Genomic DNA, 115,343 nt, shown 5'->3' with positions numbered 1-115,343 from the left:
CCGTTCGCAGTGAGCGCGCTGGCGCAGAAGGCGGCCGTCGCGTCGCTGGACGCGGGGGAGGAGATGGCAGCACGGGTGTCGGCGGTCAAGCTGGAGCGCGCCCGGATGGCCGCGGAGCTGGCAGCCCAAGGCTGGAAGCTGCAGCCCAGCCAGGGCAACTTCCTGTGGATCCGTGCCGACGACCAGCTGCTGGCGAGTCTGGTGGACGCATTCAATGCCGCGGGTATTTTGGTCCGGGCGTACGCGGGGGATGGCCTGCGGATCACCGTTGCCGACCCCGCCTCCAACGACCGCGTGCTCCGGCTCCTCCAAGCCAAAGCGGCCTGAAGCTTTATCCCCAACAGTTACCAACAACTAAGAGGAATCCCATGGAACACCAGACAACGACGTCTGCCCGCCCACTCGGAGCGGCCCTCAAACCCCGACAGCTCACCATGATGGGCCTCGGCAGCGCCATCGGCGCGGGCCTGTTCATCGGCTCCGGCGCCGGCATTCAGGCGGCGGGCCCGGCGGTGCTGATTTCCTACCTCGTGGCCGGCACGCTCATCATCCTGGTGATGTGGGCGCTCGGCGAGATGGCCGCGGCCAACCCGGACAGCGGTGCCTTCTCCGTCTACACCGCCAAGGCTTACGGGCCGGTGGCCGGCGCCACCGTCGGATGGCTCTGGTGGCTGCAGCTGGTGGTGGTCATCGCCGCTGAGGCGCTTGGTGCGGCAGGCCTGCTGGCCACCATTTTCCCGGCCCTTCCGGTGTGGCTGATGGCCTTGGTGTTCATCGTGGTGCTCACCGCCGTGAACCTGACCAGCGTGAAGAATTTCGGCGAATTCGAGTTCTGGTTCGCCCTGCTGAAAGTGGCGGCGATCGTCGGGTTCCTGCTGGTGGGCTTTGCGCTGCTCTTCGGATTGGTGCCGGGAGTGCAGTCGCCGGGGCTGGCCAACTTCACCGGCGCCGGGTTCGCGCCCAGCGGGTTCGGCGGAATTGCGACCGCGCTGTTCGTGGTGGCGTTCGCGTTCGGCGGCACCGAGATTGTGTCCGTGGCGGCGGCCGAGACGGCCGAACCGGCCCGCAGTGTGAAGAAGGCAGTCCGCACCGTGCTGTGGCGCATCCTGGTGTTTTACATCGGTGCCATCTTTGTGATCGCGGCTGTTGTTCCCGTTGGTTCGGCGGGGCTGAAGAGCCCGTTTGCCGCGGTGCTGGATGCCGCCGGCATGCCCGGCGCGGCAACTGCGATCACACTTGTAGCTGTCGCGGCGTTGCTGTCCGCGTTGAACGCCAACCTCTACGGTGCTTCCCGGATGGCGTACTCGCTGGCTGAGCGGGGCGAAGCTCCACGCCTGCTTGCCTCCGTGTCCAAGGCCCGGGTTCCGGTGGTTGCGGTCCTGGCGAGCGTTGCCTTCGGCGTGGTCACTGTGGTTCTGGAGCTGGCTTTCCCCGAGAAGGTCCTGCCGGTCCTGCTCAACATCGTTGGGTCCACCTGCCTCCTGGTCTGGACGTCCGCGCTCCTGGCCCAGCTGGCGCTGCGCCTCCGCGCCGACCGCGAGGGGACGGAGCTTCCGCTGCGGATGCCCGGATTCCCGTGGCTCACGGGCCTTGGCCTGCTCATCCTGGTGGCGATCTTTACGGTGGGCTTCATCGGCGAGGATTCACGACCGCAGTTGCTGAGCACTTTTGGGCTTGTGGCGTTCATTGCGGTGGGGTGCTGGCTGAACCAGCGGAAACGCAAGGCCTGGGCCATTGCCGAAGCGTCGGATGGTGCAAAGCAGTCGGTGCTCATTGATTGAATCACTCGTTGTGTAACGTGCCGAACGACCGCTTCAAGTGGTAGCCGGTACTACCTGTTTTCCTGACAACTGATAACGCATCTAATTAGGATAATTGTTTACAAGCTGATAAAGTCAGGAGTATTGCGAATCCCCTGGAGCCTTATTGCTCCGGGGGATTCCTGCGTCTAGGGAAACTTTCATAGTGTATGGAAGTTTCCGTTGTAGAAGAGTGGCAGAAGTGCCGCTGATGAGCCAACTCTAGGGAGAAAGTCATGAGATAAACGAACTGCAGGCTCTACATAAAAAATCATATGATCCCCGACGGGGTTATTTTCCTAATTTGAAAGAAGTCAGAATGAGTTATGTGCTAGCAAAGATCGAAACTTAGGACGGCAAGACTGTCTACGTCTACGAGGACCGAAAGACCGGTCGCACAATCGAACGTCCACTCCGCGTGCCACGTAGGGTATCGCTTTACGGCTATACGAAAATCAACTAAAGCTGTGTCTAGAGGAGGTCCCGGCGCTCGGGTTCGAACGCCGGGACCCCTTACATTCGAGCAGTGTGCCTGCCTGCTGAGCCCTGCTGTGCTGTTGTCCGTCAACTAGCATGCACATGCCGCGAGTGGGGTACCAGCTCGTCGGCTCGGGGCGGAGGATGCTTTAGTGATTCATCAGTTCCCGCGTCAAAGGTCGCAGCCGAAAAGTTATTACGACGTCATCGGGGCGGTGTGAGATATCTCCATCACCGTCCGCTCGGTCCTGCTACCCGCGGTCGGCTGAGTATGAAACGTAAGCGCACTGCGCGGAGGTGGAAGCTCGAGCTACGTCGCCTTGGTACTTAGTGGCTGGACCATCATGCTGCGTTGTGCTTTGACCAGTAGCCCTTCCGTCCGGAGGCTTGGCCAAAAAGAAGCGCCAGCCAAGCGCGGCATCCAGTGGGGCGGCAAGGGTAGCGAGTCCACCCGGCCGTGAGTGTTCCCAGCCACATCGTGACCGCCGGGGTCGTTCCGCGATCTAATTGCCACTTCAGTAGTCTGATCATTATGGCGAAGCGGAAAATTCTGGAGATCGAAGGTGTCTCATACAAGGTCGAGTCAGTGCTCGGAGAAGGCGGGACAGCCATCGTATTTAAAGTGCGCTCCTCGTCGGATGACAAGGCCTACGCCCTCAAGCGAATCAAGAGGGATGCTGATCGGCCAAGCCGTAATGAGCGATTCCTTCGTGAGATCGAGTTTGGCATAGAGGCGAGGCACGATCACGTTGTCAAAATCCATGCGAGGTCCGAGGACGACAACTACTTCTACTACATAATGGACCTGTATTCGAAGAACCTCCGCGATATTATTGCGGAGGAGCCGGATTACCTGGTACTGCTCGAATACCTGTCTCAGCTTTGTGATGGTCTCGCCTATGTTCATGGTAAAGAAGTTGTGCACCGGGATATCAAGCCCGAGAACATCCTCGTCGATATTGAGAAGCGCCGACTTGTCCTGGCGGACTTCGGGATCGCACACTTCAAGGACTCGACTCTGACCCAGAAAGGAGACCTCCTAGTCAATCGCAACTATCTGGCACCGGAGCAGATGGTGAAGAATAACGCCATAGGCGTCGGGAAGCCTGCGGACATTTTCGCGCTCGGCCTGATCATCACGGAAGTCTTCACCAAGCAGATCTCTCGCGGTGCTCGGCATCAGCGGGTAGGGGATATATACCCGTTTCTCTCCAACCTCGACTTACTCGTCGAGAGGATGATGCTTCAGGACCCAACGCAACGCATCACGATCCAAGCCACACGAGACTCTCTCAACCTGATCCGCAAGCAGGTCGGCTCCCGCATCGAAGAAATCGTGGAGGAACTCCGACAGAGCGACGCGCCAAACAGCGGGAACATCCCGGAGGCAAACAGAATCCTTGAGCGGGCTGGCATGGATGTCCTGTCTGCCAAATACATTTTCGAGCGAGCCACCGACGAGGAACTCGCGCGTTATAACCTGAACTATCACTGCGAAATCAGCTACCGGGTGAGTGATGAGTTGTACAACGGCTGCGTCCACTCAAAGCTGTACTCGATCTGTAAGGCGAAGTTTGAGACGGAAAGTCAGGGCGGTTGGAGTGAGTCGAACTTGGATTTAGTGGTCTCCCCGCTCAAGGCACAGCTCCAAAGTGAATTCGAAGCTATACAGCGTCAATACCCGCTTGCGAGTAACTCCATTTGGGACGGGCTGCCTCTAATGGCTGCTAACTACTTCCGGTTCTGTAAGGACTACCACTGCAAAGAAATCATAGAAACTGCCCGTCGGGAGCTCTCGATCACCCCGCATGCCGGCGACGGATCACTTCATAGCAATCTCGTGGACGCCCCTATCATCTGGATTGCGAACAGCGTGAGGTGGTATCTCAAGGCCAACCTCTTCGAGATGTCTCCGCAGAACCTTCAACGGATCGAGTTCGAACGCCACGTGAACGTCGACTGGGAGGGAACTGATCTGGAAAACTCCTATCGGAAAACCCTCGGTGGCGACCTCTACAATCAGTCTGATGAGGCAGAAACCATTGTCCCGATACTTGACGAATTCAAGAACAAATGGGATGCCTCGTACGCGAAGCAAGGCGATGGGCGCTACTCGATCCACTTTCAATCACGTGATGAGTACGAGCGTTTTTGCAAGCTGGCACTAGCCGTTGCCGCTCCGGACGATGTGTTCGAGGGCGATGTGCTTGACCTGCTGCGAACTGAAGATGATTATGAGGACCTCGTCGCACTTATCTGGGAACCCACCTTCGACATCCGCAACACACTGGCCAAGGTCTTAAGCCTCCGCCAAATATAGGATGCCCAAGGAGTGCCGGACCTACACACTCCGTTGTAGTCGAAAAACCCCCGTGTACTCGACCTCAGTCAGACGCCGGGGCCTTGGCTGCACCCTGCGCCAACCCCATGAACATCGTCCTGTGCAGGATGTCCACGTGCTTCCGGGCCACCTCCACGGCCTCCTCAACACGGCCGGCGCGGAGGGCGGCCACCAGAGCTATGTGGTCCTGGTTGGACTTGTGCAGCTTCTCGATGGGGTAGGGGATGAAGTAGTCGTAGAGTTCGGCGAGCGTCTCGTGATAAACCTCGACGGCGGAGTCCAGGCAGGACGCAGTGCCCACCAACTGATGGAACTGCTCGTCCATTCGGTGGTAGTAGGACCAGTCGCTCGACTCCGCCATTTCCTGCGTCAGCCGCTCAAGCTCATCCAGCTGCGAAGCCGTGGCATTGACTGCCGCGTAGTGCGTCACCGCGCACTCGAACAACAGCCGCCGGTCCACCAGCCGGTTCACCGCCTGGGACTCAGCCGGTGACGCGGAAAGTGACGCCAGAACGTCAGTAGGCGGCGAATCAGCAACAAACGTTCCCCCGGCCCGCCCGCGCCGGCGCACCACCACGCCCTGCTCCGCCAAACTCGCCAGCGCACGGCGGGCCGTGATCGGGCTGACCGAAAGGCCCAGGGCAACGTCCTCCTGGTCCGGCAGCCGCTCACCCGGCTTCAAGAGCCCCAACGAAATCGCCATCCCAATCCGCATCCGCACGGCGTCCATGGCACTGCGGCGCTCCATGCCGGGCATCCTGCCGGCGCCGAGGGGCGGGGGCTCGGCGGTGTCCTCCAGCTGACGGGTCATATCCGCTACTTTACGGCCCACGCCGCCCCCTTCCCTTTATTAGATCATTCTGATCTAATATAACCCGGATCACACCCAAACGCGGAGAAAACCCATGCCACGCATTCTTCCCCTCATCGCGGCCCAGGCAAGGCCCAGGCTTATCGGCGAACCCGTCTCGGCCTTCGCCGACGAAGTCCAAGCAGCCCTCGAAGCCCAGCCGCACAGCAAGCTCGTCGTCTTCCCCGAGCTGCACCTCTTCGGCGACGAAAACCCGGACCTCCAAAGAACCGAAATGCTCCAGGCAAGCGCCGAGCCCCTGGACGGCCCGCGGGTCAAAGAACTGCAACAACTCGCGCAGGACCTGAACATCTGGCTGGTCCCCGGCAGCGTCTGCGAACGCGGCCCGGAAGGCCAGCTGTTCAACACCCAACTGGTCCTGTCGCCGGAAGGCGAGCTTGCCGGCTACTACCGCAAGATCTTCCCCTGGCGCCCGTTCGAGCCCTACGACCCCGGCGACCGGTTCACCACCGTGGATCTGCCCGGCATCGGCAGGGTGGGCCTGAACATCTGCTACGACGCCTGGTACCCGGAGGTGTCCCGCCAGCTCGCCTGGATGGGCGCCGAAGTGATCCTCAACGTCGTCAAAACCACCACCCCGGACCGCAAGCAGGAACTGATCCTGGCCAAGGCTAACGCCATCGTGAACCAGGTCTTTATGGTCAGCGTCAACTGCGCCGGCCCCACCGGCCAGGGCAAAAGCATCATCGTGGACCCGGAAGGCAACACGCTCACCGAAGCAAAAGACGATCAACCCCAGCTGCTCACCGCGGAACTGGACCTGGCCGCCGTCGAGCGAGTCCGCACGCACGGCACGGAGAACCTCAACCGCCCCTGGTCGCAGTTCCGCGAGGGGGAGCCCGCCGTCGAACTTTCCGTCTACCAAGGCCGGATCAACCCGGCCACCTGGACACCGCCGTCCTACAAGCCTTAAGGAAACACCGTGACAACCACCCTCACCCGCACGCTGAAGCTGCCCTCCCTGGTCCTGTTCGGGCTGGCGTACCTGACCCCGATCATCGTCCTGGGGATCTTCGGCATCATCGCCGAAACCACCGGCGGCGCAGCCCCCGCTGCGTATCTCGTGGCGCTCGTGGCCATGCTGTTCACCGCGCACAGCTACGGCCGGATGGCCGTCGCCCACCCCGTGGCCGGCTCCGCCTACACTTACGTCCGCCGCTCGATCGATCCCCGCGTCGGGTTCCTGGTGGGCTGGGCCGTCCTGCTGGACTACCTCTTCCTGCCCATGGTCATCTGGCTCATCGGCGGCTCCTACCTGACCGCCCAGTTCCCCGGCATCCCCATCGGCGTGTGGGTGGTGGGCTTCATCGTGATCACCACGCTGCTGAATATCCTGGGCATCAAGGTGGCGGACAAGGCCAACTACGTGCTGATGGCGTTCCAGCTGCTGGTCCTCGTGTTCTTCGTGGCGCTGGCCATGGGCAACGTGGTGGCTGCCAACGGTGCCGGGGGACTGACCAGCGGGCAGCCGTTCTTCAACGACACCGCCAGCTTCACCACCATCTCCGCCGGCGCCGCCATCGCAGCGTACTCGTTCCTGGGGTTCGACGCCGTCACCACCCTCACCGAGGAAACCATCAACCCGCGCCGGACCGTGCCGCGCGCCATCATGCTCGTGGCCCTGATCGGCGGCGGCATCTTCGTGGCGGTGTCCTACGTGACCCAGCTGGTCCACCCAGGCGGCGTGTTCGAGGACTCGGCGTCCGCGGCCAGCTCCATCGCCTTGCAGATCGGCGGGCAGCTGTTCGGCGCCGTGTTCCTGGCCGGTCTGGTGGTGGCGCAGTTCGCCTCCGGCCTCGCCGCGCAGGCCAGCGCCTCCCGCCTGCTGTACGCGATGGGCCGCGACTCGGTCCTGCCCAAGGCGGTCTTTGGCCGGCTGAGCGAGAAGTTCCACACCCCCGTGGCGAACCTCGCGATCACCGGCATCGTGGGCCTGATCGCGATCTTCCTGGACGTGGCCACCTCGACGTCGTTCATCAACTTCGGTGCCTTCACCGCCTTCACACTGGTTAACGCTTCCGTGGTGTTCCACTATGTGCACCAGCGCCGGGCCGGGCAGCAGCTGAACCCGGTGTCTTACGTGGTGGTCCCGGTGGTCGGCGCCATCATCTGCGCCTACCTGCTCTCCCGGCTGGACAGCAACGCGATTACGCTGGGGGTGTCCTGGCTGGTGCTGGGCGTGCTGGTCCTGGCCCTGATCACGCGCGGCTTCAAGGCCTCGCCGCCGGAGATGACGGCCACCGAGAAAGCGACGGTCGAGGCGGCCGCCTGACATTTGCCAGTTTGTTCTTGGCCCGCGTGCCGAGGGAAGGAATGGTTGTGAGGGTAGCGCTGGGGCAGCTCGAGTCGGGCGCCGACATCCGGGCCAACCTCGCCGCGATCGACCGGTTCGCCGCCGAGGCAGTGGGCGACGGCGCCGCGCTGGTCGCCTTCCCGGAGTACGCCACCTACGAGAAAAGGAAGGTGGACGCGACGTTCCCGGCGGTGGCCGAGCCGCTGGACGGGCCCGTCTGCCAGGAACTCGCGGCCGTTGCCCGCCGTCACCGCATCGCAGTAGTGGCGGGCGTGGTGGAAACCTCGGACGACCCGGGCAGGGCGTACAACACGCTGGTGGCTTTCGGGCCCGACGGCGGCCGGCTGGCTTTCTACCGGAAGATCCACCTTTTCGACGCGCAGGGCTTCGGGGAGTCCACGTTCATCAAGGCGGGCCCGTCTACCGCGCCGGTGGTGTTCGAGCACGGGGGAGTGCGGTTCGGGCTGATGACCTGCTACGACCTGCGCTTCCCCGAGCTAGCAAGGGGACTGGGGGACGCCGGTGCGCAGGTTCTGCTCGTCTGCTCGTCCTGGGTGCCAGGCGAGCACAAGACGGAGCAGTGGCTGGCGCTGAACGCGGCACGGGCGATCGAGAACAGCGTGTACGTGGCGGGGGTGTGCCAGGCGCCCCCGGTGTCGGTGGGACGGAGCGTGCTGGTGGATCCGATGGGGGTTGTGGAAGCGGACCTTGGGCTGGAGCCGGGCGTTCTGGCGGTGGAGGTTTCGCTGGAGACCGTGGACCGGGTGCGGGAGTCGTTCCCGATGTTCCGGCAGCGGCGGCTGTAGTTGGCGCACCGCGGCGAGTCGATCAAATCGTTCGGGTCCTGCTGCCTCAACAGCTCGGGCGAGTTTACGAGCTCCTTGGAGCGCGCGGGAGGGCGTGCTGTCTCCCTCACTTAGGTTCTTTACCTTCCACTAGGCAACAAGGCGGCAGCTGCAGTAGATTGTTCCGTTCCCCCTCGACGCTTACCGACGTCAAGCGGCTAGGCTTGGCGCGAGAACCAATCAGCAGGAAAGGCTTCGAGCGTGAAATTGCAGGGCCAGTTAGCCGACAAGCTGCCGCTTAAAGAAGCGGCAAAGAGGTCAATCAATCCGCCAGGTTCGTTAATGCCTCTGCTCATTTCGCAACGTTGCCTCAGTAACGCCACTGAAGAGCTCGCCCGGCACACGGGTGCGCTGGTCAAGTCTCATTACTCGCCAATCGTGGAAACGATCACAATGCCTAAGAGGGGGCATGGGCCAAGGCCGGTAACCATCCTCCCACCTGAGGCGAGGGTGCTCTACGAAGCCTTAGTGCAGGACCTTGAACCGCACCTTCCTGCTTCTTCACGAGACATCGACATTGATGAACACCGCAAGTTTGGCACAGACGATTCTGTGGATCCGGCAGCGTACATCGTTGACTTCGATATAGCCGCATTTTACGAATATGTTGACCACAGGATATTGGCGGAAGAGTTGCTGATGCAGACTATGAACTCTTCCGCAGTATCTGCACTCAATGATCTTTTGCATGACATGTTCCCCCGCAAAATTGGCATCCCACAAGCAATGCAACCAAGTCACCGCATTTCCGATGCTTACATTCAAAAGTTAGAGCGACAGCTTGTTCGCAAGGGATTTTCTGTCCACCGGTACGTCGATGACTTTCGGCTTATAGCCGCTGACCAGAGCGCAGCACATGATGCGATAGAGTATGCGGTCGATATGGCTAGAGAGATTGGCCTAGTGCTGGCGGATGGAAAGACTAAGCTGTCTTCAAAGCGGGAAGTTAAGGAAGAGATTGACGAAATCAACCGCGCATTCGGCGATTTTCGAGGCCAAGCTGAGGATGAGCTCTGGGCTGTAGAAACCGAGAGGATGGGTTATGACGACGAGCCGTTCTTTGACGATGACGATGACGATAACGACGTGGCGGAGCCGGACGAGGGCGAGGTTGACTTCGTAGCTCTGAGCAAAGTCATTGAAGACTGGAGCCGCGGGGAAAAGTCCATGCGCGGTGTCCACGCTCATTTCGGCCCAGGTACTCTGAAGCGTCTCCAGTCGGCAAGAAACCGGCTAGACGACGACTGGCTCGTTAAGATCACCGAGCGCGAGCCAATCAGACTCTATGAAGTAATCTCCTACTTACGCCGACGGTCAGAGATGGAACAAAACTGGGCTGTGCTGCGGCGATTGACCCAACTGCCGCGGCAAAGCCCATGGGCGAAATTGTGGATGGTTGGTCTGGCGGGTCAATTATCTGCAGGCACCTCTCAAGATGAAAAGCAGATTCTAGATTGGGCCAAGCAGCTATTGCAAGACAGGCATGAGACGGTTAGGGCAGAAGCAGCTTGGTTCCTGTCAAGACGCAGGTCTATTTCAATGGAGGAGTTGGCTGAGATCTACGTGCAAGCGTCTGACGTCACTAGAGTTGGTGTTGCCGCTTGTGTCGGATCCCTGGATGGTAGTACTGAGAGCAAGGTCGGAAAGGCCATCAAGGGAGACTCAAAATTGTGCAGCGCCGCCTATAGCTGGGGCTCTACATATGTTGATTAGTTCTTCTGCACATGTGCTAACAGAAGACACCATTAGGTCACTGAACCGTGTTAGTTCCCGATGGAAGAACGACGTAAGTGGACAAATCGTAGCGGTGTCCTCCGGAGTTGAGGTGCTAGCCGATCGCTTTATCGATCTGCTAATACGAGAATCCGGTGTAGGTTCCACTCAATTGGGAAAGAATCTGCTCCAGGAGTATGGCGATTCATTTCATCAGTCTTGGCCCGCGAGGAATCGACTTCTAAAAAATGGATTTGGTATTCAAGCGGCAAGTATGCCCGAATGGCAAGACATGGAGTTGGTCATCGAAGTTCGAAATGCCATTGTCCATGGTGATGGCGGACTGACTAGCAGGCAAGCAAAAGACCCTGCCTCGCTGATAACTATGCGAAAGAGAATGGCCAAGCTCTTGCGCTCGGATATCCAAGGTCGATTAGTGCGACTGAACGATGAAGCGGGTGTCCTCAGTGCGGAGATCGCCATACGATATGCGACTTCTTTGGATAAAGCAGTGTCTGCGGTGCGTCCTGCCTTCGTTGAATGATGGTGGGGAGAGCGAAGACATGTAGTGGCAATGCGACTGCGCCAATCTTTCTAGCTGCTTCTGAAACTGATAAGAGTTGAGACGTCGGGCGAAAGCCGGTTCTTGCGGGTCGCGGCAAAGTAGCCGCATCAGAATACGTGACGCAAAGTTCCCGGGAAACGTGTTGATGGTCCCAAATCAACCAAGAAAAGCAACTTCTGGTTAGCAGGCTGACATTTCCGGCTGAACATGACCGAGGCATCTTCTGTGGCTGTTGATTGATCGCCTCTCACCCCTTCACCGCCGCCTTCCTGGCCCGATTCGCGTTTATCCACTCGCTCAGCCACGGCGCCCGGACGGAGGACGTCATCCGGCAGTCGGCCACGCACGTCCCACGAGCGCCGGCGTCGATCCAGTTCTGCAGCGCCGACAGGTCAGACAGCGACCGGATAACAGCCGACTCAGCGCCCACAGCCCTTGCGACCCCGCTGAAGTCCACCCCGGGAGTCAACATCGGCTTCTCGGTCAGGCCTTGGGAGCCGCACTGGTGGATCTCGGCCCCGTACGCGGCGTCGTTGTAGATCACCACAATCGCGCTGCGGGCCGCGCCGATCAGCGATTCGGACAGGCCCATCAGGAAACCGCCGTCGCCAGAGGCCGGCACCAGGGTGCGGCCGTCCTCCAGCGCACGGGCGGCCCCGACGGCCAGGCCAAGCCCGATCGACTGGAAGGCGTCTCGGTCCTGACCTAGGCGGTTTTCTGCCGGCTCAACGAGAAGTTACACAACCTCGAGACGAAGCTGGAAAGAACCGGCGTCATTGGGCTGATCGCTCTTCCCGGACGTGGCCACCTCGATGTCGGTCATCAGCTTGGTGCCTTCAGGGCCTGCACTCTGGTGAGGCGGCGAGCACCAGCAAGGCTGCGAAGCAACCCGGCAAATTTGGCCATGAATTCTGAGTACATACAGCCGGTGCCCGGGCTGCTTGATAGGGGGATCAGCGCTCGGACTACCGTAGAATGACTCCATGGCAAAACATGGTGATTGGCACATCGACGCGCTCACCATCCAAAACTTTCGTTGTTTTGAATATCTTGAGATCGATTTTCACCCTTCAATGACTGTTTTGGTCGGAGTGAACGGCGCAGGCAAAACTTCCGTGCTCGACGCAATTGCAGTGATGTTGTCTACAATTCTTAGAGAATTTGGGGGCCCAACTCGCGGATTCGCACTAGCAGATGTCCGTGAGATCCCGCGTGACCTGCGATCCAAAGATTCGGTTGCGCGGATGGACCGCGTCTTTCCTGTTGGCGCTTCAGTCCACGGAACTCTTGCCGGAGAGGCACATCGTTGGAGCCGTATTCGTCATAGTGCGAAAGGACGAACGACATGGGCGGACAAAAACAGTCCAATTGGCTTGGAGATGGCGCGGGTGTGGGCCGATTCGGACCAGTCTCTACGAAGCGGGCCTCTTCTTCCTGTGATTGCTTTGTATGGCGTCGAGCGATTGACTGGGGTGCGAAAAGCCACAGGGATGATACCACGGTCGCGTTCCGGGGCCTACGACGCCGCCTTGGAAGGTCAATCAGATTTATCTAGGCTCTCAGCATTTATCAAGGCGCTGACTTTCGCGGAGTTCGTTGCGGATCGGCGTGGTGAAGAAGCTGAAGCGGCGAGCAATCAGCTGCGTGCTATCACCATTGCGTGTAACACGATTCTGGAGGGAACTGGCTGGGGAAATCCTGAGTGGAGTCCTGTTCCAGAGGAACTGACGCTTACACACGGAGTTCACGGAACACTCCCTCTTTCGTTCCTCTCAAGCGGCATCAAAATTGCTGCAGGCTTAGTAGTCGACCTGGTGAGCCGAATGGCTCGCGCCAATCCTGGTCTCGGCGCCGATGAGCTATTGCAGACAGTGCCGGGGATTGTGCTTATAGATGAAGTGGACCTTCACCTGCATCCCAGCTGGCAGCAGCGCATCTTGGTTGGACTTAGGTCGGTTTTTCCCCTGGTGCAGTTTGTTGTCACAACACATAGCCCGCAGGTTCTATCAACGGTTGATGCTGAAAGTATCCGAGTTGTGGACAGTAGCGGCGTCCGTCGAGTCGAGTATTCAGCTGGCCTGCGCAGCGACATAGTCTTGCAGCGCATCTTGGAGACGAGGCCCGAGCCATCATTGAATATCAACCACACTCTCGATTCATACATGTCACTTGTTGAGAGCAGACAAGGTCGGTCTACGAAAGCGCAGGAGCTTCGCCGCGAAATTGATCAAGAACTTGGTGGGATTGCTAATGTTCCCAAACTAGCCGATGCAGATGCAACCATCGATTTTTATGAGTTTGACGAATAATGAAGAAGATTGTATCAGTGCCTCCCCCGCCAATATTCGCGTACTACCGCGCACAAAGAGTTGAATATTCAGGTCTGTCCTCCGATTCTGAAATAAGGAAGGCTTTGTGGTTGGAGCAAGGTGGCCGCTGCGGCTATTGCGAGCGGCGCTTGGCAGATCCTTCCCAGCCAGGCCATGGAACTCGAATAGAGCATTTTCACCCTCAGTCTAGTAAGTCTTGGGAATCGGATTGCGGACATTGTAGCGGCGCGCCAGATAATAATGCGGCACCCACGACGTGGAGTAATATGCTGCTCTGCTGCAATGGAAATGAGAACGTTGGTGGCGCCTACACGTGTGACAAGTCCAAAGCCGATCAGGACATCTGTGCGAAATTTCGGAATCCAAAACGATGGCACCAAGAAATGCTTGTTATTATTGACTCTAACGGAAATGCGATTCCAGCCACAGGTCTACCAGTTGATGCGCAAGACGTTATTGATAAGGTTCTCAACCTCAACGCTGATCACTTGGTGACAGTGAGGAAGGAGATAATTAGCGCACGAAGGAAACTCGTGAAGAAGGTTGAGTCAAAACATAGGGGCTTGACTACAAAGATGCGCCTTGATATGGCGACGGCAATTCGTGAATATGCTGATGATAGAGAATATACTTCCACGCTGTTGTCATTTGCAAACAGGCTGCAGGTTGCGAATGCAAAGAACTCTTAGGACACGCGGGTTGGGTTTAGCTAGTAACAATGTGCAGAGGGGCAGAGCTTGCTTATGAAGATGGGGTCTTCTGTCGCCGCGGCTGGTTAAGCGCAGGCTCGCTTTCCCACTCTTATACCTGGTCATCTCACTACCGGCTGCAGCGCCACGGGGTCGAACGGCCCGGCCAGCCAATAACCGCGGTCAAACGGTAGACGGTGATGCGCAAAGGGAGGTGCCGGGGCCCGGAATGGGTCGTTGAGATTAAGTCCGCGGGGGGCGCGCTCCATACCGTAATTTGGTTACGCCTCCGACGTCGCCACGCAGCATCTGGCTATTTGCGCAGCACCGGCGTGATCGCTGTTTCGCTCCGCCAGCGTGTTCGCAGCCAATGAAGGAGGCAGTAGTTCCGCAAACTTAAGTGTTCTGAGCGCACGCTCATCAACCTGCGGCAGGAGCCTTTGCGGCTCGCCTTGAAGAACACCACGGATTTTGCGTAGGGCATCAGCCAGCGCCGGAGCGGTGGTGTCGCCGCGCAATCCGATCTGCGAGTTGTCGTAGGCCCGCGATTCGTCCAGCAACTCAGGTGCCAGGTCAAGAAGCCCCGCAACCAGCACGGCGTTCGCGCGGGCGCCGGCCCAAGTCCACCAGCGCAGTCTCCCGTTCGCCTCGCGGACTAGGACTGTGGAATCATCCAGTACCCGGTGACAATACTCCTCCCGCAGTTCGTCAAGCTTGGTCACAGCCCTTTTAGACAACAGAACGCTGCCGGGAGTGGCACCGAGCAATACCCGCCGAGTTGCAGCGCAAAGGGCATATGACTCTGGCTGCGGCAGGCTTGACCATTTGGAGTCCGCCGCATTTGCCGATGGTTCAACGTAGGCGCGGTGGCGTTTCCAATCTACATAGTTCACCTGCCAAGCCCTTCCTCCGAGCGTAAGCAGCCGCGGCCCGTCGACTTTGCGCTGCAGCACCATTGGGTCAACAGAGCCGATTTCCTCGCGGCCGTGCAGAATTACTACCTGCGGGTCCGCTGTGAACACGGCCATGAGGTCCCGGTAGTGGACGCCGCCGTACTTTCGCTCAGCCTGGGGACCCATGAACAGCATTCCCTGGTCCGCATCGAGATGGCCTGTGCCCACCAGCCCTTCCGCGATCGCTTGCCATTCGAGCGGTGAGGCGAGCTCGAGCCCAGAGAACCACTCGTTCCAAGTGTTTGCCCCGATTCGGCGTTCCTGGAGAGTCAGCCCCAAGAGTTGTTGCGCGGCCACGTGCAACGGAGTTGGCGGGGGAGCGACAGGCTCTACATAGCCCTCTGACCACAGCAGCAAAAGCCCGCAGGCCCGGAGGAATTGCCCGTCGTCCGTGGACAGGAACAGCATGTTCCGCTCGGTCCCCGGTCTGCGGCCGGTGCGGCCGAGCCGCTGCAGTACCGAGGCCACGGTGCGCGGTGCACCGATCTGGACGACCCTATCGAGGTCGCCTACATCGATGCCGAGTTCCAGGGTCGAGGTGGACACAATGACGCAGTTGCGGGCTTGGGAAAATGCCGTTTCGGCCTGCCTGCGGGCATCGACAGACAAGGATGAATGCGAAACGAAAGTCTCCACCTCAAGGTCCCGCAACCCCAGCGACACCTTTTCCACCGTTCGTCGCGAATCGGCGAAGACGAGGCGTTTCTCGCCGCGATGCAGAGCCGCTATTACCTTGGCTGCATTCAGGTCGCTGCCAACGAAATCGAGCTGCATCTCCGGTACGGCCGCGGAGCCACCGTCCGGAGCGATGACGGAGGCGGGCACCATAGTGATCCGATTGCTGCCTTGCAGCCAAAACAAGAGCTCCGGCGCGTTGCCTACCGTCGCGGACAGTCCGATCCGCTGGAGGGGACGGCCAGACAGCTTAGAAATGCGCTCCACGACTCCCAAGAGGTGCCAACCCCGATCGTCACCGGCAAAGGCATGAACTTCGTCGATGACGATGGCACGTACATCTGCAAAGAGTTGCCGCGGATCCGCCAGAGTGGAGACCAGCATTGATTCCAGTGACTCCGGTGTGGTCAGCAGGATGTCAGGTCGGTCGTAGAATTGACGCTTGCGGGCGCCTGCAGTGGTGTCGCCGTGCCGGACTGCCGCCGTACGTCCGAGCCATCCGGCGTAGGACGCGACCCGTGGTTCCAGGTTGTTTAGCAATGCGCGCAGGGGACATACGTAGAGCACGGAGGTACCTGTCCACGCCTCTTCAGACATCCGGGTCAGCAGCGGAAATAACGCTGCCTCGGTCTTACCGCCGGCCGTGGGAGCCAGAAGCAGGCAATCGTTGCCGCCCAGGACGGGACCGATGGACTCTGACTGCAGCGGCCGCAGGCCGCCCCAGCCCAGGGTGTTGGCGATGTGGTGCTGGACCACCGTGTGGAGCGCGTCGAACCCCGCAGGCTTGGTCATAGGTTGAGTTCGACGTCGTCTGCGGTCGCCGCATAGCCGCCGGACACTCCGTCGGTGCCGCCAAGGGCGTTGCGTTCCTCGGGGCTTAGTTCCTCGCGGGCGAGAGTCAAGGCGTAGTGCTGGCGCGGGTCGAAGTCAGCGAACTGGTCCACTCGATCCAGCACGTCACCGATGAGTTTCTTAAGGAAGATCCTTGGCGCGATTCCCACCTTGCCGCCCAGGCCGCCGGTCACTGCTCCGGCCAGGTCAGAGACGTAGGGATCGTCGACGAGCTGGCGGATACGGTCAGGAGCGTCGGCACCGAGAAGGTAAAGGTCCCGTACCTTGACACCCAACGCTTCAAGCGCTTCACGGTCAAAGCCCGCCAAACGGATCTGTACGGCGCGAGGGTTGTCGAAGCGCGAATCGGTGCCGAAATCCGTCGCCAGCCGCTGGGCCAGGGGCGCCAGGCGGGGCACTCCCGATGGGCCGGTGAAGAAAGCCGGTGTTCCGGTCAGGACCAGGTACAGCCCTGGGAAGCGTCCGGAATCCACTTCATCCATGAGCTGGCGCAGCGCATTGAGCGCCTTGTCCCGTACATCCGATCGCATCCGTTGCAGGGTCTCGACTTCGTCCAAAACCAGCAGCAGGCCGGGATGCCCGGCGTCGCGCAGGATCAGCAGCAGACCCTGCAGGAATCCCAAGGCGCCGAAGTGGTCAAGATCGCCGCGGATTCCGGCCCCGCGCTTGGCCGACGCGCCCACATGGGGCTGGCCACCGAGCCATGCGGCAAGCCCGTCCGCAACGGCAGCATCTCCAGCGGCTACGGCTGCCCGGTAACCGCGAAGTGCCTGGGCGAAGGCAGGTGTCTTCGCACTCACCTCGGCCAAACGCCGGTCTAGCAACTCATCCGCGGCGGCCGCCAACTCAGCCGCTGAAGCGGTAGCCAGAGCGGGGTCTGCGGCGATGGCATCGTCCTCAAGGGTGAACAGCCAGGCATCCAGGACGGAACGGAACGCGCTGGGGGCCACCGAAGCAGTGCGCAGCGATTCGGTTATCCGCCGGTATACGGTTTCTAGCTTGTGCAGCGGGGTCTCAGTCTCGGAAATCTGCACTTCGGCAGCGGCGAAACCCTTCCTGAGCGCCTTCTCCGCAAGATGCCGAGTGTAGAACGTTTTACCCGTGCCGTACTCACCACGGACAGCCTTGACCACGGCACCACTACCCGCGACCGTCTCGAGTTCCTCGTCGACGGCGCGCTGGAAACGATCCAGACCGACGGCCAGCAGGTCGAGTCCGTTGGAAGGAACCGTGCCGCGCCGCAGGGCGTCAATAACTTCACGACGTCTGCGCGGCGAGACGTCAGCCACGATCTGTCATCCCGAACTGTTCGCGGAGAAGCCGTGCGTCCAGGACCAGCATGGAACCGTCAACACGCAACACCCCGTAGCCTTCGACGTTGAGCAGCTTCTGCAGTTGGGCCACGGCGCCATCCATGCGCGCGGGTGCGACCTGGAGGACGACGGCGGCAACCTCCTTGGCCAGCCGGGTCCCGGACCCGGCGGCCAGCGCATCCAGCAGCGAAGCGACCTGGCTGTCGGAGACTGCGAGTCGGCCCGCGATCGCTTTCTGCGCCTTGTACATGCCTGAAGACACGACGGCGGCGCCCAATCGCGGCGCGGCGGGCACCGGGTCGGGGGAGTCGAGGATGTCGAGCATCGATGGCGTGTTGTCCTTGGCGGTCTTCGTCAGCCCGGCCTCCGGTATTGCCGGGCGCGCCGCGGCGCCGGTAGCCACAACTGACCACCACAGCGGTTCCTGTGACGGCGCCAGCTTCCACCCGTCGGGGACGTTGTCGCCCGGAACGAGAACCACAATGGGAACTACTACCTCTGCGGGGGAAGCGCCCCCGTGGTATCCGGCCTTGATCGGTCCGTAGCGCAGGGTTTCATCGACGGCGAGCACTGCGCGCCCGCCCTCGGCGAGAACCCGGCGTCCTTGGACAAGGACCTCATCTTCACCAATAGGGGCCTCCGGCAGCCGGGACCGTGCGCTGGTCGCTTCACCAAACGCGCGCAGTTCCCCGCGGCGACGCTCCACAATGTGCCCATGATCGGACGTCATGACCACCGTGCGCCCGGCTGCCATCGCGGCGGATAGCAGTGGTCGGAGGTGCCGGACGGTGTCAGGCGTCCATGTGGTTCCGGCCGGGTCGCTCTTGTCCAGGGCGTCATCAATGGTGTTCAGAACGCAGGCCACGAGCGGGGTCCGTTGGTCGGCGATGGCAACGGAAATATCGTCCTGCAGGACCAATCCTGGACGCGACGAATCCAGGGGCGCTTTGTGGAAGAGCTGTGATTGGGCGATCCCGCCGGCCTTTGTCACCGCGGCGAAGCCGGACAATTCGCGGGACTGCCCTCCCGACGTCAACTCGCCGCTGAACAGGGAAGCTCGGCTGAGGAGCGTGAGCGTGGGCAGCACGGCCACGGCGCACCCACGGCGTTCCGCTGCAGCCGGAATAACCTCGGCCCAGCCCTCGTTCCCGTGGAGCACGGTGGAGGAGAGTTCCGCGGCGCTGGTGGTGCTCATGCCGTCGAGAACCAGCAGGAGTGTGTTCTTTGCTCGAGCGAGTGGCAGAACCACTGAGGGCAGCAAGCGCTCCAGACGCCACACCGGGTCTCCTGCGCCGTCCAAGTGGCCTGTCGCTCTCCCTTCGTCCGAAGAGGTCGACGTTGCCAGCAGCCGCGCGAATTCTCGGTCATGGCCGTGGCGCCGCTTTTCAGTTAGTCGAAGGATGGTGGCTAAACCGTCGCCCAAGAGTGGGTCGCTGACGCCGGCAGCCACGTCATTGTAAGCGGCGTCGACCCAAGCGTGGACCTGAGCATGCAGATGCACGGCATCGAGGAAACCATTGGGAAGAGTGTCCTTGCCGCTGAGCCAGCGGGCCAATCTGACGGCAGCGTGGAATGGGGCCACGCGCGGATCCTGCGCGTTGCCTCGTAGCGGATATGCCAGACGGTGGTCCTCGGCCGCTGCCCAGGCCTTTTCTACGGCGTCGATCCCCGACCCAGGGAAGGTACGTAGCGTTTCCGCGAGCCGTTGCAGCATCGCGGTGAGTCCGGCGGGGAGCAGCTGCGAATCTCGGCCCAAGCTGGAAGCCTGGATCTTAGTGAGTAATCTGTCGGCCGCCTGCAAGGCCGCGTGGGCCTCCTGCCAGCGGGCCGGATCCTCCAGTTGCGCCTCTACAACGTTGCGGGCTGACTTACCGAGTGCCGCCAGCATGGAAGGGGTGATTGGTTCCGCGGAGCCGGCCCAGAGGTGCTCGAGACGTGCCATCGCAAGCTCGCTGAGCTGCCGGTCCTGGGCTGTCCGCCCGCCCGTCTCGGTAAGCACGTTCAAGGCGATGCCGACCGGCATTGCTTCGGCGGCGCGGCCGGTGAGAAGAAACCTCAGGAGCGGCTTCCCTGCCAGCCCTGCGCGGTCGGTCAGCCATTGAAGAACTGCGTCGGCAAGTTCGTTACCGCCAAACTCGCGCAGGTCTGCCATTCGATCTGTGGCATCGGTTCGCATGGTCCATTCGAGGACGCTGAGGCCATCTACCGGACCACGCTGCAGTGCCAGCTGCCGCTCCGCGACTGAAGCGAAGGCATGATCGATGGTCAGGACTGCGCCGGGAGCTGCAGGCCATCCTTCATCCGGGGTGATGCGCAGTAGGCCTTGTGCCACTGGCAGCCGCTGCTTGAGGGTGGACAGCGGCCGGTCGATCCGATCAGCACCGAAACGTTCCTTGAGTGCTTCCCATGCACCTGGTGTCTGGAGCCTTTGGTTCGCAAAGTGCCCGAGGATTCCGGCCCCCAGATCCTCTTCCGGCCGGTCCGTCAGGATCACGAGCCATTCATCAGCAGCACGGTTGCGCAACGCGTCTCGGATGGCCAGCGATGAAACACACGGCAGGACGTGTACGCGCTCTCCGGAATCCGCGAAGCGTCGTTCAGCATCGGCGTCCGGGACTGCACGGAGGCCGATCACGCGCTGAGTGCTGTGCTTGCGGGCGGCAGAGATTAGAGAACGGACAACGGCGGTGCTCACCGTGCTCTGTACGGCTGGCTGGCCGTTCACTCGACGATCCTCCACTGCACCTCGACACGGCGACCAGGGTTCTTCAAGATGAACTCCTGCAGTTCGGCTACCGCGTTGTCTCCGCCACGGGCTGTGCGCCATTCCCCACCTGGAGTTGCTGGCTGTGCCGACGCGGGCGGGAGGTCGACATTGTCCGGACGTTCGGCTTTACCTTCGGTAGGTTCGGGTGCAACCACCGGTGGAACAGGTGGAGAGACAGGAATGGGAGACATGACAGGCGGGGGCGGCGCCGTGGCGAGCCAATCAAATATTTTGTCTTCGGCAGTTTTGAGCGCCTCGACGCATGCGTAGGCGTGCTCATGGCCCTTCAAAGCGCTTGTGAGATCATCGAGGATGTCTTGCGCGGCATCCGCGCGAGTATCCTGCCCTCTGGCAGCTTCACGGACAGGAGCCAGCCGGTTCCACGCGAAGGTCGATAGGGCTGCGGCAACTTCCTTGGCGCGGGCCAGGGATGCTGCCGCTTCCTCTGGCGAAGCCGGGAGATCAAGGCCAGCCAGGGTCTGGACCAGCGTGACACCGTTCTGGTGCTGCAGCGCTCCCAGAGTAGCGGCAATTCCACGGGCAAGTTGAAGGCGCGGCCCGCCGTCGATCCCGAGTCTTGTTGCGGCGGAATCCAAGGCATTGACCAGCACATCCGCGTCAGTAACAGTTCGGCGTGCAAGCGTTCGGGTCGCGTCCGCAAGGGTGGCCACGGCGGCCGGGGTGCGGTATCTGGGGGCCTCGATACCCAAGACGCGGCCCGCGGTGGCCCGGGCGGCCTCCCATTCCTCTTCAGTGGGCATCGGCTGCGGGCGCAGTTCCATGCTGGGCTGGAGCGAACCGGGCGGTGGGGTGGCGGGTAAGGCTCCGCCGTGGTTGAACCAGGCACGCTGGCGCAACAAACCCCACGCAATGACGATCAGGTCCGAGACCTCGTTGCGCAGCCCATGTGCCGGTTCGACTCCGGCGATGATTTCGCGCAGCTTCGAAACGGTGACGGGGTCATCATTGCCGATGCCGGCGCGAGAGAGCCCTCGCTCAAGCGCGGCACCCCACGGTCCGAAGCGGCCGTCACCAAAGAGGAAATGCGTTTCTCCTGCGAGCCCGACTTCTAAGGGGTTGGCGATCCTGCGGACTGTCCGGGCATCTCCCGGGTAGGGGGCGCGGCCTTCAGGATCGGCAGCGGCGGCCTCAAGCGCGGCGGCAACAGCCTTGAGGTCGGCGGCCCTGATCTCGGTATCCTCCGGCTCGAAACGAGGGTGTCCGGGGTAGGAGGATTCGAATGCTCGATTTACGAGCTGCCTGAACCCTGCCCCGAGGGTTGCCCCTACGGGCGGCTGGGGTACGTATTCCGGATCCAGCGAATACAGGACTTCCACATGTGCAGGATCCTCCAGCAGAGTCCCGGGTGCGGGGGTCGCTGCGCCATACGCCTGCTGGATGATACGCAGCAATCCTTCGCGCAGGGCCGCCTGCTGCGACTCGAGGATACCGCGTGCTTGGTTGCGGTCGACTTCGCTGAGGTGGTTGGCGTGGCTGTTCCACCGGTCCCCGGTACCTTCCAACAACCAGTCGAGAACCACGAGCCGGCGCAAGTCGCGCATCGAATCTGACGAGAGAAAGCGGGGTAGCCAGACGACTGTTCGCGAGGTGAAATTGCGGGCGCGCAAGTTTTCGATGCGCTCGATGTCTTCGGTAGCGGTGTGCTGTTGTTCATCGAAGGGGTGGTCGACGACGAAGCGCCAGGCGCCGGCCCCTGCACGGAAATGCTCGTCTGTGAGCCAGCCTGCATCGCGCACATTGCCGAAGACCAGTTCGACCTCGCGTTTGGAGCCGCGCCACACCACCGGGTGCCGGTAAACGTTCCATGCATCGGGGTCGCCGAGTTCCAGGCCGAGCCCTTCGGCTACCAGCTTGCGGATAAGCTCACGCTGGCGCCCGGGGTTGTCCTCGCCCTTGGCCTTCTCCACGATTGACTCGTAGTCCACATTAGATAGCTGGACCCGGATGATGGGGTTCAGCGGCTCCGAGCCTACATGAATTTCGGGCACCTCACGGGACCAGTTCTTGACCTTGGCCAGGACAATGTTGGCCTCTCCGCCGGGCAGCGGGGAAGCGATGGATCCGTGGTTCAGCGAAGCGAGCCGGGCCGCGGTCAGCGCCTTCAGGGCGGGGACGTTGGGAGCGACAGCGGAGAGCAGTAGCGTCTTGGCGAGTCGGTCGTCCGCGCGGAATGCCGGAGTCAGCCGGGACCGGTCCTGCAGGTCAGCAGCGGCAAGGTGGTGGGTGGAGAGGATCTTGGGCAGCAGCTTGTCCTGGTACAGCTGGGTCGCGGACCGAAAGAGCGCCGCGGCCTGTGCGTCAAGGGCAGCCCCTGCCTGGCCCTTGACGATGTAGTCGAAGCTGTCCCCGACCGGAATGACCTCCTCGATGCTCATGGTATTCCGGCGGTCAACCAGCATCTGTTGCATGACCTTCAACGCGGTCCGGTCACGTTGCATGACGCTGGCCAGCGATCGCAGGGTGGAGACCAAGGCGGGAGCAAACGGGTAGGTGAGGCGGAAGGCCTTCTCATCCGAACCACGGTGCTGGTCGTCCGAGTTGACTCCGTCGAGCAGTACGTCCCAGACCTTGGGGTTTCGGTCCAACCGGGTAAAGGCGTCGTCAACCGACTGCCTGCCGGCATCGTCCTTTGGATTCAGGAGGCGTTTGCTGGCGACGAACGGGAGGTTGTCATCGCCAAGTTCGATCTTCGCGAAGCGTCCCTCTTGGTGCCGGAACGCGGACTCGAGGGCCTCCTGCTGGACGCCGTTGGCACCGGCGTCGGCGAACCACTTGCGCAGGTCCATCTGCCGGGCTACAAACGAGACCAAGGGCGCTTCGAGGCTCCCGTAGGAGCCCTCCACCAGTTTGGTCAGTTTCTGCGATTCGCGGCGGAAGAACTCGGGTTCGTGCATGCCGAAGGCGAGCCAGAGGACCAGCTCGTCGAGGAACAGGACGACAGCGTCGTACCCCAGCGACTTGGCGTGTGCAGACATGGCGGCGAGGCCTGTATCCAGATCCACGTACTCACCGGAGCGTACGTAGGCCTTGAAGTACGTTCCGACCAGGGCGCTGACCAGCGACTGTCGCTCTATGCTCTGAGCCGGTGCGGTGAGAGCGGTCTTGTAGCGGTCGAGCCCCCAGCCGCTTGAGCCGAGCAAGCCGGAAAATTCGTCGAACTCATCGTCGACCTGCCCGCCGCCGAGGCCCTGAAGGAACGCATCGTCTCCGATCTGCTGTCGCAGATTCTCGGCGTCCTCAAGGAGTGCGTCGGACGCGAAGAGGGCCGGCAAGGATGTACCACGGTGCGCGACTTGTATATGGCGGACGTAGGCGTCGAAAATCACTTGTTCCATCGACTTGCCGTCCAAGAAATGGAAGGCCAGCGGCAGAATATTCCGGCCCGACAAGACGGAGTCGTGCCGGGTTACGGTTTCCTGCAACTCCGCTACTGAGCGTGCCTTCGGATCATGACGCAGTAGCGCGTGAAGGACGGCCATGAAGTGGGACTTACCAGAGCCGAAGGACCCGGTCAGGAACGCCCCGCGGTTGATGCCAGTGGTGAGCGCGTTGGACACCAGTCCCATTGCTGAATCGAACGCCTCGACCAACGATGGCGTGACCACATAGTCGTCGAGCGCGTGCCGGGCGCCGTCGCCGCTGACGGCGTCGGTGAGGCGGAGGACATAGTCCTCCACCCCCGCGCGTTCAGGAATGTCGAAGACGTCACGAAGCAGGATGGTCATGCGTTCTCCTTGACGGCACGGCGGCCGCGGGTAGCCGTGGCAGGGCGCCATGCCTTCAGGTCGGTGGTCGAGACATTGAGTTGGGTCATGCGTTCCTCCAGTTGGGCGGAGCAGAAGTCAGCCATGCTCATGCCGAAGGTCGGGTCCAGATCGGCATGCCATTGTTTGATCCAAGGCAGCACTTCGGCCATGCCGGCTACCAGCGGGATCAGCTGAGAATCATCGGTTCCTTCGGCGATCCGCTCGTCCATGATGGTAGCGAGGACGAGGAACTGCTGGACATGGTCCCACCCGGCCCAGCCGAGGAGCAGTGTCGGGTCGGTGGATCGCCCGGCGTCCTGGTACAGGATGAAGCGTTCTTTGAGTACGTCAAGCCTCCCTCGCGCCTGCCAGTAGGACGCCTTGCGGAAGTCGGCGGGGGCGTACTTGGGTGGCACCGGGATTTTACCCACGTCCTCGCCGTTATCTTCGCGGCGCTGCAGCTCCCACGTTTCCTCCCACACCTCGCGCTTCCGCAGGCCGGAATCCTTGAGCCGCTGGGCAGCGAGGTACGGGACGGCCTCGTCAGTCAATAATTTGGTGAGCGCTTTCGTGACATCTACGTCGAGGGTGCGATCCCAAAGTGCAAGGACGCTTACCGTATCCGGGTCGCGGGAGACTATGTCAGCGACTTGCGAGATGCTGCGAGCGACTGGGCGGTCATGTGCGTCAAACCAGTACGAGCGGTCCTCGAGTTTATCCAACAACCAACCACGCAGGGCCTGTTCTTGGACCTTCTCCCACGGCTCGATTGCCCAGCGCCTCTTGAACTCGGGCTTCTCCAACAGGCGGATGCTCGGGTTGGACTTGATTGCATCGATCCGACGCCGGACGAGTGTCCGGTAGTCTTCCGACCATTCAGCCGGGATTTCGGTGACGGGTGTAGAACGATGACGGGTGAACCATGTCGAGTCGCAGGTGCCGTCGGCGATTCCTCGTGCGAGCGTGATTTCGAAGGCGCGCTGGCCCAGTTGGACCTCTGGCAATGAATCACCCTTGTAGGTGAGGTCCTCACCAATCAGGCCGTACAGGCTGTAGGCCTCCCAATCAAGTTCCTCCTGAATGGCCACCATTTGCCTCCGGAGCACTTGAGACTTCCGCTCTGCGGCAGACAGGGCGGCCGCAGAAGGTACCGAGCCGTTCACTAACGAAAACGGCGATGTTGATGATAAGGAACCTGCAAGGCTATCTAGTTGGCGTCCGGATTCGGTCGGCAGACGATTTGGCAGTGGGATATCAGAAACATTTGCACCATTAAATTGGTATCTGTCTGACCAAGGTTGTTGTGACACTCTTGCTCCGTCAGTGCCAACGGGGTCCCCGCCCTTCGGGTAGCAGTTTTGCTTCAGCCAAAAGCAAACTGTCGACGAATTGAGTAGCCCGAGCAGTGCAACGTGCTCGTCCTCGGAGGCGTCTGCGGGCAGCTTGATAACGGGGGCGGTTCTATTGAAAACCTTGCCACCCCGATCCAGCACAAAGTGGTTATGCGTCGCGACTTCAGCGAAGGCGATGGAAAGATCAGTCTCCAGCTTTGATTTCGCCAGCATGCCATATTCGAACCATTGCATCCCCCGTTCCACTCGAGTCTTTCCGAACATCAGATACCCAGAGATGACCCGACGACGAGGCCACAGCCATTGGGAAGCGCCGACACTCGATAGCGGTCTAAGTTGGCCATCATAAGGCCAGAACCTTGGGGTCGTGACCATTGAAAAGTCTCTCACGCCTTCGCCTAAGACCACCGGAATCGTCGGCCACTTTATTCGGGCAGGTACTTCGAAAGCCTCTTCTTCGCCGATAACTGCAACTATGCCGATTTCCTTGGCTACGTTGCCCAAAGTGCTCTTGCTCGAGTTCTCTATCCTCTGCTGGAGCTCCGAAGCTCCACCGCCCGAGAGGCTCCACGGATGGGTAGACAGTCGGCGGCGGGGTAGATCCGCGACAGAAATCCACTGCCCATCGTGGCCCGGCCGATCGATGTTGTCAGTTATTGCCCTCCACACCAGCCCGTTGGCATGGTCTTCTGGTCGTCCTGGCTCGCCCTGCACACCGAGGACTGCGCGTACCGTCTGGCTAACGGGGTGCTGGTGCTTGCCAACGAGGATGACGGTCGGAGTACCGTGGCCGGGTATGTAGGCACCGGACGTGTCGACGACCAGACGCAAGTCCTGCCGAGTGAGATAGTCCTCGATGACCTTCGAACCGAACTCGCGCTTCATGAAGGAGTTGGAGGTGATCTGCCCGGTCCATCCCGCGGTCTGTTTATCGGACCCAAACTTTGCCAGACGGAAAAACCGCTCCATGAACGGAACGGACAGCGCGTACTTGCCTTTGCACGTCTTGTACAGCTTCCGGTAGCGCTCGTTAAGGGTTTTGTCCTTGACCGCGATGTAGGGCGGGTTGCCGACTACGACGTCATACTGGTTTTCGGTGAGGATGGTCTCGAGGAGTTCGCGGTCCTCGACGGAGTAGGCAAACCCGCTCATCTGCGCGTCGAGGTCGAAGCCTTCTTGTTCGAAGGTCCGGTCAGCCCGCCCATAGAGCAGGGAGTCGCCGGCGGCCAGATGGATGCTGAAGTCGGGGGCACATTCCAGATCGAGTTCGCCAGTGGCCTGCAGCGCGGCGATGGTGAGCCGGAAGCGGGCGATGGCTACGGCGAATGGATTGAGGTCCACCCCGTGGATCGCATCGAGGGCCATCTGCACGCGTTCGCGGGTATCCAGGTTCGGAGCCTTTGCGCTCCATGCATCCAGCAATCGCTGGAATCCGCCCAGCAAGAAGTGCCCGGATCCGCAGGTGGGGTCGATGAGCTTGAACCCTTCCAGCGGGCGCTCGGCCAATGCCGGGGTGAGTGTCTGGTCGAGAATGAATTCTTCGACAAACTCTGGGGTCTGGAGTAGGGCGAAGGTTTTCTTCGCATACTCGGACAAGTCCTGGTAGAGATCGCCGAGGAAGCGGGTGGACAGTTCGCTGTCCTGAAAGTTGTAGACCGGGACGCCTGCTTCGTCGGTGGCGCGCCAAAAGTCCAGGATTTCCTTGGCCATGGTGCCGGAGGGGGAGACCTGCCATAGGGCTGAGTGCCCGTCGACCAAGGCAGCGGTGGCCGGGAAGGACTGCAGGTGGGTAATGCCTTCCAGAATCCATTCGCGCCACGTGTTTTCGGGGTGTGCGCGGAAATAGGCGTTTTCGGCGTCGAACGCTTCCTGGCTGCGCGCGCCAGGACCGGAGATCCAGACCTTGGAGAGCAATGCGTTGTCTTCGCAGAAGCGGAGGAAAACCGTAGTCAGGACCCAGCCGACGGCGGCCTGTGTGATGCGGTCGTCGCGCCAGCTGACCCACGCGGAGGAAGCGCGTCCGGCGTGCAGCGCGTCCGCGTGCTCGGACTGCCACTTGGCTTTAAGCTCCCGACCTTCTTCTAGCCTGGCGCGCAGGTCATCTTCGACCCGGAGCACCAGCTTCTGCAGCTTGGGGGTGAGGTCCTTGCCAATGGTCATGCGGTGGCTCCTTCGACGGCTGCCGGGATGAGGTCTGTCTGTGCGTCAATCCAGGCGGTTTCGACACGAAGATACTGGTTGGGGGAGGTCTGAACCGAGACGCCGTCGAGCAACGGTCCCTGGTTTGCTCCGACCTGGGGCAGGACTACCCACACCGCCTGCCCGCGTGGGGTGGCTAGATCGCTCCAATTCCGGATGAGGTCAGCATGTCCATAGCGCACCAGGGGCGAAGCTTCAACGATGAGGACTGGCCGAGCTTCTTGTCTGGGAATGTCGGCAGCCGCCTCCACGATGGCCGCCTCGACAACGGGCACGGCCAGCTTCACCGCTGCGGCGACACCGCGGGAAGCCCGGTCGTTTTCGGGCTGCGCGTCCGCGCGCACCAGCGCCTCCCAGGACGGGAAACCCTTCCGGAGGCTCAGGGACTTCAGCTCGTCCAGCAGCAGTGCAGTGACATCGATCCGTTGCGCATTGAACTCCGCTTCCAGCCGGTCGGCCAGCGCGTCGCAGCGGTCGGCGCGGGCGCCCAACGCCAAGAAGGACCGCAGGGTGACGCTTTCGGTAAGCCTTTGCTCCGGGGCGGATTCGGCGGACCCAAGGCCGCCGACATGTGTTCCTGTGCCTAGGCGCGAGGAACTGCTCTGGGTTGGTTCCACAATCGTGGGCGCACCGTAGGTCCCGGAATCGGGATCGTGGACCAGGTCCAGGCCGGCCTCACGGAGCAGCTCGGCGAGACGTCCCGACGTCGGAAGACCCTGCACGGCCGGAAAGCGGACGCGCACACGGTCGACGATTTCCCGGGGCGAGAGCCGTTGCGGCCCAGCCACTCCGCGCAGGGCAAGCCCCAGCGCCTCGACTTGGGACAGATCCCGGTGGTGCAGCTCGCCGGAACCGGACGCTGCAGCGTGACGCGATAACCCGGCGGCCAGACGCGCCAGACGGACCCTCTCGCGCAGCAAAGGATCTTCGATGCCTGCAGCATCGAGTATCGCTGACAGCCGTTGCTGGACGCGTTCGGCAGGAACAAGGGCTGGCTGTGCCGTCGACTCTGCCAGCAGCGCATCACCTTCGCGGCCCAGGCGTTCTGCCACATCCAACAACGGCGCCTCGCTGGCGATCAACAGCGCGCTGCCCTCCCGCCGGCGCAGTTCAAGGGGTTGGTCGTTGACATCCGCGCGCTTGAGGGCGCGCTGACGATCAATGACGATCCGCAGGAGACCTCGGGCGATACGTTCGTTCTCGCCGGTGCGCTCGGACTCGATCGTGGTCTGGGCGAGCACTTCTGCTGCCAGTTCGTCGACCGTTGCCGTCCCGCCAAGGGCAGCAAGGCGTTGGTTCACCACGCTGGTCAGGTGACGCAGGTAGCCCAGCACGCGTGGTTCCTCGGCCCAGGAAGTCTGGAGTTTCCCGACGAGCTGGTTCGCGCCGGCCGCAGTCACAGGGTTGGGCAGGTTTGCACCCAGCTGTGCCTGGGTGGCAAACGCGTCCACATCGCCGTAGGTGCCAAGGATCAGACCGGCGGCAGCTCGGGACTGCACTGCCTTCCGTGTTCCAGCTGCCTCGATGAGCTGTTCGGCAAGGGCCAGCACCGAGGGAAGCGGAGCGGTCGCCTGGTTTCCCTGCTTCTTCTCTCCGAACTTTTCCCGCCAGAGGCTTGCTCGAGCGGAAGCCTCCCGGCGGGTGGCGAGTGCAACGCCCCGAAGGGCGTTGAGCCGGATTGGGTCGACGGCCGTGAGTTCCCCAACTGTGGTGACTCCGAGCGGTTCCAGGGCGGAGAGGGCGCGCGCCGAAAGGCCGGACTGCTCCAGCGGGGTGGCCGGTGTTGCCGCGGCCGCTAGTTCGTCCGAGTTCTCCGGGGCCGTGGTGGCATCTGTCGGGAACGCAGCCCGCCAGTTCTCCAGCATCTCCGTAGCGGTGTCATAGCGTCGCTTGGCATCGCGGGCCAGCGCCGTGCGGAAGAAGGAGACGAGGCGTGGGGCCACGGCCCGGTCGAAGTCGTGGGCCTCGATGGTGGCTTCGTCCGGTACGGACGCGGGGTTGGCAAGCGGGTCACCATAGAACGGCGTGTGGCCGGTTGCCATTTCAAACAGTACGACGGCGGCGGCGTATCGTTCCGCCGCGGAATCGAACCGGCTCCGGACCCCGCCCAGGAAGGGATCAAGATAGGGAGGGGTGCCTGCAGCGATGTCTGATGCCGCAGCGCGGGAAAGTGAGAAGTCGAAGAGTACGAGGTGTTTGCCGTTGCGCTCTGTACGAACGCCCAGGTTTCCTGGCTTGATGTCGCGGTGATCGACACCGTCCTTGTCCAGCTGGACCAGTGCCTCAAGGAGGTCTCGGCCGAGTCTTTCCAGCAGGTCCAGGGAGAGACGTTTACGCTCGCGCAGCAGCTCGCTTAGCGTTTGCTCGCCGGCGCTCTCCAACAGCAAGGCTGAGCGGTCGCCGAGGGAGAGCGGCCCATCGACAATCTTGACTAAGCGCGGACCGGATAGCGCACGCAGCACCGCGGCCTCCTCGTGGAGCCGCTGCGCCGCTTTGGCATCCACCGCGACCTTCAGCACCCGCTGCGCGCCGTCGTCGTCCCCGTCTTTTACGAGCAGCCCGACCGCTGTCGAGCCGCGCCCGAGACGGCGAAGGACAGTAAATCGTCCGTCAGCCAATACCGTGCCCGGAGCAGCTTCGACGGGGTCGACGTCCTCACTTGCCGCGGCGGAGGGCGAGGAGGAATTGAACAAGACGTCCAGGAACTTACCGACGCCGTCGAACCGCTCGCCGGGGGCGGGCCTGGTGGCACCCAGCACGGCTTCGCGGATGCTGGGCGAGATCGAGGGCAGCTCGAGGGACAGGTCCAGGCCGAGCTGGTTCCGGAGGCGCTCCGCGAGGACCAGCGACGAATCAGCTGGACGTTGCGACGCGAGGATGAAGTAAGCCAGGGCGCCAAGAGAAAAGACGTCCACCCGGATACGGTCTGCTGATTCCGGTTGCCAGCGTCCCTCTGGGGCTTCAAAAGCTTCGGTCAGCCACGCGTCAGCCTGATTAGGGTCCGGCCTGCGGTCCAGCAGTGAAGTGACGCCATCGGCGGCGTGCCCGGTGAGGACTGGGCCTGAAGCCAAGCCAGCGCTTTGCCAGTCGCCGATGAGGACCTTGGGCTGTCCATGAACAACCTTGACCCAGACGGCCTTTGGACTCAGGCCACGGTGGACCACCTGGTTGCGATGCGCGTAGTCGAGGGCCTCTGCCAGCTGACGGATGATGGACAATCGCTGATCCAAGGGCAGCCCGTTAGGCTGCCCGGCGAGCCAGAGGTCCAGGCGCTGCATGCCATCGGAATAGTCGTAGACCAATCCGACACCGAGCTCAGAGTCGACCAGGTCGCGGGGCCTCAAGAGCCCATCGTGTGAAAGTCTGCTCATGAGCCGGAACTCGTGTTCGGCGATTTTGTAATTCCGGCTGGCTGCGGACTGTGATGTTCCTGGCGGCGTGATCTGGAAACGGATCCGGACCGTTTCCTGCTTGGACACCTTGTGATAGCCGCTCCAGTCTTGCCATCCCGGGCCCTCATCGAGGGCTCCGTCTGCAATGATCCACGACCCGGCCTCGCGTTCGCGGCGCTGGACCAGGCCGATGCGCGCCATGAGATCTACGAGGATCGCCTCCTGGTTCTGGCCGATGGCAGCGTTGGCACGCGGTTCCTGGCCGATCAAGTCGCTGATGCCCGGAAGATGGCTGATAGCTTCGGCTTCGTCGAGTCCATAGAGACCGAGCGCCGAGGAAGCGGGGAGTTCGCTGACAAACCTTGGGTGATGTAGGAAGACGGCCTGGCTGACGAAGGGGACCAGGCCGCGGACGTCGTCGAATCCAATGCCCTTTTCGCGTGCCCATTCAGCCAGCGCGTCTTTGAGCTTCGATGCCAGGTACTGGGCCTTGCGCCTGGCCAGGAGAAGGGGTGATGGTTCCGCGCGGCGGCCGTCACGGAGCCATTGCGTGTCATTACCGGTGAGCCGGCCGGAGTAGTACTTGAGCTCCAGCAGGTGGAGGGCGCCACGGCCCAGCAGAAGGGCGTCGACTTCGTGCCAGCCGCCGCGGCTGTCACGGAACTCGAAGTTACTCCAAACCCGGTAGGGGCTCTGAGCGGGGATCTTGTTCTTGAGGTAGGCGAGGCCCTCAATCTCGTGCGGGAACTGGGAGTCGCTTACTTCGATCCAGCGGTCTTGCACCACACCTGTTCCCCCATGAAACTTGCTTCCGAACTCTTTGACACCACTGGCATACATTACCAACGTTTGTGATGCATGTTTTGGGCCCTGTGCCGACGCTACGCCGGCGAGTTGTGGCCTTTTGGCCAGGGGACGCTAAAGCTTGTCGATCCAGGTGTCTTCTTCCCGGTTGTCCCAAGCAGTGCCGGAGGGTGTTTCCGACTTGCGGCCCCACCCCTCAATCCGCTTCAGGACGTGGCGCACTTCCCGTGAATGCAGTTCTCTGATGTTCGAGATCTTCCGGATCATGCAGCTCTGAATGAGTTCGTGGCGCACCGCCATGTCTGCAATCCCCGCGGTGTCAAAGGCGTTTCGTATGCTAGCGATCTGCTGGGGAGAGATCGGCGTGTCTTCGATGACTTGAGTTGTCGGTGCTGACTCTGCCTCTGGTAGGTCGAAGAGCCCTGGTTCGTTCTGAGTCACTGCGCGGACGATCCTTAGTGTGGATGGGGGTGGGAAGTGGCCATTTTATCCAAGTCAGCAGTCAGCCTTAATTTTCTTGAGGCCTTGCGACTTCCATCCGTATGTTGCCGGTAGGAGCCTTAACCGACCGGAATCTGCATTCGGACTATCCTGGGCGCATGACACTTACGGGGGAGCCACCGGGAATTTCCTTTGACACACGGTTGAGGCAAGAGGCTATGGCTTGGTTAACCGTCCGCACCAATGACGGAGCGGATTGGCTCACCCGAGAGGACATCCTCGACTTTACGCTGGATGGCGAAAGTCGGCGGCTACAACCCACGCAACAGGGTATTTGGAAACCGCGGGACCTTCCGGCTGCACTATCGTTTCAGACAGTTTATCGAGCACCGGGTAAAGAGCGTCCTTATAACGATGAACCGGGCCCGGACGGGATGCTTCGCTATGCGTGGCGGGGGGAGGACCCCGACCAGGCCGACAACCGCGCCCTGAGGGCCGCGATGGAGCTAGAAAAGCCACTAATTTGGTTTTACGGTGTCGGGATGGGACCGGCTGTATTCCAGGCGATATTTCCCGTTTACATTTTGTGGGAAGAGCCGGAAAACAAGCAGTTCATCATAGACCTGAATGTGGGCCGCGGGATTGTGAATCAGAGCAGCCCTCTCGAAGAGCACCTTCGGCGATACCTGACTGTCGAGACTAAACGGCGTCTGCACCAGCCGGTCTTTCGATCGACGGTATTGCACGCATACCGATCCAGATGCGCAGTATGTTCACTCGCTCATAAAGAACTGCTGGACGCAGCCCACATCGTGGCGGACCGCTACGAGGGTGGCATCGCTTCCGTGGTGAACGGATTGGCCTTGTGCAAGATCCACCATGCGGCTTTTGACGCCCATATCCTTGGAATTCGGCCGGACATGGTCGTTGAAGTTAGGGAAGACATTCTTCGAGAAGTTGACGGTCCCATGCTGCGACACGGAATCCAAGAGCGCCATGGACAGCCGCTGATGGTCCTTCCCGGTAATCGAGCCGAAATGCCGGACCCCGGATTGCTTGATATAGCCTACGCCGAATTCAGAAGTGCTTGATTGAAGGTAGCCGAGAGGGGACGGATGTGGTGGGAGCCGTGCCGCATCTTCCGGACTGGGCTTTCAGTGGGATCGCAGGCGGAACGAGGCCGTCTTTGGGTTCACTTGGTTGGATTGGTCCCACGGCAGGAGTTCGCCTGAGTTTCCGTCCTGCAACCGGTCGCCTAATGCGGCATTGGTCCGGGTTCACGCCGTATGAAATGTCAACGGATGTCAGTGATGCCAGCTACATTATTGTGACTGAGCTAGAACGGCCCATAGGGGCCGACAAAACTGGGGGCAATAGTGGGTGTAGACGCCGGCGTCGGATCTCTCTCTAAGGCGGCTGAACTTCAACGGGAGCAGTCCTATTTCGATCGAGCGAAGCAATACCGTGACAGCCAGGACGCAGCGTGGTCCCTGGCCACGGCTTCCTCGGGTTCAGCAGTTGAACGGCGTGCCTATAAACGCGCTATGGAGAAACGCAGGGTTGCCTCCCCTGATGACCCGATTGCACTTTCCCGCATTGACTTTGAAGACGGCGACAAACTGTATATCGGTAAGGTTGCCATCTTCGATGAGGACAAGAATCTCCTGGTCGTCAACTGGCAGGCCCCAGCCGCGGCGGTAGCTAATCAGGCCTCCATACAAGACCCCATGGGGCTGCGCAGCAAGCGGGTCTTCGACGCGCCAGCGAACAAGATTCTCGATTTCGAAGACATCGTCTTCAAAGCTTTGGCCGAAGCCGTTAGCGAGCTCGACGAGCACACCTATACGGGGGACGCCCTACTGCAGGCCTTGAGCCGCAAGCGCGGCTCCGAGATGACGGACATCGTCAAGACGATCCAGGCGGCTCAAGACAAGCTCGTGCGCGCGGAGCCGGACCAGCTCCTTGTCATACAAGGTGGTCCCGGCACTGGCAAGACGGCGGTGGCCCTTCATCGTGTTTCATGGCTTCTGTTTAACTATCAGGACGAACTGCCGCCAGAGGATGTACTTGTCGTCGGGCCCAATCCGACCTTCACGAAATACATTCGAAGGGTTTTGCCCGATCTTGGAGACGATGACGTCGTCCAGCATGCACTGCAGAACCTCTTGTCCAACGACGTGCGTATCAGCGGGGAAGACTCAACTGAGACGGCGAAGGTTAAGGGCTCGGCACGTATGAGCCAGGTCTTGAAAAACGGGCTTAAGCAACGCATCCGAGTTCCCGCCGCGGATGTACGAATTCAACGACGAAATACAGTCCTTACTGTTTCTATCCCTGCAAATTCCGTCGCCGATGTCTTGAGTAACATGCAGTTCGAGACATTTGCTGACGGCCGCCGTCGCTTTAGGCAGCGGCTCGTCGAGCTGTGTGCCCCTTTGCTTGGCAACATCCGTCAGGTTGCCCCGGAACAATTTCTCGATGTACGGGCTCTGGAAGCGGAAGTCGAAAAAATCTGGCCGCAGATAACTCCCCAGCAATTTCTGCGGGAACTCCTTGGCTCTAAGGAACGACTCAAGCGGGCTGCCTACGGGCACCTGACGTCGGAAGAGATCGAGCTGGTGTACCGGCAGCAATCCGACAAAGTAGGAGATGAGGCTTGGACTGTCGCCGACCTGGCCCTGCTCGATGAGGCGCAGGCGCTAATGCGCGAGTCACCCCGCACATACGGGCACATTGTGGTGGATGAAGCACAGGACCTCTCCAAGATGCAGCTTCGTGCGATACGCAGACGTTCCAAAAACGGATCGATGACTGTAGTTGGTGACATAGCTCAGTCGACCGGGCCGTACTCACGCGATTCCTGGGACGATGTGGCGCAGATTCTCAGTGAGGGCACAGCGGACAGCACGGGCACTGCCGTGGTGGAGCTTGAGCACGGCTACCGGGTACCGAGGCAGGTCTTTGACGTCGCCCTGCCGGTGCTCAAGTCAGCTGCACCTTCAATAACCCCTCCGCGCATATTGAGGGAAGTTGACTATGAGCCCCGATTCGTTGGCGTCCACCAGGAGGAACTGGCCCTCGAGGTATCGCGCTCCGTATTCACCCACAGTGGACGGGGCCGCTTTGTCGGCGTGATCGCCCCGACATACTTGTGGCCGGAGCTTAGAACCGCATTCCGAAGTGATGATCTGCAGTGGAGCGAATCAACCGAAGGTGAGCTGTCCACCGCCATCAATCTTGTTACGCCTGAGGATGCCAAGGGGCTCGAGTTTGACGCCGTCCTGGTCGTTGATCCGGCGGGAATCCTGGCCCTGCCGCATGGCGAACGCATGCTCTACATCGCACTGACCCGAACAACTACTCATCTCGACGTGGTTTATCCCTCAGGCTCGTTGCCGCCGATTCTCGGCGGTTCGGACAAACCTGAGCCACCAATGGCAGTTGACGCTGAACAGCCGCGACAGCCATCCAAAGCCGACGCGAAGATCTTGAGCGATCCAGCTCCCGGAGCCGACTCCGCTACTCCGGATGCCGCATCTACTATCGCGCTTCGTAACCTGGTCTCCGACGTCGTCCCATCCCTTACTGTTGGTGCTGCCCCGGAACATTTTGTGGGGACGGAGATGTCCCGCCTGGATGGAATGCAGCAGGCCATGGCTGAGCATTGGGCCAAGTTCTTCGCATCCCAGCTGCGGGATAACGTGCCGCCCAAGTTGGTTCCAGCTGTCATCGAAGAGCTGGCCCGCATCGCCTCGGAGGAGTGAATACTCGGCAGAACTTGACTCAAAATTGAGGCTCCAGCCATAGGTTGGACTGAAAACTCAGCAGACCAACTAGACAGATATCCTTCAGTGGACGATCGGCTCGAAAAGACCGAGACGCTGAATGCAATGCATCAATTCTCCGCGTGGGGCGGAAAGGTAGGAGAAGCCGTGTCGACAGGCAATGGTGTCTTGGACAAAAAGCTCGCGTTGCAGATGCAACGCTGGCGGGACGACCTGTTGTCGATCGACAGACGTCAGAGGCTTGTCTATTTCCTGCACCCCAAGACTGGGACATTCGAAATCGTTGAACCTGGCTGCTCAGGGGTAGAAGCCTTGGTGGCGGAGGGCGACGTCATGCTCGTCAGCAATGAACCTGCAGACGATGAAGCGGGTGAATCGGCACAGGCCCTGAGGCTTCCCACGAAAGGATCACGAACCCTACGCGTCACTGGCAAAACCGCTGCCCAAATCCTGAGCACGTCAAAGCGGCTGCATCAACGCTCGGAACAAGAATATGCGGACCGCGGGGTATGGACCCTTTATTTGGGCCACGGCATGCTCAATTGGATTGATCCCGCTGACGGAAAGAAAATCTCAAGTCCGTTGCTGCTGGTGCCCGTCCGTCTAGCCAAGGAGGGAAAGCAGTATGTGTTGAGGCGAACGGAAGACGAACCGGCACTGAACACGGCCCTCGGCCTTAAGCTCAGTAGGGACTTCGGCCTGGACCTCCCGGAGTTCGAGGTGGATGACCTGAACGTAGCGACGGTACTGTCCGGCGTGCGCAAGGCTATCGCGCAGTACGCAGACTGGAATGTTGACGAGCGGGTTGTCATGTCCATTTTCAGCTTCCACAAGGAAGCTATGTACCGTGACCTTGAGCAAAACGAAGCCAAGATTGTCGCCAACGGCATGATTCAACTCATGGCACTGGGCCCGGAGGCACCGAACTCCGAGGTGTTCGCCTTTGACCCTGTTTCTGACGAAGAGCTGGATTCCCGTCTGCCGCCCGAAAAGCTCCACAGCATTCTTGACGCCGACGGAAGCCAAAGAAAGTGCATTCTTGCGGCGAGAGAAGGCCGCAGCTTCATCATGGACGGCCCTCCAGGTACCGGCAAGAGCCAGACCATCGCCAACATCATCGCTGAGCTCATCGCAACTGGAAAAACGGTGCTATTCGTCAGTGAAAAGGCGGCCGCCCTCGACGTGGTGCGCGATCGGCTGACAAGCAGGCAGTTGGATCCATTCCTGCTTGAACTGCATAGCCATAAGGCGACCCGTAAACAGGTGGTCCAGACGCTTCATGCTGAGCTCACCCGCCGCCCGGTAGTAAAGAGCTCTTTCTCGGAAACGGACCGATCTCAGCTCATCAAAAGCCGGACCAGGCTAAGCGACCATGCTGACGCAATGAACGAGGTCCGAAGCCCGCTAGGGCGGAGCCTCTTTGATGTCCTGGGACGGCTGGCCCAGCTAGCAAACGTTGGCGAATACCCTTCTGGGGATCCCAGCAAACTTGGCTTGCTGTCTGCGGACGCACTAGCAGACATCCTGCTCGCCGCCGCATCACTGTCGAAAGTGTGGCGCCCGGCTGCAGAAGGAGAATCATTTTCCTGGCGAGGTCTCGCCGGATCGAGCCTCACACAAGCACAAATCAAGGAGGCCGAGAAGTGTGTGGACGTTCTGGCCCTGGCAACAGAACGCCTCCTGCGGACAGCCAGGCTCTTTGACGCACAGATCCCATTCTGGCCTGTTGCCCTGGACGTTGCCGGCGTTCGTTCGCGAGCGGATCTTTCCGCCCATCTCTGCACAAGAAGGAACGTTTCCCGGCATTGGTATTCTGAGCCCAAATTCACTGATGTTCTTCGAAGGATCGACAGCCTTCAGGCAGACGACGTCGAATACCAGACCAAAAAATCTGAAATTGACAGTATTTGCGTGGACAGATGGGACAAGAACGACAAGAGCCTTATAACCCCGCTTGAAACTTTCCTTGAGCACGATCCGGCAATTTTCAGTCGTCCTCTTAGCCAATTTCCGTTCGGCCAGCTCAGCGGCATCGAGCTGGGAACTTCCAGGGCTGCCTCCTTACTCGAAGCTCTACTCGACAAGGCCCAGCAACTAGGTGTGCTTTTCGATGTTGAACCGCAATCACTGACTCTAAACAAATGCCTAGCCCTCTCATCACTAGCTGAGCTCAGCCAACAGGGCAGCCTGCCGGAACCACATTGGATCAACCCGAGTGTCCAAGGGGCTTTGGACGAAAGCGCGCGAATTCTTGGGGAGCTGGCTGCGATCGTACGCGACCGTCAGTCGGCAATGGAGTCAACCTTCAGCCCTGAAATCCTCGCACTGGATCTCAAAGGCCTTAAGGCCCGTTTCGAATTGCAACACAGAGGACTGAAAGCCTGGAGTAAACAAGCCCGGGCGGACAAGAAAACGCTTCGCGAGGTGACCGTTGCCGGGGTCGTCAACAAGGAGATCATTGCCATGCTTGGTGATGCCATCTCTTGGCAGACAGCACAGGAGAACCTCGCTAACAGCGAGCCCGAATATGGGCCTCGGCTCGGTAGTTATTACCGTGGCACTGCGACTGACTTTGCGAGGATCGCTCAGGCACTTGAGGTTGCCAGAACGGCTTTGAAGCTGGCCGGAGATGACATAGCGTCCTCCGCGCTGGCCCGGCAGCTGAGCAAAGCCAACACGCCAGACGCAGAGCTGATCCCTCTGGCGAGAGACGTTGCCAATATGGTGGAGCGCTTCGGTGTCGACACGCATGCACTCTTCGGCACTGTTTTCCATGAACAGGTCGGTGATCTGCCACTGACTCACATTTTGGGAATCCTCAAGGCGGCCCAGGAGAACTTTTCGGCCGCGCAACTTTTGCGGGACCGACTTTCGAAGATGCTGGGCGAGACGGCAACACCGGTTACGGCCAGTGCGGTTCTCCGGCAGATCGATGCGTTGGACGCGATGGATGAGAAAACCGCCGAACGTTCGCGGCACGATTCCGAGGTACTGGGCAAGCGATACAGTCCACGGAAAACAGACTGGGCAGCGGTGCGAGCCGACTACGATTGGATCGCAGCCTTGCGCAGAATCGTCGGAGGACCAATCGAGGATGACGATGTCCGGTTCGTTGAGGAGTTCGACGCTTCCGACCTTGATTTGGCAGAAGGCCTTTCCTCCTGGCTGGAAGCCCGAGACAAGCTGGTCGGCTTCTTTGATGCCGAGCGCTCGACCGAGCTCCGCGCCGAACTGAACCATGACCTTGAATACGCAGAGGAACTCCTTGCTGCCCTTGGTTTTAACCCGGCTGCTGATATCGACGTTTGGTTCGAATATAAAAGGCTCTTTGCTGCTCTTTCCGATGCCGGAGTGCCTGAGACGCTGACAGCCCTGTGCGACAGCCATGCGCCAGCGGACCAAGTAGTGTCAGCAATTGAAAGGGCTGCGCTGGAACCTTGGGCAGAAAGCATCATTGAAGGGGACGACAGGCTATCGGAACACCGTGCGTCCGGCCGCGAAAGCCTACTGAAACAGTTCAAGGAATTGGACGGAAACCTAATCGTCAATGCTTACGCCGACGTCGTAACGGCCTGTGTTGCCCGACGTCCACGCAGCATGGCCGGCCCTGCGGCAGTCATCGCGCACGAGGCCAACAAGAAGTCCCGTCACAAGCCCATTAGGCGGTTGCTGGAAGAAACCGGCTCTATAGTCCAGGGGCTGAAGCCCTGTTTCATGATGAGTCCTCTTTCCGTATCGCAGTATCTTCCTGCAGGGTTCGTCTTCGATGTCGTTATCTTCGATGAGGCCTCTCAGGTCATGCCCGCGGATTCCGTCAATTGCATCTACAGGGGCAAACAGCTGATCGTGGCTGGGGACCAGCGACAGCTCCCGCCAACGTCCTTCTTCTCGGCTGCAGATATTGAAAGCGACGACGAAGATGAACCGGACAACTTCGATAGCGTCTTGGACCTATGTAAGGCTTCGGGGGCTATGGTGTCCCTGCCGCTCTCATGGCACTACCGCAGCCTTCATGAAGATCTCATTACCTATTCGAACTACCGGATTTACGAGGGGAAACTCAATACATTCCCTGGCGCCACCCAGGAAGCTGACGACCTCGGGGTACATCACGAATTCGTTCAGGGTATCTATCAGCGAGGAGCTGGTAGCAAGAATCCCATTGAAGCAGAGCGCGTCGTGGACCGTGTCCTTGAACACCGCCGCGTTAACCCGGATCTCTCGCTCGGAGTCGTAACGTTCTCTACACAACAAGCCGAGGCTGTTTCCGAAGCTATTGAACGTCGCGCAGAACTAGAGCCGCTGCTTACGGGTCTCATGGAAGACCATGATCGACTCCGCGGGTTCTTTGTGAAGAATCTCGAGTCCGTCCAGGGCGACGAGCGAGACATCATCATCTTCAGTATTGGCTACGGGCCCGATGAAGCGGGAAAGCTGGCAATGAACTTCGGACCCCTGACTCGGAAAGGCGGCGAACGGAGACTAAACGTGGCAATCACGCGCGCACGCCGAAGGGTCGAAGTAGTCAGCTCATTCCATGCTGGAGACATGTCTGACGGCGCGTCAGCAGGAAATCGTCACCTGAAGAATTATCTGGACTTTGCTGCCCGGGGCCGAGCGGCCTTAGCCTCTGACATATCCGGATCTGTGGGGGATGCCGAGAGCCCCTTTGAAGAGGAAGTCCTTCGCGTAATCAGGGCATGGGGTTACGACGCCGTGTCTCAGGTTGGGGCTGGTGGCTACAGGATAGATATAGGGGTTCGTCATCCTGACAAGCCCGGGAGCTTCATGCTGGGCATCGAGTGCGACGGAGCCGCTTATCATTCGGCAAAGAGCGCGCGTGACAGAGACCGCCTGAGGGAATCTGTGCTGCGGGGGCTCGGGTGGGATATCTATCGGATCTGGGGTTTGAGCTGGTACAGAGACCGGTCCACACAGGAGATCGCTCTGAAGCAGGCAATTGAGGACGCTGTGAGTGGGAACCACGGCGTTCCGGCTATTGCTCAGGCGGCGGAAAGTACCGGGCCCATGGAGTATGAAGAGATAGACCTGTCCGCCCCGCCCGCCTGGACGGTGCCATACACCTCCGCCTCAAAGCCTGCGCACCGGTATTGGTACCAGCCGGGAGATGCCGACGCACTTACAGACCTCATCCAGTATGCGGCCCACGTCGTTAGCGTCGAAGCACCGCTGCACGTAGATACCTTTCACACTCGGTTGCGGGAGCACTGGGGAGCCGGCGCCATTGGTCCGCGCGCCAAAATCAACATTGAAAGAGCATTATCACTTGCCAAAGTTAGCGGCATGAAAGTGAAGCTCGATAAAGAAGGCTTTATCCGAGTCGATGGCGCAAACGCAGTAAACGTCCGACGACCAACGGGACAAAGTGACATTCGTAAAGCGGGTGCAATCCCGCCTGAAGAGTTCGATGAGGCCGTACGTCTCGTAGTTGCTGACTCAATAGTCATTACAGAAGAAGAGTTACTCGTCGCCGTCCGTAATGTCTTCGGCTGGGCACGACGAGGCCCCGATATCCAGAATGCACTTCAGCGGAGCCTTCGGAGAGCCGTAAAGAAGGGTTACTGCCTGCGCCGGCCAGACGGCTCATACGAGACTGCGCAATAAGGTGCGTTTAAAGCGCCCGCCCGGCGCCATCTTGGCGGGCGCTTCATGCTCATGATTTGGCAGGGGTGAGCAAATCAAGCACATCGAGCCTTCCTCAAGACGCACAGGGCGGGGTGTGAATACTCGATCGATGTATTCTCATCCCTAAGCACTAAGACTCTAAGGAGACGCTTGTGGTTCGAGCGGAAAATGGGACGCTGGCGGGCGTTCTAGAAGGCAAGAAGCAGTACCAGGTTCCTCTGTATCAGCGGGTGTACTCGTGGGGGAAGAAGCAGCTCGACCAGTTGTGGTCAGACGTCGTGGAGCTGGAGCGGACCCTTGTCGACGACCCGAAGGCCTCTCATTTCATCGGGTCCCTCGTCCTGGCGAGCAGCCCTGATTTCGGGGCTATCGGCGTCAATAAGTTTCTTGTCGTTGACGGCCAGCAGCGCCTGACCACTCTGACTCTTCTCCTGGCTGCACTTCGGGACCACTTGATCGAAACCGGGGAAACTGACCGAGCTGGCGGCATCGATGCCCAATACCTCATCAACGTTTACGACAAGGGCAAGCCACTCAAGGTGATGCCGACGCAGACAGACCGGCCCGCCTATATGGCTGTTCTCAACCGTGCTCCTCAGGCCGGCGGTGAGGATACCATCGGCGACGCCTACCGATTCTTCCGCTCGAAGATCGCGGCCGCTGACGACCCAGACGATCCACACGACCTCTATCTGCTCGAGGCCGCCGTCGTCCGCGGACTCGCGCTCGTCGTCGTTACCGCCGAACCGTCAGACAACGCACACCGCATCTTCGAGTCCCTGAACAATACCGGTCTTCGCCTGACACAAAGTGACTTGCTCAAGAACTACCTGTTTATGAGGCTCGGTGACCGCGCAGAAACCGTCTATGACAATATTTGGCTTCCACTAGAGAAAAAGCTTGACTCTGAAAACCTCGAGTTGTTGTTTTGGCTCGATCTCGCTCAACGCGACGAACGGGCAAAACAGTCTGATACATACGTAGGACAGCAAAAGCGGCTCGAGAAACTCAAGACCATCGACGAGGTAGAGGCTGAGGTAGTTCGTATAGCCCGATTGGGCGACGTGCTCGCTACGATTCTCAACCCTGCGGAGGAGAGACATACCGAGATTCGCAGGCGCCTCACCAGAATCAAGGCGTGGGGTTCGACCACTGCGTATCCCGTGGTCATGCAGATCCTCGCCCGACGCGCCGCCGGCACCGCTGCCAATGACCAAGTGGTTCGCGCGTTGACTTATCTCGAGTCCTACTTCGTGCGGCGGATCATCATCGGACGCGCTACCGCCAACCTGAACCGGACACTGCTCCAAGCTGTTGGTGCGATCAGTGGTGCCGAGGACATCGACAAGGCACTACGCGACTACCTGTCCCAGGGTCGAAAATACTTTGCAACCGATCAGCAGGTCCGAGAGGCTGCCCGGGCTGTCGCCTTCTACTGGCAGGGCCGTGGGACACAGAAAAAGCTGATCCTGCAGTGGCTTGAAGAAGCCTACCGCCCGAAGGAGATCGTCGACCTTGACCCAAGGCACCTGACCATCGAGCATGTCTTGCCCCAGACTATGACTGAGCCCGTACGGGAAGCGTTCGCAGAGGGTTTCGACGCAGACGCAGACATTGATTACGAGCATGAGCGCGTCGTACACACCCTTGGCAACCTGACTCTCAGTGGGTACAATAGCGAGCTCAGCAACAAGCCGTTCCACGAGAAGCGGGAGTTGCTGGCTAAGAGCGGCGTTTCGATGAATCAAGCGATTGCCACGCACGCAACATGGGGTGCCAAGGAGATCAACGCGCGCAGCTCCGAATTGGCAGAGAAGATCATCGATTTATGGCCAGGCCCTGACGAAAGCATTATTGCTGTGGGCGAGGAGCCGTCAGCTCTGCGGAGCCAAATTGCTGCGGTCGTAGCGGAGATCCCGGCCGGCCGATGGAGCTCCTATGGGGATGTCGCCATCGTGGCGAACACCTGGCCACAACCACTGGCCGGAATACTTGCGAGCTATCCGATAGCGAACGCCTGGCGAGTCCTGCAAAGTGGCGGAACCATCTCGCCTGGTTTCCGCTGGCTCGAGCCCGGCCGCAATGATGACCCACGGGCGGTTCTCGAGGAGGAAGGAATTCGATTCGATGCTGAAGGACGCGCGGATCGCGACCAATTTATGGGTGCAGAGGAGCTTGCTAACGCGGCAGGTCTAGACGTCGACGAGAATGTGATTTCTGCACGACGCAATAGGGTGACCGGTCAGGCTCGCGCGGGAAACAACGTGGCGCTGAAGAACGCACAGCTGGACTTCTTCGAGCGAGTACGAAACTTCGGGCTCGCTAATGCAATCAACATCAGGACGTGGCGTAAACCATCACCACAAAACTGGTACGACGTGAGCCTGGGGGATTCCCGTGCTGTCATCTCGCTTTCGGTTAACTCGCAGAGCAAGCTCGTAACCGCGCAATTCTGGATCAATAACGACAAGGGTCTTTACGGGGAGTTACTTGCCCAGCGCACCGCTATCGAAGCCGCTCTAGGGTTTGAGGTGGAGTGGGACGACAAGCCCGACCGCAAGGCCTCCAAGCTTGTCAGCAGGCGGCCCGGTGATTTCCTTGATGAAGCACAGTCTCAGGAGCTTGTGGAATGGCTCGTGACGAGGGCCGACAAGTTTGCACAGGTATTGGCAAAGTACCTGCAAAACCGAGACCTGCAAGGGGTCGGGGAAGAGCAACTCGTCTTGGAGTGGGAACCGGACCTGGCGCAACAGTCCCCGGAAGGTTGATCATGAACTAGCAGGGCTCGTGCCCGTTGCTACTCCTTCCGCATCTTGTCTATTACTGCCGCTACCTTGCGGTAGGTCTCTTTGGCTTCAGGGCTTGTTGCTGCACGATAAATTCTCTTCCCGTCCACAAGCAGCTTCTCGGCCTTGGCCTGCATCTCCGGGTCCTTGGCGAGAACGTAAAGTCTGGTAGTGGCGGCTTTAGCCTTTTGTCCGACGTCCTTCATCGCGGCTGCGGCTTTGTCTGCTTGCCGGCCATGGTCTGCTCCATATCTGCGATGGCTGTTCTTATCAGGTAAACGTGCACAAAACCGATGAGCGCTCTGCGCACCGACACCTTAGGCGGGGACCGCAGGGAAAACTACGAGCGACCCGTCGCTGTTCCGCTCAATCTCAATTGCGACGTCGTCCCGGTGGTCATTTACCTGGAGACCGTCTCCCAAAGCACGAAGTCGATATGCGGCCTGCAGCAGCTGGTCTACCTCGCCGGGCGTAAATGCGGGAAGCCGGAAACCGCCGTCCCGCTTCACCTCGAGGGCAGACAGTCGAAGCAGAAGCTGGTTGATGCCCGACTCCAACTCGTCGGTGCTGCGTCCGTCGGCATGAAGCGCCCCGATGAAATTTTTGAACGAATTGCCTTTGTCCTGCTGGGCGTGTTCGACTGCTTGAAGCACAAGCACCCGGCGTTTAAGAGCGACGGCTAGCCGGGCAATTTCCAACTGCGCCCGGAAGGTGCCGCCTTCCTCGGTGATGCCGGGAAATGACTTCTTTAGTTCGCCAACTTCGACTGCGCCGCCGGGCAGGGCATCCAGTGCAGCTTCCCACTTCTTTAGCCGCCTACGGGTAGCCGCAATAGCGGTGTTGATACCATGCACGGAAGAATCTAGACCGAGCGAAAAACCGATCCGGCCCTGGTCAAGGAGGATCGAGGTCGCTTTGTCGATCGCTTCACGGCAACCGTCCAACTCGTTGCGCTCCTTATCGAGGTTGTCCTCGTGCAACTGCTCCAAGAGGACAGTGATTCGCTCAATCGCTTCCTGGCGCTGGTGCTCGGCATGTGCGCTGACGCTAACGGCTACGGCCATCAGCACAAGTGGCGCGGCTACCGTCAGGGCTCCAGCACTGGCAACCGCCACGCCGGCTGTAGCTGCCGCACCAGTTGCCGCACCGGCGGTGCCTGCAGCTGCGGCTCCGCTTGCGACAGGGACGAATGTAGCGGCACCCACGATTCCGGTCGAGTTCACGAGGGAACCATGAATAGCCCCTGCAACTCCTTTGGCGGCCATAGGACGAACGAGTCCTTGCCCGGCCTGGGCGGCAAGCTTGGCGGGCACCACCAACCGGTAAAGTACCTCTCCCGTTTCGGCCACGTTCACCTTGGGGGGAGCGGATTTTGCGGTTTGCGTTACGAGCTGCGCCAGTTGCTTTGCGAGCGGACTTGCAACGTCAAGCGGTAGGCCGCCCTTGCGGTCGCGGGTCTCCGGCATTGCATGCATCTCGAGCGTTGCGATGGGGGAATTCGCCAGGGTTGCCAGAACCGTTCTCAGCTCGGCCAGACGAGCCGGCGTTAGGCCTTCATTGCCCAGCACGTCAGAAACGCCCACTGCTTCTGTAGCGAGTGTCCATACCGGCACGAGTGTTTTGCAGTCAGTAGTCACTTTTTGTCCCCTCCTGAAAGTGAAGCCGCCCTGGACGGCGATAGCATCGGTGCCGAGGATCCGAGAACGTGGTCCTTGCTCAAATGTCATCGGTCGTTATCGTCCCACATTGAGAGCGGGTTTCCTGAAAGTGTCGCCACCGTCCTGATGGGTGAGTCCCACTACACTGAGGCTGAATAAGCCAGACAGCAATCTGGAAGGCAACCAAGAGGAACGGAACCTAGGCCGTTTCACGGCAAAAGGGGTCCAATGTCCAAAGCCAGATCATTCAAACCGGTCGCGGTCGTTGCATCTGCGGTAGCTTTGCTTCTCGCTGCGCTGCTCGTGGCAACCATGCTTGGATTCGGTCCGTTAGCGAGCAAGAGCGAGCGAAGCGTTCTTCTGAAGTCCGTTAGAAACGTAAGCCAATACCACGCGGCGGTCGGCGATTTTCAGCTCTTATTGGACGAGAGGGAAGACACTGGCGGACTGCCTGGTTTTATCGCAGGACGACGTACGCTCTTTGTGGCCGCTGGCACTGTCAATGCCTATGTCGACTTATCAGGTCTCACCAAAGAGGACCTCACGGTGTCTGCCGATGGCAAGTCGGTGACGCTGCGACTACCCGAGCCGCAGCTCGATAAGCCCAACATCGACCACGAACGGTCCTATGTCTACAGCCAGGACCGTGGCATCGCTGACCGGGTTGTAGATGCGTTCACGGCACCTCAGCAGGCAGAGCTCTATCTCCTCGCCGAATCGGATATGGCTAACGCTGCCGAGAAGTCTGAGCTGCGGCAGCGAGCGGGTGAAAATACCAAGAGCATGCTGACTGGTCTGTTCGGGTCGCTCGGGTACGAGGTCTCCTTTGAGAGGGATACAGCAGGCTAGATCAACGGCCGAGAGCGGGCGAAGCGAGGAACGATAAGTACCGCGCATCTCCGCGACCCGTCCGCCGTCCCAGCGCTTCCACTGCCTCGAAATCCCTAGCACCCATGTCCGTGGACAACCACCGCATCAGCAGCCCGGCATCCCCATTGGCCCGCACGGCCGAACCAACAGCAAAATCCAGTTGGTCCCGCAGCAGCTGCACCGCCAGGACGCCGGACCGGCTGAGCAGCGGAGCGGTGTACGCCTCCAGCGCCTCGGCCACCCGCCCGGCGCGCAAGAGCCGCAGCACCCGCCCCGAATCCGAACAACCAACAAGCCCGGCGGCCAGCCGGTACGGGTTCGACTCCACCGCACCACCCAGCATGGACCGCACCCGGAACATCTCGGTCCGGATGGCTTGCGGCGTGCCCGCATCCCCGTGCAGCTCGTACGCCAGCTCCTCGGCGCTCCAGCCCTGCGACCTCGAATCCAGCAGCGCCAGGATCTCCGCCCGGCGCAGCGTCAGTGGCACCCGGCTGCCGTCGGCAAGCACCGCGGCAGGCTTGTCGCCCAGCAGTTCCAACGAAGCCACCGCAATATCTGGCCGCGGACTCGGCCGGGACGCACCCGCGGAAGACGAAGTATCCTGGGAGGCACCGCCGTCGGACGTTCCCAGCAGCGACTCCGCCACCCGGACCGCGCACCGCACCATCCGCAGCGTATCGGCGCTGATCGTGTCCAGCGGACCGGAGACGTCCAGCACGCCCAGCAACGCGCCCGTCAAAGGGTCTCTGATGGGGGCCGCCGTGCACGCCCAGTCGTGGTGGGTGCGGACCAGGTGCTCAGCGGAGAACAGCTGCACCGGCCCGCCTGTGACCAGCGCCTCGCTGATGGCGTTGGTGCCGATGCCCGCCTCGGACCAGTCCGCCCCCTCGGAGAATTCCAGCCGGTCCGCCCGCCGCAGCGCCTCACGGCTGCCCACCCGCCACAGGATCTCGCCGCCTGCGTCGGTGAGCACCAGCAGGTGCCGGCCGGAACTGGAATCGTCGGCCAGCAGGTCCTGCAGCGCCGGCATCACCCGCTGCAGCCGGTGCTCCCGCCGCAGCTGAACCACCTCGGACGGATCGTGCAGGTGCCGCGGGCTGTGCTGGTCCGGGCTGATGCCCAGCGCCATGGACCGCCGCCACGACTCCGCTAGCGGCACGGGGATCTCCGGGCGCGGGACACCGGAGATGACCAGTTCGTGTGCGCGGCGGAGGGCGCGCGCGTACTTCGCCGGGTCCGAGAACCTCAGGCTGTAGTCCACCGTTTCCTCCTCACCGCCGGCGTCCTTGCCGGCAGTGCCCGTGTAACGCGCTTGTTACCCCCGCCGCGTTCCAATAGTGATGCAGCTCACGCCCGCCCCAGCATACCGCAGGGACCCCGGCGGGAAAGGGCCGCCCGGACCACCTGAGGGACCGCACACAAAGGAGTGGAGATGACCGAAACACCCACCGCCGCCGCGCAAGCCTGGCTGGCCAGCCTGGACGGCGCGCTGGAGCGGCGCGACCTGGACGCCGCGCTGGACCTCTTCGAGGAGGAGAGCTACTGGCGCGACTTCGTGGCGTTCACCTGGAACCTGAAAACCCTGGAAGGCAAGGCGGACATCCGCAGCATGCTGGAAGCCACGCTGGACCATGTCCAGCCCGCCAACTGGGCGCTCGCCGAGGACGCCACAGGCAGCGCCGCGCCTAACGGGACCGTGGAAGCCTGGATCACGTTCGAAACCGGCGCCGCCAGCGGCTACGGCCACCTCCGGCTGCGGAACGGCAAATGCTGGACGCTGCTCACCACCATGCAGGAGCTGAAGGGCTTCGAGGAGAAGAAGGGCCCGCGCCGCGAACAGGGCGTCGCCCACGAAATCATCCGCGGCCGCCGCTCTTGGAAGGAACTCAAAGAGGAGCAGGAGGTGCGGCTCGGCTACGAGGAGCAGCCCTACTGCGTGATCATCGGCGGCGGGCAGGGCGGCATCGGCCTCGCGGCCCGGTTGCGGCGGCTGGGCGTGCCCACCATCGTTATCGAGAAGAATCACAACCCGGGCGACTCCTGGCGCAACCGCTACAAGTCCCTGCACCTGCACGACCCCGTCTGGTACGACCACCTGCCCTACCTGAAGTTCCCGGACGACTGGCCCGTCTTCGCCGCCAAAGACAAGATCGGCGACTGGCTGGAGCACTACACCCGCATCATGGAGCTGAACTACTGGTCCGGCACACAGTGCGTCGGCGCGGAGTACGACGACGGCACGCAGGAATGGGCGGTCAGCGTCCTCCGCAACGGGTCGCCTGTGACGTTGCGGCCCAAGCAACTGGTCTTCGCCCTGGGCGTCTCCGGCTACCCGAACATCCCCGCGTTCGACGGCGCGCAGTCCTTCCTGGGGGAGCAGCGGCACTCCTCGCAGCACCCCGGCGGCGGGGACTGGACCGGGAAGAAGGCTGTGGTGATCGGCTCCAACAACTCCGCGCATGACATCTGCGCGGATCTGTGGGAGCACGGCGCCGACGTCACCATGGTGCAGCGTTCCTCCACGCACATCGCCCGCAGCGAATCCCTGATGGACCTGGCACTGGGGGACCTGTACTCGGAGAAGGCGCTCGCCAACGGCGTCACCACGGAGAAGGCGGACCTGCTGTTCGCGTCCCTTCCCATGCGCATCCTGCCCGAGGCGCAGGTGCCTGTGTACCAGGAGATGGCGAAGCGGGACGCGGAGTTCTACTCCCAGCTGGAGGCCGCCGGGTTCGACCTGGACTTCGGCGTGGACGGGTCCGGCCTGTTCCTGAAGTACCTGCGGCGCGGCTCCGGCTACTACATCGACGTCGGCGCCTCCCAGCTGATCATCGATGGCCGGGTGAAGCTGAAGAACGGGCAGGTTTCCAAGATCACCGGCAACGCCGTGGTGATGGCGGACGGCACTGAGCTGGAGGCCGACCTCATCGTCTACGCCACCGGGTACGGCTCGATGAACGGCTGGCTGGCGGACCTGGTCTCTCCGGAAATCGCCGACCGGGTGGGCAAATGCTGGGGCTACGGCTCAGACACGCCAAAAGACCCTGGCCCATGGGAGGGGGAGCTGCGCAATATGTGGAAACCAACCAACGTCCCCAACCTCTGGATCCACGGCGGCAACCTGCACCAGAGCCGGCACTACTCCTCCTACCTGGCCCTGCAGCTCAAGGCCCGGATGGAAGGGCTGGAGACGCCGGTGTACGAACTGCAGCCCAGCCACCACACCCGCTAAAGGAAGAACCCACCATGAAGGCAGCACGTTTCCACGCCCGCAAGGACATCCGCATCGAGGACATCCCGGAGCCGGAACTCCGCGCCGGGGCGGTGAAGATCGACGTCGCGTGGTGCGGCATCTGCGGCACCGACCTGCACGAATACCTGGAAGGGCCCATCTTCTGCCCGGCACCAGGGCATCCGCACCCGCTCTCGCACGAGGAATCCCCGGTGACCCTGGGGCACGAATTCTCCGGGACTGTCTCTGACGTGGGCGAAGGGGTGACGGGCCTGGCGAAGGGGGACAACGTCGTCGTCGAACCGTATTTTGTGGACGGGACCTGCGACATGTGCCAGGCGGGCAGCTACCACCTGTGCCGGCAGATGGGCTTCATCGGGCTGTCCGGCGGCGGGGGAGGGCTGAGCGAGAAGATCGTGGTGGACCAGCGGTGGGTGCACCCCATCGGGGACATCCCGCTGGATGAGGCGGCGCTGATCGAGCCGCTGTCCGTGGCGCACCACGCGGTGGCGCGCAGCGGCGTGAAGGCCGGCGACACGGCACTTGTGGGCGGGTCCGGGCCGATCGGCCTGCTCACCGCCGCGGTCCTGAAGGGCATGGGGGTGACCACGATCATCAGCGAGCTCAGCCAGGCGCGCAAGGAGAAGGCCACCTCCAGCGGCGTTGCGAACCATGTGCTGGACCCGAGCAAGGAGGACGTCCCGGCGCGGGTGCGGGAGCTTACCGGCGGGGCGGGGGCCGACGTCGCGTTCGAGTGCGCCGGCGTGAACGCGGTGCTGGACACCATGCTCGACGCCGTCCGGCACGGCGCCGTGGTGGTCAACGTGTCCATCTGGGGCGCGCCAGCCACCATCGACATGCAGAAGATCGTGCTCAAGGAGATCGACCTGCGCGGCACCATCGCTTACGTCCGGAACCACCCCGCCGTGATCAAGATGGTGCAGGAGGGCAAGGTGGACCTCAAGCCGTTCATCACCGGCCGGATCGCGCTGGAGGACCTGGTGGAGCAGGGCTTCGACACGCTGATCAACCATAAGGACACGGCGGTGAAGGTGCTGGTGCACCCGTAGGGGCCGCCGGGCGGGTGCCCGGCAGAGAAGGAAGGACGACGGCGCGACGCACGTGCCGTCGTCGCCCTTCCCCTTCGCTCTGGTGGAAGGCCCCGTGCTCCAACCCAGCGCCAGGCGCGCGCCGTCGCAGCCACCGACCGCATTACAGACGACCAGGATTTCGTCGAGCAGATTCAGAAGACTGGCCGGCGTGAGCCGCTACGAATTCGGAAACGATGGTGGCTGTGGAGCAGTCGCTCGCTGTCTTTTCTCGGCGTGGCCCGGTAATCGGGATAAGGACTCAGGCCCTCAGCTCTTTGAGCGCCCAGGACCAGTTGATCAGCTCCTGCTCCAGGCGAATATTCGAGCCATAGGTGCTGTTCCCCAGCGATTCGTAGAACGCCGCTTCTGCCGCCGTCAGCCTCGCAAGCGCCGCCCGCGAGGGCGTCTCCTCCTTACCCCAGGCATCCCTGTGTGCAAGCAGGGTTCGCTCATCCATCAGGACACTCTCCACATGCGGATGGGCGGCCCGGAGCTGGTCGAGGATCCGGAAGCCGTGGGTGTCAATGTCGCCCCAGTAGAGGACACGGCAGTCACGGAGCCATGCGGCGTCCCGCAGGGAAGAGAATCCGTACCCGCCCCCAAAAAGTGCCAGCGTCCCTGGGCGGTCGGGAAGCGCCAGGAAATTGACCTGGTTCTCCGTTGCGATGACGGTATCCACCGGCAGCCGCAACCCGCCGAACGCTTCGGCTGTCAATGTGATGTCCCGTGCCCCACCAAACTGCTCAATGTCAGGATCCAACAGCCGAAACCTCACGAGCTCCGGAGGGTGCAGGAACCCGTGCCGGCGGGCGAATCTCGCCGCAGGTGTCCTTCCTGCGCTGTCTTCGAGCCCCGCATCATGGCCCGAGGACTCCAGCTCGTCGTCACCCGCGGACATTTCCTGGTCGCGCGAAGAAGGCTCGAGGGTGGCCAGCATTTGGTCAATAACCTGCCGGTGCCGCTCGATGAATTTCGTGTGCACCCCGGGCAGGCCCAACTGGCGGACGTAGATACCCGGCGCCGGGTTCTCCCGCAGCCACAACGCTACGTGCGCCGCAGTCACGGCCGCCGGGCCAAGTTCGAGAAGCTTCAGCGGCCGCCTCGCCGCCCAGTCCACCAGCTGGGGATCCAGTCCGGCCAGCCCCTCGGCCAGAGACCGGAAGACGCCAGCCTCCCGCGCCTTCCCCACAAAGCCGATCTCGTCCTCAACCGTGGCAAATACAGCGGCACTCGGAAGGGAATTGGCCCCGACAGTCCGCCGCCCGGTCTCTACCGTCTCCAACGAGTAGGCACCTGCCCCGGAAAAAAGCTCACCTGCCCACGCGCGGACCGCCGCGTAATCGCTGAGCAGTTCTGCCGCCGTCGGACGCTTCAAGGGACGACGGCGCGGGTACAGTCCGCTGGGCTCCAGCAGCTCCCGGAGGAGTGAACCGCTGCTCCACGCCTTCAGTGACTGGGCCCTCAGGTCCGCCAGCGTGGTCCACGCCTTAGTGGCCACGCCGGTCCTTCTCCTCGCGGTACTCCTGGATGGTCAGGTTGCGCAGCTGGGAATCATCACCGTTGATGTTCGCCACGAAGCCCACGTGCGAGACGAAGGGCTCGATGACGTGGATCTTCTGCAGGGGAGTGACGATCAGCAGTTGCAGCTGCATCCGCTCGAACAGCTCCAGCCCATACCGGGCGGACTCGTCCGAGCCGCGGCCGAACGCCTCGTCAATCACCACGAACCGGAAGCTCCTGCCGTTGCCGGCGTTCCTGCCCGCTCCCTTGCCGGACCCCAGCCCGAACTGGAACGCCAGGGCCGCCGCAAGGATGGTGTATGCCAGCTTCTCCTTCTGGCCGCCGGACTTGCCGCCAGAATCCGTGAAGTGCTCGTATTCCTCGCCGGTCTCCGTCCACTTCTCCGACGCCGAGAACGTGAACCAGTTCCGCACGTCGGTCACCTTCGCCGTCCATTTCCGGTCGAGGTCCGTCAGTCCTTCCCGGCCCCGGAACCTGTCGATCAGCCGCTCCACCTGCAGATATTTCTGCTCGGAGTATTGGTCCGTCCCGCCGATGGTCCCCTCAGAGCACGCCCGCAGGTCGCTGCCGAACTCGCGCACGTCCTGGTCCGCCGTGGCCTGGTGCTCCAGCTGGATGTGCCGGCCCGTGTTGTACGGAATACCGGCCAGGGACTGGTTGATCTCGCCGATCCGGTCAATGATGTTCTGCCGCCGGCTGTCCAGGAACGCATTGAACGCCACCACCTCGCGGATGGTGTTCTGGTTCAGCAGGTCCTTGAACTGGGTCTCGAACCGGGGCAGGTCGTTCCCCTCCAGCTGCTCCAGCAGCCGGTTGTAGTCAGCCGCGGCTTCCAGCGAAGCGTCGACATCGGTGGTTTCATTTGGGTACTTGTTGCGGAAGTCCGCCATCTTGGTCACTGTGCTCTCCGCTGCTCGGGCGATCCTCTTGGACAGCGCGTCGATGGTGTCCGTCAGGATGTTCCGCACGGCGCTCTCCACTGTGGCGGTGTTCTTATAGGTGAGCGGCTTGTCCCCGAGCGTTGTGGAGGTGAGGCGTCCGACGGCGGCCAGCATCCCCGCGTCGTCAGTCACCGGCGTGTCAACCAGGATGGCCCGGCACTCCTCGATTGCCTCGGCGATGTCCCTGGCGTCCTTCTCGTTCGCGCCGAGCCGCTCGCGCAGCTTCCCCGCTTTCTCCTCCAGCCGGTCCAGTTCCTTCGTGACCTGTTGTTGCTTGGCCATCAGCTGCTGCAGGACGTCGCTGGTGGTTTCCAGGGCCCGCTTCTCTGCCTTCAGGTCTTCGATGCTGCGGGCCGTGGCCTGCCAGCTGATCTCGCCGAATTCCGTGACGGAACGGACGGTGCCGAGCTGCTGGTTGTGCCGGCCCAGCGACCCCAGCTTGATGTTGACGCGCTCCAGCTGCCCGGCCACGACCTTCAGCGTGCCCTGTACCTCGTCCAGGTCGGCGCGGAACCCGGCAATCTTGTCGTGGTTGTCCCATCCCAGCACGTAGTTGCGCCGGTCGGCCAGGTCCTTGCGGTCGTCCTTCTCATGCCGGCCCCGCCCGCCTTTGAGTTGGCCGTTGGGTGTCAGCGCCTTCGGGTAGCGGCGGAAATCAGCCAGGTTCTCGCAGCAGAAGTAATCGAACCGGCTGCTGAGCTCGTCCTGCAGGAAGTCCCTGAACGGGGTCCCCTGCTTGATGGCGATCTTCGCCGCCAGCGTGCCAGGCTCGGCGGCCCCGGGCGCGTAGGACTCCCCGATTCTCAGGTACACCAGCCGGCCCCGCAGGTTGTTTGCGTCCACCCAGCTGCTGACCGCGGAGTAGTGCTCCGCGGGGACCAGGAGCGAGAGGGCGAACCCGTGGAGGGTCCGTTCCGCGGCGCCCTCCCACGCGGCTTCGCCCTCGCGGACCTTGAGCAGCTCGCCCACGAACGGCAGGTCGCTGTCCGTGATCCCGGTGCCTTCGCAGAGCCGACGGCGGATGTCCAGCTGGGGTAGGGGGATCAGGTTGCGGCGGGCCTGCAGGCTGGTGAGCTCGGCCTTGATCTCCGCTGACTTGGAGGTGAGTTCCGCTTGCCTGATGGACAGCGTTGTCCGCTCTTCGTGCAACACGTTGGACCGGTCCGCCAACTCCTGTTCCACGGTGGCGAGGCGGGCCCGGTTCGCGTCAAAGAGGACACGGTCCTCCGGGGCCTGCAGGCCAAGCTCCGCGGCTGCATCCGAGTAGGCCTCGAACCGCTGCCGCTGCTCGGCGGACTTGGCGGCCAAAGCAGCAAGTTCGGCGTCGATTGCTGCGAGACGTCCGCCGCCGTTGGTGCGGATGTCCTCATCCACTCCGGCCAGGTCCCGGCGCAGCTGCTTGACTTCGCCGTTCAGCCGAGTCCAGTCCTCCTGCAGCCGCACACCGGTGCGCTCCAGCTCGGCCTGGTGCTCCAGGCTCAGCTGCAGTTTCCGGTCCGTGAACCACGGATGCAGCTGGTCACGCTGTTTCCGGGCCAGCTCGTCGTCGGCGGTCAGCCCGGCATGGAGGGCGGCGCCTTCCTTGATGGGTGTCAGCAGGGCGATCTGGTCCTTGGCCCGGAGGACGGCGTCGTGGGCTTTCTTCAGGTCGTCGAAGTGGTGGATCAGGTTAGTGATCCGGGCGGCGACGTCGTCCTCCTCCAGCATGTTGCCGCGGACGAACGAGGTGATGTTCTCCACCTGCTTCATGGACACCGTGCGGTGGAACAGCTCCATGGCCTGGTTACCGCTGATCCCGAACTGGCGCTTGAAAGCTGCGGAGTACGGGTCGAAGGCGTCGTGAACCGATACGCCGGCCGCACGCAGCTTCTTCTTTAGCTTCATAGGGTCCTGGCCAAAATTGCTGAAGTCCGCCGCAATCGTCTGGTCCGCTTCCGCGAGCGAGTAGAACCGGTTGGGCTGCCCCGCCTCCTGAGTAGCCCACAACGTGATGCCCAGCGTGACCCACTTGCCGAGCACGGCGTTGTGGAAAACGCCCAGCACCACCGTCAGCTGGCCGGTGGCGCGCAAAGGTACCGGCTTGGAGTACTCTCCACCGGCGCTCCGGGCACTCTTGTGGAAGCCCCGGACGTACGACATGAGGGAGCGTTCCTTCTTCTGCGCCCCTGCGGCCTTGTTGTACTCGATTTTGTGCGCCGGAAGCAGCAGTGTGGTGATCGCATCCACCACCGTGGACTTTCCCGAACCGATGTCGCCGGTGAGCAGGCTGTTGGCCCCGTCCAGTCGGAACGTGCGCACCCCCTGATGGAAGGTGCCCCAGTTGAGCAGCTCCAGGCGGTTCAGCCGGAAGCCCGGGGGAGTGCCGCCGTCGGCAGATGTTTCATCCAGACTGAACAGGCTCTCCTGCAGGTCCGTGCCCAAATCCGTGGTCACTGGTCCTCCCCAATTGTGCGTGCGGCTTCGGTTGCCTTGCCCTGCTCCGTAGAGGCGGGCGGCTCGCCGGCGAGCGTCCGGCGATAGTCATCCAGCCGTGCGTCGAACTCCTCCAGCCACTGCGCATCCACGTACGCCTTCAGGATCCGTGCCACCTCGTACGTGTCCGTCTGCCCCCTGAGCTTGCGCAGGAAGCCGAGCTCCACCACTTTCTTGATGTCAGCCCCCAGCCGGTCCAGGACGCGGGCCTCGTTGCTTGATTCGGGCAGGAACACCGAGACCATGTCCGCGATCTCCTGTTCGGTCATGATGAGCCGGACCTCGCTGCTGTTGATGTCGAACTCCATCATGCGGCGGCGGAGCAGGGCCAGCAGCAGGCTGACATTGAAGGTCAGGGTGCGGCGGGCGATGAGCCGGGGGAGCGTGCCGTCTGGATCATCCTTGGACCGGAGGAACGCGTACCCTTCAGACTCGTCCAGCAACAGGTCCAGGCCCAGCACCGCCACGTAGTCGCGCACGTGCGAGGTCAGCCCGAGCAGGGACTGCCACAGCTTCTCGTCGTTCTCCGCGTACAGCACGCCCTTGAAGAGCCGGGTGACGACGGCCGGAAGCTCCTCAGGCGTGCGGGCTTCACTGTCAGCTGTGGCGGGGACGTTCATGCCGGCCTTCCGAAAATGATCTGTTCGATGGTGGCTTCGCGGGTGGAGCCGTCCGGCAGCTGCCAGGTCAGGCGTTGGGACTGTTCCGGGTTGATGGTGGCCCAGTCCGATTCGGTGGCCAGCTGGTAGTACGCCACAACCTCCGCCAAGCCTTGGGAGAGCGGGTACGCTGCCGTGACTTCGGCGAGTGTGGCCTGCTCGGTCCCGGCGAGAATGGAGTCGATGTTGGCCTGCAGGCGTTCCTTGTCCACGAAGAACTGGCCGAACAGGGCCGAGGCGTCCACGTCGGCGTCGTCGGCTGTTTCGACGGCGTCGTCCACCAGCACTTTGCGGCTGGGCTCATAGAGGGGCCGTTCAAAGGGAAGCACCACGTCCACGGATGGGGCGTCAATTTCCATGAAAGCGCCCGACGGCGGCGCCTCCCGGGTGCCCAATGCACCGGACTCAATGCGGCGGATCAGCTGCATGATGCGTTTGTTCTCCAGGAACACCTTGTCGTCCAGGAGCCGGCGCATTTGCTGGGAAAGCTGGCGGACCGTGGCCTGGGTCTGTTCAACGGCGGGAAGCCAGTCCTGGTGGAGGTTGGCTAGCGCGTTCAGGCTGTCCGCGTTGGCCAGGGCTTCGATCCGGGTGGCGCGCTGAAGCAGGTCCTGCAGCTCGGTGCGGAGCTGGGGCGACATCAGGTAGTCCCAGAACCCCTGGAACGTGCGCCCCTGGAGGGAGCTGCTGATGTCCTGCTGGTTGTCGAAAATGGACTCCAACAGTTCACCCTGCGTGCCGTCCCACGTGGCGATCTGCTCGCGGACCTGGCGGTCCAGTTTCCGGAAGTTCTGCTCCACCTCACGGAAGTCGGACAGCAGGTCCTTGGCCAGGGACGTCAGCTGCTGGAAGTGGTCCAATGCCTCCGGGCCGGTCATAACGCGGATGTTGCCTTCGCGGATCCGCTGCATCTCGGCGTCGATCCCGTCCCGCTGGCGCTGCAGCTCTGCGAGCCGCACCTCCGGGTCCGTCTCGGACTGCTGCACCAGCTGTTTTAGGACCGCGAAGATGCTGGTGAGCCTGGATTGGGTTGCGACGAAGTCCCGCCCGCGCAGGTTCTCCACCCAGCGGACCACGTCCTCCGCGGCCGCCGTGAGATCGTAATGGGGTTCGTCCTCGCCGGGGACGTAGTACTTTCTCAGCCATTGGCGGTCGTCGGCCGCCCAGTCATCAAGGTATTCACCTGCGGGACGGGGGAACCTGTCCTCGCCTTCGCTGTCGCGGAGGCCGAACAGCACGTCATCCAGGACGTCGATCAGCTCCTGCCGGCTCAGGTTGCGCTGGTTTGGACCCGTGAAAGCGGCCATGAAAAACGTCAGTGCCAGCGGCGCATTCTGGGCACGGAGCAGTGACCAGCCTGCATGGTTCTCCCGCAGGGAATTGATGGCGTAGTAGTCCATTGAGGTCCGATGTTTAGTGCATCTCGTCGTCGGCTTTTACTGTAAGCGACACCCCCGACAAACCTTCACTCCAGCGTGTCAACGACGAACTGGTAGGGACCGGTGGACGGACGGCGGCGGGACGCAAGTGCCACCGTCGTCCCTCCTGTCCTGCCTGCTGCCCACTGCCCGGGTAGCCGGAAAACTTATCAAGGGTCTTTCCCCCTATCCAGCCGTGCCGTGTGCGCGGAAGATAGCCCCATGAAAAAGCTTGTGCTGGCGAGCTTCGCCGCCCTTCTCCTGGTTATTGGCAGCCTGCTGGGCGCGGTGGTCCCGGGCAACGCCGCACCCACGCCGACGATTACGGCAGGGCAGATCCTGGTCAAGTTCCGCGACAATGCCGGTGCGGCGGGCGTCCTCCGCGCCCACGGACTCAGCGATGGTCCGGATGTGGGCAGCACTGGCGCGCACCTGATTACCGTGCCGGCGGGGAAGGAGTTGCAGCTCGTCGCCGCGCTGGGCCGGAACCCTGTGGTGGAGTACGCCGAACCGGACTACGTGGTTACTCCGGCCTCGGACGACACCTACTTTCCCCGGCAATACGCCCTGCAGAACACAGGCCAGTCGTTCACGAACACCGACGGTACGGTGACGGTTCCCGCCGGGACCACTGACGCCGATGTGGACGCCGTGGAAGCCTGGACCGTTACCACCGGCACGGGAATCAAGGTTGCTGTCCTCGATTCCGGCGTCGCCCTGGACAACCCCGACATCACCCCGAAGGTGGTGGCACGGGTCAACTACACCACGTCCAGAAGCAACGACGACAACTACGGGCACGGAACACACGTCGCCGGGATCGTCGCGGCCACCGCCAACAACGGCATTGGCGTGGCCGGAGTGTGCCCGGGATGCAGCATCCTGGCCAGCAAAATCCTCAGCGACACCGGAGCAGGGTCCAGCTCAGGCCTTGCGAACGGCATCAACTGGGCCGTCAAGAATGGCGCCCAGGTCATCAACATGAGCCTGGCTGTCGGCGCGTCAAGCACCCTGGAAACTGCGGTCAACAACGCCTGGAACGCGGGCGTGGTACTGGTTGCTGCAGCCGGCAACGGCGGGAACACCAGCATGAATTACCCGGGAGCCTACCCGAACGTCATTGCCGTGGGGGCAACGGACAACAACGACACGAAGGCGTCGTTCTCCACCTACGGTGCCTGGGTAGATGTGGCAGCGCCGGGGGTCAGCGTCTACTCCACCTTCCCCAACCACAAGTTCGTCCTCGCCCGGGAGTACAACCGTTCCCAGGGGTACGACATCGGCAGCGGCACCTCGACGGCCTCACCGATTGTTGCCGCAGTCGCCGCGCTCGCCCGCAGCACCAACCCCGGAGGCACCGCCTCGGACATCCGCGCCAGGGTGGAATCCACCACCGACACAGTTGGCGCCATCGGGACTGACTGGGCCCACGGCCGCGTGAATGCCTGCAGGGCGGTCGGGGCAACCGGTTGTTGACCCTTCCTTCGTTTTGATGCCCCGTTGTAGGGTCGGGGCGTGATCGTCTCCGATATCCCCCAGAACGCCGAGGCAGTGGCGGATCACTACGACGAGCTTGATCCGATCTACCGCCGGGTGTGGGGCGAGCACGTCCATCACGGGCTTTGGACGACGGGCCGCGAGACAGCTGCCGAGGCCGTCGAGGCGCTGGTGGACGCTGTTGGCGACCGGCTGGGACTGTTGCCGGGCCAAGCGTGCGTGGACATCGGCTGCGGCTATGGCTCCACGGCACGGCGGCTCGCGGCGACTCGCGGGGTTGGCGTCACCGGCTTCACGCTGTCCGCCGAGCAGGCCCGCTACGCCGCCGCGCACCCCGTCGCCGGCGTGGACATCCGGGTCCGCGACTGGCTCGCCAACGGGCTGGACGACGCCTCGGCCGGGGCCGCGTGGGCCATCGAGTCGAGCGAGCACATGGTGGACAAGCCCCGGTTTTTCGCCGAGGCGCACCGCGCACTGGCGCCAGGCGGACGGTTCGTCATCTGCGCGTGGCTTGCCGAGACCGGCGCCAGCGGGTGGAAGGTCCGCCACCTGCTCGAGCCGATCTGCCGCGAGGGGCGCCTGCCATCGATGGGCACACGTGAGGATTATGAGTCGATGGCAACGGACGCGGGCTTTACGGTCACCGGCTATGAGGATGTCAGCCGCAGGGTCGCCCGCACCTGGCCGATCTGCGCTCGCCGGCTGGTGAAGGCCCTGCTCTTGGATCCCGAGATGCGCCGGCTTGCCCTTCGGTCCCGCAACCGCAACTCGTTTCCCGGCATTCCCCGCCTGATCCTGGCCTACCGCACCGGGGCCATGCGCTACGGGATCTTCACGCTCACCAAGGCCGAGGAGGGCGGCACGCAAACCGGGCCAAACGCCTCAGCCGAAGCGACTGACCGGAAGCTCCCGCTCCGTCCCGGGGCTCAGGGCAGCGGCTGACGCTCGCCCACGCTGACCGAGGCCGACGGCGGAAGGTAGTCCCGCCGTCGTCGTTCCATCCGGCGTTGCTGGCCCGGAGACGGGATCCTCGCCCGCTTGGCGCGGTTGCACCTGGCGCACGCGGCAACGAAGTTCTGGAGGCTGGTGGACCCGCCCTTGGACCACGGGTAGAAGTGGTCGCCATGCTCTGCCGGGCGGCCGCAGCGGCGCCCCAAGCCGGCTTCCAACTCGCACAGCCCGTTAGCCCGCGCCATCCCTTCGCGGCGCTGCTGGCGGGTGAAGCGGCGTACCGGGTCGCGGCGTCGGACATCGCGGCTCGTCATGACCGCTGCGGCAATGCCCAGAACCACTGCGGCGACGCCAGGCACAGTGACCGCGGCGACGACTCCGTCAAACAGGCCGCGCAACACCCCAGCGGCCGAAGCCGGACCCGGTCCAGCTGTCGGCGTCGCCTTTGCCATGAGCGCCGACATCACTGCGACGGCGAGCCAAATAAGTACCGCCGAATACGCCAGGCGCAGCCCCTGCCGGGTCCAATAAATCCGGCCCAGTTCCTGCATTGATTCCCCCAATTTTGGTCGCTCGGATCCCGTGGTCCGGGTGTCCAGGAAATCGTATAGGCCGGGCGGCGGCGGATGATCAGGTTGAGCTCAGTTTTTGCAGAGCTTCCGCGCCGGAGCCTATTCCTGCCCAGGAGCAGTTCCTGGTGCGCAGCCGGCGGCAGGAGAAGTGGGTGTCTGCAAGGATGGAGCCATGAACCAGAGCAGCATCCGCCAACACCAGGACTCCGTCACGGTCAACGCATCCGCCGAGACCCTCTACGACCTGGTCTCCGACGTCACCCGTACCGGTGAGTGGAGCCCGGTCTGTACGTCGTGCTGGTGGGACGACGAGGCAGACGCCGGCCAGCCCGGCGCATGGTTCACCGGGCGGAACGAGCTCCCGCACCGGACGTGGGAAACCCGTTCGCAGGTAGTGGCAGCCGACCGCGGCCGCGAGTTCGCCTGGATGGTGGGCGGCAAATACGTCCGCTGGGGCTTCACCCTCTCCCCGGCAGCTGCCGGAACCGTCCTGACTGAGTCCTGGGAATTCCTGCCCGACGGTCTAGCCATGTTCCGGGAGAAATACGGCGCTGACGCTGACGCCCAGATCGCCGACCGCACGCAGCAGGCGCTGGACGGCATCCCGGCAACACTCGAGGCAATCAAACGGATCGCCGAGTCCATCGCCGCACACGACGACGTAAAGTCCCCGCTATGACCCACGAACAGCACCAATTCGCCGCGCCGGCACTGGAGAGCACGGACCTTCCGGCATTCGAGGCCGCCTACCAGGCCGCCCAAAAAAGCCTGGCCGAGGGCGGCATCCCCATCGGGGCTTCGATCGCCCGGGACGGCGAGGTCTTCGCCAGCGGGCACAACGAACGGGTCCAGAATGCCGATCCGATCGCGCACGGGGAAATGTCCGCACTCCGCGCCGCCGGCCGGCAGAAGAGCTACCAGGACACCACGCTGTACACCACCCTGGCCCCGTGTGCCATGTGCGCGGGAACGATCATCCAGTTCAAGATCCCCCGCGTGGTAGTGGGGGAAGCACAGACGTTCGACGGCGAACTGGACCTCCTGCGCGCACGCGGGGTTGAGGTGGTGGTCCTGGATGATCAGCGTTGCGTGGACATGATGCGCTCGTTCCAGTCCGACAAGCCGGAGCTGTGGGCCGAGGACATCGCCGAGTAGGTCAGGCCGTGTAGTAACGCGACGTCAGGGGCGGACCGGTGAGGCGGCCCCGTTGCCTAAAACCGTGGTCCACGGGTTGGCGGTCCACGACGTAACGACGCCATTGATGACGTAGGGGTCTGCGGCTGCAAACGCCTTGGCCGCCTGGAGCGGGTTCCCGCCGGTGAAGATGAGCAGCCCTTTGAAGGGGTCTTCGCCAACTGCTCCGCCGAGCAGAAGCTCGCCGCGTTCCACTGCTTTCCACCCTGCCTTCAGGTGGTCTGCGCGGTACTGTTCGCGGGACTCAAGGTAGTTGTCGGCGTAGGTGTATTCGAGCACGGCGTGCATGGGTGACCCTCCGTTTGGTTAGTGGTTTGGTTCGCTGTAGAAGCAGCGTACCCACTGTGTGCTGGGCGGAAACCCTGCACCTCAGCCAAGGCGACGGAGCGCGTGAAGCGGATGCTGCCGCCGTCGTGGTTCAATTCTCCCGAGGCGAGGCCGCCTGCTCGTCGATGCCGCACCAGCCGGCAATGACGCCGAGGCGGACTCACGCACCCAGATCCGCCTGGGTCTGACGCGCAGCTGGGGAGTGGTGTCCCTACCAGCCCAAGCTAGTGGGGTTCGGCGCCCGGGCTGTGACTTCTTAGCCCTGCCGCGGTTGCCGCACTCAGGAGCTCCTTGTCGAAGGCCACCAACTCATCGACCTCAAGCCTTATCGCGGCTGCGAGATGAATCGCGTCGGCACTCCGCAACCTACCCGGCAGTGCAGCGGCATAGGTGAGGTCGGAGCGAACCAGGTCCACGAGGTTGATGCCGGCCAGTACGGTGTTGACCAATTCCGGCGGCAGGCCCCGGCGGTTGGCCGCGCAATGGAGTTCCGTGAAGAGAAGCATCGAGGCAACCAGGAGGGCGCCCTCTGCGGCCGACGCCGTCAGGAATTCCGCAGTTGGGCCGGACTCGGCTTCCTCAACCACGAGCTTGAGGGCAGCCGAGGTGTCCACGTAAAGGATCAACGGTCGCCGCGCAGATCGTCGAGAATTTCGGCGGTGCCGGTGGCGAGCGTTGCCCGGGGGATCGATCGGAAATCAACGGGGCCCCGGGACGCCCGGACACCACCCGATCGGAGTAAACGCTCAAAGGGTGAAGCTGCGGGCGGTATCAGCGTAGCGGCAACTTCACCGTTGTTCGTGACGTCGATGATTTCACCGTTTTTCACCCGCTCCAGGATCTTGCTGCTTTGGTTGCGCAGCTCACGATGGGGGATCGTTGTCATGGCAAACCTCCGTAGCAATCGTAGCATCGGCCCCTGCCTGCCGCCCGACCTCTTGGCAGCCCCATCTCCCTCGACGATCGCTTCCGGGGTCCGCCTGGGCGTGGCCAAGGCGTGCCGCGCCGGTCCCCCCCAGCCCTGATCCGGCGTTACAGTGTCTCCGGGATGGGCCGGCCGGGGAACAGCTTGGCGTACTGTTTTCGGTACATCCGCCGCCCCACCAGCTTGTAGGCGAGGCGGACAGGCGGCGGGATTTCCTTGAACAGCTCTACGCGGTCCGCCGGCGGGTTCGTGGCCAGCACCATGCCAAGGTAGGCCACCATGAACTTCTTGTCGAACTTGTCGATCCCGTGCTGTCCCACCGCCGCGGCCTCCTTTTCGGTCATCACCCGGTCCACCACAGGCATGACCTCGGTGACCTCGCGGCGCAGGTGCACGTCCAGGACCGCCTTCAGGTCCTCGTACAGTGCGGCAAGCTCTGATGCGTCGGCGGCGTCCACTGTCCGCATCCACCGCAGCCGCACCGGCTCGATCCGCTCCAGTCGCTGGGTGACCTGCCGGTGGTGCTCGAGCATCTGCGCGATGTGCAGGACGCAGCCGGGGGCGCGCTGCTCCAGTGGCGGATACATCAGCAGGTCCTCACCCTCGTGATGGACGTGCAGCACCATGTCGAAGTTTCCCAAAACTTCCCCAACGTACGCGGCGCGGGCCGCATCCCCCGCAGCGACGGACCGCACCAGGCCCGGGGCCTCGGCGTAGGCCCACAGGAAGAACCGGTGAATGCGGCGCATGGCCGCGGTCCCGGTGCAGAGGACCGGCCCGGGCGGCAGGGGAGCGGCGGTCTCACCGGGCTGCATCGTGAAGAAATCGGTCATGGGGGTGGCCCCTTTCGTCGTGCGAGACCAGGCCCCTCCCCGCGAGCATGGTATCCCCGCGCCCAGCCGCAAACAATGCAGGAAAAGCTCAAGGCTCCGCCCCACAGGACGCGGCAGCCGAGGAGGACCAACGACGGCGGCACGCTGGCTGGGAGCGCTGCGATTGATGGGCGCGGGCTCTGCCGACGTCGCCGGAATGGTGCCAGCCCGCCGGAACTGAACGGCGAGCTGGCACCGTTCCGGCGTTCTCGGCCCGCGGCCCCCAAAATGCACGTTTGTGCAGCAGCTGCTGAGCGGGCGTCCACGCGCATGAAGAGCCAAAAAGTGCTACTCACCAGTAACAACGCGAGTGCTTCAGGTCACATTCACAGTGACCTCCAGTGCTGGTGATCCCGCCTTTTCCCCGCACGTTCGTGCACTTTCGCTGCGAAGGAGTGCCGGCTGCTGCCAGCATGGAAAACCACGGCCGGAACTGATGGGCACCCCCAAGACCATCAGCAGCGGCCGCTCCAGAGACAGACAAACGAAGAGGTTTCCATGTCATTCCTAAGCCGAGCCCTGTCAGTTGCCGCCGCGGCACTCCTGGCCTCATCCCTGGTGGCCGCTCCCGCCCGGGCGGTCGACGTCTCCCCGCCCGGGGCCAACGACTGGACCTGCAAACCGTCAGCGGCACATCCGTATCCGGTGGTCCTGGTTCCGGGAACCTTCGAGAGCATGGAGAAGAACTGGTCCACCATGTCGCCCTACCTCAAGAGCCAGGGGTACTGCGTCTTCGCCCTGAACTACGGCGCAACCAACGGTATTTATGCCACGGCTCCGGTCAAGGATTCCGCAAAGGAACTCGCACCGTTCGTTGACGCCGTACGCTCCGCCACGGGCGCCAAGCAGGTGGACCTGGTGGGCCACAGCCAGGGCGGCATGATGCCCCGGTACTACATGGGCTTCCTGGGCGGCGCCAAGTACGTCCACGAGCTTGTCGGCATCGCGCCGTCCAACCACGGCACGGAAGGCGTGATCCTTCCGCCGCCGGACCTGGTGCCCACGCCCGATTACACCGCAGCCGGCTGTGCGGCCTGCGCGGACCAGCAGGCGGGATCGCCCTTCATGCAGGAGCTCAACTCCATCGGCGATACTGTCGCCGGCCCCGCCTACACGGTCATTTCCACCACCCATGACGAGGTGGTCATCCCGTACAACAGCCAGTACCTCAGCGGCTCCGCCCGGCAGGTCACCAACATCACCATCCAGGACAAGTGCCCGGCGGACGTCATTGAACACGACCAAACGCCCAATGATCCTGTGGTCCACCAGTTGGTAGGCAACGCCCTGGCCCAGCCGACCGGTCCGGCAGACCCGGCATTCCAGCCCGTCTGCCTCTAGCGCACCGGGCGGACAACAACCAGCAGTACGACGGCGGGTGGCCGGCTTCGAAAAGCCGGCCACCCGCCGTCGTTGGTGTCTGAAGCCCTGGGCTGCGTTTGTTTAGCCGGCGTGCTCCTGGACCGGGTTCCGCGCGGAAATGACCTGCGGTACCGTCACGAGCGCGACGACGGCCAGGGCGCCGGCGGCGGCGAACGCGTAGAAGCCCCACGGGTAGGCGATGCCGGCGGCAACAAGGCCGCCGGTCACGGCAGGTCCGGCGATGGCGCCCACGCGGCCCACGCCGGCGGCGAAGCCGAGGGCCGTGGCGCGCAGCCGCGCCGGGAAGAGTTGGCTGACCCAGGCGTACACGAGCACCTGGGAACTGAAGACGAACACCCCTGTGATGAAGACGAGCGCGTTCAGCAGGATGGCGTTGTCAACCTTGACGCTGAGGAGGGCAAGGCACACGGCCGACAGGCCAAACCAGAGCAGCACGATCCGCTTGGTTCCGTGCTTGTCCGCCAGGATACCGGCGATGATGAGGCCGGCAACGGCGCCGAGATTGAGGACCAGGAGCAGTGATATGCCGGCGCTGACGGGATAGCCCGCGGAAGCCATGAGCTGCGGGAGCCAGGTGTTCAGGCCGTAGACCAGCAGGAGCCCCATGAACGAGGCCGCAGCGATGGCCAGCGCCACGAGCGGGTACGGCTTCTTCGCCAGGTCCCGGACACTGCCCTGCTCCTGCCTCTTGGCGTCCCGTTCTGCCGGCAGGGTCTCGGGGAGTTTGAACCAGAGGAGCGGCACCAGCGCCAGGCCGGCAATGCCGCCCACCACGAACATGGTGCGCCAGTCCGGGATAACCATCAGTGCCAGGAAAGCCGTGGCCACAGCGCCTGCGTGGTAGCCGGTCATGGTCCGGGTGGTGGACTTGCCGGCGGAACCGGCAGGTGCGTAATCGTTCATGTAGGCCAGGGCGACCGGAAGGCAGGCGCCCAGCCCCAGGCCGGCCAGAAGCCGGAAAGTGCTGAACACTGCCACGTTGGGAGCCCAGATGACCGCGATCGTGAAGATGGAGAACCACAGGACACAGGCAACCAGCAGCTTGCGGTGCCCGAACCGGTCCGACAATGGGGCGATGAAGAGGGCGCCCAGGCCCACGCCGGCCAGGGAGATGGTGGCAGCCAAGGTGGCGCCGACCGCGTCGAAGCCAAGCTCGCCGGTCTTGATGAGCGTAGGGATGACGGTGCCAAGCACCACCAAGTCAAAGCCGTCCAAAACCATGGCCAGCCAGCAAAGCCATACCGGCCACCGGGACGCGCGGGTGGAGGGGGAAGTGGTCATGAAATCCTCATCGATCAGGGAAACCGGGATGCATGCGGGCTGAGAGCCCTGTCACCAGGGGGAGTGATCCACGGCATGCTTACTGATGGGAGGCTACCAAGAAGTTCATTAAACGTACAAATGTTCGAATAACGAACATATGGAGGGGAAGCGACGCGTTATCGGAAGTTGCTTCCGGCAAGCCCTGTTCAGGTGTGGCCTGTGGGGCGGAAGATAAGCCAAGGAAGAGATGGGAGGTCAGGGGATGCAGCCAACGCTCCCTCGTTCCAAACGCTGGCGGCGCGCAGCGGCAACGGCCGCGGCCCTCCTGTCGCTCGCTGCCGCGGGGTGCACCGGCGGACCGAAACCTCCGGACCAGCCTTCACCCCTGCCTGACGTGCACATCGCGGCCGTCGGCGACATGAACCCCGAGGGGAATACCGATCCGGACAGCCCCTCCGGCCGCAACGGCGCGGCCATCGCCCGGCTGGCCGCGAACAACGAAATCGACGCGTTCCTGGGCCTGGGCGACTTCCAGTACAGCACCGCCCGCTGCGACGACTACGTGAACTACTGGAAACCGCTCTGGGGCGGCACGCTGCCCAAGATGTACTGGGTGTCCGCCCCCAACCACGACTGGGAACCGGGCCGCAACGAAGACCTGGACAACTTCATGAACGGCCAGTGCCCGGGCTCCACGGACAAGGCCGCGATCAACCAGGAGCGCGGGTTCGTCCCGAACGGCCAGCCCTACTCGAAGGACTTTGGGCAGTGGCATTTCGCCTTCCTCTCCTCCGCGTTGTGGCGGTACGAAACCACGGAAGCCAAGGCCGCGACGGACTGGCTGGACAAGGATCTCTCGGCAGCCCAGGCAGCCGGCCAGCACCTGGCAGTGGTCTACCACGAGCCATATTTCACATCGGACACCAGCGAACACGGCCGCACCGAAGACAACAAGCCATGGATCGACGTGATGTGGAAGTACCGCGTCCGCCTGACCCTCTCCGCCTCGCAGCACAACTACGAGCGGTCCTGCCCGGTGAACAATGCCGACAAATGCGTCGACGACGGCATGACGGCCTTCCAAATTTCCACTGGCGGCATCGATACCCGCCCCTTCATCGGCCGCCGCCCGTCCTACATCGCAAAACGGTTCAGCGACAGCCGGGGCTTCCTCCGGTTGACGCTGCACTCGGACGGATCCTTCGACTGGAACTTCACGGCGACCACAGGGTCCAGCACGGACTCGGGGAGCCGCGGGGCACCGTAATCGGCAGCACGGGAGCGCGGCTCATCAGCGTCCACGGGTGACCGCGGCCAACGCCGTGAAGTAGGCCTGGCCGCGTTCACCCCCGGCGAAGGTCAGGCCCGCGGCTGCAGCCCCGGGACGCCGTCGCGGATCTCGAAGGAGGCCTTGGTGGACGCCGGCGCACCAGGCGTCGTGACATGGTCCAGCACCCTGAAGTCCGCGGTCATGGCTTCCCTGGTGATGCGCGTGTTCACGTAACCGCGGTTGTCGTTGTAGAACTTCAGGTGCGGGTTCCAGGCCATGACGGGGTCGGCAGTGGAGCCGTTGCCGTCGCCGGTGGACGTGATGGAGGTGCACACCAGCTCCGACCCCACCACCGGGGAAGCCGGGTCCTTGTAGTCCACTTTGACGTCATTGGCCCAGTTGCGGTGCACGTCGCCGGTGAGTACGACGGCGTTCCGGACGTTCGCGTCCACCCACCCCTGGGTGATGCGGCGGCGGGAAGAGACATACCCATCCCACCCGTCCATGGACACGTCGTCGATCTCCGGCGCCTTGTTCCGGTCGCGCTCGGCGAAGAAGACCTGCTGGCCCAGGATGTCCCAGCGCTGGGTGGAGTTCCTGAATCCGTCCAGCAGCCACCTCTCCTGCTCGGCGCCGGTGATGGTCCGGTCCTCCGCCAGCCGTTCGGCCACGTTCTTCTTCCAGCCGTCACCGGCCAGCTGATCGTCGCGGTACTGCCGCGTATCCATCATGTGGAAGTTGGCCAGCTGGCCCCACTGGATCCTGCGGTAGATCTTCATGTCCGGGCCTGCCGGCAGCGACGACGGACGCAGCGGCATGTTCTCGTAGTAGGCCTGGAACGCGGCGGCGCGGCGCTGGCGGAAATGCTCCACGCTGTCATTGAGCTGGCCGGCGTCACTGTTCTCCGGCACGTCGTCCGCCCAGTTGTTGTCCACCTCGTGGTCATCCCAGACCACTGCCCAGGGTGCGATGGCGTGCGCGGCCTGCAGGTCGGCGTCGGCCTTGTACTGGGCGTGCCGCTGCCGGTAAGTCTCCAGTGTGACGGTCTCCGGGCCCTCGTGGTCGCGCGGGTTGCCGCCGCCAATCACGTAGCCGCCCTTCTTGTATTCGTAGAGGTAGTCGCCAAGGTGCAGCACCAGGTCCGGGTGGTCCTCCGCGAGGCGGCGGTAGGCGGTGAAGTAGCCGTGCTCGTATTGGGCACAGCTGGCGAACGCCATGGCCAGTGCGGCGGGCGTCTCATGCAGCGCCGGGCTGGTCAGGGTGCGTCCCACCGGGCTCAGGTGCCTGCCGGCGCGGAACCGGTAGAAGTACTCGCGGCCCGCTTTCAACCCGCGCAGCTCCACGTGCACCGAGTGCGCGGTTTCGATCCGGGCCTGCTCGACGCCGCGGGCCACCACGTTGCGCATGCCCTGGTCCTCGGCCACTTCCCACTGCACGGCGACCGGGCGGGACGGCATACCGCCCAGTCCGTCCTCCGCCACGGGGTTGAGCGCCAGGCGCGTCCAGAGCACGAAGCCGTCCGGCCACGGCTCGCCCGAGGCGATGCCGAGCATGAAGGGATCGGCGCGGAGGCCGGCGTCGTCCGCGGTGGAAACCGCGACGGCGGTACCAGGCAGGGCTGCGACCAACCCGGCCCCGAGGCCGGCGGAGATGAGGGTTCTGCGGGAGATGTTGTCCATGGTTCCCACGGTATTTCCAGCGGTTGTACAGGTTTTGAGGAGGATATGAATGAGTGGTTAACGGTGTGACAAGGGTTGTTAGTTTGCGGCTGGGTGCTCACGGGCCTTTGGACTCTGGTTCCACTGGGGGCCGCCCGGCATCGTTGGCACCGACCCCGCCCCGCCAGCGAAAGAAGACACCATGCCCCGTACTTCCGTCATCACCGGCGCCGCCTCCGGGATCGGCAAGGCAACCAAGGAACTGCTCGAACAACGGGGCGAACGAGTGATCGGCGTGGATCTCCACGACGCCGAAGTAGTGGCTGACCTCTCCACTGCGGAGGGCCGCGGTGCTTTGGTGGACGCGGTGCGGGAGGTCAGCGGCGGCAGGATTGATGCCGTCTATGCAGTGGCCGGCCTCGCCGTGCCGGCTCCGGCCACGGTGGCCGTGAACTTTTTCGGTACCGTCGCCTCGATCGAAGGGCTCAGGCCATTGCTGGCCGGCTCGGAGGCACCGCGCGCCGTTGTGGTGTCCTCCATGGCGGCCCTCATGGCCAGCGACGATGAGCTCGTAGCGCTGCTGACTGACGGGGACGAGCCGGCAGCCATGGACCGCGCCCAGGTTTTGGCCAAGGAACCGTCCACCACCGGGCAACTTATTTACGCGTCCACCAAGGTGGCGCTGTCCCGGTGGGTCCGCCGGAAGGCTGCCACTGCAGAGTGGGCCGGTGCCGGGATCCCGCTGAACGCCGTGGCACCCGGTGTTATCGCCACGCCCATGACCGCAGACCTGATCGACACTGAACAGGAGCGGGAGTCGCTGCTGAAAGTGGTCCCGATGCCGCTGAACGGCATCGCCGAACCCATCGTCGTCGCACGCCTGCTGGCGTGGCTCAACAGCGCCGAAAACACCCACCTGTGCGGGCAGATTGTCTACGTGGACGGCGGCAGCGACGCTGTCCTGCGCGGCGACTCCGTCTGGTGATGGATGGGACCGGCCCCTAGCTGATGGCGGTCATGACGTTCCAGCCCGGGCCCACGTTGATGCGCCAGCCGAAGAGGCCGTTGCCTTGGCCCGGGTAGGTCCAGAGGGTGCCGTTGGTGTCACGGGCGACGAGGTCGGGTTTGCCGTCTCCGGTGAGGTCTCCTGCTGCGCTGATGGCGGTCATGACGTTCCAGCCGTCGCCGACCTTGATGCGCCAGCCGAAGAGGCCGTTGCCTTGGCCCGGGTAGGTCCAGAGGGTGCCGTTGGTGTCGCGGGCAATCAGGTCGGGTTTGCCGTCTCCGGTGAGGTCTCCTGCTGCGCTGATGGCGGTCATGACGTTCCAGCCGTCGCCGACCTTGATGCGCCAGCCGAAGAGGCCGTTGCCTTGGCCCGGGTAGGTCCAGAGGGTGCCGTTGGTGTCGCGGGCAATCAGGTCGGGTTTGCCGTCTCCGGTGAGGTCTCCTGCTGCGCTGATGGCGGTCATGACGTTCCAGCCGTCGCCGACCTTGATGCGCCAGCCGAAGAGGCCGTTGCCTTGGCCCGGGTAGGTCCAGAGGGTACCGTTGGTGTCGCGGGCAATCAGGTCGGGTTTGCCGTCTCCGGTGAGGTCTCCTGCTGCGCTGACCGCGGTCATGACGTTCCAGCCGTCGCCGACCTTGATGCGCCAGCCGAACAGGCCATTCCCCTGGCCCGGATAGGTCCATAGGCTCCCGTTGCCGTCCTGTGCCAGCAGGTCGGCCTTGCCGTCGCTGGTGAAGTCCCTCGCCGCCGGAGCCGCAGCCGGGCCGGTGAAGAGCAGGCGGTTGGGGGTTCCCGCTGACACGTTGGTGACAGTGCCCTGGGTGGCCGCAGCCGTCAGGTCCGCTGCCACCGCAGCCGGCGTCTGCTGCGGGTTCCGCGACAAGGAAAGCGCCGCAGCACCGGCAACGTGGGGAGACGCCATGGACGTGCCGCTCAGCGTAGCGACCGAGGTGGTGGAGGTGTCCCAGTCGGACTGGATGCCCACCCCCGGGGCGTACAGGTCAACGCAGCTTCCGTAATTCGAGAACCCTGCCTGCCGGTCCGAGGAATCGGTGGCGGCCACGGTCAAGGCCTCGGGCACCCGTGCCGGGGAAGTGGTACAGGCATCCACCGCGGCGTTGCCGGCTGCCACCACGGCTGTGACGCCGTCATTAATGATTCCCCTGAGTGCGTCATCCAGCGTGGTGCTGGTGGGGCCGCCAATGCTGAGGTTGGCCACCGCGGGGGTGCCGGCGGCATGCTGGGAGGCGATCCAGTCCAGGCCGGCGATAACGTCCGAGTCATAGCCGGAACCGTCGCAGCCGAGCACCCGCACCGGAACCACGCTCGCTGACTTGGCCACCCCATAGGTTTTCCCGGCGATGATGCCGGCGACATGCGTTCCGTGGCCGTTGCAGTCGCTGCTGCCCTTGCCGTCGGCGATGGCGGTCCAGCCCGGGGCCACCCGGCCGCCAAAGTCGCTGTTTTCCGCCAGGACCCCGGTGTCGATGACGTAGGTGCTGACGCCGGCGCCGCTGGCCGTGGGCGTGAACGTGTTTGAGAGCGGGAGCGCGCGCTGGTCGATCCTGTCCAGGCCCCAGGGCGGTGACTGCTGGGTATCGGCAACCGTCACGGGCAGGTCCGGCTCAATCAGGGCGACACGGGGCGAACGGGCCAAGGCAGCCGCCTGCGCCTTGGTGGCGGTGATGGCCGCGCCCCGGACTGCTGCGGAGAAGGTCCTGCCAATGCGCACTCCCTGGACCTGCAGGGACCGGGCTTCCGTGGCCACGTCCGAGCCCTTGGTGAACCTGACCAGGTAGCGGCCCTCGTCGCTGGCCAGGGGATTGGCTGCCTGCGCGTTACCGCTGACCGCCGGCGAGGGCGGTGGAGCGACGGTCACCGCTGGGGTGAGCGCCGTGGCCGGCGGCGGCGCCAGCATCACGGCAGCAGCGGCCAGCACCGCACCGGCGGGCCGGCGGCGGCGCCAGCATCACGGCAGCAGCGGCCAGCACCGCACCGGCGGGCCGGCGGATTCGCTTGGAAAATGACATGCTTGAGCTCCCCAGCTTTCGGCGGAAACGGGGGAACCGTTCCCTGGTCCACAGCCCGTTCCTGCCCCGGAGCCCCGGCTGAGCCCGGGGCCGGTTCTCCAGCGCAGGCATGGGGCCTGGGCAGAGGAAGCTGTTTCCCGACCCAGGGTACAACTCCGGAATTCAGGAGGCGACGGTGAAAGTGCTGGTGCATCCTTCGACGGCTCGGACTTTAGTCCCTGTTCTGGAGTAACCCCCGGGCGTAGCTTGAATGTGGGTCCCACGGCCGCGGGACCCACATCCAAGGGGGCATCATGACCAAGCCCAGGCTTTCGGCATTCAGCGTTCTCGGGCTCACCGGCTTGCTGGTCCTCACCGGCTGCTTTGGCCCACCGGCGCCGGGGCCCGCCACCAGTTCCGCGGCCCCGGGCCCCACGGCCGGCAGCACCAGTCCAGGCACGACGGCGAGCCCCACCACCACGGCGGCCCCGACTTCGCCGGCCGCCACCTCAGCCGCGCCCACCGCCCCGGCTTCCGCGCCGCCGTCGTCCGCCCCGGCAAGCCCGCCGCCCACGCAGGAGCCAACGCAGGAACCTGCCCCCACCACCGGACTCCCCGAGCAAGTTGCCCCGCTGACCATCTACTACGTTGCGGTGGGCGACAACGGCGTCTCGGGGCCCAGGATCGGCTGCGGTGACAGCCTGGTGGCCACCACGACGGCACCCGTCCGCTTCACCGATCAGGTGGGCCCCAGCGTCGGGACCCTGCTGGCCAACAAGAGTCGGGACGTGGGCATGTCCGGGCTGGTCAATGTCCTGTACCAGTCGAACCTGTCCTATGTGGCCGGCGAGCTGGACGGCAGCACCATCACTATCTGGCTCACCGGGCAGTTCATGCTGGGCGGGGTCTGCGACGTTCCACGGGCAAAAGCGCAGCTTGAGTACACGGCCATGGCCGCCTCCGGGGCCACCAGCGCCCAGGTGTTCGTCAACGGCCGCCCCATCGACGAGGTGCTCAGCCTGAAGTAACCGGAAAGGCGGACTGCCGCCGCCGTCGTACCCTTGCCTTAGGTTAAAGCCACGAAGCCCAAGCGTCCGAACGGATCGGCATGACAGACGTGAACGTCCGGGAGCGCAGCTCCCTCCAACTGGCCATCACTGATGCCGCAAGCCTGACGGCGGAGCAAACGCTGGAACGCCTTGGATCCGCGCCCGGCGGCCTCACCGGGGAAGAGGCGGCCGCCCGCCTGGAACAGCTTGGCCCCAACGCCGTCCGCACCCACCGCGCCAACGCCTGGGCAGTGCTGGGACGGCAGTTCGCCAGCCCCATCCTCATCCTCCTGATCGTGACCGCCGGCCTGTCCCTGTTCCTGGGCGACGCCACCAATTCCATCGTCATCGGTGTGATCCTGCTGGCCAGCGTCGGCCTCGGCTTCACCAACGAATACCGCGCGGAACGCGCCTCCGAAGCCCTGCACGACCGCGTCACCCACCGTGCCGTGACGCTCCGCGGGGGAAGCACCAGGGAAGTGGACGTTACCGCCCTGGTACCGGGCGACGTCGTGCATCTCTCCCTGGGTGCCATCATCCCGGCGGACATCCGGCTTCTGACCACCAACAACCTTCTCTGTGATGAAAGCATCCTCACCGGGGAGTCCCAGCCTGCGGCCAAGGAAGCTGCTCCTGTCGCTGCCGGTTCAGCACTGGGAGACCTCACCTCCTGCGTGTTCATGGGCACGGTGGTTCAGTCAGGCGGCTGCACCGGGGTGGTGGTTGCCACCGGCGGCCGTGCCGAATTCGGGCGCATCGCACTGGGCCTTGGCGAGAGGCAGCCGCAGACCGAGTTCCAGCTGGGACTCAAACGGTTCTCCTTCCTGCTGCTGCAGGTGGCAATGGTGCTCACCTCGCTGATCTTCGTGGCCAACCTGCTGCTGCAACGTCCGCTCATCGAATCCCTGCTGTTCTCGCTGGCCATTGCGGTCGGCATCACCCCGCAGTTGCTCCCAGCCGTGGTCAGTACCTCCCTGGCCACCGGCACCCGGCAGCTGGCCAAGCGGAAGGTGCTGGTCAAACGCCTGGTGTGCATCGAGGACCTGGGGGACATGGACATCCTGGTCACCGACAAGACCGGCACCCTGACGGAGGGCAGGATCAGCTTCACCGGTGCGCTGCCGGCTTCCCCGGAGACGTCCGACGACGGGCTGCTCACCCTGGGCCTGCTGGCCACCGAGACCGACTACAGGGATGCCAAAAATTCCCCGGCCGGGCAGAACCCGCTGGACGCCGCCCTGTGGGGCAGCCCCGGGGCGTCCGGTTTCGACCCCGGACGCTTCGAGCGGGTGGACCTCATCGGCTTTGACCACCAACGCCGCCGCACCACAGTGCTGGTCCGGGAGAACGGCGGCCCCGCGCAGCTGGTCACCAAGGGCGCCCCGGAGGACATCCTGGCCCTCTGCGGACCCACCCCGCCTGCCGTGCAGGCCCTGCTGGACGAGCAGTTCGACGCCGGCTCCCGTGTGGTTGCCGTGGCCACCCGCCCGGCCCCGGGGCTGGACAGGCTGACCCCGGCGGACGAGCGCAACCTGGCCCTGGCCGGTTTCCTCGTCTTCCTTGACCGCCCCAAAGCCAATGCCCGGCAGTCCCTGGACCTCCTGGAGGCACTGGGCATCTCGGTGAAGATCGCCACCGGGGACAACGCCAAGGTGGCGGAGAAGGTCTGCGCCGACCTGGACGTGGTCTCCGGCGGCACCCTCACCGGGGCCCAGGTTGAAGCCATGTCCGACGCCGACCTCGCCGCCGCCGCCAGGACGGCAACGATCTTCGCGCGCGTGTCGCCCGAACAAAAAGCACGCATCATCACCCTGCTGCGCCTCAGCGGCGGGTCCGTGGGCTTCATGGGCGACGGCGTCAACGACGCGCTGGCACTCCACAAGGCGGACATCGGCATCTCCGTCGATACCGCGACTGACGTTGCCAAGGACGCGGCCGACGTCGTCCTCCTGGACAAGGACCTGGGGGTCCTGGCGGAGGGCGTGATGGAGGGCCGGCGGATCTTCGCCAACACCATCAAATATGTACTGATGGGCACCTCCAGCAACTTCGGCAATATGTTCAGCGCGGCCGTGGCCTCGGTGGTGCTGAGTTTCCTGCCCATGCTGCCGGGCCAGATCCTGCTGAACAACCTGCTCTACGACTCCGGGCAGCTGGCCATTCCGGGGGACCGGGTGGACAAGGAGCAGTTGCGGGCGCCATCGCACTGGGACATTGCCTTCATCCGGCGGTTCATGCTGCTCTTCGGGCCGATCAGTTCCCTTTTCGACTTCGCTACGTTCGCGCTGATGCTGTTCGTGTTCACCGCCGCGCCGGGGGAGTTCCGCGCCGGCTGGTTCATTGAATCCATCGCCACCCAGACGCTGATCATCTTCGCCATCCGGACCCGGCGGGTCCCCTTCCTGCGGAGCCGGCCCTCAGCAGGCCTGATCGCCGCCTCGCTGGGAGTGGTGGCCGTGGGCATCTTCCTGCCGCTGTCACCGGTGGCCGCAGTGCTGGGCTTCGACCCCTTGCCGGTGCCGTTCTTCCTGGCCCTGCTGGGCATGGTGGTGGTGTACCTGGTGCTGGTGGAGGTGGCCAAGCAATGGTTCTTCGCACGTGACGCCCAGCAGCTGGCCGCCCCGCCCCCGCCCGTCCGGCGCCGCAAGGATACGCACCACATTGCCCGGCGGGCCTTCCGGTTCAGCATCCCCGTCAAGGTACCCCCGCTTTCGGTCCCTGCATCCCGGAAAAACCTGCCGGGGGGCAGAAGGGCACGGCGGGTGGGGCCCTTCCGTAACCTTTAGCGCGCGCAGTGCCGGGCGTTGTTAGCATGGGAAAAGAGACGCTGGGGGCTTTCAAATATCGGATCCGGGGTGATGCAGCCCGCCGTGGATGCGACCGATTTCGGAGCGTTTTTTCATGTGGCGTGAACCTATAAGGCGACGAACCCGGGAACTCCTGCGGGAGTTCGTAGAGCGGGCTGATGATCTTGTCCGGGCACAGGAACACGTCGAGGGGCTGCTCGGCGCAGTTGTCTCCATGACGGAGGACCTGAGCCTGGAGGCAGTCCTGGACCGCTTGGTGCAGTCTGCCTGCGAACTGGTGGGGGCGCGGTACGGGGCCCTGGGCGTCATCGGCGACGACCAGCAGCTGAGCCACTTCATCACCGTGGGCATCGATGACGAAGGTGCCCGCGTGATCGGCGACCTGCCCACCGGGCATGGCGTGTTGGGCCAGCTGATCCGCGAACCCAAGCCGTTGCGGCTCCATGACCTGGGCGAGCACCCCATGGCGGTGGGGTTTCCCCCCAACCACCCGCCCATGGGCACTTTCCTGGGCGTCCCGGTCCGGGTCCGGAACGAGGTCTTCGGGAACCTTTACTTGACCGAAAAAATTGGTGGGCAGGATTTCACGGGCGAGGACGAGGACCTGGCGGTTGCCCTGGCGGCCGCCGCCGGTGTGGCCATCCAGAACGCAAAGCTGTTTGATGACAGCAGGCGCCGCCAGCGCTGGCTGGAAGCGGGCATGGAAGTCAGCGACCGCCTGAAGGACCAGCCGCGCTCGGACACCGAGAACCTGGACATGATCGCCGAACGCGCCCTGAACGCCTCTTCCTCGGTCCTGTCCCTGATCGCATCGGTGGGGCCCGACGGAACCATCAGGTGCCGGACCTCCATGGGTGCCCAGTCGATGCCCGGCGGCCAGGAACTGCCCGCCGCCGCCATCCTGTCCGAAGTGCTGGAGACGGGGGAGTCCAAGGTCCTGACGGACCCGCTCCTGGTGTTCGATCCGACGTCGGCCGAGAAGCTGGGCCCGGTCCTGGTGGCCGCGCTTGGCAGCAACAGTGACGGCCACCGCGACAGCGTCCTGGTCCTGGCCCGGGGCGTTGGGGGCGTCCGGTATACGGACGTCGATGCTGAGCAAAGCGCAGTGTTTGCCTCCCGGATCGGGCTGACGCTGGACCTGCTCAAGGCGAACCAGTTGCGCGAAGAGCACGCCCTGTTCATCGACCGGGAACGGATCGCAGCGGACCTTCACGACCTGGTGATCCAGCGGCTCTTCGCTGCCGGGCTGAGCATCCAGGGACTTCGCCGCTACACCGCGGACCCGCCTGCCCATGAACGGCGCATCGCCGGGATCACCGCAGAACTGGATGACTGCATCCACCAGCTCCGGGACACCATCTACTCCCTGCAGGCCCGTGAACCCGACAAGGAACTCCTGAGCGGGCGCGTGCTGCGTGCCGTCCAGGAAGCAGCTAACGCTTCCGGTTTCCTCCCCAGGATCCAGTTCTCCGGGCCGGTGGACGACGCCGTAGGCGACGAGGTCGCCGCACAGTTGCTCCCGGTACTCCACGAAAGCGTCAGCAATGCCGTCAGGCATTCGGGATCAGAGGACATCGCCATCCTGCTCGCCGTCCAGGATAACGACGTGGTCCTCACGGTCCGCGATACCGGGCGCGGGTTCAAGGATCCGCAGCGGGTCAGCGGCCTGACCAACATGAGGAACCGGGCCACCCGCCTGGGGGGTGAGTGCATCATCGACAGCGTCCCCGGCAAAGGCACCAGTGTGACGTGGAGAGCGCCCGCTACCGGCTGACCGCCGTACTTGGTCAGTGCAGCAGTTCCCACGCCCGGGGGATGGGCGCGGGTATCAGGTGGACCCGCCGCCGGAAGCCGAGCTTCTGGAGCACGGCGGAAACGCTGGCGCCGACGACGGCCTCGGTCATGACCAGCTCCTGCCCGATCTGGTGGTTGCTCAGCCCGCGTGCCATGAGGGCGAGCACGCTCCGCTCCGTCCGTGTCATGGCTGTGAGCCACGGCGCGGAAGCGGTGGCGTAGAGGCTTTCGGCCACCCGCTCCCTGACCCCAGGACCCATGGGCTGTATGCCGGCGGCGGTGACGCGGAGGCAGTTGATCAAAGCGTCATGGTCTCCGATCCGCTTGAGCACATACCCTGACGCGCCCGCCAGGACCGCTGCGCGCACCGCATGCTGTTCGTCCCAGCCGGTAAGGATCAGGCACTTCACGTCCGGGTCGGTGGAGCGCAAATTCCGGCACACCTCGATGCCCGTGCCGTCCGGCAGCCTGTCGTCGAGCACCACGATGTCAGGCTGCAGGATGTGGATCAAGCGGCCCGCCTCCGCAGCCGATCCGCTTTCGCCAACAACATCGAATCCGGCGTGCTCGAGCAGGTCCGCCAGGCCACGGCGGACCATCTCGTGGTCATTGAGGACGAACACCCGGACGGGCAGGGCCGGGAACGCGGCCCCTCCAGTGGGGTCTGCAGGTGTGTTCATTAAGACGCTCTCATCGGTTCGACGCCCTCCCCGGCTGCCCTCTCCCTGCAGCCGCCCCTCTGGAAGGAACCACATTTATTCATCCAGCACTTGTGGCCGCCACTCCATGCCCGGCGCTGTGACGGTGGATTCCGGAGCCTCCCGGGGGATGCTGCAGACAACGCAGATGGTGTTGTGTTCCGGACCAGTCACCCATTGGTGGGACTCCTCCAGACGGTATTCATACCGTCCGCCGAGCTCCTGGAGCCGGTTCAGCGCCACGCTGGCATTTTCCCATGAACTCCAGAAGCCCACTAGCCCGCCGTCATCCCTGGAAATGGCGTTACACCCGCCGTCGCCCAGCCGGGCCGCGGCGCCCAGGCCTGCCGGCTAGTCACCGCCATACACCGCCCTGTATTCGTCCTCGGTTGCCATGTACTCACCACCCCGTCCCGGATCAGGCGGCCTTCTTTTGCGGTGCGAGGAATACCTCCAGCGCCTGGAGCGTGGCCACGGCATCATGGAACGCCGGGTTTTGGTGCGGGTGCAGGCGGTCCAGCAGGCCGCCGTTGTGCTGGAGGCGGCGCCGCGCGGTGCGGACGGCACGGACGGCGAGGTCGAGGTCTTCCGGGCGCCGTGGCAGGGGCGATGTTCATGCACTGGATCGACGCAAGGGCAACGGCCAGGACGTTCGCGTCGAGCTGCTGCCCGGCTGCGCGGTGGCCGCGCAGCCGGGAGGCAAATGCGTCCCAAATGTCCCGCGCTGCCGTCCGTGCCACCTCTGTCCGGGCCTGGTTCGCCGGCAGCCCCTGGTCCAGGAACTCCTGATAGAGGGAATCGAACCGGACGGCCAGCTCTTCGGCTTCCTTCCCGGACCCACCGGCAGGGGCTGATTCGGAGATGAAGTTGGAAGGGTGGAGCAGCATTGCGCGCCGGTGCGCTGCTTCTGCCTGCGGCAATCGGGCGGGACGGAACGTGAGGATGTGAGCGGACATGCCGGTCCTTTCAAAATCCAGGCGGCCGGATGCGGCTGCGCACCGGCGGGCATCCCAGCGGATGCCTCCGGCGGAAAGTCACTGGGGGTACGACGGGCTGCTCTTGCCCCGCACTGAGGGGACTTGGATGCTACCCCCACCAGAATGCCAAGCGACCGCAGTCCGGCTATAGGGCTGAAGGTCCTGTCATCGCAGGGAGTCCCGCCACCGATCAGGGCGGACGGGGGCTTAATGCCCTGTTGTGGGCTTTGGGGCCGCCCTAGCCTGAGATAGGCAGCGCGGTGCACGGCCGCATGCCGGAACCGGGAGGTGCACGGTGAAATCTGCAAACACCAGCGTCATCGCGGGCGTGATCCTCATTGCCCTGGGCGTGCTGTTGCTCCTTGACCGGCTGGGCGTCATGGACACCGCGGCATTCACGGCGCCGCTGATCTTCACGGCCGTGGGGGTTCTGTTCCTGTCCCTGTTCATCCGCCGCCGGGAGAACTGGTGGGCGGCCATCCCCGGGTCCGTGTTCCTAGGCCTGGCAGCGGTTGTCGCCGCCACCCAGCTCACAGGGGGTGCCTGGGGGCTGCTTTCCTGTTCCTTTTCATGGGTGCCGGATTCGCGGCCGTTTTCGTGCGCGAGCGTACCAACTGGTGGGCACTGATACCTTCCGGCGTCATGTTCACGCTGGCGCTCATCGTGGGCCTCCCGCCGCAACTGCAGGGAACGCCTACCGCAGCCATCCTCTTCCTCGGCCTGGCCGCAACTTTCGGGCTGCTGTCAGCAGTCCCGGTCCACACCACGGACACCGCCGGCAGCCATGCGGAGCGGATGAGGTGGCCATTGATCCCGGCCGGCATCCTCGCCGTCATGGGGCTGATCTTCGTTCTCCAGGCAACGGCGCTGCTCATTCCGGTGGACGTTGCCTTCCCTGCGGTGATGATCCTCGCCGGCCTCGCCCTCATGGTGTACGCGTACCTGGCTCACCGCGACGGGCGGCAGAAGGCGCACCGCCCGGGACCGCGCGCAGGCTAGAGGACCCGCCCCGCCAGATGGCAGGTCACGGCAAGCGCATTGCCGCCAAATGCCATCTCGCGGGTCAGTGCGGGCTAGGAAAGTGCCTGCGCCCCTGCCCGGTCCCAGTGCGCTCGCAGCAGCGCCGCGACCCGTTCGGGTTCCGCACGGTGCGGGGGATCGAAGTGGTGCCGTCCGGGAAATACCTCCAGCCGGTAATCGGCGAAGACGCGGGACAAGCGGGCGGCGTTGTCCCCCTGCTCATCCGGGCTGCTCATGCCGCCGAGGACAAAGAGCACCGGCTTTTCGAAGGCAGCCAGCCGGCTGCGGTCCAGGTCATATGTTTCGAACGCGTGCAGGAACGCGCTGATGCCCGCCGGCCGCTTGGCCATCCATGGCGGGGGTGGGCCGGGCGGCGGAGGCGGCAGGACGGCGTCGGGCTTCACCTGCAGCCGCATGAAGGATGCCATGAATTGCTCCGGCGGAAGGGCCGCCAGTTCACCGTACCGGTGCCACAGCCGCGTGTGCTCGGGGCTCCAGTCCCAGGCGCCCGCCCAGGCCGGCTCCAGCAGGGCCAGGCTCAGCAGCCGTTCCGGGTGCCGGGCTGTGAGCGCCAGGGCCGCTGCACCGCCACCCGAATAGCCCAGCAGGTGGAAGGCATCCCAGCCGCGGGCGTCCGCCTCGCGGAGCACGCCGTCTCCCTCTGTGTCCAGGCTCCAGCCAGGCGGTGGCGCGTCATCTCGGTAGAGCTCCAAGTCCTTGGCCACGGCATCAACGCTTTCTCCCAGGGCTCCCAGCAGCGCGCCATAGGCAGGACCGGCGGGCAGGACACTGCCGGGAAGCAGGATCACGCGGTACGGTTCCACGACAATGGCTCCTTCAGGCGGCCCGTCAGCCGCGCGCTGCCAGATGTGCTGGTTTCCTCCCGGGGTGTTGCCGGGGTGGACACGGCTACCCGCCCGTCCGGGGCGGCCGGGTAGCGCGGGCCTTGGGCTCCTTGGCCGGCAGGGAGCCGACGTAAGCCAGCGCCTTTTCGGCCCATGCCCGCGCCCGGGTTTCGTCGCCGTCGCCCTCTTCATTCCACACTTCGGGCAGGCCGGTGTACCCGCCCATCGGTCGCTCTGCGGGCCCAAACGGCACGGTCCGTTCGGAGGACTCCAGCACTTCCTTGTCCTCCCGGGAGAGCTTCACGCCAATGGTGGATCCGAACAGCCCGGCGAACATGTTGCCGTTGACGAACGCTCCCAGGTTGCCGAACATCGGCTTGACCACCACTCCGGGATGGTCGGGGACCACGCGGCGGAACCGCGCTTTTTCTTCCTCGGTTGCCTTGGGCATCTCCATGGCTTTGCCTCCCGTCGGCGGGGTTTGTCCGCAGGATCTGGATGCAGGATATGCCCGTTTGGCGGTGGGGTCGAGGGGCCGTTCACGGAGGTCCCCGGCAGGCAACAAATCCTGCTCTGAACAGGTCAAACTTCCCGGGCCGGTGCATCACCGAGTCGGTGTCCACGGCCGTCAAGGACAGCTCCTCCGCCGTCGCCACCGCCCGGATCGCCCTCCGCCAGGACATGGCCGGCAAGCTGACGCGTGCCGCCACCTCCACCACGCTTGACGACGGTCTCAAGGAACTCCAGTCCAGCCGCAGCACCGTCCTGAAGCTCTCCCCGGCCACCACGGTGGACCGCGGCACCCAGAGGCAGGCATTGGATGCGCTTGACCAGTGCGCCGCCGGCTTCGCCACGGCGCGTGCGGCGTTGGCAGCGGGCGACGGCGGCACCCCCTCCCTCGCGGACGGTGACAAAGCGCTCGCGGATGCCCAGGACGTCCTGAAGCAGCTCGAAAGCACGGTGGCGTCCCCGTGAAGGCCCACCCATGAAACGGCTCCTCCGCGTCGCACTCGGGATCCTCACCGCGATTGGCGGGTTCGTGGACATCGGAGACCTGGTAACCAACGCCGTCGTGGGCTCCCGCTTCGGCCTGTCCCTGGTGTGGGTGGTGGCCCTCGGCGTGCTGGGGATCTGCCTTTTCGCCAACATGTCCGGCCGGGTGGCTGCCGCGTCCGGCCGGGCCACGTTTGAGGTGATCCGCGAACGGCTCGGCGCCCGGGCCGGGCTGGCCAACCTGGCGGCGTCCTTCCTGATCAACCTCATGACCGTGACGGCGGAGATCGGCGGCGTTGCCCTGGCGCTCCAGCTGGCCAGCAGCGTCTACTACCTGCTCTGGATTCCGGTGGCGGCGCTGGCCGTGTGGCTGGTGGTATGGCGCGTCCGGTTCTCCATCATGGAGAACGTCACAGGCCTGCTGGGGCTGACCTTGGTCATCTTTGCGGTGGCACTGTTCCTGCTCAAGCCGGACTGGGGCTCGCTGGCCGGGCAACTCACTCCCGCGGTGCCGGAGCAGGAAACGGTGTGGACCTACAGCTACTACGCCATCGCCCTGTTCGGCGCCGCGATGACCCCGTACGAGGTGTTCTTCTTCTCCTCAGGCGCTGTGGAGGAGGGGTGGACGGTGAAGGACCTGCTCCAGGAGCGGATCAACGTCCTGGTCGGATTCCCGCTTGGCGGCTTGTTGTCCGTGTCCATAGCCGCGTGCGCCGCCGTCGTCCTGTTGCCCGCCGGCATATCGGTGACGTCGCTGTCCCAGGTGATCCTGCCTGTGGCGGAGGGCGCAGGAAAGATCGGCCTGGCGCTGGTCCTGCTGGGGATCGTGGCGGCGACTTTCGGCGCAGCCCTGGAAACCACGCTTTCCAGCGGCTACACCCTGGCCCAGTTCTTTGGCTGGTCCTGGGGCAAGTTCCGCCGCCCGGCGGAGGCCGCCCGCTTCCACCTGTCCATGATTGTGTGCCTGCTGGCGGGCATCGCGGTGCTGGCCACCGGGGTAGACCCCGTGCTGGTCACCGAGTACTCGGTGGTGTTTTCCGCCATTGCGCTGCCCTTGACCTACCTGCCCATCCTCATCGTGGCCAACGATCCGCAGTACATGCGCGAGCATGTGAACGGACGGGTGGTCAACGCGCTGGGCATGGTCTACCTGGTGATCATCCTGGTGGCCTCCATAGCCGCCATCCCCCTCATGATCGTGACAGGAGCTGGCGCATGACAGCCCAGCCTGGCCCGCTGCGTCCCGCGCCGAAAGTGGCCGGGCGGATCCTGGATGCGCAGCTGCACCTGCTGGACCGGCAGGTTTTGGACCACGACGGCGTTCCGGTCACCACCGTCGACGACCTCGAACTGGCAGGCCCTGCCGTGGATGATGCCATTGAGCCCGGAACACCCGCGCCTGTCCTTAGTGCGCTGCTGACCGGGCCGGTCCTGGGGACGCGCGTCTTCGGCGGCAGGCCGCCGTCGTCCCGGCTGATCCGCATTCCCTGGAAAGACGTGGCGGAGGTGGGCGTAGTGGTTCGGCTGGGCGTCAGCGGAGAGTCGCTGGATGCAGGCTGGGTGGAACGTTGGGTACGGGACAAGATCATTGCGCGCATCCCGGGAGGCCGCCATGATCCTCGGTGACCTGCTGGGCAATACCGTCCAGGATGCCGACGGCGGGTGGCTGGGCCGCGTGGCCGACGTCCGGTTTGCGTTGGACGGCACCGCGCACCAGCTGATGGCCGAGCCGCGGCTGCTGGGCCTGGTCATCAGCCCGCACAGCGCGGCATCTTTCCTGGGCTATGAACGGAACGGACTCACCCGGCCGTGGCTGCTGGCTCGAATGCTCCGGTGGCGGCACCGCGGCGCGTTCCTGGTGCTTTGGGAGGACATAGCGGTGGTAGGCGCAGGCTCCGTCCGGCTCCGTCCCGGGTACACCCGCTACAGCACGGCACTGCAGGATGCGGCGGAGGCGTGATCCGGACCCGGCAGGCATGCAATTAGGTATGCGTCAAATCTCCTGTAGTGTAGATCCTGTTGTTGTGTTTATGCAGTTGGTAGTTCAGGCAGTACGCGCGGTCGAAAGTCCGTGTTCTTCTGAAGTAGCGGTTTTTGAACACCCCACGCCGGAGGGCCCGAAAGTCGGGACGTTCCCTCCACCTTCACGAAGGACAAAATAATGGCTACTGGTACCGTCAAATGGTTTAACGCTGAAAAGGGCTTCGGCTTCATCTCCCCGGACGACTCCTCGCAGGACGTGTTCGCGCACTACTCCGCGATCAACTCCTCCGGCTTCCGCTCCCTCGAAGAGAACCAGAAGGTTTCCTTCGACACCGAGCAGGGCCCCAAGGGTCCCCAGGCCACCAACATCCAGGCTCTCTAATTTCCTAGGGATCCGGGACCGTTAGGTTTCCAAGCAGGGCTTGCCGTTCATCGGCAGGCCCTGCTTTTTTGTTTAACCGGCAATGGGCATCCGGCTAATATTTCCTCCTCGACAAAGGACTGTTGAAGGAGCAATCTATTAGGTGCGTACGTACGCAGCGTGCCAATCCCACGCCCACGGCGGCGTTTGGAAAACTCCAATGACGCGGCACCAGATGGGGTGGTGCATGTCCGGCACGTAAGTCGGCCGGCACCAGTTGCCCGCGCTCCCCGGCATCGGCAGCTGGCACCTTCACTCCGAAAACAGCGGCCCGTCCGGCCAGTTGTCCACTGCGTTGGACCGGCTGCAGCTGCTCATCGCCTCTGGCCGATGGCAGTTCGAGAAAGCATTCCTATGAAGAATAATCGGGGAATCAATCCAAGATTCAAGATATTGTCGTTCATCGTTGCATTCGCTGTTTCACTGCTGGCCTCCATGGCCGTCGCGGGACCGGCCTCGGCCGGCGACGGGGGCCACCGGACCTGGCATGTGCAAGTGGGCTCTGAGTCCAGCGACCAGGAAATCCAGGGGATGGCGTTCCTTCCCTCGGAGATCTTCATCAACGAGCGGGACACCATCATGTGGCACGCAAACGCTGCGGAGATCCACACGGTGACCTTCCTGGCGGCGGGCCAGCCGCTGACGGACTTCAATCCATTCGATCCAAATGAACTGCAGCAGCGCGGAAAGGATCACTACGACGGGAAGTCGTACTACAACTCGGGAATCATGGCCAATGTGGATGTCCCGGGCTTCCCGACCGTCAAGGACTACAGCCTGACCTTCCCGCGCGAAGGCGACTTCACCTACTACTGCCTGGTCCACGGCAAGATGATGAAGGGCACCGTCCACGTGCGCGACCGTGGCACCGATTACCCCTACAGCCAGGCGGACTACGATCACTGGTCAGAGGTGCATGCGCGGTCCATCATTCGTGACGGCGAACAGCTCGACGAGTCGCTGGCCGAGCAAGCAAGCAACCACAAGGTCATGGCCGGCGGTGACGACGGCGTGGCAATGGTCATGCGCTTCGTCCAGCCGACTGTCACGGTGCACGTTGGCGGAAAGGTGTCGTTCGTCAATAGCGGTATGGGTGCTCCACACACCGTAACCTTCGGCAATGAGCCGGCGAAATTTTTCGTCCTGTCGGGGACACCGGACAATTTCACCGGCGGTGACCTTAACTCCGGAATCATCCCTCCGGGCGTGACATTCGAAGTCACGTTCAACGAGACCGGAACATTCCGTTACATCTGCGCACTCCATGACTACATGGGCATGGTGGGCAAGGTGGTTGTCGTCGACTGAGAAATCTGGTTACGTGCCCGGCTGGAGCATTTGTTCCAGCCGGGCACGCCGGTGTTGCCGCCTGCCGGCGCGGACAGGCCTACGCGCCGGCGGTGTCCCCGGGCCGTCCTGCCGCGGATGACCGGCCGGGGTGGGGGTGGCCCAGTTCGGTTGAACCGGACGCCGGTGAGAGGCCCAGGCGCCTGACGACTTCTGCGGCTTCTTCGGCCGGAGTGCGCCCGACATCCACCACGATGGTGTTCTCGTCCGGCCCCGGCGGCTCAAGCGTGGCGATCTGCGAATCCAGCAGGGACGGGGGCATGTAGTGGTCCATCCGCGCCGTCAGCCGGCGGCCGATCTGTTCCTTGGAACCGGACAGGTGCACGAAGACGACGTTTTTCTCGCGGAGCCGGTCCCGATAGATCTTTTTCAAGGCCGAGCAGGTGATGATGCCGGGGATGCCGGCCATCGTGTGCTCGATGATCCACGAGGCAATCGTGTCCAGCCAGGGCCAGCGGTCCTCGTCGGTCAGCGGGATCCCGGAAGCCATCTTCGCCACGTTTTCGGCCGGGTGCAGGTCATCTCCTTCCTCCAGGTCCCAGCCGAGCTGGCCCGCCAGGATACCCGCCACCGTCGACTTGCCGGACCCGGATACGCCCATGATGACCAGGACCGGCTGCTGGACGGAGCCGGGAGTGATCGCGGCGTTCATCAAGGGATCACCACGGACAGGATCATGACCAGCGCGAACCCGACCACGGAGATGAGGGTTTCCATGACGGACCAGGTTTTGAAGGTCTGGCCAACGGTCAGGCCGAAGAGTTCCTTGACCAGCCAGAAGCCGGCATCGTTCACGTGGGAGAGGAACAGGGAACCGGCGCCCACAGCGAGGACCAGCAGGCCTGCGTGCCCGGGGGAGAGGCTTGCTGCGAGGGGCGCTACGATGCCTGCCGCCGTCACCGTTGCCACCGTGGCTGAACCGGTTGCGAGCCGGATAGCCACTGCGATGAGGAAGCCCAGGACCAGGACGGAGATATTGGCTCCGGTGGCCCATTTGGCAACCGCATCGCCCACTCCGGCGCCGATGAGGGTCTGCTTGAAACCGCCACCTGCGCCCACGATCAGGATCACGGCTGCGATGGGCCCGACGGAGGCGCCGATCTTGGCTCCGATTTTGGTGCCGGTGAAGCCGACGGCGTAGCCGAACGTCACCAGGGCCAGCAGGACCGCCAGGGTCATGGCAACCAACGGTTCACCGATGAAGTCGAAGAAGACGCGGGCCGCGCTTGGGTTCTTGGCGTTGGGGTCAACAATGTCCACCACGGCCTTGAGGAGCATCAGCACCACAGGGAAGACGATGGTCAGCAGGGTGATGAGGAATGTGGGCTGGCGCTTGACGTCGGGGTCGGCCTGGGTGTGCTCGGTATCTATGCCGCCGGCCACCTTCGGGGCATCCACCGGGACCCAGCGCGCAGCGTAAATGGCGAACAGCGGGCCGCAGATGATGACCGTGGGAATGGCGATCAGGAGCCCTAGGGCCAGGGTGATTCCCAACGGGGCGTTCAGGCTGGAGATGGCCACGAGGGGGCCCGGGTGCGGCGGGACGAGGCCGTGCAGGACGGAGAGGCCGGCGAGGGCCGGGATGGCTACGCGCATCAGCTTCCGGCCCGACCGCTGGGCCACCAGGACGATGACGGGCAGCAGCAGCACGAGGCCGATTTCGAAGAACATCGGCAAACCGATGATGACGGCGACCAGGGCCATGGCCCAGGGGAGGACCTTCGGGGACACTTTGCCGAGCAGGGTGTCCACGACGCGGTTGGCGCCGCCGGAATCTGCCAGGAGCTTGCCCAGCATGGCGCCGAGCGCGATCAGCAGGCCAACTTCTTTCAGCGTGCCCCCCACGCCGTCTTCGAAGTTGCTGATGACCTTCCCTAGTTCAACCCCGGAGGCGAGGCCGACGAACGCCGATCCGAGGACCAGCGACAGGAAGGGATGGAGCTTGAGTTTTACGATCAGGAATACGATCAGCGCAATGCCGATGGCGGCGACTACGACCAGTTGGGTGTCGTGTCCGTTCCACGGCTCTGTGGCGGCGGGAAGGAGAAGGGATTGCATGTTGCTTCCTCGATATGGGGTAGGGCGGCCAACGAAACTGGTGGCTGCCGCAATAAGTATGACGTATGACACCCCAAAAGTGAATAAGTAGGACATTTACTCCTGCCTGCAGGTGCGCCGGACTGCCTCCCAACGTGCCGCGATGCCGCCGCGGGGCGGCGGGGAGGCCAGCGCCCGGGAACACCTGCCGTCCCGCCGTCGTTATCCCCCTTGGCGTGCCATGCCGGCGCGCCGCCGGCCAACCAAAGGACACCCCGTGACTGCTCCACGCACCATTGTGATTACCGGCGCCAGCGACGGCATCGGAGCCGCAGCCGCGCGGACGCTGGCCAGGGCGGGGGAGCAGGTGGTCGTGGTAGGCCGTTCCGCCGAGAAGACCCGCGCCCTGGCCGGGGACATCGGCGCCGACTACTACCTGGCCGATTTCGCCCAGCTGTCACAGGTCCGGGACCTTGCTGCGAAAATCAAGGACAAGTACCCGCGCATCGATGTCCTGGCGAATAACGCCGGCGGGATCATGGGCAAGCGGACGCTCACCGTGGACGGCAACGAGTCGACGTTCCAGGTCAACCACCTGGCGCCGTTCCTCCTGACCACCCTTCTCATGGACACCCTCACTGCCAGCAGCGCCAAGGTGATCAACACCTCCAGCGCCGCGAACAACTTCGGCAAACTGGACCTCTTCGACCTCAATGCCGAATACGGATACAGCACCAACCGCGCCTACGGCACGGGCAAGCTCGCCAACATCCTCTTCACTTCCGAACTGCACCGCCGCTTCCATGACCAGGGAATCACGACGGCGGCATTCCACCCGGGCGTGGTCCGCACCAACTTCGCAGCGGAGTCCGGGAGTCCGTGGCGGCACGCCTACACCACCTTGCTGAACCGCTTCATGCTGAGCCCGGACCAGGGGGCCGACACCATGCTCTGGCTCATTAACGGCACCGCAGGAACGGACTGGATCTCCGGCGCCTACTACGCCAAGCGGGCCCTGGCCAAGGCTTCCGCCCAGGCCTACGACGCTGAACTGGCGCGCGGGTTGTGGGAGAAGAGCGAAGAACTGGTCAAGGTCCGCGCCTGAGTCGCTGCGGGTCCTACCGCTCGCAGCCCACTCCGTCGTGGTCCGCGTCCAAGCCGTAGATATCGCGGCCAATGACCTGGACGGGCCCGCGCACGTACGCCGGCCCGTTGCCGCTACCGCCGGCGCAGTCCACATCTGAAGCGATGGGTACGCACCCTGAGTAGTTGGGGTCGCAGCCCGGATTCGTCCCCGGCACGGGCTGGGCCGCCGGCGCGGGAGGCGCGGCGGCCTTGGCGGCCGCTTCCGCTGCGGCCTTTGCGGCGGCCGCGTCCTGGGCTGCCTTGGTTTCGGCGGCTTGCCGGGCTGCAGCCTCTCCAGCGGCTTTGTCTGCGGCATCCTTGTCCGCCGCAGCTTTGGCAGCAGCTGCCTTTTCTGCCGCTGCTTTCGCTGCCTGTCCGGCTGCTGCCTTGTCGGCGGCCGCTTTCGCGGCAGGAGTTGCCGTGGCGTCTTCACTGGCGGGGCTGCCAGCAAGGGACAGCGAAGCTTGGGTTGAGCAGCCGGCCAGCAGGAGGACGACGGCAGCCGCGGCGCATGCGCGGCCAAGCGCCGGCCGATGAATGGGAAAATTTCGGAAGGCAGGCATGCGTCCCCCAATGGCGTGTGCTGGATGCGGATGGCACGGCCAGCGTAGCTTCGCCTTCTGGCGGAGAACGGATTAAGCGCAAATCTTGAGCCATTAACGGAGGAAGCGCTGCCCGGCTCCTGCCGGGCAGCGCTTCCGCCGTTCATGCTGTGAAGAGGGTTATGTCATTGGCCCGCGGGTGCCCGTTGTGGGTGATCGAGGCGACCGCGCCTGTCTGCTCGTTGAGCAGGACCTTGTCGTTGCGCTCGTGGTGGAAGTTGAACATTGCCTCCATTGACCCGGCGGTCGCATCGGCCGAGGAGTCGCCGATCTGTCCGGTGTGCCAGTTGTCCTCAATGAACTTCAGGATCGAGGCCTGGTCTGTTTCAGTGTGGTCCACGAAGTTCTTCTTCGCGAAGGGGGAGATGACCACCAGCGGCTGGCGGGGGCCGGGTCCGCAGCGGTCGGCGTCGCCGCCGGCCACGGGGATGCCGTGCGCTGCGGCGTTCTGGCACCATGCGGCGTCGTCGGGGCTGTTGGAGGCGTTCTTCACCTTGGCGGCGACGTGGTCGTACCAGCCATCGGAATCGTCGTAGGCGAGGACGATGGCGGTGTCCTCCCAGTTCTTGGACTGCTGGATCTCGTTGACTGTCTTGGTGACGAAGTTCTGCTCATCGACGGGGTCCGAGTAGGCGGCGTGGCCGTCCTGGAAGTTGGAGGCCTTCAGGAAGGACACGGCAGGCATGTTGTCGCTGTTGACCACCTTGCTGAAGTCGGTCAGGTCGTACTGGTGGTTGGCCTGGCCGTTGTGGCCGATTTCTGCGTCGTTCGCCGGGGCGAGGTGGTGGGGGTTGGCGGTGGAGGCGTAGTACTGGAAGGGCTGGTGGTGCGGGTTGTAGTCCGTGCTGGAGACGCCGGCTACGTTGTTGTGGGTGCCCTTGCAGGCCGCCGGGGTAGTGGCAGTTGCCGCTGTGGTGGGCGCGAAGCCGCCCTGGAACCAGCCCCAGGACACGCCCTGGTCGTTGAGCAGGTCGCCGATGTTCTTGCCGGTCATGCCGGCGAGGTTGTTGGCCTTGGCGTGGCTGTTGTTGGAGCAGTCGTCGTAGACCGGGTCCGGGTCATTGATCATGGTGCCAACGCCGTTGGCATCGGGGACGCGGACGGTGTAGTCACTGGCGGTGGGTGTCACCGGCTGCCCGGCGGCCGTGTATTCCTTGACGCCGTGGGTCTGGCCGGAGACCAGGTTCAGCGCGCCCGGGGTTGAGGGGCCGAAGACGGTGCTGAAGTGGTTGTCGCTCATGGCATAGTTCTGGGCGTAGTTCCAGATTCCGGTGACCGTGTTGCCGTCGTAATAGTCCATGGTCAGTCCGGGGCGGCCGTACTGGTTGGGCGCGCAGGCGTCCTTGCTGGTGAACTCCACGAATTTATCCATCAGGCCGCCGTTGTACGCCTTCTGCTCGGCCGTGTACTCATGGTCCTGGTCGCAGGTGACAGCCTGCATGGGGGACAGCCGCGCCGGCTGGACGGAGTTGGGGTTGTTCGGGGCCAGCAGGCCAGCGCTGGCGAGGGTGTTGATGTCCTTGGGGGTGTCCTCGGATGCCTTGAAGGCAGCCGCTGCGGTGCCGGTACCCTGTTGGGTTTCGCCTGGAGCGTTGGCCGCGTTGGGGTAGGTGGCGAAGTAGTGGTCAAAGGAGACATTTTCCTGGAAGAGCACCACCACATGCTTGATCGGCGTGGCGGTGTTGCCCTGAGCCGTAACGGCAGTCGCGGGTGCGGCGCTGAAGCCGACGAGTCCGGCCGTCAGGGCTGAAGCGGCGAGTGCTGCCGCGCCGGTGGCGGCGGCAATTCTTTTTCGGGTGGGGGGTGCCATGGATGGCATGGGGTATCCAATCGTTTCAGGTGATGCGGGCGCCGCGGGGAGCGGCGGGTCTGGGGCTATTTGGCCGGGGTGACGTCGGCTTCGTAGGTGAGGATTTCCGTGCCGTTGCCTTCTTCACCGTTGTCCGGGGCCACCGTCATGCTGAGGTGGTTGCCGTCGGCGGTCATTTTGAACGGGTTGCGGGTGGCCACGTGCCCGGCGGTGGACCACTGCTGGAACGGGACCTCGCGGGTCACCTCATGGGACTTCAGGTCGATCATCGCCATGCCACCCAGTTCATAGGTAGCTGCTGTGCCCCCGGCAGAGGGAGTCTGCGGGAGGTTGGTCACTCCGCCGCAGAGCATCTTCGCATTGGGTACGTACTGGCAGTCCTGGTAATCGATGAAGTAGTTCGGGTTTTCCCACGTGGACAATTCCTTGCCCTGCAGGTCCCACTCCGCGAACCGCCGGGAGCCCCAGGTGTTGCCCACCAGGTGTCCGGTCTGCTTGTCCAGGACAATGCCGCCGAAGTGGTCCTTGACTTGGAACTGCTTGTGCACGTCCAGGGTCTGCGCATCAACCTTGTAGATGATGGCGCTGCTGTCCGGCCGGTACTGGGCCACCGGCACCCACACGTTGGTGCCGTCAAAGTCGATGCCACCGGGGTGGTACATGTCGCCCTCGCCAAGGGTGATGTCCTTTTGCAGGTTGCCGGCCTTATCCATGACGAACAGATGTCCGATGCCCTTGCCGGGCGTGCGGTCGTAGCCGCCCTGCGGAGTGGGGTACTTGGCGGTGGGTTCGAGGATCTGCACGGCCGAGAGGAAGATGTGGTCCTGGCTGTAGGCGATTCCCTCTGTGTGGTAAGTGGGGAAGTTCAGTTTCAGCTTGGACGTCTGCTGCCAGGCGGTGTTGCGGTTGACGGCGTCGAACGCGTTGGCCAGTTCCGTGGAGGTGTCATGGTGGGTTCCGGCGGCTGGGCTGGTGCCCTGCTCCGGGACATTGGCCTGCGCCGCGGCAGCGCCGGCAGCCGCGCAAACGGCAACTATCAGCGACGCGGCCAGGGTCAGGGCGCGCCGGTTTGGTGTGGAGCTCATGGAGGGGGCCTCTTAAGGTTGGGGTCTCAACAGGAGCTCTCAAGTTACTCATCGGTAATGAACCGGGAGTGGCGGCCCGGTGAACGACGGCTGGCGCCGGGCTAACGGGTTGGCGCACGGGGCCGGTGCCTAGCCGCTGTTCCGGGCCAGGGCCTCGCCGATGATCCGGGCACCTTCGGGATAGGCGCCCGGGTTCGGGCCGGAATAGTTAAGGCGGATGAACGCTCCGGCAGACTCGGCCGGAAACCACTCGGTGCCGGCGGCGATGATCACTCCGGCGTCCTCGCAGTCGCGCGCCAGCCTGGGAAGGTCGGTGGTGTCCGGGAGGCGCACCCACAGGTTGAGCCCGCCTTTGGGCAGGTTGTCGATGTGTGCCTGCGGGACGTGTTCCCGGATGCTGGTGGCCAGCAGGTCGCGGCGGGACTGGAGCTGCTGGCGGAGGCTCCGCAGGTGGGTCTGCCATCCTGGTTGCGTGACCACGTCCAGTGCCGCAGCCTGCAGGAGTCCGCTCACATACATGGACTCGGCGGCGCGGTGGCCCAGGATGCGTTCGCGCGCCGGACCGCGCACGATCACGGCGGCAATGCGGATGGCCGTTGACACGCTCTTGGTCAAGGACCTGATGTAGACCACGTGGCCGGAATCATCGCGCGTGGCCAGCGGAAGGGGGTTTGAAGTGATGCCGAAGTCGTGGGCCCAGTCGTCCTCCACCAGGAACGCGCCGTGCCGGCGGGCAACGTCCAGGATCTCGTCGCCACGGCCCGGCGCCCACTGCCCGCCCGTGGGATTGGAATAGTTGGGCTGCACGTAGAACGCCCGCGCTCCAGTCTCCGCAAAGGCGCGGTCAACGTCCGCGGGGTCCGGGCCGTCCGGCCCGGTGGGCACCGGGACCAGCCGCACCCCGGTCTGGGCGGCGGCGAGTATGGCGCCCCAGTATGACGGCGATTCGATGAGCAGCGGCTGCCCGGCGCCCACCAGGGCCCGGAAGATGGAGCTGAGTCCGCTTTGGCTGCCCGGCAGCACGATCACGTCACTGGGCGTTGGTGGCGTAGTCCCGGACGGGGTTGCCGAGCCGAGCTCCTGGGCGAACCACTGCTGCAGTTCGGGCATTCCGGCGGCAGGTGGCCGGGACAGCGCGGCGTCGCCGCGGGCAGCACGGGCCAGTGCGGACCGGACCAGCCGCTCCGGCAACAGCTCCCGGTCCGGGTAGCCGGAGTGGAACCAGATGGCCTCGGCGGGGACCGTCCGCATGGTGCCCGACGACGGCGGGAGCGGCGATGAGGGCGACCGCAGCGCTGCGGTCTGCCAGCCGAAGTCCGACGGGCGGGCGGTGCGTACGGCGCGGACGAACGTCCCGACGCCGGGCCGGCTGTCGATCAGGCCCTGCGAAGCCAGCGCCTGCAGGGCTTTCTGGACCGTCACCGGGCTCGCGTGGTACTCGGCCACCAGTTGCCGGGTGGAGGGCAGTTTCGCTCCCGGGGCCGCTTCCGCAACCCACTGCCGGAGTGCCGCCACGATCCGTGAACTGCTATCGTTGTTCATGAGAGAACATAGTAGCGCTACTGTGCTGGAGAGCCCAGTGATACAGCCCCGGCGGTCCTCCGGGATCTGGTGGGGCCTGATGGGTGTCGCGGCCTTCTCCTTCACGGTTCCCTTCACCAAGGTGGCCGTCGCCGGCCTGCCGCCGTTGTTTATCGGTTCCGGCCGTGCAGTGGCGGCCGCCGTCCTTGCCGCCGCAGCACTCGCGATCACCCGGCAGCGGCTGCCGCGCCCACGCACCTGGCTGCGCCTTGCGCTCGTGGCCGGCGGCGTCGTCGCAGGCTTTCCTTTGCTTACGTCCTACGCGCTTACCGCGGTGCCGGCCGGGCACAGTGCCGTGGTCATTGCGCTCCTGCCCGCCGCCACGGCCACTGCCGCGGTGCTGAGGACGGGGGAGCGGCCAACGGCGGCCTTCTGGGCCGTGACTGTGCTCGGCTCGTTGGCAGCGGTTGCCTTCGCCTTCCTGCAGGCGGGCGGTATCGGCCACCTGCACTGGGCGGACCTCCTGCTGCTCGGGGCCGTGGCCTGCGCCGCCGTCGGATATGCGGAGGGTGGCCTGCTGGCCAGGGAACTCGGCTCGTGGCAGACCATCGCCTGGGCGCTGGTCCTCGCCGCGCCGGCCATGCTGGTCCTGGCCGCGGCCTCCGTCCAGGGCCAGCCGCCGTCGGCCAGTCCGACCCAGTGGGCGGCGTTCGGCTACCTGGCCGTGGTGAGCATGTTCCTTGGCTTCTTCGCCTGGTACCGGGGCCTGGCGATCGGCCCTATGGCACAGGTGAGCCAGATCCAGCTGCTTCAGCCCATCCTGAGTATCTGCTGGGCCGCGCTCCTGCTGGGGGAGGCACTGACGTGGACCACCGCCATCGGCGCCCTTGCCGTCATCCTCTGTGCCGCCGCGGCCGTCCGCGTCCGGCTCAAGGCAACCGCCTGACCACCTGAAAGGACTCCCATGTACATTCCTTCCCATTTCGCCGCCGAACCCGACGCCGTCCGGAACCTGTTGGCGCACCCCGGCGCTGCCAACCTGGTGACCATGACCGACGGCGGCCTGCTGGCAACGCTGCTGCCCTTCGCGTTCAATCCGCGGGTGGGGGAGCACGGTGCCCTCCAGGCGCACATGGCCCGGAACAACCCGCAGTGGTCCACTGTGCCTACAGGTGAAGCGCTGGCCATCATCCAGGGCCCGGACGACTACGTTTCTCCGTCGTGGTATGCCTCCAAAGCCGAACACGGCCGGGTGGTCCCCACCTGGAACTACAGCACGGCGCACGTCTACGGGGAGCTGGTGGTCCATGACGACGCCGGCTGGCTGGCACGGCACGTCCGGCACCTGACGGCCTTGCATGAGGGCGGCCGGCAGGATCCGTGGGCCGTTGACGACGCTCCGGGGAAATTCGTCGCCGGGCAGCTGCGCGCGATCGTGGGCGTGGAGCTGGTGGTCAGCCGGATCGAGGCGAAGGAGAAACTGAGCCAGAACCGCTCCGCAGCCGACGCCGCGGGGGTGGCGGCGGGCCTCCGGTCGATCGGGCGCGAAGCCGGTGCGGCCGCCGTCGAACGCGTCCGCACCTGAGCCCGGGGCTACCGGACGGCGCTAGGCCGTCCGTTCCAGCAGCACCATGACCTCGTAGTGCGTGGTCTGCGGGAACATGTCCAGGACACGGGCACGCCGGGCGGTAAAGGAAGGGAGCGCGGCCAGGTCACGGGCCAGCGACTGGGCGTTGCAGCTGGAGTACACCACGTGCTGCACGTCCGAGGACTCCAGCCAGCCGCACAACTCCTTGCCGATGCCGCGCCGCGGCGGGTTCACGATCACCAGGTCCGGTGACCGCTCCGCCGCGAGGGCGAACGCGGTGGCGTCGCCGGCCTGGAACTCCATGCCTGCCAGGCCAGCCTCGTCACTGCTGAGCCGGGCCGAGGCGATCGCCTCGCTGCTGGTCTCGATGCCGGTGACTGTACGGGACGGGGCAGCGCTGTGCAGCGCGAAACCGCCCACGCCGCAGTACAGGTCCCACACCGAGGCCGGCGCCAGCTCGTTGACCCACTCCCGCCCCTGCCGGTACAGGGCCGCGGCCATGCCGGTGTTGGTCTGGAAGAAGCTCTGCGGCCGCAGGTGCAGGTTGATGTCATTGACCCGCATCTCCAGGGTGGACTGCTCCGTCAGCAGGATCTCGCGGTCGCCTTCGAGCACCGCTTTGTGCTCCGGGAGCAGGTTGACGGAGACCACCTTGACCTGCGGCAGGTCGGCCAGGAGTTCGGGGAGGTGCTTCCGGATCCGCGGCAGGGTCTGCTCGGAGCGGAGGACCAGGCGGAGCATCACCTCACCGGCGGGGGACTCGGTGATGATGACGTGCTTGAGTTCCCCGGTGCGTTTCGGAACGTCGTAGGGGGTCAGGCGGAGCCGGCGGATGTAGGTGGCCAGCACCGGGAAGACGGCGCGCAGGCCGGGGGAGCAGACGCCGCATTTGCGCAGGTCCACGCCGTGCCCGTCAGCGTCGAGGATTCCGATGGTGGGGTTTTGTGCCGTCCCGCCGATCACCATCTTGGCTTTGTTGCGGAAGCCGGACTCCTGGCTGGCCACGGGCTCCAGCCACTCCAGTTCCATGTGTCCGGCGAGGAGGGTCTGGCAGTGCAGCTGTTTGCCGGCCAGCTGCTCACCGTAGGGCATGCCCATCTGGGTGCAGGAGCGGCAGGTGCCGGCATCAAAGTAGGAACAGCGCATGACTGCACAAGTTTACCCGGTCGCCTTCCCTGCCAGGACGGGAAGGTGCGACGACGGCACTTGGGGAAGTGCCGGCGTCGTCCGTTCCAGCCCGGACGCATTCTGGGAACACTGCCGTCTCCCCAGGTGTTAAGACCTATGGAGAGACGAACGATGAACACCAGAACTTACACCGCACTCGTAGTACCGGCCAGCACGTCCGAGCCCATCCGCATCGAGCAGGTGGAGGCGGACCCGCAGGCTTTGGAGGCCTTGGTGGGCGGCCCGCTCGAATCGGTGATCCGCGGTGACTGGCATGTCTACCTCAACGCGGAAAGCGTCACCATGCTTTTGCCGGTTAATTTCCGGGCCGGCCAGCTGATGCATGAATGCGGGCTGGACCTCGACGGGATCCGCGGCACCGCAGTCTTCCTGGGCCGCGGGGAACACAGTGCCGAGGCAGACATCCCCGACCACCTGGAGCGACTCGTGGAGGAGCTTTTCGGGGCGCCGCTGGCGGCATGATGCACCGTCCAGCCGCGCCCTTGGTGCTGGGTTATGCGACGGCAGCGCACACGTCAGTCACTGTGCCCTTCCCAGTAAACTTTCCGCCCCTTTCCGACCCATCAGCGTTGAGCGTCCAACTCACTGTTCCTCTCGTAAAGTAAAGTCCTGCGGGATGTCCGTTGGCCTTAGGAACGGCAATGAGGTTCGCGCCAGTCGCTGTGACGAACTGGCCACCGTCGGACAAGTTCTGAATCTTGGTCAGGCCGGTGATCACGTAGCTGGCGGAGCCCCCCGGCCCGGTGACGGTGGCCTTCAGGTTAGGTCCGGTAATGAACTGGCGTCCCCCCGGCAGGTCAATTACCCCCAACTTGCCTTGGGCCGACAAAGTGACGTCGAAACCGGGGCAGGACACCGGAAACGACACATCGATCGGACCGGGTACGGCTGCAGCCGTTGCCGGTTGCGCCGCCGTCACGACGGATCCCAGTACCACGCCCGAGAGGGCCACGCCCTGGGTCATGCTCTTGAGGTTCATCGGTTCTTCCTTTCACTACATTCGGTTCGGGCATACCAACAGTCCCGCCCGCGCCTTAAACAATCCTTAATTGAGGGGCGCGCTCTGGCGGGCTTCTGATTGGAGGAGCATGATGGGGTTGATGTGACCCTCAAGTGGCGCATCCCGGGCAGGCGCTGGGGTCGCTGGCAGGCATGGGCCGCAGGCGCCGGACTGGTCCGGTCTGCCACGGCGGTCCGCTCGGAGAATGGCCGTGTGATGGTGGCATTGCAGATCAGGGTTCTGGGACCACTGGTTATCGGCTTCAGGGGGTCGTCCACGGCTCTGCGGGCCGGAAAGCAGCGGATTGTGCTGGCCTGCCTCGCCCTGCGACCCAACACCCTGGTGTCCACTGATTTCCTGGCGGACGCTGTATGGGCTGACCGTCCGCCGTCCCATCCGGGCCCGCAGTTGCAGGTGTACATGGCCAACCTCCGCAACATGCTTGAACCGGGACGCGTGCGTGGCGTCCCTTCGCGGTATCTGCCAAGCAGGCCCGGTGGTTACAGTCTTGTTGTTGACGAAGACGAACTTGATCTCCTGCAGTTTCGGCGGCACGTGGACACGGGACGGCAGGCGGTCCAGGCTGGAGAACTGGCCGACGGCGCCAGGCACCTTAGGAATGCCATCCAGCTGTTTCGCGGGCCTGCTTTTCCAGACCTTGCCGACCTGGAATTGCTGCGCCCTGAGGTGGACGCGCTCGAGGAATCGAGGTTGAACGCCTACCAGGATCTCCTGGATGTCGAAATCCTGCTCGGCAGGGGACCGGACGTCGTCGACGAATTGAAGCTCCTCACCTCACAGCACCCCTACCGGGAGCGGCTGTGGGCTTCGCTGGTGCTTGCCCTGTACCGGTGCAGCCGGCAGGCCGAGGCGCTCGCGGCCTGCCGCTCCGCCAGAAATCTCTTTGTCCGCGACCTCGGCATCGAACCGTCCGGCCATTTGCGGACGCTTGAAAGCATGGTCCTGCGGCAGGACGCGTCCTTGGATCCGGCTGCCGCGGACGTTAGGCGCCGTGCGAGGGAGCGACTAAACAATCTTCCCGCCGCTGTTACACCGTTGATCGGCCGCGAGACGGAGGTGGGTGAAGTCTGTTCTCTTTACCGTTCGGACGGCTGCAGACTGGTCACTGTGACGGGGCCGGGCGGGACAGGAAAGACGCGCCTGGCGCTCGCGGCCGCGTCAAAACTGGGCCAAAATATGGCCGACGGTGTGGGCTGGGTTAGCCTGGCCACCCTCACCCATCCGGCCCAGGTTCCGTCGGCAGTGGCTTTGTCGCTCGGACTAGGAGACCTCGCGGGCGAAGACCCGCTCAAGACGGCTTCCCGCTTCCTCAGGAGCCGCTGCATGCTGCTGGTGCTGGACAACTTCGAGCATTTAGAGGGGGCCTGGCCTGTGGTGCTGGACATGCTCGCAGCGGCGCCTGACCTGCGCATCCTTGCCACAAGCCGCAGGCGCTTGGGCCTGCGGCCCGAGTACGAGTACGAATTGGCGCCACTTCCCCTGCCTCCGCTGGATCACGTCCTGCCGCCCAACCTTCTCAGGGAAATTCCGTCCGTGAAGCTGCTTCTGGCGCGCGGACGGGCGGTCCGCCACCGCTTCGATGTTGATGCCGTCAACGCAGTCGTCTTGACCCGGTTGTGCCACCAACTGGACGGACTCCCATTGGCCATAGAACTTGCTGCCGCCCAACTCGGTCGCCGCAGTGAAGATGCGTTGCTGAAGGATCTGGAAGTCAGCCGGGCGGCCCTGCCCGGCGCGTTCCGGGACGTTCCGGAAAGGCAAAGGACGTTGACGGCCACGATTGACTGGAGTTACCGGTTGTTGGCGGAGGACCAGCGGCAGCTGTTCGACCAGATGGGCGTTTTTGCTGCCAACCCGTCGGTGCCTGCCATCGTCAGTATCAGTGGGACCGGCACGCCTGGTCCGGCCGCCGTGACGGACCGCTTGGCAGGGCTTGTTCAGCAAAGCCTCCTGCGCCGCTATTCGGATCCCGGCGGTCAGGAACGCGTAGCCATGCTGCACTCGATCCGTGAATTTGCCCGCCGGCGCTTTGGCCGCGCCGCCAGCGCCGCTGCCCTGCGGGCCCGTCATGCCGACTATTACTTGGGCGTGGCAAAAGAGCATGCCCCGGTGTTGTGGGGGAGCGGCCAATTGCAGGCACTCCATCACCTGCAAGCGGACGCACCCGACTTCCGGGCCGCGCTCCTCTGGGCAGCCGGACCGGACGGTTCGTCCGACGTAGCACTGGGCCTGGTAGGGCACCTTTGGCACTTTTGGGAGTTGACCGGAAATGTCGCCGAGCAGCACCAGGTGTCAGTGGACCTGGTGAATAGTGCGCCGGATGCAGCACCAGGACTGCTGGCGCCGGCCCTCAGTGGTGCCGCTACCCTGAGTTGGATCTTGGGAAAGAACCGTCTTGCCGCGGAATTCCACGGACGGGCTCGGGACACGTTCCGGAGGGCCGGCAACCTCCAGGGCGCGGCGTGGTCCACCATGTGCCTGGCGGTCCAGGCCGCGCAAAGCAACGAGGCGGGGGAAGCCGAACGCCTGGCTTGGGAGGCGTTCACTGACCCTGATGCGACAGACCGAACCAAAGTTGGAGCCTTGATTATTCTTTCGCGACTTGCTTTCTATCGCGGCGATTACGCGCGGTCGCTGGAGTTGTGCCGCCGCTGCGCCGTCCTCGCCCGGCCCCTTGGCGACGGCGCTCTGCAATGTGTTGTCCTGACCAACCTGGCCGAGAGTTTGGAACACGATGGGGACTTTGACTCTGCCGAGCGGTTGCTGACCGAGGCGTTAGCCGCAGCGCTGAACCTTGGAGCCATGGGCGTCCTTGCCGGCATTTTGGAGTCCTTGGCCGGGGTATATCTCTCCAAGAACCGCGCAGCGTCCGCCATCCGGCTTTTGGCCGCGGCTGACGCCCACCGGGTGGACTGTGGGGTCACCTTGGATGAACCTGAACGCCGACGGGTGGATGAACTGATTGGAAAGGCTTACGCCAATACCGGTCAGGTCAGGTTTTCCTTTGAGTGGGCGGCTGGCCAAGCCGATACCGTGGACCACGTGGCCACCGAGGTGCTCCAACAAGGCCACACACACTTGCCCCGGCCGGACGGCGCCATGGTGTCGAAGGGGTCATCGGGTGTCCGGAGGGCGAGTGCGGCGCCCTGGGAGTGAGACGGCAGCGGCCGCGAAGTCCCCGCGCCGAAGCTATTGCGCGCGCACCCCATAGGTGCTCAGCACGTTGCCCTTGCTGGTGGTGGACTGGTCCTGCAGTACCAGGCGGGTCAACGGGTCGCCGTCCTCGAACAGCCGGCGGCCGCTGCCGGCAATCACCGGGTGGGTCATCAGCTGCAGCGAGTCCAGTAGCCCGGCGAACAGCAGCTGCCTCACCACCGAGATGCTCCCGCACACGGCGATTTCGCCGCCGTCGCGCTCTTTCAGGCCCGCAACGAAATCCTCAAGGGGTGCATCCATGAGATGCGAGTTTTCCCATTCCAGAGGCCCCGTCAGCGTGCGCGAGGCGACGAACTTCTCCACGGGGTTGATGAACGCTGCGAAGTCCTGGTCCTGCGGGGCGGTAGGCCAGTACCCAGCCCACTCCTGGTAGCTGACCCGGCCCAGGACCACTGTGTCCACGGTGTTGATCATCCTGGTCAGGCCCTCGCCGAGCCCTGCGTCAAAGCTGTCGAACTGGAACTTGAACGGTTCGGACACCACACCGTCCACGGAGTGGAACAGGCCGGCGGTGACTTTGCGCATGGGAGCCTCCAAATAATAAGCGGTCAGGCATTACGGTATTCGGCCGGACGCGCTCCGGGAAGGGAAGGACCTGCGTTCAGCCCCGCAAATCGTACGACGGCGGCCTGCAGCGTTAGCTTCATCACTCGCCGTGTCGTCTTGCGCAGTTTCCTGCCCGCCGGGCCCCATACTGGTCATTGAACGGCTTTCGCCGTCCCCCGGCCAGGCAGGAGGAAGTGCATGGAAACCCTGAAAAAAGTCGTGACCAACCAGTATTTCCCTGCCGGCGCCGTGCTCACGGCCGTCCTGCTGTTCTGGGTGGTTGCCATGCTGGGCGGCCTGTCCCTGCTCAACAACAACCAGCCGCCACTTACCACCCTGACGTGGATGCTGTTCGTCTATGCCGCCGCCGTGCTGACCCCACTCGCAGGGCTCTTCGCCGCCGTCGACCTGGTCCGCCGCTGGCGCCGCAACCGCGCTGCTGCCACCACCACCGGGACGGGCTCCCCGTCCGCCGCCGCCGGCGAAGCACCGCACCCCGTGCAGCCCCAGAACTCCCACCCCGCGCCCGCAAATCCGCAGCGCCCCGGCCGCCAGGAAGCAGCCTAGGCCGACGGGCAGCCCCGGCTACCTGCCCTTCAGTGCATGGAGGGCCTCTTCTGCGTGACTCAACGCCTGGCCCAGCCGGTCACCGGGCTCCGGCAGTGAGAACAGATACCCCTGCAGCGAATCGCACTCCAGCGCCGTCAGGTAATCCGCCTGTGCGGCCGTTTCTATCCCTTCCGCCGTAACCGTCAGGCCCAGGCTGTGCGCCATGTTGATCATGGAACTGAGGATCGGCAGCCGCTCGTTCCCGGTCCGCACCATGGACACAAAGGTCTTGTCGATCTTGACGGTGTCCACGGGCAGGTCCTGCAGCCGGCCCAGCGACGAATAACCGGTGCCGAAATCGTCCAGCGCCACCCGGGCGCCCGCATCCCGCAGCGCGCTGAGCTGCTGGATCAGGCTGCAGTCGGCGTCGAAAAACACGCTCTCGGTAACCTCCACCACGAGTTGATACGGTGCCACGCCGCTGGCTTCGGCAAGCTTCAGGACTCCCTCGGCGAAGTCCGGTTCCTGCAGCTGCACGCCGGAGACATTCACGGCCAGGGACCGCGACGGATCCTCACTGAGCCACCGTGCCAGCTGCACCATTCCGGTGGCCATCACTTCGGCCCCGATCTCACCAATCAGTCCGGTGCGCTCGGCGAGCGGGATGAAGATCGACGGCGGCACCCGCTCGCCGCCCCGGTCCCACCTGGCCAGTGCCTCCAGCTGGACCACCTGCCCCATGCGGTGGGAGACGATCGGCTGGAAGTCAACGGTTATTTCGCCGCGCGGAACGGCCAGCTGCAGTCCACTCTCCATGTGTGTCCGCTGCACCAGCACCTGCATCATGTCAGGGTGGAAGCGCAGGAACCGGTTCTTGCCGGCAGCCTTGGCCGCATACATCGCAATGTCAGCGTGCCGCAGGAGCTCGGAAGGGCCCATGCTGTCCTGGCCCAGGGAAGCCACCCCCAGGCTCAGGCTGGGACGGAGGACGGTGCCGCTGATGGTCACCGGCACATGCAGGCAGCGCACAATGCAGGCCGCGATGGCATCAGCGTCCGGGCAAGCCGTCAGGAGCACCACGAACTCGTCGCCGCCCAGCCGGGCCACGACGTCGGCCGTCGGGACGCAACCGCGGAGCCTGCGCGCCACTTCGATGAGCATGTCGTCACCGGCCTGGTGGCCCAGGATGTCGTTGACTTCCTTGAAGTCATCCAGGTCAAGGAGCAGGACATCCACCGTCTTCAGCCGCGGTTCCTGCAGCGATTCGGCCAAGGCATCGTTGAACACCGCACGGTTGGCAAGTCCCGTCAGCGGGTCCTGGAAGGCCATGGCACGCAACTTCTCCGCCTGGACTGCGAGGTCCATCATGGCCCGGTGGGCCTGCTCCTGCGCCTTCCGCCGCGGCGTAACATCGCGGAAGCTCCACACCCGGCCCACAATGTTCTCGCCGACACGTTGCGGGCGAGAATAACGCTCGAAGGTCCGGCCGTCCCGGAATTCCACAACGTCGTGGCTTTCCGCCGCGGGGTCCTCCTGAAGTTCGCCCAGCCTGGCGGTGAAAGCTACAGGGTCAGCCACTTGCTCCATGATGAGCTGCAGCACTGGTTCCCCGGTTTCGCCGTCCATGAGCTCGGGCGGAATGCCCCACATGGTGAGGAACTGGTCGTTGAATCCGGCGACGGTGCCGTCGGTCCCGATGACCAGGATGCCGTCTGCGGTTGATTCAAGGGTGGCCGTCAACAGCGACATTGCCTCGCGGAGGTTGGTGTCGGCTGCCTTGCGGTGTGCCGTCCCGCGGATGGAGAGCAGCAGCCGGGCGATTGGCGGCCCGCTCCCGTCTGGGCCGTCCCCGGGCCCCTGCGGGTCCTGGTGGGGGAGGGGCGCGGCGGCAAGTTCCACCGGGAACTCGGTCCCGTCCCGCCCCAGCGCGATGATTTCCTGCGGAGGCGGAAGCTCTTCCGGCAGGGTGAGGAGCTGGCGCAGCAGAAGGGCCACTTCGCCGTGGAAGCCCGTTCCGATAAGCATCCGGTAATCCAGGCCGGAGAAGGCTTCCTGCGGCAGTCCGAACAACCTGGCGGCCGCGGCATTCGCCGCCAGGACGGTCCCGTCCGCAGCAAGGGCCAAAAGTGCGTCCGGACTTGCATCCATGACCGCGCCAAAAGTTTGCAGTGCCACATTGTTGTCACGGCCCAGAAAACCGGTCATCACACCACCCCTTCGCCATCATAAAGGCAGGAGGGGAAAATTGGGCGGCTCCCGGCGGGTTCATATTGAGTCCGCACCACCGTGTGGCGGGACGTAAAAAGCGCCGTCCTCCTGGTGGAGTCCGGCGCCTGTTACTGATGGTTTTGTGGAAGCAGCTACACCCGGCGGCCGCTGCGGTTGGTGACGGCGCCGTAGATCAGCAGCACGATGATCGAGCCGAGGATAGCCAGCAGCCAGGTCCTGAGGTCGAAGAACTCCGCCAGGCCGCCGCCGAAGATCAACGATCCGATCCAGCCGCCCAGGATGGCTCCGACAACACCAAGGACCATGGTGACCACCCAGCCCCCGCCCTGGCGGCCCGGCAGGATGGCCTTTGCAATGGCTCCAGCAATCAGGCCCAAAATAAGAAATCCGATAATGCCCATGTTGCCACTCCTTGTCAGTAAGTTGTGCCGGGCCCCCATTTCCGGTTCCCTCATTCAATCAGCAGGCTTACTACTCTGCAAGACCCCCAATATCACAGGATGACTATCAGTTTGGTCCTGACGTGGGACAATCCCGTGCCGTCCGTAAACTGCTGCCGATAGGATTTGGGTGTCCCTGCCTTTGTTGAAGGAGCTCGCATGTCCAGCCAGACCCAGCGTCCGCGGGCCATATTCCTTGACATCGACGGCACCTACGCCGACCACGGCCTGGCTCCCGAGGCGCACGTCGACGCCGTCCGGACCGCCCGCAAGCTCGGCCACCGGGTGTTCGTCTGCACCGGGCGTCCACTCTCCATGGTCCCAGGGCACATCCTGGACGCCGGCTTCGACGGCACCATTACCGGAGCTGGTGCCAGGGTGGAGGTGGGCGGTGAAGTCCTCAGGGACGCCCGCTTTGAACCTCGGCTCGCGGCGCGCCTCGTCGAAACGCTCGATGCCCACGGTGCCGCCTACATCCTGGAAGCGCCGGAGGCACTGCACGGCCGCACAGGCGTGGACCGCCGGCTCCGGGAGGTCCTCGGGCCCATCTTTGCCGGCCGCCCCCAGCATGACGGCATCCTCAGCACGGATGTCGATCCGCTGGAGGACATCCTGGGACCGATGCAGTACAGCGACGATCTCCGCGCCACCTCCTACGCCAAAATCTCCTGCTTCGACTCACCGGTGCCGCTGACCCGCCTGCTGGCGGACTTCGGCCCCGGGGTGGGGCTGATCCCCAGCTCGCTGTCGGCGCTGGGGGACCGGGCCGGGGAGATCTTCATGGCCGGCACCCACAAAGCCGTGGGCATCCAGGTTGTGGAAGCCCGGCTCGGCCTGGACCGGGCGGACATCGTGGCCATCGGCGACAGCGCCAACGACATCGAAATGCTTGAGTACGCGGCCGTTGGCATCGCGGTGGAAGGTGGCCATCCCGCAGTGCTTGCCGTGGCGGACCGGATCACCGCCCCGCCCGCCGGCAACGGCGTGGCGCTGGCGTTCCGGGAGCTGGGACTGCTGGGCTAGCTGCCCTCCCCGCGGCCGGTCTTCAACGTACTGCGGCCGCCGTCACGGCGCCGGAGGACGTTCCGAGTCCGCGGACCACCCAGCCCTGTTCCTGCCAGGCCGCCGCATCCAGCACGTTGCGCGCGTCCAGGACCACACGGCGTCGTACGTGTTGCCCGGCAGCAGCGGGACACAGTTGCCGGTACTCATCCCACTCCGTGAGGAGCAGCACCAGCTCGGCATCCTGGAGCGCCCGCGCAGCGGAGGTCTCGAACCGAAGCCGCGGGTAGCGGCGCCAGGCAAGATTGACCGCTTTGGGGTCGGTGACGGTGACGTGCGCCCCGGCAGCGGCCAGCCGGTCCGCAACATCCAGGGCGGGGGAGTCGCGGATATCGTCGGTGTCGGGCTTGAAGGATGCGCCCAGTACGGTGATGGATCGCCCGGCGGGGGTTCCGCCGCACAACTCTGCAGCGAGTCCCACCGTGCGCTCCCGCTGGCCCAGGTTCACCGTATCCACCAGCCGCATCCACTGCTCCACCGCAGGTACTCCCAGGGTGGCGGCCTGGGTGCGGAAGCTGCGGATGTCCTTCGGCAGGCAGCCGCCGCCGAAACCGAGCCCGGCGTGCAGGTACCGGCTGCCGATCCGCGGGTCCAGCCCCATTGCCTCGCTGAGCTCCGTGACGTCGGCGCCTGCGGCGTCGCACAGTTCGGCCACGGCGTTGATGAAGCTCACCTTCGTGGCCAGGTACGCGTTCGCGGCAGACTTGATGAGTTCAGCCGTGGCGAAATTGCAGACGAGCCGCGGGATTCCGGCAGCCAGCAGCGGCTCATAGACGGCGTCCAGGGCCGCAGTCACCCCCGTCGGTGCCCCGGTGTGGGGGTTGAAGGCGGCGGGGCGGCCGCCTTCAACGCCGTAGACCAGCCGGTCCGGAACCAGTGAGTCCTTGACGGCGGTGCCCTGCCGCAGGAATTCGGGATTCCAGCCGAGCAGCACGTCCGGCCGCCGTGCGAGGATCTCCCGGAGCATGTCCACCGTGCCGACGGGCACCGTGGATTTGCCCACGACGACGGCGCCCGCCGCCAGGTGCGGCAGCAGCCCTTCCAGGGCTGATACCAGGAAGGTAAGGTCGGCGGCGTCGGACGTCTTGTCCTGCGGCGTCCCCACGCACAGGAAGTGCACCTGGGCAGTGCGCGCCTCGGCCGGATCCGTGGAGAAGCGCAGCCGTCCGGTGGCGCGGCCGTGCGCCAGGAGCTCGTCAAGCCCCGGTTCATGGAACGGTGCGGTTCCCTGTGCCAGCTGGGCCACCTTGCCGGGATCCACGTCGATGCCCACAACGCTGTGGCCCATGGATGAAAGGGTTGCCGCGTGGACAGCGCCGAGGTACCCACAGCCGATCACGGATATCTTCATGATGTTGCTCCTGCCTTTGAAGCCTTCCGCGGCGGTGCGGGGACTGCCGCAATGACGTCCGTATAGTGCTGTACCAGTTCCGTGCAAAGCGCCGGCCAGGTCCTCTCCTGGACCGAGGCGTGGGCCGCGGCTGCGAAGGCGCGGCGTTTGGCGTCGTCGCCCATCAGGTCCTGCACCCGGGCGCGCATGGCGGACAGGTCACCCGGTTCGTAGAGCCAGCCGGTGCGGGAATTCTCCACCAGGTCCAGTGGTCCGCCCCGGCCCGTGGCCACCACCGGGACACCTGACGCCATGGCCTCCTGGATGGTCTGGCAGAAGGTTTCGAACTCACCCGGATGGACGAACAGGTCGAAGGATGCCACCGTCCGCGCCAGGTCCTCACCGCCCAGGAAGCCGGTGAATACCGCCTGGGGGAGGGCCGCCTCAAGGGCTGCCCGTTGCGGGCCGTCGCCCACCACCACCAGCCTGGTGTTGGGAATGCCGGCGAGGGCGGCAAGGTCTTCCACCTGCTTTTCGATGGCCAGCCTGCCCACGTAGCCGATGATGCGTTCACCGTCCGGGGCAACCGAAGCCCGCCACCCGTCGTCGCGCTTTTCCGGCGAAAACCGGGCGGTGTCCACCCCGCGGCGCCACATCCGTACCCGCGGGATGCCCCGTCCGCGCAACTGGTTCAGCGCGAACGTGGAGGGCACAAGGGTGCGTGAGGCCAGCAGGTGGATGTTCTCCACCCTGTTCCAGGCCCAGTTTTCAAGGAAGGGAACGCCGTACCTGGCCGCATAGCTGGGAACTTCGGTCTGGTAGATCGCCACCGTGGGGATTCCGAGCTGGTGTGCCGCCTGCGCTGCGCGCCAGCCCAGGACGAACGGCGAGGCGAGATGCACAACGTCCGGCGCGTACTCGGCAAGGATTCGCTTGACCCGGTACACACCTCCCAGTGCCACCCGTACATTCGTGTAGCCGGCCAGCGGGACTGCCGGCAGCCGGTGGACTTCCGCCCCTTTGACCCGGCCCGGCTCGGCTCCCTCCTGCGCTGAGGGGGCGATGACCAGTACGTCGTCACCACGCTCCTGGAGGTGATCCAGGACCCGAAGGATTGAATGGGTGACGCCGTTCATCAACGGCAGGAATGATTCGGCGACGATTGCGATCCTCACCCCTTCACCGTGCGCGCCGTCCTTGAAATGGCGGGGGAAAAAGCGTTACCCGGAGGAGAAGGCCGGGTGAACAGCTGCCCCGGCCGCCAAGAAAATTACTAAGTAGGCTTGGCATTTGATGCTAAGCATGCTTATGGTAGTGGGGCAGTCAGCGCAGAGCCTTAAGCAGCCGGGGCGGAAGCCGGATGACGGGAGAATGCCCCGGTCCGGACCATCCACTGCTGGCAGACCTAGTGCAACGACAATCCAAGGAGACGTCATGCTCAACAGGGAAAACCTTGAAAACCTGCTCACCAAGGGGGGCCACGTAGTCGGCTCCGACGGCACGAAAATCGGTTCGATCGGCCAGCTGTATGCAGACGACGACACGGGCGAACCCACTTGGGTCACCGTGAAGACCGGCCTCTTCGGTACGTCCGAATCCTTCGTGCCGGTTGAGGGCGCGAACAACCAGGGCGAGGACCTGGTGGTGCCCTTCACCAAGGAGCACGTCAAGGACGCACCCCGCGTTGATGCCGACGGCCACCTCACCCCCGAGGAAGAGGACCGGCTGTACACGTACTACGACCGCGGCGCACGGACGTACACCGAGGCCACCCGTGACACCGCCGGCGACGTCGACCTCCAGGGCGATGCAGACCTGAATGCCGGGACCCCCACGGCCGGGATCACTTCCGCCGCGGACACCCACACTCGCGGGACCGTGGGCCACGATACCTCCGGCCCCACCACGGACGACGCCATGACCCGCTCCGAGGAACAGCTGCGCGTGGGCAAGGAGCGTGAGACCACAGGCCGGGCCCGCCTGCGCAAGTACGTCACCACCGAGAATGTCACCAAGACCATCCCGGTGGAGCGTGAAGAAGTCCGCGTGGAGCGCGAGCCCATCACGGACGCCAACCGCGGCTCCGCGCTGGACGGCCCGGGCATCAGCGAGGAAGAGCACGAGGTGGTCCTGCATGAGGAACGCCCCGTGGTGGAGAAAGAGACTGTTCCCGTGGAACGGGTCCGGCTGGACAAAGAGACAGTCCATGATGACGTCACGGTCAACGAGGAAGTCCGCAAGGAAAACATCGAAACGGACGGCGACGCGCGTCGCTGATCGGACCGCGGACTCTGTCCCCGCCAAGTCCGCAGGGCCGGCTGGCTGGAGCGGCGGGCCTGATTCGGTGAACGGCGCCGGGAGCCTGGTTGGAGGCTCCCGGCGCCGCACCGTTTAAAGCGCTGGTGCAGCCGCGCTGAAAGCGGCAACTGCACCAGCCAGTAGGACGAATATCTTCAGAACTTACGGTTCATCTCTCATTCGCGGCTCCTGTTTTCCCGGTTGACGGTATCCGGGCAAGCGGCTGGTCGGGTTCACGCCCACGGCCAGCAGAAATCGCAGGATGCCCCTGCGGGCAGGCGGGTGTTGGTTTCTAACAATTTTACGGCGGGGCAGGGCAAAAAGCGCCGGACAGCCGGGCATTTGGATATTGATCGGTGGCGCCCGCGAGCCTGTCGTTCGCGGACGCGGCGCACCCGGCGTGACACCATGGAACACGATGAAACTGCGCGCTGATCAGACCGGAGACCGTGGCCTTCCCATGCCGTTGTGGCTGCAGGGTGCCCTTGAAGCGGCGCAGGCGGCCATCATCTCGGCGCTGGTGGTCGTGGCGCCCATCGTGGCAGTCTGGGCCACCGCGGGTTTCCAGAACGGACAGTTCGAGGTGCTGGCGCGCCTGGCAGGGCAGTCCTGGCTCCTGGTCCATGGGGTGCCGCTGGAGCTTGCCGGCGCAGGACCGGCGACCGCCACCCACGGTGGATCCGGCACGCTGAGCCTGATTCCCCTGGGCCTGACCGTGATCCCGTTCCTCCTGGCGTGGCGCGCCGGCCGGAGGCTCGCACGGGCCTCCTATACGGACCAGTTGTGGCAGGCCCTGCTGGGATCGTGGGCAGTCTATGCGGCGTTCGGTGCGGCCACCGGGTTCGTCTGCCGCAGCAGCGACGTTGTCATCAACCTTTGGTACGCCATACTGGTTCCCCTGGTCCCGTTCGGCCTCGGCATGGTGGTCGGTGCACGAAGGGAAGCAGGGTCCTGGAGCCGGCTCATCGGCGTCGACGCGGTGGACTGGATCTCCCGCACCAGCCAGCATTCCCGCTGGGCCGGATCCTACTTAGCCTCCGCGGCGAAGGCAGGCTTTGTCGCCGTCGCATCCGCCCTTACCCTGGCCGCAACGCTGCTGGCAGTCGATCTGTTCATCCACTGGAACCTGGTGGTGTCCGTGTATGAAGCGCTCGACGCCGGCCCGGTGGGAGGCGCCGCCCTCACCATCGCGCAGCTGGGCTTCCTGCCCAACCTTGTGGTCTTCGCGCTTGCGTGGACGTCAGGAGCCGGCTTTGCCCTGGGGGCCGGATCCCAGGCAGGGGCGCTGGGCACCGCAGTCGGGCCGCTCCCATCCATTCCTGTCCTGGCCGCCATCCCGTCAGGATCCCTGGACTACGCCGTCGTCGCCCTGGTAGTTCCCGTGCTGGCGGGCGTCATGGCGGGGTGGTGGTTCCTGCGGGAGGGGGAAAACCACTTTGACGAGTGGCTCGCCATCAAGGTCCACGCCCGCTGGTTCACCGCCACCGTCTCCACCCTTGTCCTCGGGGTGCTCGCGGGGCTGGCCGCCGGGCTGCTGGTGATGGGCCTGGCCTGGATCGCGCGGGGGTCAGCAGGACTGGGGCGCCTGACCGCAATCGGTCCTGACCCGCTGTGGACGGCCCTATGGGTGGCTGCGGAGGTGGCCGCCGGCGTGGTCATTGGCTACGCGGCAGGACCCTGGCTGGAAAGGGAGAAGGCCGGGGCGGCCGATCGCGAAGGGGAACTGGTCCACTAGGACCGCCCCGGGGCTAGGGAATCCTGGCGGGCAGGACGTCCTGGAACTGCACCATGCACGCCTGGGTGGCCCGGTCCGTCAGCGCCCGGCCCAGGCAGGCCTGGTACTCGCGCACCTGGTCAAACAGGACCAAGGTGGTCACGATCAGCAGCACCATCACGGCTGCCACCACCAGCCCGGAAATGGTGCCCACAAGGACCAGCCTGGATTCCTTCAACCGGATGGACCGGACCAGCAGGACTATGCCCAGGACCAGGCTCGCCAAGGTGAGCAGGCTTGTCAGCCACAGGTAGCCCACGTCCAGCTGGTACACGAAAAACGCGCCGAGTACCGTCACCACGAACGTCCTGAACAGGGTGTGGGTCTTGGCGAGGGAGGCTTTCGCTGCCTCGCTGAGCGGGGGCCTGGCCTGCTGCCGCCCGGCCCGGCCCGGTTCGCTGTTCATGTTTTCCAGCGTACGCGAGCCTGCACCTAAGCTGGACCAATGCGTATCGTCGTCCTCGTCTCCGGCACCGGGTCCAACCTCCAGGCAGTTATCGACGCCGTCAAAGCGGGGGAGCTCGATGTGGAAATCGCGGCGGTGGGCGCCGACCGCGAAGGAACCTACGGCGTCGAACGCTCCGCTGCCGCCGGGATCCCTACCTTTGTGGTGGACTTCAAGGCCTACCCGGACCGTACCGACTGGAACGCCGCGCTGGCCGGGGCCGTCGCCGCCTACTCGCCGGACGTTGTGGTGTCCTCCGGGTTCATGCGGATTGTCAGCCCCGATTTCATCGACGCGTTCAACGGCAGGTACCTCAACACGCACCCCGCGCTGCTGCCTGCTTTTCCAGGCGCCCACGGCGTGCGCGACGCCATGGCCTACGGCGTCAAGGTCACCGGTTGCACCGTGCACTGGGCCGACGCCGGCGTGGACACCGGCCCCATCATTGCCCAGGAAGCTGTGGCCATCGAGGACGCAGACACCGAGGAAACCCTGCACGAACGCATCAAGGTGGTGGAGCGCCGGCTCCTGGTTTCCACGTTGGCCGCCCTCGCCGCGGACCCGGAATATTCCGCCGCGTAGGCCGCCGTCGACGCGCACTCTCCTTTTCGACGCGCACTCTCCTTTTCGACGCACATATGCCGTTTTCGCGGCGTACATACTGTGCGCGCAGGGGAATATGCGCGTCGAAAATGAATAAGGGCGTCGCGAAAAACGGCTACTGCAGGCGGGCCCGGCGGGTTTCCGGGGAGAAGAACGCCATCCACAGCACGGAGGCCAGCACCAGGGCGCCGGCCAGGGCGAAGGAAGTGGCCAGCCCGAGTTCCGGCCAGAAGTAGTTGGCGAAGACCAGCGGTCCAAACCCTGCACCCAGCCGGGAAAATGTGGACGCCCAACCGAACCCGGTGCCCCGCAATTCCGTGGGATAGAGCTCGGAGACGTAGGCGTAGAGCACCGGGATGGCTACCTGCACCACGAACCCGAACACCAGCAGCCAGAACACCGCGGCCGTGGGGATGTCCACCACGAATGCCACGATCACCAGGGTCAGCGCGGACAACGGACCGGTGATGGCAAGGATCCACTTGCGCCCCACCCGCTCCACCAGGAGGGCGGCCACCACCACGCCCAGGAAGCCGACGGCGGCCATGGACGCCGTGGTGACGAACGCTTTGTACTCGGCGAAGCCGGCACCGATGAGGATCCTGGGCATCCACGTCAGGGACAGGTAGTACACCAGCAGGATGCTGAAGAACAGGGACCAGGCGGCGGCGGTGATCTTCCAGTTGAACTGCCATACCGAACGCAGCTGGGTCCAGGCGCTGCCGGCGGAAAGCCGTGGGACATCCCGGGCGTCGGGAAGGCTGTACGCGCGCGGTTCCGCCCCGGTGGCCTCCACCAGGCCGTCAATGATTTTGGCCGCTTCTTCCCTGCGGCCCTTCCGGATCAGGAACAGTGGAGACTCCGGCACGCTCCGCCGGATCCAGAAGACCAGCAGGGCGGGCAGCACCATCACCAGCATGGTCAGGCGCCAGTCGCCGAAGAGGGCCACCAGGCCGGCCGAGACGAACCCGGCGAGAGCCGCGCCTACCGGCCACCAGCCGTCCATGGCAGTGAGCACCTTGCCGCGCTGTTTCCGCGGGGTGAACTCGCCCACCAGTGCGTAATCCACGGGGATGCAGCCGCCCAGACCAAACCCGGCCATGAACCGGAACACGCAGAACCAGACGAAATCGGGGGCGAACGCACCGAGGACAGTGAACACGGAGAAGAGCAGCAGCGTGGCGGTGAATGCCTTCTTCCGCCCCAAGGTGTCCGCAATGGTTCCCCAGATGAAGGCACCCAGCGCCATGCCGATCAGGTTCGCCGTGCCCACCCAGGCCGCTTCCCCTGCGGACAGCGACCAGTGCTTGGACAGCAGCGGAATCAAGATGCCGTTCAGGGTTACATCCCAGGCGTCGAACATGAATCCGAGGCCCCCGATCAGGAAGATCCTGCCCTGGACTTTCCATCGCCAGGGCAGTTCCTGGACCACCTGTTCGCCGCTGGGCACAGTGGTGTAAGTATTCATCGCCGCCTCCTGCTGAAGACTCTAT

General features: G+C 64.0%; 89 protein-coding genes (1 of these 89 running past the window's edge). 45 read left to right on the top strand and 44 right to left on the bottom strand.

Annotated features, from left to right (window positions below; genetic code table 11):
- From hisC to NIBR502771_RS20410, 3 genes are all read left to right on the top strand, one after another.
- Nucleotides 1–327, top strand: partial view of a histidinol-phosphate transaminase gene (gene hisC, locus NIBR502771_RS20420; RefSeq protein WP_141161316.1) — the 3' portion only. The gene continues 765 nt to the left of window position 1, outside the view; the window shows 327 of its 1,092 coding nt (coding positions 766–1,092); the start codon falls outside the window, past its left edge; the stop codon is at nt 325–327.
- Nucleotides 328–368: 41 nt separating this feature from the next.
- The gene (locus NIBR502771_RS20415; RefSeq protein WP_141161315.1) at nt 369–1,781 is read left to right on the top strand and encodes an amino acid permease; all 1,413 of its coding nucleotides are present in this window, start codon (nt 369–371) and stop codon (nt 1,779–1,781) included.
- Nucleotides 1,782–2,808: 1,027 nt separating this feature from the next.
- Complete coding sequence (locus NIBR502771_RS20410) at nt 2,809–4,596, top strand: serine/threonine-protein kinase (RefSeq protein ID WP_141161314.1); 1,788 nt, start codon at nt 2,809–2,811, stop codon at nt 4,594–4,596.
- A 64-nt stretch (nt 4,597–4,660) separates the two neighbouring features.
- Here NIBR502771_RS20410 and NIBR502771_RS20405 read toward each other — a convergent pair whose 3' ends face one another.
- On the bottom strand, nt 4,661–5,428 hold the full coding sequence (locus tag NIBR502771_RS20405; protein WP_141161313.1) for a FadR/GntR family transcriptional regulator: 768 nt from the start codon (nt 5,426–5,428) through the stop codon (nt 4,661–4,663).
- A gap of 94 nt (nt 5,429–5,522) precedes the next feature.
- Here NIBR502771_RS20405 and NIBR502771_RS20400 point away from each other — a divergent pair, with 94 nt between their 5' ends.
- The 5 genes from NIBR502771_RS20400 (at nt 5,523) to NIBR502771_RS20380 (ending at nt 10,883) form a co-directional block, all read left to right on the top strand.
- The gene (locus NIBR502771_RS20400; RefSeq protein WP_141161312.1) at nt 5,523–6,401 is read left to right on the top strand and encodes a carbon-nitrogen hydrolase family protein; all 879 of its coding nucleotides are present in this window, start codon (nt 5,523–5,525) and stop codon (nt 6,399–6,401) included.
- 9 nt (nt 6,402–6,410) lie between these two features.
- A complete protein-coding gene (locus NIBR502771_RS20395) occupies nt 6,411–7,760 on the top strand; it encodes an APC family permease (RefSeq protein WP_141161311.1) in 1,350 nt (449 codons plus the stop codon).
- 41 nt (nt 7,761–7,801) lie between these two features.
- Nucleotides 7,802–8,587, top strand: a complete 786-nt coding sequence (locus NIBR502771_RS20390; protein WP_246839756.1) for a carbon-nitrogen hydrolase family protein — start codon at nt 7,802–7,804, stop codon at nt 8,585–8,587.
- A gap of 240 nt (nt 8,588–8,827) precedes the next feature.
- Nucleotides 8,828–10,339 carry an RNA-directed DNA polymerase gene (locus tag NIBR502771_RS20385; RefSeq protein WP_141161309.1) on the top strand — a complete coding sequence of 504 codons (1,512 nt, stop codon included), beginning with the start codon at nt 8,828–8,830 and terminating at the stop codon, nt 10,337–10,339.
- 94 nt (nt 10,340–10,433) lie between these two features.
- The gene (locus NIBR502771_RS20380) at nt 10,434–10,883 is read left to right on the top strand and encodes a hypothetical protein (protein ID WP_168225767.1); all 450 of its coding nucleotides are present in this window, start codon (nt 10,434–10,436) and stop codon (nt 10,881–10,883) included.
- Between the two features lie 268 nt (nt 10,884–11,151).
- Here NIBR502771_RS20380 and NIBR502771_RS20375 read toward each other — a convergent pair whose 3' ends face one another.
- Nucleotides 11,152–11,526: a thiamine pyrophosphate-dependent enzyme gene (locus NIBR502771_RS20375; protein WP_246839755.1), complete on the bottom strand. Its 375-nt coding sequence runs from the start codon at nt 11,524–11,526 to the stop codon at nt 11,152–11,154.
- 361 nt (nt 11,527–11,887) lie between these two features.
- Here NIBR502771_RS20375 and NIBR502771_RS20370 point away from each other — a divergent pair, with 361 nt between their 5' ends.
- Together NIBR502771_RS20370 and NIBR502771_RS20365 are read left to right on the top strand one after the other, a co-directional pair.
- Nucleotides 11,888–13,213 (top strand): AAA family ATPase, encoded by a 1,326-nt coding sequence (locus NIBR502771_RS20370; RefSeq protein WP_141161307.1) that lies wholly within the window; start codon nt 11,888–11,890, stop codon nt 13,211–13,213.
- Complete coding sequence (locus tag NIBR502771_RS20365; protein ID WP_141161306.1) at nt 13,213–13,923, top strand: hypothetical protein; 711 nt, start codon at nt 13,213–13,215, stop codon at nt 13,921–13,923. Before NIBR502771_RS20370 ends, NIBR502771_RS20365 begins: the two co-directional genes overlap by 1 nt.
- A gap of 281 nt (nt 13,924–14,204) precedes the next feature.
- On the opposite strand, the gene NIBR502771_RS20360 is transcribed toward NIBR502771_RS20365, so the two are convergent.
- The 7 genes from NIBR502771_RS20360 to NIBR502771_RS20330 all read right to left on the bottom strand — a co-directional run bounded on the left by NIBR502771_RS20360 (nt 14,205) and on the right by NIBR502771_RS20330 (nt 32,438).
- A complete protein-coding gene (locus NIBR502771_RS20360; protein WP_141161305.1) occupies nt 14,205–16,343 on the bottom strand; it encodes a DEAD/DEAH box helicase in 2,139 nt (712 codons plus the stop codon).
- Nucleotides 16,340–17,692, bottom strand: a complete 1,353-nt coding sequence (gene brxD / locus NIBR502771_RS20355; protein WP_210411281.1) for a BREX system ATP-binding protein BrxD — start codon at nt 17,690–17,692, stop codon at nt 16,340–16,342. Before brxD ends, NIBR502771_RS20360 begins: the two co-directional genes overlap by 4 nt.
- On the bottom strand, nt 17,685–20,441 hold the full coding sequence (gene pglZ / locus NIBR502771_RS20350; RefSeq protein WP_168225766.1) for a BREX-2 system phosphatase PglZ: 2,757 nt from the start codon (nt 20,439–20,441) through the stop codon (nt 17,685–17,687). Before pglZ ends, brxD begins: the two co-directional genes overlap by 8 nt.
- Nucleotides 20,438–24,229 carry a DUF6079 family protein gene (locus tag NIBR502771_RS20345; protein ID WP_141161302.1) on the bottom strand — a complete coding sequence of 1,264 codons (3,792 nt, stop codon included), beginning with the start codon at nt 24,227–24,229 and terminating at the stop codon, nt 20,438–20,440. Before NIBR502771_RS20345 ends, pglZ begins: the two co-directional genes overlap by 4 nt.
- Nucleotides 24,226–27,762: a BREX-2 system adenine-specific DNA-methyltransferase PglX gene (gene pglX / locus NIBR502771_RS20340; protein WP_141161301.1), complete on the bottom strand. Its 3,537-nt coding sequence runs from the start codon at nt 27,760–27,762 to the stop codon at nt 24,226–24,228. The genes NIBR502771_RS20345 and pglX overlap by 4 nt, the downstream gene beginning before the upstream one ends.
- Nucleotides 27,759–31,979, bottom strand: a complete 4,221-nt coding sequence (pglW, locus tag NIBR502771_RS20335; protein WP_168225765.1) for a BREX system serine/threonine kinase PglW — start codon at nt 31,977–31,979, stop codon at nt 27,759–27,761. The genes pglX and pglW overlap by 4 nt, the downstream gene beginning before the upstream one ends.
- Before the next feature lie 132 nt (nt 31,980–32,111).
- Nucleotides 32,112–32,438, bottom strand: coding sequence for a hypothetical protein (locus tag NIBR502771_RS20330; RefSeq protein WP_141161299.1), 327 nt, complete (start codon nt 32,436–32,438; stop codon nt 32,112–32,114).
- 158 nt (nt 32,439–32,596) lie between these two features.
- Here NIBR502771_RS20330 and NIBR502771_RS20325 point away from each other — a divergent pair, with 158 nt between their 5' ends.
- The 4 genes from NIBR502771_RS20325 (at nt 32,597) to NIBR502771_RS20310 (ending at nt 44,637) form a co-directional block, all read left to right on the top strand.
- Nucleotides 32,597–33,529: an HNH endonuclease gene (locus NIBR502771_RS20325; protein WP_210411280.1), complete on the top strand. Its 933-nt coding sequence runs from the start codon at nt 32,597–32,599 to the stop codon at nt 33,527–33,529.
- Nucleotides 33,530–33,982: 453 nt separating this feature from the next.
- Entirely contained in the window at nt 33,983–36,202 is a 2,220-nt protein-coding gene (locus NIBR502771_RS20320) for a UvrD-helicase domain-containing protein (RefSeq protein ID WP_141161297.1), read from the top strand.
- Between the two features lie 87 nt (nt 36,203–36,289).
- Nucleotides 36,290–41,848: a DUF3320 domain-containing protein gene (locus NIBR502771_RS20315; RefSeq protein WP_141161296.1), complete on the top strand. Its 5,559-nt coding sequence runs from the start codon at nt 36,290–36,292 to the stop codon at nt 41,846–41,848.
- A gap of 173 nt (nt 41,849–42,021) precedes the next feature.
- A complete protein-coding gene (locus NIBR502771_RS20310; protein WP_141161295.1) occupies nt 42,022–44,637 on the top strand; it encodes a DUF4268 domain-containing protein in 2,616 nt (871 codons plus the stop codon).
- A gap of 29 nt (nt 44,638–44,666) precedes the next feature.
- Here the strand turns inward: NIBR502771_RS20310 and NIBR502771_RS20305 are convergent, their stop codons facing one another.
- On the bottom strand, nt 44,667–44,861 hold the full coding sequence (locus NIBR502771_RS20305) for a hypothetical protein (RefSeq protein ID WP_141161294.1): 195 nt from the start codon (nt 44,859–44,861) through the stop codon (nt 44,667–44,669).
- A gap of 111 nt (nt 44,862–44,972) precedes the next feature.
- Nucleotides 44,973–46,292 carry a hypothetical protein gene (locus NIBR502771_RS20300; RefSeq protein ID WP_141161659.1) on the bottom strand — a complete coding sequence of 440 codons (1,320 nt, stop codon included), beginning with the start codon at nt 46,290–46,292 and terminating at the stop codon, nt 44,973–44,975.
- Nucleotides 46,293–46,541: 249 nt separating this feature from the next.
- Between NIBR502771_RS20300 and NIBR502771_RS20295 the strand changes: the two genes are divergently transcribed.
- Nucleotides 46,542–47,162, top strand: coding sequence for a DUF4230 domain-containing protein (locus tag NIBR502771_RS20295; RefSeq protein ID WP_141161293.1), 621 nt, complete (start codon nt 46,542–46,544; stop codon nt 47,160–47,162).
- A gap of 1 nt (nt 47,163) precedes the next feature.
- On the opposite strand, the gene NIBR502771_RS20810 is transcribed toward NIBR502771_RS20295, so the two are convergent.
- The gene (locus tag NIBR502771_RS20810; RefSeq protein WP_168225764.1) at nt 47,164–48,447 is read right to left on the bottom strand and encodes a GAF domain-containing protein; all 1,284 of its coding nucleotides are present in this window, start codon (nt 48,445–48,447) and stop codon (nt 47,164–47,166) included.
- Between the two features lie 171 nt (nt 48,448–48,618).
- On the opposite strand from NIBR502771_RS20810, the gene NIBR502771_RS20285 reads away from it, so the two are divergent.
- Both NIBR502771_RS20285 and NIBR502771_RS20280 read left to right on the top strand, forming a co-directional pair.
- Entirely contained in the window at nt 48,619–50,418 is a 1,800-nt protein-coding gene (locus NIBR502771_RS20285; RefSeq protein WP_141161292.1) for an NAD(P)/FAD-dependent oxidoreductase, read from the top strand.
- Nucleotides 50,419–50,432: 14 nt separating this feature from the next.
- Nucleotides 50,433–51,488 (top strand): 2,3-butanediol dehydrogenase, encoded by a 1,056-nt coding sequence (locus tag NIBR502771_RS20280; RefSeq protein WP_141161291.1) that lies wholly within the window; start codon nt 50,433–50,435, stop codon nt 51,486–51,488.
- Nucleotides 51,489–51,768: 280 nt separating this feature from the next.
- On the opposite strand, the gene NIBR502771_RS20275 is transcribed toward NIBR502771_RS20280, so the two are convergent.
- The 4 genes from NIBR502771_RS20275 to NIBR502771_RS20260 are packed head-to-tail and all read right to left on the bottom strand — an operon-like array spanning nt 51,769 to nt 58,502.
- On the bottom strand, nt 51,769–53,007 hold the full coding sequence (locus NIBR502771_RS20275) for a Wadjet anti-phage system protein JetD domain-containing protein (protein ID WP_141161290.1): 1,239 nt from the start codon (nt 53,005–53,007) through the stop codon (nt 51,769–51,771).
- A complete protein-coding gene (locus NIBR502771_RS20270; RefSeq protein WP_141161289.1) occupies nt 52,997–56,404 on the bottom strand; it encodes an ATP-binding protein in 3,408 nt (1,135 codons plus the stop codon). Before NIBR502771_RS20270 ends, NIBR502771_RS20275 begins: the two co-directional genes overlap by 11 nt.
- The gene (locus NIBR502771_RS20265; protein ID WP_141161288.1) at nt 56,401–57,063 is read right to left on the bottom strand and encodes a DUF4194 domain-containing protein; all 663 of its coding nucleotides are present in this window, start codon (nt 57,061–57,063) and stop codon (nt 56,401–56,403) included. Before NIBR502771_RS20265 ends, NIBR502771_RS20270 begins: the two co-directional genes overlap by 4 nt.
- On the bottom strand, nt 57,060–58,502 hold the full coding sequence (locus NIBR502771_RS20260) for a DUF3375 domain-containing protein (protein ID WP_141161287.1): 1,443 nt from the start codon (nt 58,500–58,502) through the stop codon (nt 57,060–57,062). Before NIBR502771_RS20260 ends, NIBR502771_RS20265 begins: the two co-directional genes overlap by 4 nt.
- A gap of 240 nt (nt 58,503–58,742) precedes the next feature.
- Here NIBR502771_RS20260 and NIBR502771_RS20255 point away from each other — a divergent pair, with 240 nt between their 5' ends.
- Both NIBR502771_RS20255 and NIBR502771_RS20250 read left to right on the top strand, forming a co-directional pair.
- Nucleotides 58,743–59,996, top strand: coding sequence for a S8 family serine peptidase (locus NIBR502771_RS20255; RefSeq protein WP_141161286.1), 1,254 nt, complete (start codon nt 58,743–58,745; stop codon nt 59,994–59,996).
- A gap of 39 nt (nt 59,997–60,035) precedes the next feature.
- Nucleotides 60,036–60,959 (top strand): class I SAM-dependent methyltransferase, encoded by a 924-nt coding sequence (locus tag NIBR502771_RS20250; protein WP_141161285.1) that lies wholly within the window; start codon nt 60,036–60,038, stop codon nt 60,957–60,959.
- Here NIBR502771_RS20250 and NIBR502771_RS20245 read toward each other — a convergent pair.
- The gene (locus tag NIBR502771_RS20245) at nt 60,944–61,519 is read right to left on the bottom strand and encodes an HNH endonuclease (RefSeq protein WP_141161284.1); all 576 of its coding nucleotides are present in this window, start codon (nt 61,517–61,519) and stop codon (nt 60,944–60,946) included. The two genes, NIBR502771_RS20250 and NIBR502771_RS20245, sit on opposite strands and share 16 nt — an antisense overlap.
- A 193-nt stretch (nt 61,520–61,712) precedes the next feature.
- Here NIBR502771_RS20245 and NIBR502771_RS20240 point away from each other — a divergent pair, with 193 nt between their 5' ends.
- Nucleotides 61,713–62,219: an SRPBCC family protein gene (locus NIBR502771_RS20240; protein ID WP_141161283.1), complete on the top strand. Its 507-nt coding sequence runs from the start codon at nt 61,713–61,715 to the stop codon at nt 62,217–62,219.
- Entirely contained in the window at nt 62,216–62,695 is a 480-nt protein-coding gene (locus NIBR502771_RS20235) for a nucleoside deaminase (protein WP_141161282.1), read from the top strand. Before NIBR502771_RS20240 ends, NIBR502771_RS20235 begins: the two co-directional genes overlap by 4 nt.
- Before the next feature lie 24 nt (nt 62,696–62,719).
- Here the strand turns inward: NIBR502771_RS20235 and NIBR502771_RS20230 are convergent, their stop codons facing one another.
- The 4 genes from NIBR502771_RS20230 to NIBR502771_RS20215 form a co-directional block, all read right to left on the bottom strand.
- Nucleotides 62,720–63,022, bottom strand: a complete 303-nt coding sequence (locus NIBR502771_RS20230; protein ID WP_141161281.1) for a YciI-like protein — start codon at nt 63,020–63,022, stop codon at nt 62,720–62,722.
- A gap of 263 nt (nt 63,023–63,285) precedes the next feature.
- Nucleotides 63,286–63,675, bottom strand: a complete 390-nt coding sequence (locus tag NIBR502771_RS20225; RefSeq protein ID WP_246839754.1) for a type II toxin-antitoxin system VapC family toxin — start codon at nt 63,673–63,675, stop codon at nt 63,286–63,288.
- Between the two features lie 8 nt (nt 63,676–63,683).
- Nucleotides 63,684–63,947 carry a type II toxin-antitoxin system Phd/YefM family antitoxin gene (locus tag NIBR502771_RS20220; protein ID WP_141161279.1) on the bottom strand — a complete coding sequence of 88 codons (264 nt, stop codon included), beginning with the start codon at nt 63,945–63,947 and terminating at the stop codon, nt 63,684–63,686.
- A 146-nt stretch (nt 63,948–64,093) separates the two neighbouring features.
- Nucleotides 64,094–64,819: a hemerythrin domain-containing protein gene (locus NIBR502771_RS20215; protein WP_141161278.1), complete on the bottom strand. Its 726-nt coding sequence runs from the start codon at nt 64,817–64,819 to the stop codon at nt 64,094–64,096.
- Between the two features lie 537 nt (nt 64,820–65,356).
- Here NIBR502771_RS20215 and NIBR502771_RS20210 point away from each other — a divergent pair.
- Nucleotides 65,357–66,199 (top strand): triacylglycerol lipase, encoded by an 843-nt coding sequence (locus tag NIBR502771_RS20210; RefSeq protein WP_141161277.1) that lies wholly within the window; start codon nt 65,357–65,359, stop codon nt 66,197–66,199.
- 102 nt (nt 66,200–66,301) lie between these two features.
- On the opposite strand, the gene NIBR502771_RS20205 is transcribed toward NIBR502771_RS20210, so the two are convergent.
- Nucleotides 66,302–67,522, bottom strand: coding sequence for an aromatic acid/H+ symport family MFS transporter (locus tag NIBR502771_RS20205; protein WP_141161276.1), 1,221 nt, complete (start codon nt 67,520–67,522; stop codon nt 66,302–66,304).
- A gap of 244 nt (nt 67,523–67,766) precedes the next feature.
- Here NIBR502771_RS20205 and NIBR502771_RS20200 point away from each other — a divergent pair, with 244 nt between their 5' ends.
- Nucleotides 67,767–68,771: a hypothetical protein gene (locus NIBR502771_RS20200; RefSeq protein WP_141161275.1), complete on the top strand. Its 1,005-nt coding sequence runs from the start codon at nt 67,767–67,769 to the stop codon at nt 68,769–68,771.
- 92 nt (nt 68,772–68,863) lie between these two features.
- Here the strand turns inward: NIBR502771_RS20200 and NIBR502771_RS20195 are convergent, their stop codons facing one another.
- A complete protein-coding gene (locus NIBR502771_RS20195; protein WP_141161274.1) occupies nt 68,864–70,453 on the bottom strand; it encodes an alkaline phosphatase in 1,590 nt (529 codons plus the stop codon).
- Between the two features lie 181 nt (nt 70,454–70,634).
- Here NIBR502771_RS20195 and NIBR502771_RS20190 point away from each other — a divergent pair, with 181 nt between their 5' ends.
- The gene (locus NIBR502771_RS20190; protein ID WP_141161273.1) at nt 70,635–71,417 is read left to right on the top strand and encodes an SDR family oxidoreductase; all 783 of its coding nucleotides are present in this window, start codon (nt 70,635–70,637) and stop codon (nt 71,415–71,417) included.
- A 16-nt stretch (nt 71,418–71,433) separates the two neighbouring features.
- On the opposite strand, the gene NIBR502771_RS20805 is transcribed toward NIBR502771_RS20190, so the two are convergent.
- The gene (locus tag NIBR502771_RS20805) at nt 71,434–73,377 is read right to left on the bottom strand and encodes a S8 family serine peptidase (RefSeq protein ID WP_168225763.1); all 1,944 of its coding nucleotides are present in this window, start codon (nt 73,375–73,377) and stop codon (nt 71,434–71,436) included.
- Between the two features lie 384 nt (nt 73,378–73,761).
- Between NIBR502771_RS20805 and NIBR502771_RS20800 the strand changes: the two genes are divergently transcribed.
- The 3 genes from NIBR502771_RS20800 to NIBR502771_RS20170 all read left to right on the top strand — a co-directional run bounded on the left by NIBR502771_RS20800 (nt 73,762) and on the right by NIBR502771_RS20170 (nt 79,077).
- Nucleotides 73,762–74,475 (top strand): hypothetical protein, encoded by a 714-nt coding sequence (locus NIBR502771_RS20800; protein ID WP_168223109.1) that lies wholly within the window; start codon nt 73,762–73,764, stop codon nt 74,473–74,475.
- Nucleotides 74,476–74,555: 80 nt separating this feature from the next.
- Nucleotides 74,556–77,282, top strand: coding sequence for a magnesium-translocating P-type ATPase (gene mgtA / locus NIBR502771_RS20175; RefSeq protein WP_141161272.1), 2,727 nt, complete (start codon nt 74,556–74,558; stop codon nt 77,280–77,282).
- A gap of 115 nt (nt 77,283–77,397) precedes the next feature.
- Nucleotides 77,398–79,077, top strand: a complete 1,680-nt coding sequence (locus NIBR502771_RS20170; protein WP_141161271.1) for a GAF domain-containing sensor histidine kinase — start codon at nt 77,398–77,400, stop codon at nt 79,075–79,077.
- Between the two features lie 13 nt (nt 79,078–79,090).
- On the opposite strand, the gene NIBR502771_RS20165 is transcribed toward NIBR502771_RS20170, so the two are convergent.
- The 3 genes from NIBR502771_RS20165 to NIBR502771_RS20155 all read right to left on the bottom strand — a co-directional run bounded on the left by NIBR502771_RS20165 (nt 79,091) and on the right by NIBR502771_RS20155 (nt 80,751).
- Nucleotides 79,091–79,777 carry a response regulator transcription factor gene (locus NIBR502771_RS20165; RefSeq protein WP_141161270.1) on the bottom strand — a complete coding sequence of 229 codons (687 nt, stop codon included), beginning with the start codon at nt 79,775–79,777 and terminating at the stop codon, nt 79,091–79,093.
- A 75-nt stretch (nt 79,778–79,852) separates the two neighbouring features.
- Nucleotides 79,853–80,038, bottom strand: coding sequence for a hypothetical protein (locus NIBR502771_RS20865; protein ID WP_210411278.1), 186 nt, complete (start codon nt 80,036–80,038; stop codon nt 79,853–79,855).
- 236 nt (nt 80,039–80,274) lie between these two features.
- Nucleotides 80,275–80,751, bottom strand: a complete 477-nt coding sequence (locus tag NIBR502771_RS20155) for a hypothetical protein (protein ID WP_246839753.1) — start codon at nt 80,749–80,751, stop codon at nt 80,275–80,277.
- A 316-nt stretch (nt 80,752–81,067) separates the two neighbouring features.
- Between NIBR502771_RS20155 and NIBR502771_RS21085 the strand changes: the two genes are divergently transcribed.
- Nucleotides 81,068–81,400 (top strand): hypothetical protein, encoded by a 333-nt coding sequence (locus NIBR502771_RS21085; RefSeq protein ID WP_246839752.1) that lies wholly within the window; start codon nt 81,068–81,070, stop codon nt 81,398–81,400.
- On the top strand, nt 81,370–81,771 hold the full coding sequence (locus NIBR502771_RS21080; RefSeq protein WP_246839751.1) for a hypothetical protein: 402 nt from the start codon (nt 81,370–81,372) through the stop codon (nt 81,769–81,771). The genes NIBR502771_RS21085 and NIBR502771_RS21080 overlap by 31 nt, the downstream gene beginning before the upstream one ends.
- 74 nt (nt 81,772–81,845) lie before the next feature.
- On the opposite strand, the gene NIBR502771_RS20145 is transcribed toward NIBR502771_RS21080, so the two are convergent.
- Nucleotides 81,846–82,616 carry an alpha/beta fold hydrolase gene (locus NIBR502771_RS20145; RefSeq protein WP_141161269.1) on the bottom strand — a complete coding sequence of 257 codons (771 nt, stop codon included), beginning with the start codon at nt 82,614–82,616 and terminating at the stop codon, nt 81,846–81,848.
- Between the two features lie 85 nt (nt 82,617–82,701).
- Nucleotides 82,702–83,094, bottom strand: a complete 393-nt coding sequence (locus tag NIBR502771_RS20140) for a TfoX/Sxy family protein (protein WP_141161268.1) — start codon at nt 83,092–83,094, stop codon at nt 82,702–82,704.
- Between the two features lie 158 nt (nt 83,095–83,252).
- On the opposite strand from NIBR502771_RS20140, the gene NIBR502771_RS20135 reads away from it, so the two are divergent.
- From NIBR502771_RS20135 to NIBR502771_RS20110, 6 genes are all read left to right on the top strand, one after another.
- Nucleotides 83,253–83,612: a hypothetical protein gene (locus tag NIBR502771_RS20135; RefSeq protein ID WP_141161267.1), complete on the top strand. Its 360-nt coding sequence runs from the start codon at nt 83,253–83,255 to the stop codon at nt 83,610–83,612.
- Between the two features lie 10 nt (nt 83,613–83,622).
- On the top strand, nt 83,623–84,849 hold the full coding sequence (locus NIBR502771_RS20130; protein WP_141161266.1) for an Nramp family divalent metal transporter: 1,227 nt from the start codon (nt 83,623–83,625) through the stop codon (nt 84,847–84,849).
- On the top strand, nt 84,846–85,256 hold the full coding sequence (locus NIBR502771_RS20125; RefSeq protein ID WP_141161265.1) for a hypothetical protein: 411 nt from the start codon (nt 84,846–84,848) through the stop codon (nt 85,254–85,256). Before NIBR502771_RS20130 ends, NIBR502771_RS20125 begins: the two co-directional genes overlap by 4 nt.
- Nucleotides 85,243–85,590: a PRC-barrel domain containing protein gene (locus NIBR502771_RS20120; protein WP_141161264.1), complete on the top strand. Its 348-nt coding sequence runs from the start codon at nt 85,243–85,245 to the stop codon at nt 85,588–85,590. The genes NIBR502771_RS20125 and NIBR502771_RS20120 overlap by 14 nt, the downstream gene beginning before the upstream one ends.
- A gap of 201 nt (nt 85,591–85,791) precedes the next feature.
- Nucleotides 85,792–85,995, top strand: a complete 204-nt coding sequence (locus NIBR502771_RS20115; protein ID WP_015936345.1) for a cold-shock protein — start codon at nt 85,792–85,794, stop codon at nt 85,993–85,995.
- A gap of 432 nt (nt 85,996–86,427) precedes the next feature.
- Nucleotides 86,428–87,342, top strand: coding sequence for a plastocyanin/azurin family copper-binding protein (locus NIBR502771_RS20110; RefSeq protein ID WP_246839750.1), 915 nt, complete (start codon nt 86,428–86,430; stop codon nt 87,340–87,342).
- A 79-nt stretch (nt 87,343–87,421) separates the two neighbouring features.
- On the opposite strand, the gene NIBR502771_RS20105 is transcribed toward NIBR502771_RS20110, so the two are convergent.
- Together NIBR502771_RS20105 and NIBR502771_RS20100 are read right to left on the bottom strand one after the other, a co-directional pair.
- The gene (locus NIBR502771_RS20105) at nt 87,422–88,033 is read right to left on the bottom strand and encodes a gluconokinase (protein WP_141161263.1); all 612 of its coding nucleotides are present in this window, start codon (nt 88,031–88,033) and stop codon (nt 87,422–87,424) included.
- Nucleotides 88,033–89,439 carry a gluconate:H+ symporter gene (locus NIBR502771_RS20100; RefSeq protein WP_141161262.1) on the bottom strand — a complete coding sequence of 469 codons (1,407 nt, stop codon included), beginning with the start codon at nt 89,437–89,439 and terminating at the stop codon, nt 88,033–88,035. Before NIBR502771_RS20100 ends, NIBR502771_RS20105 begins: the two co-directional genes overlap by 1 nt.
- A 220-nt stretch (nt 89,440–89,659) precedes the next feature.
- On the opposite strand from NIBR502771_RS20100, the gene NIBR502771_RS20095 reads away from it, so the two are divergent.
- Nucleotides 89,660–90,523: an SDR family NAD(P)-dependent oxidoreductase gene (locus tag NIBR502771_RS20095; RefSeq protein WP_141161656.1), complete on the top strand. Its 864-nt coding sequence runs from the start codon at nt 89,660–89,662 to the stop codon at nt 90,521–90,523.
- A 13-nt stretch (nt 90,524–90,536) separates the two neighbouring features.
- On the opposite strand, the gene NIBR502771_RS20090 is transcribed toward NIBR502771_RS20095, so the two are convergent.
- The 4 genes from NIBR502771_RS20090 to NIBR502771_RS20075 all read right to left on the bottom strand — a co-directional run bounded on the left by NIBR502771_RS20090 (nt 90,537) and on the right by NIBR502771_RS20075 (nt 95,582).
- A complete protein-coding gene (locus NIBR502771_RS20090) occupies nt 90,537–91,106 on the bottom strand; it encodes a hypothetical protein (RefSeq protein ID WP_141161261.1) in 570 nt (189 codons plus the stop codon).
- A 142-nt stretch (nt 91,107–91,248) separates the two neighbouring features.
- Nucleotides 91,249–92,964: a phospholipase C gene (locus tag NIBR502771_RS20085; protein WP_141161260.1), complete on the bottom strand. Its 1,716-nt coding sequence runs from the start codon at nt 92,962–92,964 to the stop codon at nt 91,249–91,251.
- 56 nt (nt 92,965–93,020) lie between these two features.
- Nucleotides 93,021–94,040, bottom strand: a complete 1,020-nt coding sequence (locus tag NIBR502771_RS20080; RefSeq protein ID WP_141161259.1) for a DUF6454 family protein — start codon at nt 94,038–94,040, stop codon at nt 93,021–93,023.
- 129 nt (nt 94,041–94,169) lie between these two features.
- Entirely contained in the window at nt 94,170–95,582 is a 1,413-nt protein-coding gene (locus NIBR502771_RS20075) for a PLP-dependent aminotransferase family protein (RefSeq protein ID WP_141161258.1), read from the bottom strand.
- On the opposite strand from NIBR502771_RS20075, the gene NIBR502771_RS20070 reads away from it, so the two are divergent.
- Entirely contained in the window at nt 95,581–96,507 is a 927-nt protein-coding gene (locus tag NIBR502771_RS20070) for a DMT family transporter (protein ID WP_141161257.1), read from the top strand. The genes NIBR502771_RS20075 and NIBR502771_RS20070 overlap by 2 nt on opposite strands.
- A gap of 18 nt (nt 96,508–96,525) precedes the next feature.
- Nucleotides 96,526–97,146 (top strand): FMN-binding negative transcriptional regulator, encoded by a 621-nt coding sequence (locus tag NIBR502771_RS20065; RefSeq protein ID WP_141161256.1) that lies wholly within the window; start codon nt 96,526–96,528, stop codon nt 97,144–97,146.
- Between the two features lie 21 nt (nt 97,147–97,167).
- Here NIBR502771_RS20065 and rlmC read toward each other — a convergent pair whose 3' ends face one another.
- Nucleotides 97,168–98,295 (bottom strand): 23S rRNA (uracil(747)-C(5))-methyltransferase RlmC, encoded by a 1,128-nt coding sequence (rlmC, locus tag NIBR502771_RS20060; RefSeq protein WP_141161255.1) that lies wholly within the window; start codon nt 98,293–98,295, stop codon nt 97,168–97,170.
- A gap of 153 nt (nt 98,296–98,448) precedes the next feature.
- Here rlmC and NIBR502771_RS20055 point away from each other — a divergent pair, with 153 nt between their 5' ends.
- Complete coding sequence (locus NIBR502771_RS20055; protein ID WP_141161254.1) at nt 98,449–98,799, top strand: hypothetical protein; 351 nt, start codon at nt 98,449–98,451, stop codon at nt 98,797–98,799.
- Between the two features lie 31 nt (nt 98,800–98,830).
- Here NIBR502771_RS20055 and NIBR502771_RS20050 read toward each other — a convergent pair whose 3' ends face one another.
- Nucleotides 98,831–99,316 carry a hypothetical protein gene (locus NIBR502771_RS20050; protein WP_141161253.1) on the bottom strand — a complete coding sequence of 162 codons (486 nt, stop codon included), beginning with the start codon at nt 99,314–99,316 and terminating at the stop codon, nt 98,831–98,833.
- 123 nt (nt 99,317–99,439) lie between these two features.
- On the opposite strand from NIBR502771_RS20050, the gene NIBR502771_RS20045 reads away from it, so the two are divergent.
- Nucleotides 99,440–102,514: a BTAD domain-containing putative transcriptional regulator gene (locus NIBR502771_RS20045; RefSeq protein WP_141161252.1), complete on the top strand. Its 3,075-nt coding sequence runs from the start codon at nt 99,440–99,442 to the stop codon at nt 102,512–102,514.
- A gap of 33 nt (nt 102,515–102,547) precedes the next feature.
- Here the strand turns inward: NIBR502771_RS20045 and NIBR502771_RS20040 are convergent, their stop codons facing one another.
- Entirely contained in the window at nt 102,548–103,099 is a 552-nt protein-coding gene (locus tag NIBR502771_RS20040) for a dihydrofolate reductase family protein (RefSeq protein WP_141161251.1), read from the bottom strand.
- A 219-nt stretch (nt 103,100–103,318) separates the two neighbouring features.
- On the opposite strand from NIBR502771_RS20040, the gene NIBR502771_RS20035 reads away from it, so the two are divergent.
- Nucleotides 103,319–103,687 carry a hypothetical protein gene (locus NIBR502771_RS20035; RefSeq protein ID WP_246839747.1) on the top strand — a complete coding sequence of 123 codons (369 nt, stop codon included), beginning with the start codon at nt 103,319–103,321 and terminating at the stop codon, nt 103,685–103,687.
- Between the two features lie 18 nt (nt 103,688–103,705).
- On the opposite strand, the gene NIBR502771_RS20030 is transcribed toward NIBR502771_RS20035, so the two are convergent.
- Nucleotides 103,706–105,874 carry a bifunctional diguanylate cyclase/phosphodiesterase gene (locus NIBR502771_RS20030; protein ID WP_246839746.1) on the bottom strand — a complete coding sequence of 723 codons (2,169 nt, stop codon included), beginning with the start codon at nt 105,872–105,874 and terminating at the stop codon, nt 103,706–103,708.
- A 155-nt stretch (nt 105,875–106,029) separates the two neighbouring features.
- On the bottom strand, nt 106,030–106,299 hold the full coding sequence (locus NIBR502771_RS20025) for a GlsB/YeaQ/YmgE family stress response membrane protein (RefSeq protein WP_141161250.1): 270 nt from the start codon (nt 106,297–106,299) through the stop codon (nt 106,030–106,032).
- 198 nt (nt 106,300–106,497) lie between these two features.
- Between NIBR502771_RS20025 and NIBR502771_RS20020 the strand changes: the two genes are divergently transcribed.
- A complete protein-coding gene (locus NIBR502771_RS20020) occupies nt 106,498–107,361 on the top strand; it encodes an HAD family hydrolase (protein ID WP_141161249.1) in 864 nt (287 codons plus the stop codon).
- A 22-nt stretch (nt 107,362–107,383) separates the two neighbouring features.
- On the opposite strand, the gene NIBR502771_RS20015 is transcribed toward NIBR502771_RS20020, so the two are convergent.
- Nucleotides 107,384–108,751, bottom strand: coding sequence for a UDP-glucose/GDP-mannose dehydrogenase family protein (locus NIBR502771_RS20015; RefSeq protein WP_141161248.1), 1,368 nt, complete (start codon nt 108,749–108,751; stop codon nt 107,384–107,386).
- Complete coding sequence (locus NIBR502771_RS20010; RefSeq protein ID WP_210411276.1) at nt 108,748–109,905, bottom strand: glycosyltransferase family 1 protein; 1,158 nt, start codon at nt 109,903–109,905, stop codon at nt 108,748–108,750. Before NIBR502771_RS20010 ends, NIBR502771_RS20015 begins: the two co-directional genes overlap by 4 nt.
- 259 nt (nt 109,906–110,164) lie before the next feature.
- On the opposite strand from NIBR502771_RS20010, the gene NIBR502771_RS20005 reads away from it, so the two are divergent.
- Complete coding sequence (locus NIBR502771_RS20005; protein ID WP_141161247.1) at nt 110,165–111,007, top strand: PRC and DUF2382 domain-containing protein; 843 nt, start codon at nt 110,165–110,167, stop codon at nt 111,005–111,007.
- Between the two features lie 439 nt (nt 111,008–111,446).
- A complete protein-coding gene (locus NIBR502771_RS20000; protein WP_141161246.1) occupies nt 111,447–112,763 on the top strand; it encodes a DUF6350 family protein in 1,317 nt (438 codons plus the stop codon).
- A gap of 13 nt (nt 112,764–112,776) precedes the next feature.
- Here NIBR502771_RS20000 and NIBR502771_RS19995 read toward each other — a convergent pair whose 3' ends face one another.
- A complete protein-coding gene (locus NIBR502771_RS19995) occupies nt 112,777–113,208 on the bottom strand; it encodes a hypothetical protein (RefSeq protein WP_141161245.1) in 432 nt (143 codons plus the stop codon).
- 39 nt (nt 113,209–113,247) lie between these two features.
- Here NIBR502771_RS19995 and purN point away from each other — a divergent pair, with 39 nt between their 5' ends.
- A complete protein-coding gene (gene purN / locus NIBR502771_RS19990; protein ID WP_141161244.1) occupies nt 113,248–113,829 on the top strand; it encodes a phosphoribosylglycinamide formyltransferase in 582 nt (193 codons plus the stop codon).
- 136 nt (nt 113,830–113,965) lie between these two features.
- Here purN and NIBR502771_RS19985 read toward each other — a convergent pair whose 3' ends face one another.
- Entirely contained in the window at nt 113,966–115,318 is a 1,353-nt protein-coding gene (locus NIBR502771_RS19985; protein WP_141161243.1) for an MFS transporter, read from the bottom strand.
- Nucleotides 115,319–115,343 lie beyond the last annotated feature (25 nt).

The organism is Pseudarthrobacter sp. NIBRBAC000502771, from assembly GCF_006517215.1.
Classification (GTDB): Bacteria; Actinomycetota; Actinomycetes; order Actinomycetales; family Micrococcaceae; genus Arthrobacter; species Arthrobacter niigatensis.
This window is presented reverse-complemented; position numbering and strand designations above follow the sequence as displayed.

Coding starts and splice junctions, on each gene's coding strand:
- NIBR502771_RS20245 (WP_141161284.1), bottom strand. CDS start 61,519: ATGCAGGAACTGGGCCGGATTTATTGGACCCGGCAGGGGCTGCGCCTG.
- NIBR502771_RS20055 (WP_141161254.1), top strand. CDS start 98,449: ATGAACACCAGAACTTACACCGCACTCGTAGTACCGGCCAGCACGTCC.
- NIBR502771_RS20360 (WP_141161305.1), bottom strand. CDS start 16,343: ATGACCAAGCCTGCGGGGTTCGACGCGCTCCACACGGTGGTCCAGCAC.
- NIBR502771_RS20345 (WP_141161302.1), bottom strand. CDS start 24,229: ATGACCATCCTGCTTCGTGACGTCTTCGACATTCCTGAACGCGCGGGG.
- NIBR502771_RS20200 (WP_141161275.1), top strand. CDS start 67,767: ATGCAGCCAACGCTCCCTCGTTCCAAACGCTGGCGGCGCGCAGCGGCA.
- NIBR502771_RS20115 (WP_015936345.1), top strand. CDS start 85,792: ATGGCTACTGGTACCGTCAAATGGTTTAACGCTGAAAAGGGCTTCGGC.
- NIBR502771_RS20230 (WP_141161281.1), bottom strand. CDS start 63,022: ATGCACGCCGTGCTCGAATACACCTACGCCGACAACTACCTTGAGTCC.
- NIBR502771_RS20000 (WP_141161246.1), top strand. CDS start 111,447: ATGAAACTGCGCGCTGATCAGACCGGAGACCGTGGCCTTCCCATGCCG.
- NIBR502771_RS20405 (WP_141161313.1), bottom strand. CDS start 5,428: ATGACCCGTCAGCTGGAGGACACCGCCGAGCCCCCGCCCCTCGGCGCC.
- NIBR502771_RS20240 (WP_141161283.1), top strand. CDS start 61,713: ATGAACCAGAGCAGCATCCGCCAACACCAGGACTCCGTCACGGTCAAC.
- NIBR502771_RS20190 (WP_141161273.1), top strand. CDS start 70,635: ATGCCCCGTACTTCCGTCATCACCGGCGCCGCCTCCGGGATCGGCAAG.
- NIBR502771_RS20005 (WP_141161247.1), top strand. CDS start 110,165: ATGCTCAACAGGGAAAACCTTGAAAACCTGCTCACCAAGGGGGGCCAC.
- NIBR502771_RS20255 (WP_141161286.1), top strand. CDS start 58,743: ATGAAAAAGCTTGTGCTGGCGAGCTTCGCCGCCCTTCTCCTGGTTATT.
- NIBR502771_RS20400 (WP_141161312.1), top strand. CDS start 5,523: ATGCCACGCATTCTTCCCCTCATCGCGGCCCAGGCAAGGCCCAGGCTT.
- NIBR502771_RS20295 (WP_141161293.1), top strand. CDS start 46,542: ATGTCCAAAGCCAGATCATTCAAACCGGTCGCGGTCGTTGCATCTGCG.
- NIBR502771_RS20065 (WP_141161256.1), top strand. CDS start 96,526: ATGTACATTCCTTCCCATTTCGCCGCCGAACCCGACGCCGTCCGGAAC.
- NIBR502771_RS20415 (WP_141161315.1), top strand. CDS start 369: ATGGAACACCAGACAACGACGTCTGCCCGCCCACTCGGAGCGGCCCTC.
- NIBR502771_RS20305 (WP_141161294.1), bottom strand. CDS start 44,861: ATGAAGGACGTCGGACAAAAGGCTAAAGCCGCCACTACCAGACTTTAC.
- NIBR502771_RS20210 (WP_141161277.1), top strand. CDS start 65,357: ATGTCATTCCTAAGCCGAGCCCTGTCAGTTGCCGCCGCGGCACTCCTG.
- NIBR502771_RS20235 (WP_141161282.1), top strand. CDS start 62,216: ATGACCCACGAACAGCACCAATTCGCCGCGCCGGCACTGGAGAGCACG.
- rlmC (WP_141161255.1), bottom strand. CDS start 98,295: ATGCGCTGTTCCTACTTTGATGCCGGCACCTGCCGCTCCTGCACCCAG.
- mgtA (WP_141161272.1), top strand. CDS start 74,556: ATGACAGACGTGAACGTCCGGGAGCGCAGCTCCCTCCAACTGGCCATC.
- NIBR502771_RS20800 (WP_168223109.1), top strand. CDS start 73,762: ATGACCAAGCCCAGGCTTTCGGCATTCAGCGTTCTCGGGCTCACCGGC.
- NIBR502771_RS20165 (WP_141161270.1), bottom strand. CDS start 79,777: ATGAACACACCTGCAGACCCCACTGGAGGGGCCGCGTTCCCGGCCCTG.
- NIBR502771_RS20285 (WP_141161292.1), top strand. CDS start 48,619: ATGACCGAAACACCCACCGCCGCCGCGCAAGCCTGGCTGGCCAGCCTG.
- NIBR502771_RS20220 (WP_141161279.1), bottom strand. CDS start 63,947: ATGACAACGATCCCCCATCGTGAGCTGCGCAACCAAAGCAGCAAGATC.
- NIBR502771_RS20120 (WP_141161264.1), top strand. CDS start 85,243: ATGATCCTCGGTGACCTGCTGGGCAATACCGTCCAGGATGCCGACGGC.
- NIBR502771_RS20325 (WP_210411280.1), top strand. CDS start 32,597: ATGACACTTACGGGGGAGCCACCGGGAATTTCCTTTGACACACGGTTG.
- NIBR502771_RS20365 (WP_141161306.1), top strand. CDS start 13,213: ATGAAGAAGATTGTATCAGTGCCTCCCCCGCCAATATTCGCGTACTAC.
- NIBR502771_RS20205 (WP_141161276.1), bottom strand. CDS start 67,522: ATGACCACTTCCCCCTCCACCCGCGCGTCCCGGTGGCCGGTATGGCTT.
- NIBR502771_RS20320 (WP_141161297.1), top strand. CDS start 33,983: ATGGAGAAACGCAGGGTTGCCTCCCCTGATGACCCGATTGCACTTTCC.
- NIBR502771_RS20215 (WP_141161278.1), bottom strand. CDS start 64,819: ATGACCGATTTCTTCACGATGCAGCCCGGTGAGACCGCCGCTCCCCTG.
- pglX (WP_141161301.1), bottom strand. CDS start 27,762: ATGACCATTGGCAAGGACCTCACCCCCAAGCTGCAGAAGCTGGTGCTC.
- NIBR502771_RS20155 (WP_246839753.1), bottom strand. CDS start 80,751: ATGTCCGCTCACATCCTCACGTTCCGTCCCGCCCGATTGCCGCAGGCA.
- NIBR502771_RS20050 (WP_141161253.1), bottom strand. CDS start 99,316: ATGAACCTCAAGAGCATGACCCAGGGCGTGGCCCTCTCGGGCGTGGTA.
- NIBR502771_RS20170 (WP_141161271.1), top strand. CDS start 77,398: ATGTGGCGTGAACCTATAAGGCGACGAACCCGGGAACTCCTGCGGGAG.
- NIBR502771_RS20085 (WP_141161260.1), bottom strand. CDS start 92,964: ATGCCATCCATGGCACCCCCCACCCGAAAAAGAATTGCCGCCGCCACC.
- NIBR502771_RS20070 (WP_141161257.1), top strand. CDS start 95,581: ATGAGAGAACATAGTAGCGCTACTGTGCTGGAGAGCCCAGTGATACAG.
- NIBR502771_RS20260 (WP_141161287.1), bottom strand. CDS start 58,502: ATGGACTACTACGCCATCAATTCCCTGCGGGAGAACCATGCAGGCTGG.
- NIBR502771_RS19995 (WP_141161245.1), bottom strand. CDS start 113,208: ATGAACAGCGAACCGGGCCGGGCCGGGCGGCAGCAGGCCAGGCCCCCG.
- NIBR502771_RS20100 (WP_141161262.1), bottom strand. CDS start 89,439: ATGCAATCCCTTCTCCTTCCCGCCGCCACAGAGCCGTGGAACGGACAC.
- NIBR502771_RS20040 (WP_141161251.1), bottom strand. CDS start 103,099: ATGCGCAAAGTCACCGCCGGCCTGTTCCACTCCGTGGACGGTGTGGTG.
- purN (WP_141161244.1), top strand. CDS start 113,248: ATGCGTATCGTCGTCCTCGTCTCCGGCACCGGGTCCAACCTCCAGGCA.
- NIBR502771_RS20075 (WP_141161258.1), bottom strand. CDS start 95,582: ATGAACAACGATAGCAGTTCACGGATCGTGGCGGCACTCCGGCAGTGG.
- NIBR502771_RS20105 (WP_141161263.1), bottom strand. CDS start 88,033: ATGAACGCCGCGATCACTCCCGGCTCCGTCCAGCAGCCGGTCCTGGTC.
- NIBR502771_RS20390 (WP_246839756.1), top strand. CDS start 7,802: ATGGTTGTGAGGGTAGCGCTGGGGCAGCTCGAGTCGGGCGCCGACATC.
- NIBR502771_RS20130 (WP_141161266.1), top strand. CDS start 83,623: ATGAAACGGCTCCTCCGCGTCGCACTCGGGATCCTCACCGCGATTGGC.
- NIBR502771_RS20030 (WP_246839746.1), bottom strand. CDS start 105,874: ATGACCGGTTTTCTGGGCCGTGACAACAATGTGGCACTGCAAACTTTT.
- NIBR502771_RS20020 (WP_141161249.1), top strand. CDS start 106,498: ATGTCCAGCCAGACCCAGCGTCCGCGGGCCATATTCCTTGACATCGAC.
- NIBR502771_RS20090 (WP_141161261.1), bottom strand. CDS start 91,106: ATGCCTGCCTTCCGAAATTTTCCCATTCATCGGCCGGCGCTTGGCCGC.
- NIBR502771_RS20015 (WP_141161248.1), bottom strand. CDS start 108,751: ATGAAGATATCCGTGATCGGCTGTGGGTACCTCGGCGCTGTCCACGCG.
- NIBR502771_RS20025 (WP_141161250.1), bottom strand. CDS start 106,299: ATGGGCATTATCGGATTTCTTATTTTGGGCCTGATTGCTGGAGCCATT.
- NIBR502771_RS20280 (WP_141161291.1), top strand. CDS start 50,433: ATGAAGGCAGCACGTTTCCACGCCCGCAAGGACATCCGCATCGAGGAC.
- NIBR502771_RS20370 (WP_141161307.1), top strand. CDS start 11,888: ATGGCAAAACATGGTGATTGGCACATCGACGCGCTCACCATCCAAAAC.
- NIBR502771_RS20095 (WP_141161656.1), top strand. CDS start 89,660: ATGCCGGCGCGCCGCCGGCCAACCAAAGGACACCCCGTGACTGCTCCA.
- NIBR502771_RS20035 (WP_246839747.1), top strand. CDS start 103,319: ATGGAAACCCTGAAAAAAGTCGTGACCAACCAGTATTTCCCTGCCGGC.
- NIBR502771_RS20125 (WP_141161265.1), top strand. CDS start 84,846: ATGACAGCCCAGCCTGGCCCGCTGCGTCCCGCGCCGAAAGTGGCCGGG.
- NIBR502771_RS20195 (WP_141161274.1), bottom strand. CDS start 70,453: ATGGACAACATCTCCCGCAGAACCCTCATCTCCGCCGGCCTCGGGGCC.
- NIBR502771_RS20410 (WP_141161314.1), top strand. CDS start 2,809: ATGGCGAAGCGGAAAATTCTGGAGATCGAAGGTGTCTCATACAAGGTC.
- NIBR502771_RS20140 (WP_141161268.1), bottom strand. CDS start 83,094: ATGGAGATGCCCAAGGCAACCGAGGAAGAAAAAGCGCGGTTCCGCCGC.
- NIBR502771_RS19985 (WP_141161243.1), bottom strand. CDS start 115,318: ATGAATACTTACACCACTGTGCCCAGCGGCGAACAGGTGGTCCAGGAA.
- NIBR502771_RS20080 (WP_141161259.1), bottom strand. CDS start 94,040: ATGAGCTCCACACCAAACCGGCGCGCCCTGACCCTGGCCGCGTCGCTG.
- NIBR502771_RS20265 (WP_141161288.1), bottom strand. CDS start 57,063: ATGAACGTCCCCGCCACAGCTGACAGTGAAGCCCGCACGCCTGAGGAG.